The sequence below is a fragment of the Streptomyces anulatus genome, assembly GCF_014650675.1.
GTDB lineage: Bacteria > Actinomycetota > Actinomycetes > Streptomycetales > Streptomycetaceae > Streptomyces > Streptomyces anulatus.
The window spans coordinates 1-115,343 of sequence record NZ_BMVK01000002.1 but is presented as its reverse complement, the minus strand read 5'-3'; the positions used below and the strand labels follow the sequence as shown (position 1 = coordinate 115,343).

Genomic DNA, 115,343 nt, shown 5'->3' with positions numbered 1-115,343 from the left:
TTCTTCGCGGGCTTGTGGGGGTTGTACAGCCCCTTCGGCAGGAAGGTGGACGTGGGCACCTTCTGTACCTCGCAGAACTCCTTGAGCGACTGACGCCTCCCGGCCTGCTTCCCTTCCTTCGGGGGAGGGGTCTCCCGCGTCGTGTACGGGATGTAGACGAAGTCGCCCCTGGCCTGGGCGTCTGACAAGGGCATTCCGTAGTACGCGAACCCGCCACCGGGGGCCGGTGTGAAGTCGTGGTACTTGCCGCCCCTGACATCGGAGGCCGACAGCTTGAAGAAGGTGTACTTCGTGATGTGCGCCCGGCTCAACTTCGCGTCCGCGGCCAGTTCGTCCACCGTCGCCCCGTCTTCGACCTCGGTCCATTGGGCGGGGTCGAAGTCGGCGACTTTCTGGTCCTTGGTGAGACGCAGGATCTTCTTCAGCGTTTCGGTCCGCTCGGGGTTCTCCATATCGGGCTTCTTCAGGTCCGCACCCAGCGAGGTGAGCCGGCCGAACTCCTTGTCGCCGAGCGAGGTGAAGTACTTGCCGTCGGTGTCGATGTCGTCGCCGTTCGCCGACGGCTCCGCCCGGATCGAGGTGTTGGGGCCGACGAACTGATTGCCCGCCTGCCACTCGAAGAAGGAGTAACGAATGTCCTGGAAGGAGATTCCGTACACGGACTCGGTGTTCTGAACGGTGCCGTCGGCGAGCCGTGCCCTCAAGTCTGCCCGGAAGCTGGGGGTGTTCTCGGCCTCCGGTGGCTTCACCTTGAGATTGGCCAGCATCTTCTCGGTGATCACCTTGGGAATCGCGGCGGTGAGGACGTCCATCTTCTCCCCCTCGCTCAGCCTGTCGAGGGCGGTGGTCAGCGTGGAGTGGGCCACGATGTGGTGCGCGGTCGTCGTCCACCCGTCGCTGTCGGTGGCCTTGGCGTACGGGTTGTCCCCGCGCCGCTGCACGGCGGGCGACGCCGGGGCCGGCGCGGCAGTGGACCGCTGGGCAGCCACCGGGCCGTCCGGTACGGGCCCCGAGAGCACCCGTGCCGCGTTGGCCTCCGCCTCGCGTTCGAAGCGGTCCGACGGGTCGGACACCTTCAGGCCGGAGCCGTTGTCCGTGCCCGCGACCGGGCCCTGGCGCTGCTGTATGACATGGGTCAGCTCATGGGCGAGGGTGTGCTTGTCGCCGCCGCCCGCACCGATGACGACATGGTTGCCGGAGGTGTAGGCGCGGGCTCCGACCTCCGCCGCCGAGGCCCTGGCGCCGCTGTTGTCGTGGATCCGCACGTCGGTGAAATCGGCGCCGAGCCGTGCCTCCATCTCACCGCGCGTCGCCTCGTCGAGGGGCCGGCCGGCGGAGCGCAGGGTGTCACGGACCGCGGAGCGCTGCACCTGTGGCTGCTCGGCCCGCTGATGGCCGCACCCGGCGTCGTGCTGGTGCCGCTCCCGCACTCCGCTCTCCACACCGGGGTGTCCGGCCGCGTGGAGCATCTGCAGCACGGCGGCATTGCCCACACTGCTCTGCTGCGCGAGGAGAGCGGCCTGTGCTGTCCTGGCGTCGCCGACCGGACCGGTCGGCGGCAGACGGCCCGGTGCACGGGTCTCCTTCTCGGACGCCGATTGCTGGCCGTGGCCCTGAGCGCGCATGGATCTTCTTCCGCAGAGAACGAGGTTCCTTCCTGGATACCGGGTTCGCGCGCGGCAAGACATGGCCGGGAGGGCAGCGTTCGACGTCTGCGAAGGCACCACAGGCAGGGCCTGCCGGACGCCGGTCGTGCGGCGGTGCTTCCTCGGGCCTTCCTCGGGCCTTCCTCGGGCCTTCCCCGGGGCCCTCCGGGCCGGAATGGGGGATTGTCCGAGGCGGGTCGTACGGTTGGCCCATGAACATCTGCGTCTTCCTCTCCGCCGCCGACCTCGACGACCGCTACACCGTGCCCGCCCGCGAGTTCGCCGAGCTGCTCGGCAGGGGCGGGCACACCCTCGTCTGGGGCGGATCGGAGAGTGGCCTGATGAAGGTCGTCGCGGACGGCGTGCAGGCGGCGGGCGGGCGGCTCGTGGGCGTATCGGTCGACTTCCTCGCCGCGAAGGCCAGGGAGAACGCCGACGAGATGGTGATCGCCCGCGACCTCGCCGAGCGCAAGGCCCTCCTCCTGGAGAAGGCCGACGCCGTCGTGATCATGGTCGGCGGGACCGGGACGCTCGACGAGGCCACCGAGATCCTGGAGCTGAAGAAGCACGGCAAGCACACCAAGCCGGTCGTCCTGCTGAACACGGCGGGCTTCTACGACGGGCTCCGCCAGCAGTTCCAGCGCATGGAGGACGAGGGCTTCCTGCCAGTTCCCCTGACCGACCTGGTCTTCTTCGCCAAGGACGGCGTCGGCGCGCTCGCCTACCTGGAGGAGTCCGCCGGTCACCGGTGAGGAGGGCGTCCGCCGGACCCGGTGATCACGGCTCCGCCTAGGATCGCCCCATGGCTACCCACCTCATCACCGGCGCCGGTTCCGGCATCGGGGCCGCTGTCGCCCGCCGTCTCCAGGAGCGCGGCGACGACGTCGTCCTGCTCGCCCGCGACGCCGGCCGCGCCAAGGAGTTCGCCGACCGCTACCCGGGCGCGCGCACCCTCGTCGGCGACCTCGGCAACCCCGACCGGCTGTCCTGGGCGTTCGGCCAGCAGTCCATGCCCGAGCGGATCGACACCCTGCTGCACATCGCGGGCGTCGTCGAGCTCGGCGAAGTCGGCGAGCTCACCCCCAAGGCCTGGCACTTCCAGCTCAACGCCAACCTGATCGCCCCCGCCGAGATCACCCGTCTCCTGCTCCCGCAGCTCCGCGTCTCCCAGGGCCAGGTCCTGTTCGTGAACTCCGGGGCAGGACTGGCCGCCCACGCCGGGTGGAGCGCGTACGCCGCGAGCAAGCACGGCCTCAAGGCGCTCGCCGACTCGCTGCGCCACGAGGAGCACGGCAACGGGGTGCGCGTCACCACCGTCTACCCCGGCCGCACGGCCAGCCCCATGCAGGCCAAGGTGCACCAGCAGGAGGGCAAGGAGTACGACGCGGCCCGCTGGATCGACCCCGAGTCGGTGGCCACCACGATCCTGATGGCGATCGACCTGCCGCGCGACGCCGAGGTCAACGACCTCACCGTCCGCCCCGGCCGCTGACGTCCCGGGGCGCAGGCCGCCCGCCCCGGACCGTAGGCTTCCCGCGTGAGCGAGAAGAGCAAGTTCAGCGGGTGTCCGGCGACCGGCATCGGGTCGATGCCCGGGGGAGACGCGAGGGAGGCGGCGAAGACCGTCACCGGCTCCTTCGCCGACGGCCAGGGCATGCCGTACCTGGCGGAACTGCCCGCGCGCGGGCCGGGCGCGGACATGATCGGCCGGACCATCGGCATGCTCGTCGAGATGTACGGGCACGTCGAGCCGAGCGGCTGGCGGATCAGCGACCGGCCCGGCCGTGACACCCGCCGCGCCCGCTCCTGGCTGGGGGAGGACCTGGACGCCCTGGAGGAGTTCACCCAGGGGTACGAGGGCCTGCTCAAGGTCCAGGCCGTCGGCCCCTGGACGTTGGCCGGGAGCCTGGAACTGCGCGGCGGCGAAGCCATGCTGGCCGACCCCGGCGCCTGCCGCGACCTGGCCGGATCCCTGGCCGAGGGGCTCCGCGCCCACCTCGCGGAGGTCCGCCGCCGGATGCCCGGGGCCGAGGTCGTCCTCCAGCTGGACGAACCCTCCCTGACCGCCGTCCTGCTGGGCCGGGTCCGCTCCGCCAGCGGCTACCGCACCTACCGCGCCGTCGACCGCCAGGTCGTCGAGGCGACCCTGCGCGACGTCCTCGCCGCGGCGGGCGAGGACGGGACGACGCTCGTCCACTCCTGCGCCCCCGAGGTGCCGTTCGCGCTGCTGCGCCGGGCCGGGGCCGACGGCATCGCGTTCGACTTCTCCTTGCTCACCGAGCGTGAGGAGGAAGCGATCGGGGAAGCCGTCGAGGGCGGCACCCAGCTCTTCCTCGGCGTGGTGCCCTCCACGGACGCGGCTTCGGAGGGATTGTCGGACCCGGGCGGTAGCGTCATGGGGGTCAGGACGCTGTGGAGCAGGCTGGGGCTGAATCCGGGGACTCTCGCCGAGTCCGTCGCGATCACCCCGTCGTGCGGTCTCGCGGGTGCGTCGCCCGCGTACGCCCGCGCCGCGCTCGCCCACAGCGCCCGGGCGGCGAGGTCGCTCGCGGACAACCCTGAGTGACGGGGACGACGGGTACACAGGAGGACGGGACGATGGCGGGCGAAGAGCGGGTGGAGCAGGAGAGTTCGGTTCCGGCGGACGCGCGGGAGAAGCACGCGCTGCTGGCCGAGCAGATCGAGGAGCACCGCTTCCGCTACTACGTGAAGGACCAGCCGGTCGTCAGCGACGGCGAGTTCGACCGGCAGCTGCGCTCCCTGGAGGCCCTGGAGGAGGAGCACCCGGCGCTGCGCACCCCGGACTCCCCGACCCAGAAGGTCGCGGGCCCCTACCGCACGGAGTTCACCTCCGTGGAGCACCGCGAGCGCATGCTCTCCCTGGACAACGCCTTCGACGACGAGGAGCTGGCCGCCTGGGCGGACCGGGTCGCCAAGGACGTCGGCACGCCCGACCACCACTTCCTGTGCGAGCTCAAGGTCGACGGCCTCGCGGTCAACCTCACCTACGAGCAGGGCCGCCTGACCCGGGCGGCGACCCGCGGCGACGGCCGCACCGGCGAGGACATCACGCCCAACGTCCGTACGATCGCGGAGATCCCGCACCGGCTGAAGGGCGAGAACATTCCCGCCCTCGTCGAGATCCGCGGCGAGGTCTTCTTCCCCATGGAGGACTTCGAGGAGTTGAACGCCCGGCTGGTCGCCGCCGACGACAAGCCCTTCGCCAACCCGCGCAACGCGGCGGCCGGATCGCTGCGCCAGAAGGACCCCAAGGTCACCGCCACCCGCCCGCTGCACATGGTGGTGCACGGCATCGGCGCCCACGAGGGCCTGAGCATCGACCGCCTCTCCGCGGCCTACGAACTGCTCCACGCCTGGGGCCTGCCCACCGCCCAGCACAACAAGGTCGTCGACTCCCTCGCCGGCGTACGGGAGTTCATCGCGTACTACGGCGAGAACCGGCACTCCGTGGAGCACGAGATCGACGGCGTCGTCGTCAAGCTCGACGAGATCCCGCTCCAGGGACGGCTGGGCTCCACCTCGCGCGCCCCGCGCTGGGCCATCGCCTGGAAGTACGCCCCCGAAGAGGTCAACACCAAGCTGGTCAACATCCGCGTCGGCGTCGGACGCACCGGCCGCGTCACTCCGTACGCCCAGGTCGAGCCGGTCGAAGTGGCCGGTTCCGAGGTCGAGTTCGCCACCCTCCACAACCAGAACGTGGTCAAGGCCAAGGGCGTCCTCATCGGCGACACCGTGGTCATCCGCAAGGCGGGCGAGGTCATCCCCGAGATCCTCGGGCCCGTCGTCGACCTGCGCGACGGCACCGAGAAGGCCTTCGAGATGCCGACCCACTGCCCCGAGTGCGGGACGGAACTGCGCCCGATGAAGGAGGCCGACATCGACCTCCGCTGCCCCAACGCCCGTACCTGCCCCGCGCAGTTGCGCGAACGCGTCTTCTACCTCGCCGGACGCAAGAGCCTGGACATCGACCACTTCGGCTATGTGGCCGCCGCCGCCCTGACCCGCCCCCTGGAGCCCGCCGAGCCCGTCCTGCGCGACGAGAGCGATCTGTTCTCCCTCACCGTCGACCAACTGCTGCCGATCCGGGCGTACGTCCTGGACCAGGACAGCGGGCTGCCCAAGCGCGACCCGAAGACCGGCGAGGAGAAGATCGCGACGGTCTTCGCCAACCAGCAGGGTGAGCCGAAGAAGAACGCGGTGGCCATGCTGGAAGGCATCGCCGCCGCCAAGGAAGCCCCGCTCGCCCGGGTCCTCACCGGGCTCTCCATCCGGCACGTGGGACCGGTCGCCGCCCAGGAGCTGGCCCGTCAGTTCCGTTCCATCGACCGGATCGACGAGGCGAGCGAGGAGGAGCTGGCCGCCGCCGACGGGGTGGGGCCGACCATCGCCGCCTCGGTCAAGCAGTGGTTCGCCGAGGACTGGCACCGCGAGATCGTGCGCAAGTGGCGCGAGGCCGGGGTGCGGATGGCGGACGAGGGCTCAGACGAGGACGAGGGCCCCCGCCCCCTCGAAGGACTGACCGTCGTCGTCACCGGCACCCTCACGGGTCACACCCGCGACGGTGCGAAGGAGGCGCTCCAGGCGCTGGGCGCGAAGGTCGCCGGATCGGTGTCGAAGAAGACCGCGTTCGTGGTCGTCGGCGACAACCCCGGCTCCAAGTACGACAAGGCGATGCAGTTGAAGGTGCCCGTGCTGGACGAGGACGGATTCGCGATCCTGCTCGAACAGGGACCCGAACGTGCGAAGGAGGCGGCCCTGCCCGCCCCGGAAACCACGCCCGGACCCGCCCCGGAGAACAACGGGGAGTAACCGCCCGCCGGACCTCCGTTCGCTCGCTGTTCTCCGGATCGAGACGCCTTCGAGACGCTGTCCCGGCGTGGCGCAGCCCGTACGGGGAAGGAAACGGGGCAGAGGGGTGAAGAAGGGGCCGCCGTTCCCCGAATGGCCCTGCCGCGCCACCCGTTCGGGTCAATAGCAGATGGTGACGGGTGGTCGGTTCGCATTCGGGCAAGAGCTGTAGAGCGCTGCCCCTGGAAGCCTTTCGCGGCCTACTGTTGAGAGGTGCGCCCGCCGTGCACGGCTGCTCGACCGGGCCGTGGTGGCACGGGAGCGGGCGCCACCGAGGGACATCGGCACCGCCGGCTGTGAGAGGGACGGAATGAAACCGACCGAGAGCGCCGCCCCGGTGTCGCGGCTGCAAGGTTTCGTCGGCCTCACGCCCCCCGTGGGCGCCGCCGTCGTGGGCATCGCCGCGGTGCTGCTGGCGGTCGGGTCCTACCGGACCGTTCAACAGGGACACGCGCTCTTCCCGGACGGCGCGGTGGGCTGGTCCCTCGCCGTGCTCACCGGGATCATCGTCGGCCATCTGGTGGCGCTCGGCCGCGACCGGTGGTGGGGCGGCACCGGCTCCGGGGCCGCCCTCACCCTCGCGGTGCTGCTGCTGTTCGGCTGGCTCCCGGCCGTGCTGGTCAGCCTCGCCGTCGTGGTGCTCGTCGGGACCGCCCGCAGGCATCGCTGGTGGCAGGGGCTCCTGCACGGCGGGGTCGACATGCTGGGCATCGGCGCGGCGGCCCTCGTGCTGGCCGCCTTCGGCGAGGTGCCCACCGTCGAGGAGCCCTGGCGGCCACTCGACTGGGGCATCGCGGCCGTCCCGGAACTGCTCCTGACGGCATCGACGTATCTGCTCGTCACCCGGGTCCTGCTGTGGTACGCCCAGGCCCCGCACAACGGCGGGCTGCCCACCATCGCCCGTACCGCGATGCTGCGGCAAGGGCTCGTCGCCGTCGCGCTCCTCGGGCTCGCCCCGCTGATCTGCGCCGTCGCGATGTCCATGCCCGTCCTGCTGCCGCTCTTCGCGGTACCGCTGATCGCCCTCGACTCCACGCTCTGGATCGCCCGCGCCCGCGCCGAGGAGCAGCTGCGCGACCCGCTGACCGGGCTGCCCAACCGGCAGTGGCTGCTGGAGCGGACCTGGTCGGCGCTGGAGGACGCGGAGTCCATTGGCACCCGCTCCGCCCTGGTCCTCATCGACCTGGACCGCTTCCGCGCCGTCAACGACACCCTGGGCCACCTGGCCGGCGACCGGCTGCTGCTGCAGATAGCGGAGCGCCTGCGGCTCGCCCTGCCGCGCGGCGCGGAGGCCGCCCGGCTCGGCGGCGACGAGTTCGCCGTCCTGCTGCCGCACACCGACTCGACCACCAGCGCCCAGCAGGTCGCCCGCCATCTCGTCGCCGAACTGTCCTCCCCGCTCGACCTCGACGGACTGACCCTCGTCCTGGAGGCCAGCGCCGGGGTCGCCGTCTACCCCGACCACGCGCTGGACGCCGAAGGCCTGCTGCGGCGGGCGGACGTCGCGATGTACCAGGCCAAGCGGGACCGCACGGGCGTGGAGGTCTACGAGTCCAAGCGGGACAGCAACACCCCCGACCGGCTCGGACTCCTCGGCGACCTGCGCCGGGCGCTGGACGCGAGCGAGGTCGAGCTGCACTACCAGCCCAAGGTCCGCTTCGACGGGCAGGTCGCCGGCCTGGAGGCGCTGGTGCGCTGGGTGCACCCGGAGCGCGGCCGGGTCCCCCCGGACGAGTTCATCGCCATCGCCGAGTCCTCCGGTCTCATGCCGCACCTCACGGAGTACGTCCTGGAGACGGCGCTCGCCCAGGTCGCCCGCTGGCGGGCCCAGGGCCTGTTCGTGCCCGTCGCGGTCAACGTCTCCCCGCGCGACGTCCACACCCCCGGCTTCGCGGGGGGCGTCGCGGCCCGGCTCGCCCGTCACGGCGTGCCCGCGGGAGCGCTCCAACTGGAGATCACCGAGCATGTGCTGCTGGAGGACCCGCAGCGCGCCGCCGACACCCTGGCCGGGCTCACCGCGCACGGCGTGAAGATGTCCCTCGACGACTTCGGCACCGGCTACTCCTCCCTGGTCCACCTGCGCAGACTGCCGGTCAGCGAGCTGAAGATCGACCGGTCCTTCGTGGCCCGGCTGGCCGTCGACCACGAGGACGCGGAGATCGTCCGCTGCACCATCGACCTGGCCCACTCGCTCGGCCTGGTCGTCGTCGCCGAGGGCGTCGAGGACGACGAGACGTGGGAGCGGTTGCGGGACCTCAGGTGCGACGCGGTGCAGGGCTGGCTGGTGGCGGCCGCGATGCCGCCGCAGGAGACGACCGCCTGGCTGCGGGCGCGCGGCGAGCACGGCTGGCGCAGGCCCGCCGAGCTGAAGGCCCAGGCGGCGGCCGCCGCCGCCACCGGGTCGGCCACCGGCTCGATGAACGCGTCGCTGAACGGCGTGGTGAACGGCGCGGTGAACGGGACGGCGGAGACCGAGAGCTCCTGAGAGCCGCCCCTGTCGAACACCCTCCTCCGAGCCCCGGGCCGCGGCCCGGGGCTCACCCCTTTCCGGCCCCCGCCGTCCGGAAAGGCGTAGCCCGATCGGGGCGGGGCACTCGCTCCCCGGAGACCCCATAGGATTGGGCTCAAAACCACACACCAACCCCTGAGGATCGCTGCATGCCTGGCATCACGCGCGAGGAGGTCGCCCACCTCGCCCGGCTGGCGCGTCTGGAGCTGAAGGGCGAAGAGCTCGATCACTTCGCCGGTCAGCTCGACGACATCATCGGCGCGGTCGCCCGCGTCTCCGAGGTCGCCGACCAAGACGTACCGCCGACCTCCCACCCGCTGCCGCTGACCAACGTCATGCGCGCGGACGAGGTCCGTCCGTCGCTCACCCCCGCGCAGGCGCTCTCCGGCGCCCCGGCCCAGGAGCAGCAGCGTTTCAAGGTGCCGCAGATCCTGGGGGAGGACTAACCGCCATGACGGACAACAGCACCATCATCAAGCTCACCGCGGCCGAGATCGCCGGGAAGATCGCCTCCGGCGAGCTGACCGCCGTCGAGGTCACCGAGGCCCACCTGGCCCGGATCGACGCGGTCGACGAGAAGGTCCACGCCTTCCTGCACATCGACCGCGAGGGCGCGCTCGCCCAGGCCCGTGCCGTGGACGCGAAGCGGGAGGCGGGCGAGAAGCTCGGCCCGCTGGCCGGCGTCCCGCTCGCGCTGAAGGACATCTTCACCACCAAGGACATGCCGACCACCGTCGGCTCCAAGATCCTTGAGGGCTGGGTCCCGCCGTACGACGCCACGCTCACGCAGAAGCTGCGCGCCGCCGACGTCGTCATCCTCGGCAAGACCAACATGGACGAGTTCGCCATGGGGTCCTCCACCGAGAACAGCGCCTACGGCCCCACCGGCAACCCCTGGGACCTCACCCGGATCCCCGGTGGCTCCGGCGGCGGCTCCTCCGCCGCCCTCGCCTCCTACGAGGCCCCGCTCGCCATCGGCACGGACACCGGCGGCTCGATCCGCCAGCCCGCCGCCGTCACCGGCACGGTCGGCGTCAAGCCCACCTACGGCGGCGTCTCCCGCTACGGCATGGTCGCCTTCTCGTCCTCCCTCGACCAGGGCGGGCCCTGCGCCCGTACGGTCCTGGACGCGGCGCTGCTGCACGAGGCCATCGCCGGGCACGACCCGCTGGACTCGACGTCCATCGACGCGCCGGTCCCGCCGGTCGTCGAGGCCGCCCGCAACGGCTCCGTACAGGGCATGCGCGTCGGCGTCGTCAAGCAGTTCCGCGGCGAGGGCTACCAGGCCGGCGTGGTCCAGCGGTTCGACGAGTCGGTCGAGCTGCTGAAGTCGCTCGGCGCCACGATCGTGGAGCTGGACTGCCCGTCCTTCGACCTGGCGCTCTCCGCGTACTACCTGATCGCCCCGTCCGAGTGCTCCTCCAACCTGGCCCGCTTCGACGCCATGCGCTACGGCCTGCGGGTCGGCGACGACGGCACGAAGTCGGCCGAGGACGTCACCGCGCTCACCCGTGAGGCGGGCTTCGGCGACGAGGTCAAGCGCCGCATCATCCTGGGGACGTACGCGCTCAGCTCCGGCTACTACGACGCGTACTACGGTTCGGCCCAGAAGGTCCGCACCCTCATCACCCAGGACTTCGAGAAGGCCTTCGAGCAGGTCGACGTGATCGTCTCCCCGACGACGCCGACCACCGCCTTCCCGATCGGCGAGCGCGCCGACGACCCGATGGCCATGTACCTCGCGGACCTGTGCACCATCCCCACCAACCTGGCCGGCAACTCCGCCATGTCGCTGCCCTGCGGCCTGGCCCCGGAGGACGGACTGCCGGTCGGACTGCAGATCATCGCTCCCGCCATGAAGGACGACCGCCTCTACAAGGTCGGAGCGGCCGTCGAGGCCGCATTCGTGGAAAAGTGGGGGCATCCGCTGCTTGAGGAGGCTCCGTCGCTGTGAGTGCCATGGCAAAGAAGGCCAAGAACTTCAAGAAGTCCAAGACGGGCGCGTACATCGCGATCGGCAGTACCGCGTTCGGCGCGATCAGCGTCGCCAAGCAGGCGAAGCTCGCCCGTAGCGAGAACGACCTGCTGCGGCTCGTCGACGCTGCGGTCTCCGCGGCCGCCATCGTCACCGGACTCGCGATCCTCTATCGCGAACTGAAGCGTCTCGGCGACGACGACGTTCTGCTGGGCTGAGAGGGAAAGTTTCACCGTGACTGTCACTGACCTGGTGTCGTACGAGGACGCGCTCGCGTCCTACGACCCCGTCATGGGCCTCGAAGTCCATGTCGAACTCGGCACCAAGACCAAGATGTTCTGCGGCTGCTCCACGGAGCTGAAGCAGGACGCCAACTCCCAGACCTGCCCGGTCTGTCTCGGACTGCCCGGCGCGCTGCCGGTCGTCAACGAGATCGGCGTGGAGTCGGCCATCAAGATCGGTCTCGCGCTCAACTGCGAGATCGCCGAGTGGTGCCGATTCGCCCGGAAGAACTACTTCTATCCGGACATGCCGAAGAACTTCCAGACCTCCCAGTACGACGAGCCGATCGCCTTCGACGGCTATCTGGACGTCCAGCTGGAGGACGGCGAGATCTTCCGGGTGCAGATCGAGCGCGCCCACATGGAGGAGGACACCGGCAAGTCGACGCACGTCGGCGGCGCCACCGGCCGTATCCACGGCGCGTCCCACTCCCTGCTCGACTACAACCGGGCCGGCATCCCGCTCATCGAGATCGTCACCAGGCCGATCGAGGGAGCCGGCGCCCGCGCCCCCGAGGTCGCCAAGGCGTACGTCGCCGAGCTCCGCGAGCTGATCAAGGCTCTCGGGGTCTCCGACGCCCGCATGGAGATGGGCCAGATGCGCTGCGACGTCAACCTGTCGCTGCGCCCGCACGGCCGTGAGGCGTTCGGTACCCGCTCCGAGACGAAGAACGTGAACTCGCTGCGTTCCGTCGAGCGGGCCGCGCGCTTCGAGATCCAGCGGCACGCCGCCGTGCTGTCCTCGGGCGGCACGATCGTGCAGGAGACCCGGCACTTCCACGAGGAGGACGGCTCCACCACGGCCGGCCGCATCAAGGACAACGCCGAGGACTACCGCTACTTCCCCGAGCCGGACCTGGTCCCCGTCGCGCCCTCGCGCGACTGGGTCGAGGAGCTCCGCAAGGGCCTCCCCGAGCTTCCCCGGCTGCGCCGGGCGCGGCTCAAGGAGGAGTGGGGCGTCACCGAGCACGACATGCAGTCCATCCTCAACGCGGGCGCGGTCGACCTGATCGTCGCCACGACCGAGGCGGGCGCACCCTCGGACCAGGCCCGCAAGTGGTGGATGGGCGAGCTGGCCCGTAACGCCAACGAGACCGGCCGCGGTCTGGACGAGCTGCCGATCACCCCGGCGCAGGTCGCCCGGGTGGCCGCGCTCGTCGCCGCGGGCGACCTCAACGACAAGCTGGCCCGCCAGGTCATCGAGGGCGTCCTCGCGGGCGAGGGCGACCCGGACACCGTCGTCGAGAAGCGCGGCCTGAAGGTCGTCTCCGACGAGGGCGCGCTGTCCACGGCCGTGGACGAGGCCATCGCGGGCAACGCGGCCATCGCGGACAAGATCCGCGGCGGCAAGGTCGCGGCGGCGGGCGCGCTCGTCGGCGCGGTCATGAAGGCCACCCGCGGTCAGGCGGACGCGGCACGCGTGCGCGAGCTGATCCTGGAGAAGCTCGGCGCAGAGGGCTGATCACCGATCGTCCCCGAAGGGGCGGTGTACCCGTACGTTCTCATCCACGTGCGGGCACGCCGCCCCTTCAGCCGTCCTCCGCCGAACCCCGAGGGTCCCCCTGAACACCGTCCTCGCCGAGATCGTCTCTCTCGCCCTCCTCGTGGGCGTCCTCGCCTTCGCCGTCGTACGCCCCCGGGGCCTGCCGGAGGCGACCGTCGCCGTGCCCGCCGCCGCTCTCGTGGTGGCCGCGGGGGCGGTGTCCTGGCCCGAGGCCCGCGAGCAGGTCGGCGAGCTGCTGCCGGTCGTGGGGTTCCTCGCCGCGATCCTGGTGCTGGCCCGGCTCTGCGCCGACGAGGGGCTGTTCCGGGCCGCCGGTGAGCTGGTCGCCCGCGCCTGCCGGGGGCAGACCGGCCCGCTCCTCGGCGGTGTCTTCGCCGTCGCCTCGATCGTCACCGCCGTCCTCAGCCTGGACGCCACCGTCGTCCTGCTCACCCCGGTCGTGCTCGCCACCGCCGCGCGGGTCGGCGCACGGCCCCGCCCGTACGTCTACGCCTGCGCGCACCTGGCCAACTCCGCGTCCCTCCTGCTCCCCGTCTCCAACCTCACCAACCTGCTGGCGTTCACCGCGAGCGGGCTCTCCTTCACCCGGTTCGCCGCGCTGATGGCGCTGCCGTGGCTCGCCGCCATCGCCGTCGAGTACGCCGTGTTCCGCCGCGCGTTCGCCGCCGACCTGGCCGCCGGGGCGCACGCGCCGGATCCCGGGGCGGAGCGCACGCCCGTCCCCGTCTTCACGCTCGTCGTGCTGGCGCTGACGCTGGCCGGGTTCGTCGTGACCTCGTTCGCGGGGGCCGAGCCGCTGTGGGCGGCGCTGGCGGGGGCTCTGGTGCTGGCCGTCCGGGCGCTGGCCAAGCGGGAGACCACGCCGCTCGCCGTCGTCCGCTCGGCCAACCCGCTGTTCTGCCTCTTCGTCCTCGCACTCGGCGTCGTCGTCAAGGCCGTCGTCGACAACGGCCTCGGCGACGGCATCGCCGCCCTGCTGCCCGACGGCGACTCCCTGCCCGCACTGCTCGGCGTCGCCGTGGTCGCCGCGCTGCTCGCCAACCTGATCAACAACCTGCCCGCGATCCTCGCCCTGCTGCCGGTCGTCGCGGCGGCCGGGCCCGGACCGCTGCTCGCCGCCCTGATCGGGGTGAACCTCGGGCCGAACCTCACGTACGTCGGATCGCTGGCCACGCTCCTGTGGCGGCGCATCCTGCACGCCCACGGGGACGCCCCGGAGCTCGGCCACTTCACCCGGCTGGGACTCGCGACCGTACCGGCGACGATCCTGGCCTCCACGCTCGCGCTCTGGGCATCACTGCACCTCATCGGGGTGTGAGGGCGTCGACACGGAGGGTTGGACTTCCGGTCCGACCTCTTGGACGTTCACCACCGGTCCGTACGCAGTCCTTCCCGACGCCACCTGGGCTGACTAGCTTCCCGGCTGTAACCACCGGAACCAGGAGGCTCCTTTGACCACGGACATGTCACGGCGACGGCTCTTCGCGCTGGGCGGCGGCGCACTCGGCGCCGCTGCGGCCGGATCGTTCCTGCCGCCGTCGCTCCAGGCCGCCATCGCCGCGCAGCCCGCCCACGCGGGGTCCGGCGGGGGAGGCCTCGGCTCCATCAAGCATGTGGTGATCCTGATGCAGGAGAACCGTTCCTTCGACCACTACTTCGGCACCCTGCGCGGTGTACGCGGCTTCGGCGACCGCAACGCCATCGAGCTGCCCACGGGCGGGACGGTGTTCGAGCAGCCCGCCGCGGCCGGCTCCACCGTGCTGCCCTTCCCGGTGCGCGGAGCGGCCGAGGAGCAGAAGAAGGACCTCCAGTACATCGGTGCCCTCGACCACTCCTGGAACGGCGGCGCGAAGGCCTGGGGCGGCGGCTGGATGAACGGCTGGATCAGCGCGAAGACCGCGGCGACGATGGCGTACTACGACCGCCGCGACATCCCGCTCCACTACGAGCTGGCCGACACCTTCACCGTCTGCGACGCCTACCACTCCTCGATCCACACCTCCACCAGCCCCAACCGCAACCACCTCTGGAGCGGGAAGACCGGCTTCGAGCCGAACGGGAAGCGGGCCGTCGGCAACGACGCCTACAACGAGGGCACCCACCCCGGCTACGACTGGTCCACCTACGCGGAGCGGCTGGAGAAGGCCGGGCGCAGCTGGCGGACGTACACGGAGTGGGAGAACTTCACCGACAACCAGATCGAGTTCTACGCCACCTTCAAGGCGATCGCCCGCAAGGCGCTCGCCAGGACCGGCGGCCACACCTACATGGAAGCCTTCTACGCGAAGGTCCGGGGCGCGTCCGAGACCGAGCGCACCCGGCTCCTCGGGCTGCTGGAGGAGGGTGTCGCCACCCTCGACCGGCGCGAGCGCAGCCTGTTCGAGCGGGGGCTGCGCCGGGTGCCGACCGGCACGCTGGCGGACGAGTTCGCCAAGGACGTGGCGGCCGGGACGCTCCCCGCGGTCTCCTACCTGGTCCCCTCGGCGATCGACTCCGAGCACCCGAGCACCTCGTCGCCGGTGCACAGCGCCACCATCGTCTACAAGATCCTCGACGCGCTCGGCAAGCACCCCGACGTGTGGCGGCACACCGCCGTGCTCATCAACTACGACGAGAACGACGGATTCTTCGACCACGTCCCGCCGCCCGTCGCGCCCCCCGAGGTCGCCGACGAGCAGTGGGAGGGCCGGCCCACCGGCCTCGGGATCCGGGTGCCGCTGCTGGTCGTCTCGCCGTGGACCGTCGGCGGGTACGTCTGCTCCGAGGTCTTCGACCACACCTCCGTCATCCGCTTCCTGGAGCGCTGGACCGGGGTGAAGGAGCCCAACATCGGCGACTGGCGGCGGCGCGTCACCGGCGACCTCACCTCCGCCTTCGACTTCACCCGGGCCCGGCGGCAGCCCGCCGTGCAGACGCCCGGCGCGATCCCGCCGTTCGAGGGGCGCTGGCAGCCGAAGCCGCCCGCCGTCCAGCAGCTCCCCGCGCAGGAGCCCGGCGCACGCCCGGCGCGCCCGCTGCCCTACCGGCCGGACGCCCGGGCCAGGCGGTCGGGCGACACCCTGCGGGTCGAGCTCGCCAACACCGGCAGGTCCTCGGCGCACTTCGCGCTGTACCCGTACGCCGGCGAGTTCCCGGCCCCGCAGCACAAGGACGTCCGGGACACCGCGCACTGGACCGTCCCGCTGACCGGGGAGGCGTACCGCTTCACGGTCACCGGGCCGAACGGCTTCCGCCGCGAGTTCGCCGGACCGGCCGACGGGGGAGCGGAGGTCGCCACCCGCATCGACCACCGCGACCGCGACCTGCACCTCACCCTGCGCAACACCGGCCGCCGGACCCTGACCTTCCTGGTACGGCCGCTCGGCTATGTCGACGAGGACGACGTACGGGACTGGACCCGGCGCGTCACGGTCAAGCCGGGCCGCAGCCGGGCGCTCGTGCACTCGGCGGCCGACGCGCACGGCTGGTACGACCTCGCCGTCACCGTCGACGGGGAGGACGGCTTCCGGCGGCGGCTCATGGGACACATCGAGAACGGCCGCGCCAGCGTCTCCGGCTGACCCGGCCCGAGGGCCGCAGGGCTTGATCCGTTCCGTGTAGGGAACAGATCAAGCCCTGTGACCATGGCCACGAAACGGACAAAGGATCACGTTCTGCTGACAGAGTGACGGTCTCAGGTCATGAGACGTTTGCGGGCAGATCACGCTATCTGCGGGTAAAGGTCCACGAACCCGCAGGGAGCTCATCCGTTGGCTGCCATCGCCCGCTGGTGCATCAGGCACCGTCTCGTCGCCGTCCTCATCTGGCTCGCCGCCCTCGGCGGGACCGCCGCCGCGGCGGGCTTCGCGGGTTCGGCGTACTCCAACGACTACGAGGTCCCCGGCACCGAGTCCGGCCGGGCCACCGAACTCCTCTTCCGCGGCTTCACCGACCTCGGCGGCGACACCGACACCGTCGTCTGGCACACCACCGGCTCCACGGTCCGGGCCGCCGACGTCGAGCAGACCATGACCCGGACGCTCCACGCGATCGAGGAGCTGCCGGGCGTCGGCGCGGTCACCGGCCCCTACGGGGGCACCGGCCCCGGCCAGATCAGCGAGGACGGCCACACCGCGTACGCCACCGTCACCTTCGACCACCCCGCCGACGAGATCCCCGCCTCCCAGGCCCAGGCCCTCGTCGACACCGCGAAGGCCGCCGAGGCCGACGGGCTCCAGGTCGAACTGGGCGGCACCGCCGTCGCCCTCACCGAAGCGCCCTCCGTCCACCTCGCCGAGGGCGTCGGCGTCGTCGTCGCGGCCGTCGTGCTCTTCCTCGCCTTCGGCTCGCTCGCCGCCAGCCTGCTGCCCATCGCCACCGCCCTGGTCTCCGTGGGCACCGCCTACGCGGGCATCGTGCTGCTCGGCCATCTGATGACCGTGGCCGACTTCGCCCCGATGCTCGGCATGCTCATCGGGCTCGGCGTGGGCATCGACTACGCCCTGTTCATCGTCACCCGGCACCGCAGAGGGCTGCGGCGCGGCATGACCGTCGACGAAGCCGCGGAGAACGCCGTCACGACCACCGGGCGCGCCGTCGTCTTCGCCGGGGCCACCGTCTGCATCGCGCTCCTCGGCATGCTGATCCTGCGGCTGAGCTTCCTCAACGGCGTCGCCATCGCCGCCTCGCTCACCGTCGTCCTCACCGTGATGGCCTCCGTCACCCTGCTGCCCGCGCTGCTCTCCCGCATCGGGATGCGGGCGCTCAGCCGCCGCGAGCGGCGCCGGCTCGCCGAACACGGACCCCGGCCCGAACTGCCCACCGGCTTCGCCGCCCGCTGGTCCGCCTTCGTGGAACGCCACCCCAAGCTGCTCGGCTCCATCGCGGCCGTGGTCATGGTGGTCCTGGCCCTGCCCGCCCTCGGCCTCCACCTGGGCACCTCCGACCAGGGCAACAACCCGGCCACCGCCACCACCCGGCAGGCCTACGACCTGATCGCCGACGGCTTCGGGCCCGGCGTCAACGGCCCCCTCACCATCGCCGCCGAGCTCGACGGCGCGGACGACCGGCTCGCCCTGGACTCGCTGCCCGAGAAGCTGCGCACCACCGAGGGCGTCGCGTCCGTCAGCCCGGTCACCTACAACAACGCCGGCGACACCGCCTTCCTCACCGTCGTCCCCGACTCGTCCCCCCAGTCGCAGGACACCAGCGAGCTGGTCGACCGGATCCGGGGCGACGTGCTGCCGCCGGTCCAGGACAACACCTCGCTGGAGGCCCACGTCGGCGGGGTGACGGCGAGCTACGACGACTTCGCCGAGATCATCGTCGGGAAGCTGCCGCTCTTCGTCGGGGTCGTCATCGGACTCGGCTGCCTGCTCCTCCTCCTGGCCTTCCGCTCCATCGGCATCCCCCTCAAGGCCGCCGTGATGAACGTGGCCGCCGTCGCCTCCTCCTTCGGCGTCGTCGTGGCCGTCTTCCAGTGGGGCTGGGGGAGCGAGCTGCTCGGCCTCGGCAGCGCCGGACCCATCGAGCCCTTCCTCCCCGTGATCATGGTCTCGGTCCTCTTCGGCCTCTCCATGGACTACCAGGTCTTCCTGGTCGGCCGGATGTACGAGGAGTGGCTGGAGACCGGCGACAACCGGCGGGCCGTACGGGTCGGCCTCGCCGAGACCGGCCGGGTCATCAACTCCGCCGCCGTGATCATGATCTCCGTCTTCCTCGCCTTCGTGCTCAGCGGCGACCGGGTCATCGCCATGTTCGGCATCGCGCTGGCCACCGCCGTCGCCCTGGACGCCTTCGTCCTGCGCACCCTGCTCGTACCCGCCCTGATGCACATGCTCGGCGGGGCGAACTGGTGGCTGCCGGCCCGGCTGGAGAGGTGGCTGCCCCGGATCAGCATCGAGCCGCCCGACTGCGTACCGCTCCGTGCGAAGATCCCGGAGGCACGCGGCACGGGTGCCGAAGAGGGTGCCGGACCGGTGATGGTCCGGACCGCCGAGAAGGAGCACGATGTTCGCCGTATCCCTGGATGACGACAGGGCGGAGCTGCGCCCGCTGGAGGCCTGGCAGGCCGAGGAGTTCCTCGCCCACATGGACCGGGCCCGGGAGCTGGTCGACTCCTGGATCCCGCTCGCCTCGTTCGTCACCGACCCGGACTCGGCGCGCGCCTTGCTCCAGCGGTACGCGGAGAAGCAGGCGGCGGACACCGGGCGGCTGTACGGCATCCGGCTGGACGGCGTCCTCGTCGGCGGTGTCCTCTTCCGGATCTTCGACGCGGAGTCCGGCAACTGCGAGATCGGCGTCTGGCTGGAGCCCGCCGCCCAGGGCCGCGGTCTGATCACCCGCGCCGCCGAGCGCCTGATCGACTGGGCGGTGCACGAGCGCGGCATGCATCGCGTGGAGTGGATCGCCTCCGCCGCGAACACCAGGTCGATCGCGGTGGCGAAGCGGCTCGGCATGACCCGGGACGGGGTGATGCGGCAGAACTACCTCCACCGGGGCGTCCGCCACGACTCCGAGATCTGGTCCGTCCTCGCCCCGGAATGGCGGGCCCGCACCGGGCGGTGAGCCCCCTCCGGGCCCCGCGCGGCCCCGGCGTTAAGCGGGCTCTCATCCGGGCCGCCTAGCGTGCGGCGCATGAACACCACCCCCTCCAAGACGACGACCCCGTCCACGACCACCCCGCCCGCCGGGACGACCGACCCCGCCGAGGGCTCCGCCGACGCCGTCACGGAGGAGGCGACCGCGCAGGACTCCCTGGTGAAGGACCCTGCGACGGACTCCCCGGCGAAGGACCCCGCACCGAAGGACACCACCGGTACGCCGTCCGACGCCGCGGACTCCGGGACGGCCCCCGACGACCTCGCCGGGCAGTCGGACGACGATGACGATGACGCCCTGGAGCCCGACCCCTTCGACGAGGCCCGCCACGGCGTCGGCGCGGGTGCGGCGGCCGTCGTCTCCGCCGCCCTGGGCGTCGTCGCCCTGACCGGCGCCTGGACCGGCCGGGTCGCCGCCGAGCGCGAGACGCTCATCGGCCAGATCCAGACCTCCGGCGGCGGCAGCGCGGCCCAGCAGATCTCCGAGATCTACGGGGACGCCTGGCACACCACCGCCCTGGTCAACGGCGTCTTCGCCGTCCTCGCCCTGCTCGTCGGCGTCTTCGTCCTGGTCCGCCCCGCCTTCGGAGCCCCCTCCGAGCGTCCGCAGCCCACCTGGGTCCGCGCGGTCGCCCTGGCCGGTGTCGCCCTCGGCGTCCTCGGCGTGCTGATCTCCGCGGGCATGTACTTCGACCTCTTCGTCTCCCTGCCCACCGCGGGCGTCCCGGCCGGCGGCTGACCCCCTGCTCACGGTCCCGTACGGCACGGGTCTAGGGCGGACACGCCCTAAGGCGTCCGCCCCTCGGACACCCGGGGGCGGGTTCTAAGGCCCCCACCGCCGCGAACATGCGGAACTCGCCCGATGCGCCGCCCCCTCCTGGCCGACGACAGTGGACACACAGCGAACACAGGGCCCCGGCCGACCGGCCGGGCACCCCTCCGGTCCGCTGCCACGACCAGGAACCAGGGGCACACCATGTACGAGTACGAGCTCTACCGCTCCACCTCCGCCGAGCTGATCCGCCGGGCCGACGCCGAGCGCGAGCTCGGCCGGGCCCGCCTCGCCCGCCGGGCTGCCCGCCGCCCAGGACGCGGTGACCCCGAGGGGAAGGTGGTGGAGGACCGCACCCGCTTCGCTCCCGCCGCCTGACGATGTCCCGGCCCGGGAGCACCACCGCACCGGTCACCGGTCCCGCCGACGCCCCCTCCGGATCGGGCGGGGCGGGACCGGACCTTTCGGGCGGGGCGGGACCGGACCGTGCCGGGAGCATGATCACCGTCCGCGAAAAGGGTCCCGCCTCCTCGTACGCGTATGCGATGCTCGGCGGCGTGGAGACCAGGTCAGTCAGCCCCGTGTTCGTCGGGCGCGCCGAGGAGTTCGCCGCGCTCACCGAGGCGCTCGCGCGGGCCGCGTCCGGCGACCCGCAGGCGCTGCTGATCGGCGGCGAGGCAGGCGTCGGCAAGACCCGCCTGGTCGAGCAGTTCGTCACGGCGGCCGAACGACGCGACGCCGTCGTCGCCGTCGGGTCCTGCGTCGAGATCGGGGCCGACGGACTGCCGTTCGCCCCGTTCCCCACCGCCCTGCGCGCCCTGCGCCGGGCGCTGCCCGAGGAGATGGCCGCCGCCTGCGCCGGCCAGGAGGGCGAGCTGGCCCGGCTCCTGCCCGAACTGGGCGAGGCCCACCGGGACGCGACCGACGAGCACAGCATCGCCCGCCTCTTCGAACTCACCGTACGGCTGCTGGAGCGGATCTCCGCCGAACGCGTGGTCGTCCTCGTCCTGGAGGACCTGCACTGGGCGGACGCCTCCACCCGGCACCTCCTCGCCTATCTCTTCCGCACCCTGGGCAGCGGCCGCCTCATGGTCGTCGGCACCTACCGCGCCGACGACATCCACCGCCGCCACCCCCTGCGCCCGCTCCTCGCCGAGCTGGACCGGCTGCGCACCGTCACCCGCGTCGAACTCGACCGGTTCAGCCACGACGAGGTCGGCCGCCAGCTCGCCGGCATCCTCGCCGAGACCCCCGACGCCGCACTCGTCGACGAGATCTTCGACCGCTCCGACGGCAACGCCTTCTTCGTCGAGGAGCTGGCCCGCTCCCTGGAATGCTGCGGCGACAGCTCCGGCCTGACCGAATCGCTCCGCGACCTCCTGCTCGTCCGGGTGGAGGCGCTCCCCGAGCACGCCCAGCGGATCGCCCGGCTGGTCGCCGAGGGCGGCTCCTACGTCGAACACGAACTGCTGGCCGCCGTCGCCGGACTCGCCGAGGACGACCTCGACGCGGCCCTGCGCGCGGCCGTCGGCGCCAATCTGCTGCAACCCGCGCCCGACACCGACGGCTACCGCTTCCGGCACTCCCTGGTCCGCGAGGCCGTCAGCGACGACCTGCTGCCCGGTGAACGCACCCGCGTCAACCGCCGTTACGCCGAAGCCCTGGAGGCCGATCCCTCCCTCGTCCGGGACGACGAACGCGCCACCCGCCTCGCCAGCTACTGGTACGCCGCCCACGACGCCGCCAAGGCCCTGCCCGCCGTGCTCCGGGCCGCCGTCGAGGCCCGCCGCCGCTACGCCTACTCCGAGCAGCTGAGGCTCCTGGAGCGGGCGATGGAGCTCTGGGACGACGTCCCCGACGCGGTGCTCGCCACCCTGCGCCCCTTCGACTACGCGGAGGTCTACCCGGCCTCCGGCTGCGACCCGGAGAACACCCCGCTGCGCTACCTGGACGTGATGGCCGAGGCCACCGTCGCCGCCCACTTCGGCGGCGACCGCAAGCGCGCCCTGGCCATCTCCAAGAAGGCGATGCGGGTCCTGGCGTCCGAGGCCGACCCGCTGCGCGAGGCCTGGTTCTGGGTCCAGCGCGCCCGCCTGGTGCAGGGGCTCGACAAGGGGGACGGCTGGGAGGAGCTGGCCACCGCGCAGGAACTGGTGCGCGGACTGCCGCCGTCCCCCGTGCAGGCCGACGTCCTGACGAACGTGGCCAGTTGGCGGGCGCTGCACCAGCCGGGCCCGCAGGCGCTCGCCGACAGCGACCGCGCGGTGGAGTACGCCCGGCTCGTCGGCGACGAGTACATCGAGCTGCACGCCCGCCTCACCCGGGGCTGGCTCACCGCGGACGCGGGCGGCGTCGAGGACGGCCTCGCCGAGATGTACGCGGTCCGGGACCGTGCCGAGAAGCTGCACCTGATGAACCTCCTCGGCCGGGTCAGCGTCAACCTGCCCTCCTCGCTCGAAGCGATGGGCCGCTCGCTGGAGGCCGTCGCCGCCGCCGACCACGGCATCGAGATCTGCCACAGCCACGGCCTGGCCGACTCCGGGGCCTGGGTGTACGCCAACCAGTCGCAGTCCCTGTTCTCCCTCGGGCACTGGACCCAGAGCGAGGCCGCCGCCGGGTCCGCCGCCCGCCTGGCGCTGGGCGCCAGGGCGAAGGGCCTCGCCACCCTCCGCCGTACCGAACTGGCCGTCGCCCGCGGGGACTTCGCCGAGGCCGAGGAGCTGCTCGCCCTGACCCGCAAGCACTTCGGCCAGCGCGATCCGCAGCCGCAGCACCTGATCACCCCGGTCCGGCACACCATGCTGCTGGCCGCCTCGCAGGGCAGGCTCGCCGAGGCGCGGGCCGCGTTCGAGGAGTTGGCCCGGCACGGCTTCCCGCCCGGCACCCAGCGCTACGCCCTGCCGCTGCTCCAGACCGCCGCCATGATCGAGGCGGACGCCCGCGGCCTGCCCGCCGCCGAACCGGACCGCCCGGAGCTGCTCGCCCTGATCCGCCGGTGCGCGAAGAGCCTCCCGATGCTCGTTCCCGTCTGGGCGGCCCACGGCGTCTTCATCGACGCGGAGCTGGCCCGCGCGGAGGGCACGGACACCCCCGGCCACTGGGCGCGCGCCGCCGAGGCCTTCGACCCGCTGAGCCGCCCGTACGAACTGGCCCAGATCCACCGCCGCTGGGCCGAGTCCCTGCTCATCGCCCCCGGCGACCGGTCCACCGCCACGGCCCTGCTGCACCGCGCCCGGGAGGCCGCGCACCGGCTCGGCGCGCGCCCGCTCACCGAGGCGGTCGAACAGCTGGCGGCCCGGGCCCGCATCACTCTGGACGGCCCCGGCGCGGCACCCGGCCCCGACGCCGCGATCCACCCGGCCGTCCTGGCCGCCGTACCCGCCACCGGGAGCCCCGAGCATCCGTCGGCCGACGGACAGGACCCCGCCATCGCCGCCGTGGCGTCCTTCGGGCTGACCCCGCGCGAGCAGGACGTGCACCGACTGGTGGCGGCCGGGCACACCAACCGCAGGATCGCCGAGGAGCTGTTCATCTCGCCGAAGACCGCGAGCGTGCACGTCTCCAACATCCTGGCCAAGCTCGGCGTCTCCAGCCGGGGCGAGGCGGCGGCCCTCGCCCACCGCCTCCGGCTCTACCCGGCCGCGTAGGCCCTGTTACGTCCCGGGCTCGTAGGCCCCGGTCACGTCCCGGGCTCCTCGTCCGCGCGCCGCTCGGGCCCGCCCGCCGGCTTCCCGGGTCTCGGCCGGTCCAGGACGGCGTCCTGCTCGGGGGCGGCGTCCCGGGCCGCGGCGGGGGCGGTTTCCGGGGCCGGGGCACGGACGGTCACCTTGCCGGAGGTCAGGTCTATCGGCCCCCGGTCCGGATCGCCGATGCCGAGGTCCACCCGGCTCAGCTCCAGCCGCTTCTGCTCGTCGGAGACGTGTTTGCGCCCCGGGGCGAAGAGCTCCTCGAAGAAATTGAACACCGGCCGTGCTCCCTCCGACATGCCGCGCGGGCGGACGGCTACCGCACCTCCACCTGGAGGATCCTGTCGTCCCCGGGCTTCTGCGTACCCCGTCCGTCCGTGTTGCTGGTGACCAGCCACAGGCGGTCGCCCCCCGCACTCACCACAGTGCGCAGGCGGCCGTGCTTCTCGTCCAGGAACGACTGGGGGTCCGCGGAAGGTTCCTCCGCCTTCTCGCCGGACAGCGGAATGCGCCAGAGCCGCTCACCGCGCAGCCCGGCCATCCAGATCGAGCCCTCCGCGTACGCGATCCCGCTGGGGGAGGCCTCGGAGGTCTTCCACTGGGCCACCGGGTCGATGAACCCGTCCTCGCCCTCCCGGCCCTCGACCTCGGGCCAGCCGTAGTTCCCGCCGGGCTCGATCAGATTCAGCTCGTCCCAGGTGTTCTGGCCGAACTCGGCGGCCCACAGCCGCTTCTGCGCATCCCAGGCGAGCCCCTGCACATTGCGGTGCCCGTACGAATACACCACCGAGTCCGCCTCCGGATTGCCGTGCACCGGCTCGCCGTCGGGGGTCATCCGCAGGATCTTGCCCGCCAGCGACTCCTTGTCCTGGGCCAGCCCGGTGTCCCCGGTCTCGCCCGTGCCCGCGTACAGCATCTTGTCCGGGCCGAAGGCGATCCGGCCGCCGTTGTGGATGCTGCCCTTGGGGATGCCGCGCAGGATGGTGTCCGGCGCCCCCAGCTGCTGCCCCGCCGGGCGCTTCTCGTCGTAACTCATGCGGACGATCCGGTTGTCGGACGTGGTGGTGAAGTAGGCGTACACCAACTGGTCCGCGCCGAACGTGGAGGAGACGGCGAGCCCGAGCAGCCCGCCCTCGCCGGCCGGGGCCACCCCGGGCACCGAGCCCAGCAGCGTCTGCTTCCCGCTCTCGCCGTCGATCCGGTGGACCGTGCCCTCGTCGCGCGAGGACACCAGCAGGTCACCGCCCGGCAGCGCGGCCAGACCCCAGGGCGACTTCAGGCCCTCGGTCAGCGTCGAGACCACCTTCGCCGAGCCCTCCGCGGGCGGCAGACCGGCCGACCGGCTCGGGGAGGCCGGGGGAGCGGAGTCCCCCGAGGCGCTCGGGGAACCGGCGGGCTGCCCGGACGAACCCCCGTCCCCGTCGCCGGAACACGCGGCGGACAGCAGCAGGGCGGCCGACGCCAGCACGGCCACCACCCCCCTGCGCATCGCCGGGGACTGCACAGGTCCGAACAGAGCACCACGCACGGAACCGATCCTTTCGACGGTTGCCTGACTACCTGTTCCTACACCGCGGCCGGCCCAGGAGTTCCCGATGCGCCCATTCTCCCGCCGTACGGCACACGACGCCCGGCCCCGCGACCTCCGACCCCACGCGACGCCCGGCCCCGTACGTCCCCGGCCCCGCGACGCTCAGTCCCACGACTCGTGGGCGGCGGGCAGGCCGTCGATCTCCGCCAGGTCCCGGTCGTCCAGGATCACCCGCGCCGCCCCGGCGTTCTCCACCGCCCACCGCTCCCGCTTCGCCCCCGGCACCGGTACCACATGCGGACCCTGGCGCAGCACCCACGCCAGCGCCACCTGGGCCACGGTCGCCCCGCGCCGCTCCGCGATCCGCCGCAGACCGGCCACCACCGGCTGGTTCGCCGCCATCACCTCCGCCGTGAACCGGGGATGCCTGGCCCGCAGGTCCTCCGGCTCGAAACCCTGGCCCGGCTTCAGCGTCCCGGTCAGATAGCCGCTGCCCAGCGGCATCGCGGCCAGCAGCCCGACCCCGCGCGCCACGCACCACGGCATCAGCTCCGCCAGCGCCTCGCGCGACCACACCGACAGCTCCGCCTCGACGGCGCTGACCGGGAAGACCTGCTGGATCCGCTCCAGCTGCCGGATCGTTCCCTCATGCGGTCCCTCGCCCGACCGGCGCGGGGCCCGCGCCCCCACCGCGCACAGCCCTAGCGAGCGCACCTTGCCCGCGGTGACCAGCTCCGCCATCGCACCCCAGGTCTCCTCCACCGGTACTTCCGGGTCGGCCCGGTGCAGCTGGTACAGGTCGATCACATCGGTCTGGAGCCGCCGCAGCGAGGCGTCACAGGCCCGCCGGACATACCCCGGCCGGCCGTTCGCGACGATGTGCTGATCGCCCACCAGCAGCCCGCACTTGGTGGAGACGAACGCCTCCTGGCGGCGGCCCTTCAGCGCCCGCCCCACCAGCAGCTCGTTGGTGAACGGGCCGTACATGTCCGCGGTGTCGAGCAGCCGGACGCCCGCGTCCAGCGCCGCGTGCACCGTCCGCACCGAACGGTCGCCGAGCCGCTGCGACGCGCTGTATCCCCAGCTCATCGGCATGCACCCAAGACCGACCGCACCCACGGCGAGCCCCGCCGCCCCGATAGTCCTGCTCTCCAACTCCCCGAACCCTTTCCTGGACGAGCCGTTCCGCCCTCCCGTCCGCCGCGGTCAGCGGGCGGCTCTTCCGGAGACGGCGCGAGAGCGCGGTCCCGGACCCGGACGGTCACGCCCGCCCGATCCACGACGCAGGTCCCTGTCGGGGGAGTTCGGTGAGAGATTGACGGAAGCGTTTGGGCGATGTGACGATACGCCGATGCTTGGCCTACACGCACGGATGGCTGCTCGCGGTGGTGACTTCACCGCTGCCGTGGTCGCTCGCTGCGCTGCGGAGGTCCCCTTCTACGGGGAGTTGCCGCGCCGTACGCTCGACGGCGAGGTGACGCGGTCGATCACGGCCGTGCACGAACTGCTGCTGCGGGCCCTGCGCCAGGACGGCGTGATGGGTCCGGGCGACCTGACCCGGCTCATCGAGTGGTCGGGGCGCCGGGCGGAGGAGCGCGTGCCCCTGGAGGCGGTGATCGCCGCCTACCTCGTCGGCGCCGAAGTGTGGTGGCAGGTACTGGCCGAGACGGCGGAACCCGAGGAGCTGACCGGCGCCGGGGCCAAGCTGCTGGCCTGTCTGCACGCGGCGATGCCCGCCGTCGTGCTCGCCCACCGCAATGCCCAGGAGGACATCCGCAGCGAGGACAAGCGGGTGCGGCGGGCGTTGCTGACCGCGCTGCTGGCCGGCCGGCCGTACGAGGAACTGGCGGAGGCGGCGGGGGTCTCGGTGGCCGGCGGACACGAGGTGGTCGCCCTGTCCTTCGAGCCGAATCCGCCGCCCCGGCTGGTGCAGTCGTCGCTGGAGGCCCACGCGGGCGTCCCGGTGCTGATGGACCACGTCGCCGGGATCGCCCTGCTGCCGGGCGGTTACGACCTGTCCGGCCTGTGGGATGCGCTCGGGGAGGACATCGGGCACCGTGTGTTCGCGGCCGCGGCCCCGGCCGCCGGACCGGCCGCCGTTCCCGCGGCGGCCCAGGAGGCGGGCCGTGTACTCGAACTCGTCCAGCGGCTGGGCCGCCCGCCCGGGCTGTACGGGCTCGACGACGTGCTTCTGGAGTACCAGCTCGCACGCCCGGGTGACGCACTGCTGCGGCTGGCGGCCAAGCTCGACCCGCTGGAGGAGCATCCGTACCTGCTGGAGACGCTGCGCGTGTTCGTCGAGCACGGACACAACCGCAGCCGGAGCGCTTCGGAGCTGTGCGTCCACCGCAACACCCTCGACTACAGGTTGCACCGGGTGAGCACGCTCACCGGGCTGGACCTGGCCGTCCCCGCCGAGGCACGGCTGTTGCAGGCGGCGCTCGTCGCCAGGGACCTGACCTGACGGCGAACCCCGACCGCGGGCCCCGCGGTGGCGGGGAAGGCACTACAGCCAGGCCCGCAGCTCCTCCTGCCGCGGCGCGAGGACCGTGGACGTGCCGGGATGGTCGAAGACCCTGACCGGCCTGCGGGTGTCCCAGGCGGTCCAGCCGGGGTCGCCCGAGGTGGTGAAGTCGACCCAGGCCCGGTGCATGACGTCGGCCAGCGGCTGAGGGGCGTCGGGACCGGACAGCGCCTCACCGTGACGGAGGTTGTCGAAGACGAAACCGATCTCCAGCGCGTGACAGGCGCCCAGCTTCAGGACCGGCGAGCGCCAGGCGAACTCGTAGAAGAACGTCCGGGCGGGCCGGGAGTCGCCGGTCCGGGAGTCGGCGAGCCGGTTGAGCGGCCCTCGCAGCAGCAGGTCGGTGGCCATCTCACCGAGGATCACCCCCGGCCTCGCGTCCGGTCGGCCGGCCCGGTAGAGGCGCGCCACCCGGCCGGGGATCCTGAACTTCAGCAGAGCCAGCCGCAGGGTGAGCCGGCTGACGCGCTCCACCGCTCCGCTCGGTACGAACCACAACCGGTACTCCTCCCGGTTGCAGCCCAGCAGCAGGTCGACCGAGGGCGGCGGAGGATCGGCCGGCACCACGTCGTCGTCGACCACGATGTGGAAGCCCGGTCCGCCGCTGACCGGGTCGGCCCTGCCGACCAACTCGTCCTGGACGTCCAGCAGCCGTTCGCGGTCCACCCCGGCGAACCCCTCCGCCGTGGCGGGCACCCGCAGCGCCTTCGCCATCGCCCGCACGGTCCTGGCGCCCTTGTCCCGCGTCACGGTGTGCGGCGGGCCGCTCTGCAGGATCGCCCGGTGGAACAGACCGGCCGCGCGCGGGCTGGTCAGCAGGGCGGCGATGCTGATGGCTCCGGCGGACTCGCCGCACACCGTGACGCGCCCCGGGTCTCCGCCGAATCCGGCGATGTTGTCCCGCACCCAGGTCAGGGCGGCGATCTGGTCCAGCAGGCCCCGGTTGTCGGGTGCGTCGGGGAAGACGCCGAACCCCTCCACCCCGAGCCGGTAGTTGATCGAGACCAGGACCACACCGTCGCGCGCGAAGGCCCGGCCGTCGTACAGGGGCATGGCGGCGGAGCCGTTCCGCAGGGACCCTCCGTGGATCCACACCAGCACCGGCAGCGGTTCGCCGACGGTCCGGGGAGCCCAGACGTTGAGGTTGAGGCACTCCTCCCCGGGGATGTCCACATCGGGGATCAACCGGTCCAGGGGCGGCCGGTAGGGGCGTTGCGGAGCGGTCGGCCCGAACTCCAGCGCGTCGCGGATCCCCTCCCAGGGCTCGACGGGCGCCGGGGCGCGGAACCGGTGGACTCCGAAGGGCGCGGCGGCGTACGGGATCCCCAGGTAGGAGGCGATCGACCCGTCGACGCGGCCCCGTACCTTTCCGTGGCGCGTCGCAGCGATGATGTCCATGTCGGTCCTTTCACAGAAGTGCCGTCTCCCCGGTCGCGGGAGCGGCCCGGGGAGACGGCGGGGAAGGGGATCGGGACGCCGCCCGCCACGGCGCCGGCGATCGTCCGGGGCGGGTTACGGAGTGGCGGCCGGGACGTTCAGAGCCAGGCTGTTCCGGCGGACGTCGGACCAGGTGGCGGTGTCCGTGCAGATACCGCAGCCGGGGCCGAAGAACTGGGCGCCCGCCGTCCGGTCGCCCATGAGCTGGGCACGGAACCAGGCGGTGGTCGGTGCGGCGAACGGGCCGGGATCGCCGACGACCGTGAAGTGGTCCGCCCCGCGCACCTCGCCGTAGAGGGCCGGAATGTGGTCGGCGGCGTTGTAGAAGGCCTTGACCAGGGCGGGGAAGACGATGCTGTCCCGCTGACCGGCCAGCAGCAGCGCGGGTACGCGCACCGCGTTGATGTTCGCCAGCGGACCGGGCTGGATCGGCAGGATGGTGTCGATGCGGGGGTCCGAGCCGACGACGATGGCGGCCGCGCCGCCCTGGGAGTGCCCCGATGCGCCGATGTGCTCCAGGTCTACGCGGTCGAAGAAGATGCTGCCCCGGTCGGCGTTCCTGCCGGTGAGCATGTCGATGCTCGCCCGCATGGAGATCCCGAGGTTGGACATGGGGGTGTTCGCGGCGGCGACGACGAAGCCCTGACTGGCCCAGTGGAGCATCAGGTCCCGGTAGACGAGGGGGACTCCACCGGTGCCGTTGCCCCACACGATCACCGGGTGGCGGCGGTCGCTGTCGGCGATGTCGCGCGGGTAGTACAGGGTGGTGATCGCCCCGACCTCCACCGCCGTGGCGTACGGGCCGGGGGACCCGAAGTCATCGGCGGCCGAGGCGGCGGGCGAGGCGGCGGCGACCACGGTCGTGTCCGTGGCGGCAGCCGCCGTGCCCGCGCCCGCCGAAGCGGTCAGGGCCAGGGCGAGTGCGGCCAACGGGGCGAACAGATTCCTTCTCCACAACACGGCGACTCCTGACGTCAAGGTGAACCGAGTGATGTGGCCGGTTCACATCGGTGTTTGATCGCACATCCTGGGCGAGCGATCGCCGGAGGTCTCTGCGCAATCGCGGCAATCACCGACGGCGGAGTTTGTGCAACCTGCCCAAGGGGTCCCGCCGGGGGGTGCGGGACAGCCCTCGGGGCGGGCCCTCAGAGCCCCCCGGCCTCCGCGGCGAGTTCGCGCTTGAGGATCTTGCCGGTGGACGTCAGCGGCAGGCTGTCGCGGAACTCCACGCTGCGCGGGTACTTGTAGGCGGCCATGCGTTCGCGGCACCAGGCGATCAGCTCGTCCTCGCGCAGGTCCGCGCCGGAGACGGGGATGACGAACGCCTTGACGTCCTCCCCGTGCGTGGCGTGGGGCACGCCCACCACCGCGGCCATGCTCACGGCCGGATGCGTGATCAGGACCTCTTCGATCTCGCGCGGGTAGACGTTGAAGCCGCCGCGGATGATCAGGTCCTTGACCCGGTCCACGACGTAGTAGTAGCCGTCCTCGTCGCGGCGGGCGATGTCACCGGTGCGGAACCAGCCGTCGCGGATCGCCGAGTCCGTGTTGTGGGGCCGCCGGTAGTAGCCCTTCATGACGTTGTGGCCGCGGATCGCGATCTCGCCCGGCCCGTCGCCCGGGACCGTCCGCCAGGAGTCGTCGACGAGCTTCATCTCCACGCCCCACACCGGCCGGCCGATGGAGCCGGGCCTGGGCGGAAGTCCGGGCGGGTTGAAGCAGGCGACGGGCGAGGTCTCGGACAGGCCGTACCCCTCCTGCACTCCCACGCCGAAGGCCTCGTCGAACTGTTTGAACACCTCGACGGGCAGGGCGGCTCCGCCGGAGACGGCGGTACGCAGCCGGCCGGGCGGCGTCCGTCCGTCGAGTTCGCGCAGCAGCGCCCAGTACATCGTCGGGACCCCCGCGAAGAACGTCACCCCTTCCCGCCGCATCAGCCGGAGTGCCTCCTCGGCGTCGAAGCGGGGCTGCAGGACGAGGGTGGCGCCCCGGAGCAGGCCCATGTTCATCACCGCGCTCTGGCCGAAGGCGTGGAACAGCGGCAGAGCGGTCAGCATCACCTCGTCGTCCGCCCGCGTGAACAGCCGGTCGGCGATCAACGCGTTCATCACCATGTTGCGGTGGGTGAGTTCGGCCCCCTTGGGCCGGCCCGTCGTGCCGCTGGTGTAGAGGATCACGGCCGTGTCCTCCGGGGCCGTGGCCACCGTTTCGACCGGCGCGACAGGGGCCGGACCGTCGCTCCCGTCGCCGGACAGCAGGAGGAAGTGCTCACACTCGGGCGCCTGGTCGAAGCCGGCCTTCCCCATCTGGGCCAGCGGCAGTCCGGGGGTGTCCGCGAAGCAGAGGAAGGCTTTCGCACGGGAGTCCGCGAGGTGGTAGGCGACCTCCTGCGGCCGCAGCAGTACGTTCAGCGGCACCACGACCGCCCCGAGACGGAGTATCCCGAAGTAGGCGGCCGGGTAGTCCGGCACGTTCGGGCAGGCCAGCGCCACCTTGTCGCCGCGGCCGATACCGAGGCGCCTCAGCCGGTCCGCGACGGCCTCCGACCGCGCCCGCAGCGCGGCGTAGGTCAGGCGGGTGTCACCGAAGACCAGTGCGGTACGGTCCGGGTGCTCCTGGGCGGTGTGCTCCAGCAGGGACGACAGGTTCAGCATCAGCTCTCCTCAGCGGCTCGGGAGGAAAATGCTGCGGCACAATGCGGGCCGTAAGGAGTGGGCGGTCGACCTCGGATAGGGCGTGTGCCTTGTGCGCCCGCACAGTGGCGGCCCGCAGGATGAACCGTATGCTGGCCCGCATGTCGGACCAGCACGCCGATGGCGGCCTGATCGTTCCCCCACTGCTGGCGGTGTGCGCGGCGGAACTGCTGGAGCGGATCGACGCCCTGGCGGACGACCTGTTCCGCAAGATCACCACGGAGGTCGCGCCGTACGCGCGGTTGAGCGACGAGATCATGGCCGACGTACGCGACTTCAACGAGCGCAACCTGCGCGAGCTGCTGACCTGCATGGCACACCACCGGCCGGTGCGCACGGACAGCACCCGGCAGAGCGTGCGCCGCCGGGCCACGCAGGGGGTCCCGCTCGACGCGGTTCTGCACGCCTTCCTCATCGGCTACCGCCTGCTGGCCGACGCCCTCATCGACCGTGCCAAGCAACAGCCCGGCACGACGATGGACGACATCGCACAGGCCTCCATGGCGCTCTGGTGCCTGCTGGACGCGGCGTCCCGGACGGTGAACGACGTCTACCGGGACACGCTGGTGAGTCTGGCCCGCGCCGACGAACTGCAGCGGCTGCTGCTCCTCGACGCGCTCCTGACCGGGAAGACGGCCGACTGGGCGGCGCTCGGCGGCACCGCCGCCTCCCTCGGCCTGCCCGAGCAGGGACCGTACGTATGCGTCGTCGCCGATCACGGTGATGTCACCGCGATGGAACAGGCCATGCTGCGGGGCGGACTGCGCTCCGCCTGGCGCCCGCGTCCCGACGGCCTCGCCGGCATCGTCGCCTTGCCCGACCCCTTTCCCGCCCCCGGCTGCGCGCACGCCTCCGCACTCGCCATGGTGTTGAACGTGGTCGGCGCGGCGGTCACCGGGCGTGCGGGACTCAGCCCCGCGTACGCCCGGCTGCGGGAGAGTGCCGACGCCCTGCGGCTGGCGACACTGGCCAGGGCCTCGCTGCCCGCCGGTACGCACCGGGCGGTCACGCTCGATCATGATCCGGCCGCGGCCCTGGTCGCCGCCGGGGCCGACCTGGCGCTGCGGATGGCCCTCACCGTGCTCGACCCGGTCCTGGCCGCACCGGACCGCAAGGACTGATGGAGACGCTCACCGCCTGGCTCGACTCGGACACCGGATCCACCACCGAGATCGCCGAGATCCTCTACTGCCACCGCAACACCGTCCGCAACCGCCTCGACCGGGTCTCCCGCCTCACCGGACGCTCCCTGCACCGGCCGGCGGACGTCGCCGCCCTGTACGCCGGGGTGCGAGCCCTCGAACTGCGACCCCGCTGACCGCCCGTCGCGCGAGCGCCCGGGCACCCCTGGAGCGCTCGCACATCTGTCGCATAGCCTCCTGACCATGACTGCGACGACTGCCGACGTGTGGCTGCCCTTCCCCGCCGAGGAGATCGACGGGCTGCCCGAGGGCCTCAACTACCTCTTCTGGGACGGCGAACCGGACTACCCGGGGGACCCGGCCGACTGCGCCTACTACGTCGTTCCGTATCTGAAGGGCCCCGAGATCGCGGTGCGCCCGCTCGCCTCGATGAGCGCCGTCCGGGTGGTGCAGACGCTCTCCGCGGGCATCGACCACGTGGAGCCGGGTCTCGCCCTGCTCCACTCCGGCGTACGCCTCTGCAACGCCAAGGGGGTGCACGAGGCGTCCACCGCCGAGCTGACGCTCGCCCTGATCCTCGCGTCCCTGCGCGGGCTCCCCGGATTCGTCCACGGCCAGGACAAGGAGGAGTGGCGTTCCGGCTTCTACCCATCGCTCGCCGACAAGTCCGTCCTCATCGTGGGCTACGGATCCATCGGCTCGGCCATCGAGGACCGGCTCGCCCCGTTCGAGTGCGCGCGGGTGGCGCGCGTCGCGCGCTCCGCACGGACCACCGCGCGCGGTCCCGTACAGACGCTCGACGACCTGCCCGCTCTGCTGCCCGAGGCCGACGTCGTGATCCTGTCCACTCCGCTGAACCCGTCCACGCAGGGGCTGGTGGGCGCCGACTTCCTCGCCGCGATGCCCGACGGAGCCCTCCTCGTCAACGTCGCCCGCGGCCCGGTCGTCGACACCAAGGCCCTGTTGACCGAACTCGAATCCGGGCGACTGCGGGCCGCACTCGACGTCACCGACCCGGAACCCCTGCCCGCGGGCCATCCTCTCTGGCATGCCCCGAATGTCTTGATCACGCCTCACGTGGGCGGCAGCACCTCGGCGTTCGAACCGCGCGCCAAGCGGCTGCTGGCCGCACAGCTCACCCGGTTCGCCGCCGGAGAGCCGGTGAGCAACGTCGTGACCACCACCGGCTGACCCCGCCGCGGCGGCCACGCTACGGGGTGGTCCGGATGCACGCAGTACCGCTCACCTCGCCTTTCGTCACGGAGCGTAGAGAATCTATGGCCCTGAGTGACGGATCTGGTGTATCGTCCGATCCGGGGGGCTGCGCCGTGGAAGGGACGGCGCGGGGGGAGCACCGGAACGCGAGGGGGCGACGGGCGATGTGCTGGCCATGGAGAGACGATCCGACGCGGACGAGCGGACGGTTGCGGCCGCCCGCACCGACGGAGCACAGTGCCCGCCGATGGCCGGATCCCTGCCCCGCGCCGGCAGTGCCGAAGCGGCCGCGGCCGGGCCGGAGCGAGCGGTGCCGGAGGGGCCCGGCGAGGGGCCGGGCACCGGTGAGCACGTTCCAGGGGGGCCCGGGGCGGGGAGCCCTCCGGTGAGCGCGCTGGGGGCCCTGCTCGCCCCGCGGTCCACCACCGGCTCCACGGGGCTGCGGTCCCGGATCCTGCTCGGCGTCGTCTGCGCGGGATATTCGGTGGGCGCCGCCGTCGGCTGGGGCTCGCCGCAAGTCGCCGTCTTCATGGGGGACTTCGGTCTCGCCGCGGCGGCCCTGATCGCCGCCGTCTCCTGCTTCCTCTACGCACGGGCGGTCAGGGGCCGGCTGCGCCCCGCCTGGCTGCTGTTCTCGCTCTCCTCCGCCATGGCGGCCTGCGGAAACGCCGTCTGGGGCTGGTACGAGGTGATCCTCGGCGTCCCCGTGCCCACGCCCTCCCTCGCCGACCTCTTCTTCCTCTGCTTCGCGCCGCCCGCCATCGTCGGACTGCTCGTGCTCGCCAAACGGCCCGTCACCCGGGCCGGCTGGGTGTGCCTGGCCCTGGACGCCTGGCTGATCGGCGGCTCCCTGCTGACGCTCGCCTGGAGCCTCGCCCTCGCGCACACCACGCACCTGGCGGGGGTCCAGGACGCCAGCGTCGCGCCCGCGGCCCTCTCGCTCGCCTATCCGCTGCTCGACATCGTGCTCGTCTCGATGGTCCTCGCCCTGCACTTCCGCCGGGCCGGGGTGAACCGCTCCGCGGTGAACACCGCCATCGCCGCCCTCGCGCTCACCGTCCTGAGCGACGCGGTGTTCACCTCGCCGCTGCTGCGCTCCACCTACCACTCGGGCCAGCTCCTCGACGCCGGCTGGTTCGCCGGGTCGCTGCTCCTCGCCTACGCCCCCTGGGGCGCCCGCAGGGGGGCCCGGACATCCGCCCGCCCCGGGCCCCCGCGCGTCATCGCCAGCCGCCCGATCGCCGGCTCGCTGGCCGCCCTGACCCCGTATCTCGCCGCCGCCGTCTGCACCCTGGGCATCCTGTACAACGTGGTCGACGGCCGCCGGGTCGACCGGGTCGTCATCTTCACCGGCTGCACCGTCGTCCTGGCGCTGGTTGTCCGGCAGGGCATCATGCTCCTCGACAACATCTCCCTCACCCAGGAGCTGGCCCAGAAGGAGAATCACTTCCGCTCCCTGGTGCAGGGCTCCAGCGACGTCATCATGATCGCCGCGCCCAACGGCACCCTGCGCTACGTCAGCCCCGCCGCCGCCGGGGTCTACGGGCGCGAGGCGGAGGGACTCGTCGGATCCGAGCTGTCCTCGATCATCCACCCCGAGGATCTCGGCAGGTTCGTCCACGAGGTGCGGCGCTTCCTGGCCGCACCGCCGCACGAGGAGCCCACCACCCGCATCGAATGCCGCTTCCGCTCGGGCACGGGCGACTGGCTCAACGTCGAGTCCACCGTCAACCGCCACCAGGGCGGCCTTCTCCTCAACAGCCGGGACGTCACCGAACGGGTCAGGCTCCAGGCCCAGTTGCAGCACAACGCCGAGCACGACCCGCTCACCGACCTGCCCAACCGGGCCCTGTTCACCGCCCGGGTCCGCCAGGCGCTCGGCGGCCGTCGCTCGGGCGACCCCGGCACCGCCGTCCTCTTCATCGACCTCGACGGCTTCAAGGCGGTCAACGACACCATCGGCCACCAGGCGGGCGACGAACTGCTCGTCCAGGCCGGCCGCCGCCTCCAGGACTCCGTCCGGGCGGGCGACACCGCCGCCCGGCTCGGCGGCGACGAGTTCGCCGCGCTCATCATGGGCGACGGCACCCGCGACCAGGGCGCCCGGGAGTACCAGGTCCACGAGATCGCCGACCGGCTGCGCCTCACCCTCTCCCAGCCCTACCGGATCGGCCCCAGCGAGGTCCGGGTGGCCGCCTCCATCGGCGTGGCCTTCGCCGAGCCCGCCATCAGCCCCACCGACCTCATGCGCAACGCGGACCTCGCGATGTACCGCGCCAAGGCCGGCGGCAAGGACCGGGTCGAGCTGTACGCCCCGCAGATGCAGGCCGACGTCGTACGCCGCTCCGAGCTGGCCACCCGGCTGCGCACCGCCCTGCGCGAGGGCGAGTTCGCCCTGCTCCACCAGCCCGTCGTCCACCTCGCCAGCGGGTCCGTGGCCGCCGTCGCCGCCCAGGCCCGCTGGCGTTCCGCCCAGGGCATCCTGTTCACCCCCGCCGAGTTCCTCCGGGTCTCCGGCGACGACGACCGCACCGCCGAGCTCGGCCGCTGGCTCCTGGAGGAGGCGGTGGCCCAGGCCGCCGACCGGGCCAGGGCCGGGCATCCCGTCGCCGTCTCCGTCCGGCTCTCCGCCGCCCGGCTGCTGGACGCGGCCTCGCCCCCCGGCTCCATCGAGGCGCTGCTGACCCGCCACGGCCTGCCCTCGGGCGCCCTGATGGTCGAGGTCGCCGACAGCGACCCGCGCGTCTCCTTCGACGCCCTGGAGCAGCGACTCGTGGCCCTGCGCCGACTCGGGGTACGGATCGCGCTGGACGGCTTCGGCAGCGGCTTCGCGGCGATCAACGCCCTGCGCCGGCTCCCCATCGACGTACTGAAGCTCGACCGGAACCTGGTGGAGGGGGTGGTCGAATCGGCCAGGCTGCACAAGATCACCAGCGGTCTCCTGCGGATCGCCTGCGACCTCGGCCTCCAGTCCGTCGCCGACGGGGTCGACGTCCCCGAGCAGGTCCTCGCCCTGCGCGCCATGGGGTGCACCCACGGGCAGGGGATGGCTTTCTCCGGCCCGCTCGACGAGTACCGGCTGCGGCGCGCCCTGGTCCGGGGGGAGTTCCCCGTACCGGGCATCCCGGGCCCCCGGCCGGTGATGGCGGGCGGCTCGATTCCTCTGCTCACCGGATCACATGCTGAGACGCCCGTCCCACCCACTTGACACTTCATGCGTGCCGGAGAGAGGGTCAATGCCATGCGCACCCGAATTCTCGTACTTGGAAAGCGCGTCGGCTGAAGCAGAGTCACTCCACGACACTCTGCGGACCGCACCCGGCGCGCTCCCCTCGCTTGCCTCACGGCACGAGGGGTTTTTTGTTGCACTGACACCGCTCAAACCGCTGCAAAACACCCGCGAAAACCCTCAGCTTCGAGAAGAGAATGCCGATGACCGAGCAGGCCACCGGGGCCCACCACCCGCAGCCGCGCGCCCGTAACGGCGGACAGCCGTCCGTCACCGTTGAGCACGTCACGGGCGCGCAGTCCCTCATCCGTTCTCTCGAGGAAGTCGGCGCCGACACGGTATTCGGCATTCCCGGCGGCGCGATCCTCCCCGCCTACGACCCGATGATGGACTCCACCCGGGTCCGTCACGTCCTGGTCCGCCACGAGCAGGGCGCCGGCCACGCCGCCACCGGGTACGCGCAGGCCACCGGCAAGGTCGGCGTCTGCATGGCCACCTCGGGCCCCGGCGCCACCAACCTGGTCACCCCGATCGCCGACGCGCACATGGACTCCGTGCCGCTCGTCGCGATCACCGGCCAGGTCGCCTCCAAGGCGATCGGCACCGACGCCTTCCAGGAAGCCGACATCTGCGGCATCACGATGCCGATCACCAAGCACAACTTCCTGGTCACCAAGGCCGAGGACATCCCGCACACCATCGCCGAGGCCTTCCACATCGCCTCCACCGGCCGCCCCGGACCGGTCCTCGTCGACATCGCCAAGGACGCCCTCCAGGCGAAGACCACCTTCAGCTGGCCGCCCACCCAGGACCTGCCCGGCTACCGCCCGGTGACCAAGCCGCACGCCAAGCAGATCCGCGAGGCCGCGAAGCTGATCACCCAGGCCAAGCGACCCGTGCTGTACGTCGGCGGCGGCGTCCTGAAGGCCGGGGCCACCGCCGAGCTGAAGGTCCTCGCGGAGCTGACCGGAGCGCCCGTCACCACCACCCTGATGGCGCTCGGCGCCTTCCCCGACAGCCACCCGCTGCACGTGGGAATGCCGGGCATGCACGGTGCGGTCACCGCCGTCACCGCGCTGCAGAAGGCCGACCTGATCGTCGCCCTCGGAGCCCGCTTCGACGACCGCGTCACCGGCAAGCTGGACAGCTTCGCCCCGTACGCCAAGATCGTCCACGCCGACATCGACCCGGCCGAGATCGGCAAGAACCGCACCGCCGACGTGCCCATCGTCGGTGATGCCCGCGAGGTCCTGGCCGACCTGGTCCAGGCCGTCCAGGCCGAGCACACCGAGGGCCACACCGGCGACTACGCCGCATGGTGGAAGGACCTCAACCGCTGGCGCGAGACCTACCCGCTCGGCTACGACCTGCCCGAGGACGGCAGCCTCTCCCCGCAGCAGGTCATCCAGCGCATCGGCAAGCTCGCCCCCGAGGGCACGATCTTCGCGGCGGGCGTCGGCCAGCACCAGATGTGGGCCTCCCACTTCATCGACTACGAGCAGCCCGCCACCTGGCTCAACAGCGGCGGCGCCGGAACGATGGGCTACGCGGTCCCGGCCGCGATGGGCGCGAAGGCCGGCATGCCCGACCGCACGGTCTGGGCGATCGACGGCGACGGCTGCTTCCAGATGACCAACCAGGAACTGACCACCTGCGCGCTCAACAACATCCCGATCAAGGTCGCCGTCATCAACAACGGTGCGCTCGGGATGGTCCGCCAGTGGCAGACCCTCTTCTACAACCAGCGCTACTCCAACACCGTGCTGCACTCCGGCGCGGACACGGACGGCGTCCCGGCCAAGGGCACCCGCGTCCCGGACTTCGTCAAGCTGTCCGAGGCCATGGGCTGCTACGCCATCCGCTGCGAGGACCCGGCCGACCTGGACAAGGTCATCGAAGAGGCCAACTCCATCAACGACCGCCCCGTCGTGATCGACTTCATCGTCCACGAGGACGCCATGGTCTGGCCGATGGTCGCCGCCGGCACCTCCAACGACGAGGTCCAGGCCGCCCGCGGCGTCCGCCCCGACTTCGGCGACAACGAAGACGACTGAGAGACAGAGAGAGACCGACTCCATGTCCGAAAAGCACACGCTCTCCGTCCTGGTCGAGAACAAGCCCGGTGTCCTCGCCCGGATCACCGCGCTGTTCTCCCGGCGAGGCTTCAACATCGACTCGCTCGCGGTCGGTACCACCGAGCACCCCGACATCTCCCGCATCACCATCGTCGTGAATGTCGAGGGCCTGCCCCTGGAGCAGGTGACCAAGCAGCTCAACAAGCTGGTCAACGTCCTGAAGATCGTCGAACTCGAGCCCGCCGCTGCGATCCAGCGGGAGCTCGTCCTGGTGAAGGTCCGCGCCGACAGCGAGACCCGCTCCCAGATCGTCGAGATCGTCCAGCTGTTCCGCGCCAAGACCGTCGACGTCTCCCCGGAGGCCGTCACGATCGAGGCGACCGGAGGGGCCGACAAGCTGGAGGCGATGCTCAAGATGCTGGAGCAGTACGGCATCAAGGAGCTCGTCCAGTCCGGCACCATCGCCATAGGGCGCGGCGCGCGCTCGATCACCGACCGGTCCCTGCGCGCCCTCGACCGCTCCGCCTAGCGGCACCGGGAGCGGCGCCCGCGCCGCTCGCATGGCGAGACCCGACAACGTATACGACGCACCCCGCCGTACGGTGGGACGCAACACCTGCACACCAAGGAGAAGACCCAGTGGCCGAGCTGTTCTACGACGACGATGCCGACCTGTCCATCATCCAGGGCCGCAAGGTCGCGGTTCTCGGTTACGGCAGCCAGGGCCACGCCCACGCGCTGTCGCTCCGTGACTCCGGCGTCGACGTCCGCGTCGGTCTGCACGAGGGCTCGAAGTCCAAGGCCAAGGCCGAGGAGCAGGGCCTGCGCGTGGTGACCCCGGCCGAGGCCGCCGCCGAGGCCGACGTCATCATGATCCTCGTCCCGGACCCGATCCAGGCCCAGGTCTACGAGGAGTCCGTCAAGGACAACCTCAAGGACGGCGACGCGCTGTTCTTCGGCCACGGCCTGAACATCCGCTTCGGCTTCATCAAGCCGCCGGCCGGCGTCGACGTCTGCATGGTCGCCCCCAAGGGCCCCGGCCACCTGGTCCGCCGCCAGTACGAGGAGGGCCGCGGCGTTCCCTGCATCGTGGCCGTCGAGCAGGACGCCTCGGGCAAGGGCCTGGAGCTCGCCCTCTCGTACGCCAAGGGCATCGGCGGCACCCGCGCGGGCGTCATCAAGACGACCTTCACCGAGGAGACCGAGACCGACCTGTTCGGTGAGCAGGCCGTTCTCTGCGGTGGCACCGCCGCCCTGGTCAAGGCCGGTTTCGAGACGCTGACCGAGGCCGGCTACCAGCCCGAGATCGCGTACTTCGAGTGCCTGCACGAGCTGAAGCTCATCGTCGACCTCATGTACGAGGGCGGCCTGGAGAAGATGCGCTGGTCCATCTCGGAGACCGCCGAGTGGGGCGACTACGTCACCGGCCCGCGCATCATCACGGCCGACACCAAGGCCGAGATGAAGAAGGTCCTCACCGAGATCCAGGACGGCACCTTCGCCAACGCCTGGATGGCGGAGTACCACAACGGTCTGCCCAAGTACAACGAGTACAAGAAGGCCGACAGCGACCACCTGCTGGAGACCACCGGCCGTGAGCTGCGCAAGCTCATGAGCTGGGTGAACGACGAAGAGGCCTAGGCCTCGGGGGAGCGGGGCGGGTCCTTTTCGTGGACCCGCCCCGCTCCGCGGTAACCGGAGAAGCCGCTCCGTACGGGGGTACCGGAGGGGCAGTTCCGTACGGGTGTACACGACGTCCACCCTCGTGCGGGTGATCCTTCCACCGGGGCGCAGTACGAGGCCCGTCGCATGACTACACTTCTCCACACATACACGCGTCAGGGCCCACAGTGTCGTGCGTCTACCACGCGGCTAGCCCCTCCACCGCCTGCGGCCGTCGGGACGGCCGTCCGCACTGGACTTGTGAGGACTCACGTGAGCTCGAAACCTGTCGTACTCATCGCTGAAGAGCTGTCGCCCGCCACGGTCGACGCTCTGGGTCCGGATTTCGAGATCCGGCACTGCAACGGCGCGGACCGCGCCGAGCTACTCCCCGCGATCGCCGACGTCGACGCCATCCTGGTGCGCTCCGCCACCAAGGTCGACGCCGAGGCCATCGCCGCCGCCAAGAAGCTCCGGGTCGTGGCCCGCGCGGGCGTCGGCCTGGACAACGTCGACGTCTCCTCGGCCACCAAGGCCGGTGTGATGGTCGTCAACGCCCCGACCTCCAACATCGTCACCGCGGCCGAGCTGGCCTGCGGCCTGCTGGTGGCCACCGCGCGCAACATCCCGCAGGCCAACACCGCGCTCAAGAACGGTGAGTGGAAGCGCTCCAAGTACACCGGGGTCGAGCTCAGCGAGAAGGTCCTCGGCGTCGTCGGCCTCGGCCGCATCGGCGTCCTGGTGGCCCAGCGCATGTCGGCCTTCGGCATGAAGATCGTCGCCTACGACCCCTACGTCCAGCCGGCCCGCGCCGCGCAGATGGGCGTCAAGCTCCTCAGCCTGGACGAGCTGCTGGAGGTCGCCGACTTCATCACGGTGCACCTGCCGAAGACGCCGGAGACCCTCGGTCTCATCGGTGACGAGGCGCTGCACAAGGTGAAGCCCTCGGTGCGCATCGTCAACGCCGCGCGCGGCGGGATCGTCGACGAGGAGGCCCTGGCCTCCGCGCTCAAGGAGGGCCGCGTCGCGGGCGCCGGCCTCGATGTGTACGCGAAGGAGCCCTGCACGGACTCCCCGCTGTTCCAGTTCGACCAGGTCGTCTGCACCCCGCACCTCGGCGCCTCCACCGACGAGGCGCAGGAGAAGGCGGGCATCGCGGTCGCCAGGTCCGTCCGCCTCGCGCTGGCCGGCGAGCTGGTCCCGGACGCGGTCAACGTCCAGGGAGGCGTCATCGCCGAGGACGTACGCCCCGGTCTGCCGCTCGCCGAGAAGCTCGGCCGGATCTTCACCGCCCTCGCGGGCGAGGTCGCGGCCCGGCTCGACGTCGAGGTGTACGGCGAGATCACCCAGCACGACGTCAAGGTGCTGGAGCTCTCCGCGCTCAAGGGCGTCTTCGAGGACGTCGTCGACGAGACCGTCAGCTACGTCAACGCCCCGCTGTTCGCGCAGGAGCGCGGTGTCGAGGTCCGCCTCACCACCAGCTCCGAGTCGCCCGACCACCGCAACGTGGTCACCGTGCGCGGCACGCTCTCCGACGGCCAGGAGGTCGCGGTCTCCGGCACGCTGGCGGGCCCGAAGAACCTCCAGAAGATCGTTGCCATCGGTGAGCACGACGTCGATCTGGCGCTCGCCGACCACATGGTCGTCCTGCGCTACCAGGACCGTCCCGGTGTGGTGGGCGCGGTCGGCAAGATCCTCGGCGAGGCCGGGCTGAACATCGCGGGCATGCAGGTGTCCCGGGCCGCCGTGGGCGGCGAGGCGCTCGTCGTCCTCACCGTCGACGACACCGTCCCGCAGCCGGTGCTGACCGAGATCGCCGAGGAGATCGGCGCGTCCTCGGCCCGCTCGGTGAACCTCACCGACTGACGCCGGCCCGTCGGTGAACCCCACCGGCTGACGCAGGCGCACAGCAGTACGACCCCGCTCCGTACCCGGTAGCAGGCCCGCTCGTCCCGTACGAGCGGTCCCGCCGCCGGGTACGTTGCGTTTCCGGGCGCCGGGTGCGTTGTCGCGTCTTCCGGGCGCCGGAGCCGATCAACCCGCCGGGGTGGGCCCGGGGTTGGGTCCTGGGGCCCACGACGCGAGAGGGTCCCCGACCCTAGGGTGACCGGTTGTCATGTCACTCATGGGTGCCGGGGGTCGGTTCACGTATGTCTGCTGTCGGTGGCATACCCGTAGCGGGAGGCCCGGCTCCGGCCGTCGCCCAGTGGCGTGAACTCCCGCGCCCGCTCGTCCTGGTCCGCGTGCTGCTCCTCGTGCTGTTCGGGGCGACGGTGCTGGGGGCGATCGGGCTGTCCGGCTCGGCCCTCGCCGCGGACGCGATGGGCGCCGAGGTGCTCGGCATCCTGCTGTACGCCTCCGCGCCCGGGGTGCTCGCGGCGCTGCTGGCCCGGCATGTCAGGACCGGCGGCACGCGTGTGCGATGGGGCATCGTCGCCGTCCAGGTCTGGCTGATCCTCGGCGGTCTCGCCAACCTCGGGGACGGGTCGCCGGACGGACTGACCCAGCTGGTCCTGCCGATCCTGATCATCGTCCTGATCAGCCGCGCGGGGAGCCGGGCGTGGTTCCGTCTGCCGCCCGGCGAGCGGGGGCGGCCGCCGAAGTTCTCGCTCCCGCACATGATCACCTGGAAGCGGGACCGGGGGCAGACCGCCCTGGAGTACCTGGGCCTGGTCCTGATCGTCGTCGCGCTGATCGCGGCCATGACCGTGGGCGGCCTCGGCGGCCGGATCACCGAGGGCCTCCAGTCCGCGATCTGCTCGCTGACCGGCAGCTCCTGCCCGGTCTCCCCGGGCGGCTCCGTCGAAGCGGGCGAACGCCCGGACGGCGGCACGGACGGGGGAGCCGACGGCGGTACGACGGGAAGCGCGGACGGAGGGGCCGACGGAGGGGCCGACGGAGGCGCGGACGGCGGTTCGACGACCACGGGCGGCATCACCGGCGGCTCCACGGGCGGCGACGCCACCGGCGGTACGGGAGGCTCCGGCGGCACCGAGGGATCCGGCGGCACCGAGGGATCCGGCGGGACCGATGGCACCGGCGGTACCGAGGGATCCGGCGGTACGGCCGGGACCGGTGGCGGCGAGAGCGCGGGCTCCACCAGCACGGGCGGCGGCACCGGCGGGCCCGACGACGACGGGCGCCCCGGCACCGGCGAGGACACCTTCCCCGAGGACAACGAGGAGCCCGAGGCCGCCCACGACGTACAGGCGTCCGACGACGGTGAGGGCGAGGACGGCGGCGAGCAGGCCGAGGAGCAGGAGGACTGCGGCGGCTGGGGCTTCTTCGGCTGCGCCTGGGACCGTACGACGCAGGTCGTCAAGGGCATCGTGGTCGACGGCATCTGGGGCGACATCTCCGGGATCATCGACCTGTTCAAGCCGGAGACCTGGTCCGGGCTGGTCGACTACGGCAAGCAGCTCGGCGACCAGTGGGTGAAGGACTCCTCGGGCGCCGGTGACAAGTGGGCGGACGGCGACTACCTGGGCGCGGTCTGGGACTGGGGCAAGGCGTCCGTCGGCACGGTCGTCACGGTCGGCGACGACGTCTTCGTCGGGGACGAGGTACGCGAGCGCTGGAACAACGGCGAGAAGACCCGGGCCGTCACCGATGTGATCTGGAACGTCGGCTCGATCTTCATCCCCGGCTACAACGTCGGGAAGGTCGTCGGGAAGGTCGGAAAGCTCGGTGTGCTGGGCAAGGTCGCCGGGGCCGTGGGCCGCGCCGCCGACGACGCCGGAGCCGCCGCGCGCCGGGCCCGTAAGGCGGCGGAGGCCGGCGACCTCGACGGCGTACGGAAGGCCGCGAAGGAGGCCGACGACGCGGCGGACACCGCCGAGGACGCTGCGCGCCGGACCGGTTGCGCGATCGCGGGCGGGCCCCCTCGGGTGCCGTACGGCGGAGGTGGGAGCGGCGGCGTGCCGGGCGCGGGCACCGGTGTGCTGGCGGGCGGCCCCCAGGGCCGGGTCGTCCTCGCCGAGGGCGGCTGCGACGAGGCGGCCAAGGCCGCCGCGGCCCAGGCGCGGGCCGCCGAACGGGCCGCGCACCTGGAGCAGAAGCGTCTGGAGGAGCCCGAGCGGGCGCGCAAGGCCGAGGTGGACAAGAAGAAGTACCCGGAGGCGCAGCGCAACGACACCTCCGACCCGCGCAACTACAACCCGCCGTCCTGGGCCGACGACCTCAAGGACCGCACGCTCGGGGACGCCGATGCGGGCGACGGCTACTGGGCGAGCCGGGACCGCAACCCCGCGCCCAACTGGAAGAACGAGTCCTGGCTGCGCTACCAGGAGCAGGTGACCGGTACCAACCGGGGCCAGGAGTACGTCGTGCCGCACCCCCGGGAGGGCAAGCCGGCGGTGGAGTACGACGGCTGGGACTCCTCCCGGCAGACGTTCCTGGAGGCCAAGAACGGTTACGGCAGCTATCTGTCCAAGTCCGACAGCGGCTCCCTCACCCCGTCGGGCAAGGACAAGTTCGTCACCGAGGCCCGCGCCCAGGTGGAGGCGTCCGGCGGCCGGAGCGTGGAGTGGCACTTCTCCGACCCGGAGGTGGCCAAGGCCGCCCGCAAGGCCTTCCGGGACGAAGGGCTGCCGGTCAAGGTGGTCCACAGCCCGACGAAGCCCAACGACAGCACCAGGAAGCCGGGGGCGTTCGACGAGTAGGCACGGGGCCGCGACCACACCTCACCCGCGCAGGTGGCCCACGCTCTTGAGGAAGGACTCCGTGCTGGGGGTGAGGTAGGGGTCATCGAGGGTCCGGGCGATGTGCAGCGCGGTCCGCCAGGAGGCGGAGGAGTCCTCGGCGCGGTCGGTGTCGCGTTGTGCGAGACCCAGGACGAGGAGGGCCGCCGTGCGGCCCGGAAGATCGCCCGCCGACGCGGTGAGGGCCTCGGCTCCGAGGGCGGCGGAGAGCGCCTGGGCCGGGAGGTTCAGGCTGAAGCGGGCGTTCGCCAGGGTGGTGAGCGCCCGGCCGGCGGGCCCGGGGCGCTTCGCGGCGGTGAGGAGAGGGAAGGCGCTCTCGGCGAACCGGGCGGCCTCCTCGTGGTTCGCCATCAGCAGGTGGGCGTGCGCGGCGGCGGAGAGCGCCTCCCCCTGACCCTCCTCGTCGCCCATCGCTTCCGCGATCCCGGCCGCCGCGAGCCGGCACTTGGCGGCCAGTGGGTAGGCCCCGGACTGGAAGCTCTCCTCCGCGAGGTCGGAGTACAGGCGCACCTGGGGCGCGGCATCGTTGACGCGTCGGTAGGCCTGCACGGCGATCTCGTACGTACCCGCCACATGGGGCAGGACCCCCCAGGACCACTCCTGCTGGGCGAGCCGCCCGGCGTCGCGCGACATCGGGCCTCCCGCGAGCCGTGCCGCGGCGAAGCGCGCCAGCAGCGCGCACACCCCCCGCCAGTCATCGGCGTCCTCCGGCCGCAGGTCCTCGGGGATCAGCGACAGCGCGCGCCGGGCCGCCATCTGCGCGGGGGCGGCCCCGGCGACCGAATGGGCGACTCCGGGGGAGTGCTCCGACAGGCGCTCCAGAGCTTCCCGGGCCCAACGCGTCGCCTCCAAGGCAACGTCGGGTACCTCCTCCTCGGCGGGCGGCTCGGGCGGGCGGCGCGGTGGTCGTGGGACGGTTCCCCGGAAGTCCTCGCCCGGCACGTCCTCGGTGTCCGGCCCGGCCGGGCGACGTGGCGCTCGTGGGCCGATCTCCCGGAAGGTCTCGTCCAGGTGACGGGCGTTCGCCACCCGCGCGATGTCGGCGCGCCGTGTGTGCAGCAACCCGTCCTCCCTCCCGCCGAGCAGGCGCCCGCTCTCCGCCACCGCGGCGACGGCGTGTTGCAGGAGCCGCTGGCAGTCGAGGGGATGCTCGGCCAGGGAGGCCGCCTCGATGACTACCTGCTGAAAGCCCAGCAGCACCCCTGCCGCCTCCACCGCTTCGTCCTGGCGTCCCGCGCGTTCCAGGGCGACCATCACCTGGTGCAGTGCGCGGGATCGGCCGGGGTGGTCCTTCGCCTCCCTCGCGAAGCGCACGGCCGTCCGGGCGGCGGCCTCCCATTCGGCGGTCTGCCCGCGGTGGGCGTACACCGCGACCAGGGTCTCCTGGATGCGCAGGGCGCCGTCGTCGTCGCCGAAGGTCGCGGCCATCGAGGTCGCGGCCTGGAGGTTGGGGTGCTCACGGTCGCACCAGGCCAGCGCGGCCTCCACCGTGGGGAAGGAGGTGACGGGCCCCTCGCCGTGCAGGGCCGACATGGCGTCGGCCGCCAGGGCTATGTAGTGCTCGATGAGCCGGTTGGAGGCCGCGCCCTGGTTGTCGCCGTGGTGGCCGAGCAGTTGGATCGCGTAGGCGCGCATGAGGTCGTGCTGTCGCCAGACGCCGTTGCCCACCCGTTCGACGACATGGGCGCGGGCCAGCTCCCGGATCAGCCCGACGGCCTGGTCGTCGGCCAGGTCGACGAGGCGTGCGACGGCGTCCGTGGCGATGTGCGGCCCGGGGTTGACGGGCAGCAGGCGGAACATGCGGGCCTGCTGGGACGTCAGGCGGCGGTAGGAGAGCTCGAACGCGGCGCGCACCGCCCGTTCCCCGTCGTCGAGGACGTCCAGCTTGTGGCGTGCGCGGGCGAGTTCGTCCGCGAGGTCCGACGGCGTCAGGTCCGGATCGCGGGCGAGGAGGGCCGTGGCGATGTGCAGCGCCAACGGCAGATGGCCGCACAGGCGACAGAGGCGCTCCGTGCCCGCGGCGTCCTGTCGGGTGCGGGTCCCGCCGGGGGAGAGGAACTCAAGCTGCTCCTCGACGAGGGCCCGCGCGCCGGCGGGTGACAGGGCGCCGAGTTCGAGGGTGCGGGAGCCTCGTGTCACCAGGGTGTGCCGCGAGGTGATGAGGGTGCGGTGGGCCCTGGAGCGGGGCATGAGGTCGGAGATCTGAGCGGTGCTGGACGCGTTGTCGAGAACGAGCAGGACCGGGCGGCCCTCGGCGGCCAGGCCGGCCAGCATCCGGTGGTACTGGGCCGCCTGCCCCGCGGGGGAGTCGGCCGGACGGCCCGGGAAGCCGAGGGCGTGGAGCATGGGGGCGAAAACGTGCTCGGGCATGACCTGGTCGGCGGGGTCGCGCGCGTAGCCGTTGAGGTCGACGAACACGGCGCCGCCCGCGTACCAGCCCCGCCCCACGGCTTCGGCGGCGCAGGAGCGGGCGAGGGCGGTCTTGCCGATGCCGGCGAGCCCCGCGACGGACGAGGCGACGATCATGCCGGTGGCGCCGTGGGCCGGGTCGAGCACGGCCAGGACCTCCCGCCTCTCCGCGCCCCGGCCCACGAACACCTCGGCCGCCGCCGCGTCGGTGGGCAGCACGGGTTCGACGACGGCCAGGGGCCCGGCCGGCCTGACGTGGTGGGCCTCCGAGACATACAGGTCCCGGGCGGCCTGGTAGACCCGGCCGCCCGGCGCGAAGGCGTCCAGGCGAACGGGCCCCGGTGCCGCGGAATCCGCTCCCGCGGCCCCCGCACCCGGCCCGGCGCCCGCAGGGGGAGCCGACGGGATCGGTGGGCCCTCCGCCGCCTCCCGCCCACCCATGAGCCGCGGCCCCTCAGCTCTCGGTGATGTGCATGTCCCGCGCGGCCTGGTAGACCCGGCCGCTCTCGGACGCGTGGGCCTCCAGATGCTGACTGCCGACGACCTGGGTGTCCGGGGACGTGCCTCGTGCGGCCATCTCGTCGGCAAGGTGGGCCAGTCGGGTGGTGAGCTCCGCGGTGAGGGCCGGGTCTGCCAGGAGCAGATCGCGCAGGCGCAACTGCCACAGCTGCGTCATCGCCGCTTCGACCTCGGCGGTTCCGCGTTCCTCGACGATCGAGCGGAGCCGCGTCAACTCCTGACCGACTTCCTGGGCACGCTCGGGGTGGACGCGATGCCACAGGGCGACGACCCCGTCCCGCGTCTGCTGCCAGGCGTCGGTGGCCATGGCTCCCACCAGTGCGGTACCGGCCAGTCCTGCCACAGTGATCGGATCCATCGCGTCCCCCTCGCAGCCCGAACAACCGTCCTGGCGACGAGGATAGGACGCGGACCCATTGTCCGGCGGCTGTTTCTCGGACGCGGTGCGTCGCAGGGCGGAGGGGGATCCGCATACGGGATGTACGAGGATGTTCCGGCAACGCGGCGAGGCGCCGTAGCCGTTGTCGTGCGCCCGCCGGGAATTGTGGGACAGCCCTTAGTAGCCTGCACGCGTGGTGATCCCGGCCGCCGTCCGGCCGGGGGACCGCGTGCAGCGGGCCGGCCGACGGAGGAGAGACGAGCATGCGACGTGTAGTGCGGGGCTTCTGGGGTCCCCGGCCGGAGCCGGCCGAGGCGTTGGCCGACCGGTGGCGGCGGACCCTCGACGGGTTCGCCGAGCTGGTCCCGCAGGCGGCCGACGCCTGGAGCCAGGTCCACGGGAACGGGCCCGCCACCGCCTTCACCTCCGACGGGGACGCCCTGCTCGGCGCGGTCCGCACCGCCCAGAGCGCGGCCGACTGGTCGGACCTCACCGGCACCGGGCTGCGGCTCGTCGGCACCGGGGCGCCCGGCTGGGAGGCCGAGATCAGCGGACTGGCCGGAGGGGCGCCGGAGTTCCTGCTCCAGTCGCTCGCGATCATCCTGCACGCCCCGGACGAGGCCGTGGTCCCCGAGGAGGCGCTCCTGTCGCTCGTCGCCCGGGTGTGGGAACCGGACTTCGGCGACGTGAGCGACGACGACGTGCTGGACGCGCTGGAGGACGACGCCGGGTACTCCGTCGGCGACCCGGTCATCGGCCGGACCGGTTACCTCTCCCCCGCCCGCGCCGCGCTCGTCCCCGAAGACCTGGAAGTGGTCCGCGAACCCCTGCCCGGCGGCGGAGAGTTGCTGAGCATCGCGGCTCCGGGTGACAGTGCGAGCGTGGTGCGGGTGTACCAGCGGCTGCGTGCGGCGGGGGCGCTGGCGCCGCTGCCCCGCCCGATGGACCGGGCGGTCCTGTGACCTCCCGGGCGGGCGAGGAGTTCGACGCGGAGCGCGCCCTCGCCGAGGTGACCGGGCTCCTCGCCGCCCCCGTACCGGCCGCCGGCCCCACGGCGGCCGAGGGCGACCCGGCCACCGGCGAATGGACGGTCACGGTCGGGGAGGGCTTCCGGATCGTGCCGCTCTGGGAGGGTGACCCCCTCACCGGCGTGTACGCCCCCGAGTGGAACGACGCCGAGGAGGCCGCCGAGGGCCGTCTGGCGGAACTGGCAGGGGCGTTGGACGGCCTCTGGGGCCCGCACCGGCCGGTGCGGCTGCACGTGGCGCTGCTGCGGCGGGAGGCGGGGACGCCCGTGGAGCCGCTGTTCGAGGCGCTGTTCGCCGAGGATCTGTACGGGGACCTGGTGGTCTGGGGCCCGGTCGCCCCCGGCGGCCGGTGGATCGCCCTGACCGTGGGGCACAGCGACGGGGACGCGCCGCTGGTGCTGGCCGCCCTGGTCAGCGACCGCCCGGTCACCGAACCGGAGGGCGGGGACGGCCCGTTGTGAGGATCCGGCCGGTGGCGTCCGGGACTTCGGCCGGATCCGGCCGGTGGCGTCCGGGGCCGCCGGCGGGTCGTCCGGCACCGGCGGCCCTGTGATGGAGTGGGGTCCATGAAGCTGCTTCCCCTGTTCCTCCGACGGCCGATCGAAGCGGTGTACGAGCGCCGGCTCGCCGCGACCCTGGTGGGCCTGCCGCGCCCCCAGCACGTGGGGATCATGGTCGACGGCAACCGGCGCTGGGCCCGGAAGGCCGGGCACACGGACGTCCGCGAGGGCTACCGGGCGGGCGGCGCCAAGGTGACCACGTTCCTGGGCTGGTGCACGGCCGCCGGGATCGAGCACGTGACCCTCTTCATGCTCTCCGACGACAACCTGGGCCGCCCCGCCGAAGAGCTCGGCCCGCTGATCGAGGTCATCGAGGAGACCGTCCGGGACATCACCGCCGAGGGCCGTGACTGGGAGGTCCGGGCGATCGGCTCGCTCGACATGCTGCCCGGCGCCAGCGCCCGGGTGCTCAAGGAGGCCACCGACGCCACGGCCGGGCGCGGCGGCCTCAAGGTGGACGTGGCGGTCGGCTACGGCGGCCGGCGCGAGATCGTCGACGCCGTGAAGAGCGCCTTCGAGGAGCACATCGCGGCCGGTGGCGACCCGGCCGAACTGGTCGCCCGGTTCGGGATCGACGACATCTCCCGGCACCTCTACTCGCCCGTGGCCGACCACACCGACTTCATCATCCGCACCTCCGGGGAGCAGCGGCTGTCCGGCTTCCTCCTCTGGCAGTCCGCCTACGCCGAGATGCACTGGGTGGACTGCTACTGGCCGGCCTTCCGCCACGTGGACTTCCTGCGCGCGCTGCGCTCGTACGCGAACCGGGAACGCCGCTTCGGCAAGTGACGGGCCCGCACGGCCCCCGCACGGTCGTGCCCTACAGCCGGGCCCGTTTCACCGCCATGTGCAGCAGCAGCCGGTCCTCGCCGTCGTTCAGGTCGAGGCCGGTGATCTGCTGGATCCGGGAGAGCCGGTAGTACAGCGTCTGGCGGTGGATGCCCAGCGCGGCGGCCGTCCGGCCCGCCTGGCCCGCGCGGTCCAGGAACACCTCGGCGGTGTGTGCCAGCTCCCGGTGCGGCGAGGTCAGCAGCGGGGCGACCGCCGGGTCCCCGGGGTCGTCGCCGGTGCCCGGGAGGGCGGTCAGCAGGCGGTACGGGCCGATCGCCGACCAGCGGGCGACCGGGCCGAGGCGGGGCTCGGCCCGTGCCGCGCGGGCCGCCGCCGTGGCCTCGCGCCAGGAGACCGTCAGCTCGTCCAGGCCCCGGCGCGGCGTGGCGATCCCCCCGGTGGCGGCCGGGCCCGCGCCGGTGCGCAGCCGGTCCGCGGCGCTCAGGGCCGGGTCGAGGCGGTCCGGTGCGCGCAGCCGGACGAGCGCGGCCAGCGACAGGGGTCCGGCGGCCCCCGGCGCGGCGACCGTCGCCAGCGCGGCCGCCGAGGCCACCCCCCGTACCGAGGGCGTGTCATCCACCCACGGGGTCACGCACACCATCGTGTGCAGCCCCTCCGCGTCCTGCCCCAGAGCCTCGCCCAGCGCGGCGACGGCGGTGTCGCGCTGCCGGCCGGGGCCCGCCGTGAGCACCGCGCCGAACTCCCGCGACAGGTCGGCGCCCGCCCGCGCCTCGTCGGAGAGCAGCGCCCCGATCCGGGCGGCGACCTCCATCGCGGCGGTCAGCTGCTCGTCGGTCGGGCCGGGATCGGCGTCGAGGAGCCAGACGTAACCGAGGACGACACCCCGATGGCGTACGGGAAGGCAGATGCGGTCCCGGAACACCCCGGCCTCGGGGGCGGCGGGAATCCGGACGGGGCCGGTCGCCCGGGTGATGCCGAACCCCTCGAACCAGGCGCGCACGGCGGGCGTGGACCGCCGGGTCAGGATCGAGCGGGTGCGGACCGGGTCCATCGCGGAGTCGTCGTCGCTGTCGTGGGCTCCGAAGGCGACCAGGCCGAAATCCCGGTTCTCCAGGGTGGCCGGGGCGTCGAGGAGGGCCGAGATCTCGTCGACCAGTTCCTGGTAATCGCCTGTCACTCCGCCATTCTCGCACCCCTTCAGACAGATGTCTGAGATGGCGGCCACGGATGCGTGACAGGTGTCGATGGCACAGGATCGGAGCGGTCCCTAGATTTCACGGTGGTTATCCGTGCCGTACCGGTCCGTTCACGTTCGTACCGTTACGGCCCTTCGTCCGTACATTCGTGGAGGTGCCCCGTGCTGGGTCCCGTGATTCTCGCCGCATCGCGCAGCGACAAGATGCGCCGGTTCGTCTCGGCCGCGCCCGGCACCAAGCAGGTCGTCGACCGCTTCATCGCCGGGGAGACCGTCGACCAGGTCGTGCCGATCGTCGAGGACGCCGCGGACAAGGGTCTGGAGGTCACGCTCGACGTCGTCGGCGAGGACATCACCACCCCCGCGCAGGCCGAGGCCGCCCGCGACGCGTATCTGGAGCTCGTGGAGCGCCTGAAGGACCTCGGCCTGGGCACCCGCGCCGAGATGTCCGTGAAGCTGTCCATGTTCGGCCAGGCGCTGGAGAACGGCCACGAGCTGGCCCTCGCCAATGTGCGCCCGGTCGTCGAGGCCGCTGCCGCCATCGGCACCACGGTCACCCTGGACGCCGAGGACCACACCACCCTCGACTCGATGTTCGCCATCCACGAGGAGCTGCGGAAGGACTTCCCGGAGACCGGCTGCGTCATCCAGTCCTATCTGTTCCGCACCGAGGACGACGCCCGCAGGCTCGCCGCCGCGGGCAGCCGCGTACGCATCGTGAAGGGCGCCTACAAGGAGCCCGCCTCCGTCGCGTACCAGGACAAGGCCGAGATCGACAAGGCGTACGTCCGCATCACCAGGATCCTGATGGAGGGCGAGGGCTACCCGATGATCGGGTCCCACGATCCCCGTCTCATCGCCATCGCCCAGGAGCTGGGCCGCCAGGCCGGGCGCAAACTGGATGAGTACGAGTTCCAGATGCTGTACGGCATCCGCAGCGACGAGCACGTCCGGCTCGCGGCCGAGGGCCACCGGATGCGCGTCTACACGGCGTACGGCACCGACTGGTACGGATACTTCATGCGCCGCCTCGCGGAGAAGCCGGCCAACCTGCTGTTCTTCGGCCGCTCGATCCTCACCAAGGGCTGAGCAGCCCCCGGGCTGACCCACACCCCGCCGACACCAAGGAGACAAGGCACTCATGGACGCCGTCACCCAGGTCCCCGCGCCGGTCAACGAGCCGGTTCACTCCTACGCCCCGGGCTCCCCGGAGCGCGCCCGCCTGGAGGTGAAGCTCAAGGAGCTCGCCGACAACCCGATCGACCTGCCGATGACCATCGGCGGCGAGAAGCGGATGGGCGGCGGCGAGCGTGTGAACGTCGTGCAGCCGCACAACCACCAGGCCGTCATCGGCACCTTCGCCGGCGCCACCGAGCAGGACGCCCAGGACGCCGTCGACGCGGCCCTCGCCGCCGCTCCGGCCTGGCGCGCGATGGCCTTCGACGACCGCGCCGCGATCATCCTGCGCGCCGCTGAGCTGCTGGCCGGCCCCTGGCGCGAGACGCTGGCCGCCTCCACCATGCTCGGCCAGTCCAAGACCGCCCAGCAGGCCGAGATCGACACGCCCTGCGAGCTGATCGACTTCTGGCGCTTCAACGTGCACTACGCGCGCCAGATCCTCGCCGAGCAGCCCCCGGCGAACTCCCCGGGCGTGTGGAACCGTATGGACCACCGCCCGCTGGAGGGCTTCGTCTACGCGATCACGCCGTTCAACTTCACGGCCATCGCGGGCAACCTCCCCACCGCCCCCGCCCTCATGGGCAACGTCGTGGTGTGGAAGCCGTCCCCGACCCAGACCCACGCCGCCGTGCTGCTGATGCAGCTCCTGGAGGAGGCCGGTCTGCCCAAGGGCGTCATCAACCTGGTCACCGGCGACGGCATCGCCGTCTCCGAGGTGGCGCTGAACCACCGCGATCTGGCCGGCATCCACTTCACCGGCTCGACCCCCACCTTCCAGCACCTGTGGAAGACGGTCGGCAACAACATCGCCAACTACCGCACCTACCCGCGGCTCGTCGGCGAGACCGGCGGCAAGGACTTCGTCGTCGCGCACCCCAGCGCCGACCGCGCCATCCTGAAGACCGCGCTGACCCGCGGCTCCTTCGAGTTCCAGGGCCAGAAGTGCTCGGCGTCCTCGCGGGCGTACGTCCCGGCCTCCATCTGGAACTCCGGTTTCAAGGAGGAGTTCGCGGCCGAGGTCGACTCGATCACGATGGGCGACGTCACCGACCTGACGAACTTCATCGGGGCCGTCATCGACGAGCGCTCGTTCGCCAAGAACAAGGCCGCGATCGACCGCGCGAAGTCCGACCCGGCATGCACCGTCGTCGCGGGCGGCACCTACGACGACTCGGTGGGCTACTTCGTCCGCCCGACCGTCATCGAGTGCTCCGACGCCGAGAGCGAGGTCTTCACGACCGAGTACTTCGGCCCGATCCTCGCGATCCACGTGTACGAGGACGAGAAGTACGACGCCATGCTGGAGCAGATGGAGTCGGTCTCCGACTACGCGCTGACCGGCTCGGTCATCGCGGGCGACCGTGCGGCCGCCGCGTACACGATGGACAAGCTCCGCTACGCCGCGGGCAACTTCTACATCAACGACAAGTCGACCGGCGCCGTCGTCGGCCAGCAGCCCTTCGGCGGCGGCCGTGCCTCCGGCACCTGCGACAAGGCGGGCGCCCCGCAGAACCTCCAGCGCTGGACCCTGACCCGGGCCATCAAGGAGACGCTGGTCCCGCCGACCGAGTACACCTACCCCCACCAGGGCTGACGCCCTCCCGGGGCGCCGCAGCACGACGCCCCGGACCCGGGCCTCCATGGCGGAGGCCCCCCGAGCACCGCCCCCCGACCGGCCCCCCTGCCGGCCGGGGGGCGGTTTCCATGTGCCGTCCGGCCGGCATGGGGTGCCGGGCGGGGTTCCTCAGACCTCCACCAGCACCTGGTCCAGCGACTTGCGCACCAGGTCGGGGACCTCGCAGTCGTCGGCGGGATACCCGACGGGGATCACGGCGAAGGCCTTCTCGTTCTCGGGCCGGTCCAGGACCTCGCCGAGGAAGCGCATCGGGCTCGGCGTGTGGATCAGCGCGGCGAGACCGGACAGGTGCAGGGCGGTGAGCAGCATGCCCACCGCGATCCCGACCGACTCGTCCACGTAGTAGTGCTTGCGCTTCGTACCGTCCTCGCCGAGCCAGTAGCGCTGCTGGAACACCACGATCAGGGCGGGCGCGTCCGTCATGTGGGCCTTCACCGCGTCGGTGCCCAGCGGGCGCAGCGCGGCGAGCCACTCCTCGCCGAGCCGCCCGTCGTAACTGACCTTCTCCTCGTGCTCGGCGGCCTCCCGGATCCGGCGGCGCACCTCGGGGTCCTTGACCAGGACGAAGGTCCACGGCTGCTGATGGGCGCCGGAGGGGGCGGTGGCCGCGCACGCGACGGCGTCGCGCAGCACCTGCTCGGGGACCGGATCGGGGGAGAAGGAGCGGACGGTCCTGCGTTCGTCCATCCGCAGCCGCAGCCGGGCGGCGTGTGCCAGGGCCGTCTCGGCGGCGATCCGGGCGGGGCGGTAGGGCGCGGGACGGTACGGGTCGCCATGGGTGGGCGACCACTGCTGCGGCGAAGGCGTCGTATCGGACATGGCCGCAGTGTGCGCGGCGGGGGAGGCCCGGCGGAAGCGGGGCTTCGGACAGGCGCGGGATCCGGTCCCGGTCAGTGTCCGCTGACCGGGACCGGCTGTCCGCCCTCCGCCGCCCCCGGTCACGCGGTCTTGTGGAGTGAGTAATGAGCATGTCAAATTCCTTCTCGGTACGTCCCCACACGTCACCCCAGAAGGAGCTCCCCCATGAGACGCAACTCCCGCGCGCGCCTCGGTGTTTCCCTGCTGCTCGTCGCCGGCGCCCTCGGCCTCGGAGCCACCCCCTCCACCGCCGCCGACACCCCGGCGGCCGCCCCCTCGGCGATCCCCGCCCCGTCCGCGTACGCCCTCGACGCCGCCGTCGAACGGCAGCTCGGCGCCGCCACCGCCGGAACCTACCTCGACGCGAAGACCGGGAACCTGGTCGTCACCGTCACCACCGACCGGGCCGAGGACCAGGCCCGCGCCGCCGGGGCCACCGTCCGCCGGGTGGCCCGCAGCGCCGCCCAGCTCGACGCCGCGATGGAGACCCTGGAGGCCGAGGCCAAGATCACCGGCACCTCCTGGGGCGTCGACCCGCGCACCAACCGGGTCGCTGTCGAGGCCGACTCCTCCGTCTCCGCACGGGACATGGCCCGCCTCGAAGCCGTCGCCGAACGGCTGGACGGCGCGGTCGACATCAAGCGCGTACCGGGCGTCTTCCACCGCGAGGTGCTGGGCGGCGGAGCGATCTACGGCGGCGGCAGTCGCTGCTCGGCGGCCTTCAACGTCACCAAGGGCGGGGCCCGCTACTTCGTGACCGCCGGACACTGCACCAACATCTCCGCCAACTGGTCGGCCAGCTCCGGCGGTTCGGTCGTCGGCGTCCGGGAGGGCACCAGCTTCCCGACCAACGACTACGGCATCGTCCGCTACACGGACGGCTCATCGCCCGCCGGGACCGTCGACCTCTACAACGGCTCCACCCAGGACATCAGCTCCGCCGCCAACGCCGTCGTCGGCCAGGCGATCAAGAAGAGCGGGTCCACCACGAAGGTGACCTCCGGCACGGTCACCGCCGTCAACGTCACCGTCAACTACGGCGACGGGCCCGTCTACAACATGGTCCGCACCACCGCCTGCTCGGCCGGCGGCGACAGCGGCGGCGCCCACTTCGCCGGATCCGTCGCCCTCGGCATCCACTCCGGCAGCTCCGGCTGCTCGGGCACCGCGGGCTCGGCCATCCACCAGCCGGTCGCCGAGGCGCTCTCCGCGTACGGCGTGACGGTGTACTGAGCCGCCACCACCACCGCCACCGCCGACACGCCCGCCGGCACGCCCGCCGGCACCACCACCGGCACGCCCGCCGGCACCGCTCGCCCGGACCCCGCGCACCCCGGTCCGGGCGGGCCTGCGCACGGCGGCGAAATTCGCTGTCGGGCGGGTCGGGGGGCCTGGCAGGCTGAGTTCATGGACCGGTCTCCCGCACTGCGCATCGCCCACACCTCAGAGCTCACCGCCTCCGAACGGGGCCGGATCCGCGAGCTGCTCGACACCGCCTTCGAGGGCAACTTCGCCGAGGAGGACTGGGAGCACTCCCTCGGCGGCATCCACGCCCTGGTGTGCGACGCCGGCGGCGGCCCGATCGCCCACGGGAGCCTCGTCCAGCGCCGGGTCCTGCACGGGGACCGTTCCTACCGCGCCGGATACGTCGAGGCCGTCGCCGTCCGCGCCGACCACCGCCGCGAAGGCCACGGCCACCGCGTGATGGCCGCGCTGGAACACATCGTCGACACGGCCTACGACTTCGGCGCCCTGTCCGCCTCCGACGCCGGCGCGCCGCTCTACACGGCGCGCGGCTGGCAGGTGTGGCCGGGCCGGCTCGCCGCCCTCGGCCCGGCCGGCCCCGTCCCGCTGCCCGAGGAGGAGGGCACCACCTACGTCCGCCCCGCGGCCGGACGCCCCCTGCCCGAGCCCGGCCACCCGCTCCAGTTCGACTGGCGGGAGGGCGACCTGCTCTGACGGGGGCGGTGCGTGGCCGTGGCACCGAGAGCCCAGGTTCCGTCCTCGCAGGGCGCCCGCAATGGCCGGATGCTCTCTGAGGGCTGTCCCGCCGGGAATAGCGGGACAGCCCTCAGGGCATCGCGGCGCATGAACGCGCCGGTCGCATGCTCACCACGGTCGCCTGCCGTGCGACGACCACGCCGTCGGCCTCGGTGCGCACGGTGACCTCGCGTCGGTCAGCGCCGACCAGTTCACCGCAGACGACGCCGGTACCGGTCCGCAACTTCACCAGATGGGAGGGTCCACTGCCCGTGGTCACCCAGGCGAGGACGACCGCGCCGACGACCAGAACGACGCCCAGCACGCAGCAGCGGGTCGCCAGGACCAGGGCCCGCCGCACGCGGTAGACCTCCCGCTCGGTCCACCGGCGCAACGCCTGCCCGCCGAGCAGGATCTCTTCCTCCCGTGTTCCGTGCGCCGCCCGGACTGCCAGCAGCGTGCCGATGAGCAGGAGCACGAAGGACGACAACACCAGTCCGGTCGCTGTGTTACGGGCCCAGTCCGGCAGCGCTGTCAGGTCGTCCCTGCCTTTCAGCAGGACGAGCACCGCCAGAAGCGCCGTGAGCCCGGTCAGTCCGGTACGCCAGCCTTCGGCCTGTCTGCGGAGTTCCGGAAGGGTCGTGAACTCCAGCTCGCGGGCGAGTTCGGCCCAGCGGCGATCGGCGTGTGCGGTCACCGGCTCATCCGCCAGCTCGCCCCGCAACCGCGATACCGGGTGTCGGGCGGGCCCTGCGGGTGTGCGTGCCCGCATTCGCAGAAATGCACTTCTTCGGACAGGGGGTCGGGCTCGGTCGCCGATGCTCCTGTCGGCCGCCGGCCACGCACCAGATCCAGCAAGCCTTTGCCACCGGTCCCCGGTATGGCCCACGGGAACAGTGTCCGCGTACGGCCATGGCACCGCGGGCACGTACCGGAGACGAGCACTCCTGTGCCGTCCGGGGCGGCCCGCTGGGTGAAGGGGACGGGATCGACCTCGCCGAGGTCGTCCTCGGCGTAGGCCAGGCTGTGATCGTGCGGTCGGCTGTGTGTCATCGTCCTTCACCATCCTCATGCTCGACGGGTGTCATGGTCAGCCCGAACATGTCTGCGTACGCGTTCAGCCGCTCCCGGACCCACCCGGTGGTCTCTCCCACGGCTTCGGCGCAGGCGAGGAGGCGCTCCGGGGTCACCGGCCCCGCGATCGCCGGCAGCATTCCGTCGAAGCCCTCGGAGAGGACCGCAAGGTCCTGCCAGCGGGGGACGACATCAGCTACCCGAGTGACCGCCGGCTCCGCCTGCTCCAGCGCCAGGTACGGGGTGATGCGCTGCCAAGTGGCGCTCATCGATTCGCCCAGCCGCCCGGCGATGCTGACGAGGTCGAGGGGCACCAGAGGTGAGCCGACAGCGGAGACGCGATGGCCGGGGTCCAGCGCCGCGGCGTCGTGGGGGCTCGGCGGCGCGTCGTCGGGAAGTGCGGCCACTTCCTCGGGGGACAGCTCCGGTACGAGGGCGCCGATAGCGCGCAGTGGCGCCAGCGCCTCGAACGCGGACCGCACGCCGAGAATCCGGGCCCGGGCGTAGGCGGCGAGCTTATGAGGGGTGAGGGCGGACCAGTGGGGGCTCTCGAACCACTCCGAGTCATCGTCCTCGTCGTCGTCGGTCTCGATCAGGGCCGCGGTTTCGTGCCAGGTAGGGCTGAATTCCTTCAGCGGGTCGGGAAGCTTCGGCGCTACCAGCCCATCGCCGAGGCCCAGCTGCTGGGCCTCCCGGTGGGCGGCCTTCCACAGGTACGAGAGTTTCTGCCTCAGTTGCTGACTGGCGGTGAACAGGACGGCCGGCGTGGCGGGTACCGGGTAGTCGGCCCCTTCGAACGAGGGGTCCGTGCCGGAGAACGCGTACCTGCTGGGTATCGGCAGGTCGTCCCAGGCCCGGAGGAGGTGACCCGCATCGGCGAGATCCACACCGAGGTCGCGTAGTTCCTCGACGAGCCAGGAGAGATCCTCGCAGGACATCTTGTGCGGCCGGACGTACGCGAGGTCCCGGAGGGAGACGCCGTCCTCCAGATGCACGCCGACGCTGCGGAGCCAGCTCACCAAGTTGCCCGCGTCGGGGGAGGGGGTCTCCTGCCGGTGCGGCGAGCCCTTCTTGTACCGCCGTCGGTGGAACAGGCCGAGAGCCTGTGCTTCCCGCGCGAGGATCCGCTCGGCCTGGCGCAGGGAGATCTCCCACTGCCCCGCGAGGTCGATGGTGGCAGCCCATGGCAGCCAGGGGCCCTGGTCGCCCGCATCGACGACATAGCGCCGAAGGAGAGGGAAGAGGTCGTCGGGCACGGCTGCCCAGCGGTCCACAGCGGCGAGATCGGGAATCGGGCGCAGCCAGCCGAAGGCGGCTGTTCGGCGCAGTGCTTCACGAGGGCTGCACCCTGTGCGTGCGGCGGCCGTCCGGACATCCCAGGGCGACACCACCGGTCTCCAGGTACGGTCGTCCCCCGGGAGGTAGAGAAGCGCCAGTTCCTCCTCGGTGCAGACGTGGCGGCGATGCCGATCGGGCACGTCGAAGGGTGGGCCTGCCACGAACGGGGCGAACTTGGCACAGGCGTCCGCCAGCTTCCCCAGGCTCCAACCGTACTGGGCAGAGGTCCGTACGATGCCGCTGAGGTCCTCCGGCGGATGCCGGTAGAAGATCTCGTTCGCCGATTTCCCCTGCGACGCGGTCCGTCCGCCGACCGTGACGATGTGGGAATTCCAGGGCTCGCGGTCCGGCCCCAGAAGGCCCTCCATGATGGCCAGGTCCATCGCATCAGGCGTCCAGTCCAGAGCACCGGGCCGGACCGCCGGAGCCGCGAGCCGGGGGTGGGCGATACGCATGCCGCGCGCGGCGCGCAGCACCTCGGACACGGGCATGGGCCACCGGCCGGCGACGTTCACCACATGGCGCCAGTCGCCCTTGACGTCGGCAGCGATGCTCGACCAGCCAGGCTGCGGAACCGGGTGACCCTCAAGCGACAGGGGCGCGGCTTCTCGCTGTCCGCGGTGGCTCTGCCTCAGGGCGGCGGACCGCCAGGGCCGTACCGCGGCGTGGAGCCGTCCCTCCTCGCCGTACTTGTGCTTCGTCTCGCCCACCTGCGTGTCCAGCCTGAACCAGCCGACCTCGTAGAGATCGACCGAACGGCCATATCCGTGCGATGCCCGTACGTTCTGCCCCTGCCACTCCCTCCAGAGAATCCGCGCGACTGTGGAGTTCCGCAGCTCCATGGACCAGAGCCAGCCGAGACTCAGCTTCGTCCAGTCCAGGAGAGCAGAGGCCCCCAGGCGCATCTGCTCGCGCGCCCACCGGACGTCGTAGTGCTCCAGTCTGTTCCGGTTGACGCTGAGGCGGCCCGCCTGCTCGCCGGACAGGTTGAGGACGTAGCCGAACGTACGCTTGTCAGTGGCGACGCCGTCGCAGACGATCGCCCCGTCGCCCGCGACCCACCACAGAACACCAGGCACTGCCTCGACAGCGGAGTCCGCCTCGATGGCCAACTCCCCGCCCGGCTGTAGTTGTCCGGCCTCCCACACGGTTGCCCGGCCGTCCTCACCCCCCACCTCCAGGCGAAACTCGCTGATCAGCACCAGGGACCGCAACGCCGCCCTGCAGGAGTCGCCGTTCATACCCGAGAAGTCACGGAGGTAGAGCCGTACGCGGGTCCCTCCGTCGGGCAGGACCTCGCCGTCGCGCTCGTCGGCTTCCCGTACGCGGAACAGGCTGCCGCTGACGGGGATCTCCACGCGGAGGGCCCGCTCGGCGGGACGGCCGTCGGGGCCCACCGGCCGGGTGAGGACCGTCATCTCGTCGGCGAGCATGAAGTAGCTGAACACCCCGATGCCGAAACGGCTGTTCGGGTAGAGCCGCAGTGATCTGTCCTGCCGGAGCCAGGCGGCCTGCTCACGGCGGAAGGCATGGGACTGGTCGAATCGGCGTCCGGCGCGGGTGAAGGTGTTCCTCAACTGGTCGACGGTCATGCCCACGCCGTTGTCGACACACTGGACGTAGCTGCCCCGGCCGTCCCTCCCGGTTTCGATGCGGATGCGGCCCTCCCAGGAGCGGGGCCTCTTCCCACAGGCTTGCAGGTAGCGGATGCGCATGTCCCGGTAGCGGCAGGCATCCAAGGCGTTCTGGTACATCTCCCGAAGGGCGAGATCGCTCTTGCCGTCGTACAACTGCTTACCCATCAGCAGTCGTCGGATCTCCGTCTGCGCCAGGGAGAAACGGGAGAGGGGCACGTCATAGGCATCCATGCCGCCCTGCTCGTCCGGGCGCAGCCGGTGGTCGGTCAGCCGTGCGGGCAGTCCACCCAGAAGGGCGGCCTCGTCGACCGGCAACCGCCCGGCGGCCTCCCTGAGCAGGTGACCGAGCTCGTCGGCGTCCTCGACCACCGAGGCGAGCGCGGAGTGGATCGCCGGGTGCGGGCACACGGCGTCCAGGTGCCGATAGGGAGACGTCTCAACTCTTGGATCAGGGTCCCAGAGGGCGTCCCGGAGCACGGCGATCACCTCGCCGGGCACGACCGGATCGGATACGGCCAGATGCTCGGCGACGACCTCCGGCAGCCGCCGGGCGTCAAGGGCGAGCAGTCCCGCCAGCCGCAGAAGAGCTGCCAGGGGCCTGACCCGTAGGCGTTGCGTGGTCCCTCGTACGGCATGGCGCTCGGGAAGGGTGAGGCGCTGTTCCTCGGACGGGGCGCCGAGCGTGAGGCCCGCGGCGACCGTGCGCAGTGCCGTGGCCAGTTGTCCTGCCCGGCCGGTCGGCGCCTCGCCCACGGCTGGGGGAGCGAACTCCAGCAGCCGGGTGACGAACCCGTTGACCCACGCATCGGGCACGGCTTTCTCGTCGGTGGCGAAGCGTTCGCCGATCCACCGGTGCACGAGCCACAGCATGACCGCGTTGCGGTCGTCCGACGGGCCCGTCTCCCACCAGTACCAGTCCAGGAGTTTCTCAGCGATCTGCGGGTGGTACTCCGTGATCTGCTCGTAGTGGCGGCGCTGGTCGTCCGCGTCGGCGGACCGTCGCATGAGCTGCGGGTGGATCTCGGCCGCCTGGCTCAGGCGGTCCGCCCATGCTGCCTCGTGCAGCAGGACGCCCGCGATCAGCGCCGCGACCTCCAGGGCGGACAGTTCGGTGCCCTTGGGCAGCAGCGACGGCAACAGGACGCGAACCAGGCGCACCGGATAGTCGTCATCGGCCCAGGGATCGGGCAGCCGTTCCTGCGCACGATGGACGTGGCGTGCCACGTCTGCGGCGAGCGAGCCGAGGCAGTCCTGGAGGGGGCCGATGAACTCCCGGTCATCGGGCGCGACGTGATCCCAGAGCCCCGATACGCGCACGACGTCCTGCCAGGCCTCCAGCAGCTTTCTGCCGTGGGCGACCTCCCGGGACCTGGTCGTCGCCTCCAGGTCTCCGCCGTAACGGATCAACACCTGCTGCGGCTCGGCCCTTGCCCGCCGGGCGAGGGCCCGTGTCTCCCGCTTGACCACCTGGTACACCTGATCCACCGTCGCGGCCTCGGTCAGGGGGTCGAACGCGTGAGCAAGAGCCAGCGAGAAGAAGCTGCCCGCCTCGGCGAACCCACTGCGCTCGCCAGGGGCGCACCCGGTCATCATCGCGAAACCGGCCTGCGGCGGCCCCTGGGTGATGTGACCGCCGAATGCGATGCCTTCCTCGCCCTCGTCCGCGCGACAGGCATCGATCAGCCACAGCACCGTGTCGGCACGGCAGTTGCCCAGATACCTGCTGATGTCGGCGCTCAACAGGGACTCAAGGACATGCGGTTGCTCCCAGCCGCCGCTTCCGGCCCCTTCCTCTCCCCGAGCCGGGGCGAGGGCGTCGCCCGGCACCAGGTAGTCGATGGAGCCGACACGCACGCCGTGGCCGGTGAAGTAGATGAGCAGCGTGCTCTCCGGTGCCGCCGCGCTCGACAGTGCGGTGATGCGCTCGGTGATCACGTTGCGTGTCGGATCGCGCAACGACTCCACGGTGTAGCCGCTGCCTCGTAGCGCCCCGCTCATGATCCGCAGATCAGCGTCGACGGTCGCTCCCAGTGACGGCAGGCACGCTTCGGCTCCCGGGTTGTCACCCACGCCGATCAGAAGAGCTGTGCGCTTGACGTCCTTCATTCGCCCCCCCCCCGGGTCTCTCTGAAGACTCACATGATCTCACCAGGTCGCCGCGTTCTTGATCGGCCAGCGCTCCGCTTGAGCGGGCACGATCCCTCGCCGTACGGACCCTGACCCGGGAGCTGCGAGCGGAGCACGGCAGGGAGCCGTCTCAGATAGTAGGAAGTCCGAGTAACTGTGGAGACAGGACGGCCCGACTGTCCTAACTTGGTAGGAGCCGAACGAATCGCTCGATCGAGCGACCGGCGGATGCGGGCGCACGCCCCGAAGCAGGCAACCCCTGCGGCGTACGCTCCCCGCCCCTTCCGGCACCTCGAAATCCGATCCCGACCGCTCGACACCGTGTTGTCCGCAGGCACCGGCCCGCGTCCCGATGTCGACGTCCACGCGATCTCAAGGAGTCGATCCACCATGGCCGAGACCACTGTCCGCCGCGTCCGCCACACCTCCCGCCAGGCCGACGCCGAGCGCAAGAACGCCGCCGCCGCCCTCCAGCGCGCCCTGGACCGCCGTGACAACGGCGGCTCGACCGGCCACTGAGCCGGGCCCGCCGCCGGCGCGCCGCCCGTCCGCGCACCGCTCTCCCGTACACCGAACACCCTTGCGCCCGTCCGTATCGTGGACGCCGGATGTCATGGGGTGGGACGCACCGTTAGGCTTCCGGCATGTCTCGCAGCATCGATCTCGCAGTGATCCCCGGTGACGGAATCGGCCAGGAAGTCGTGGCCCAGGGCCTCAAGGTCCTCAACGCTGTCCTCCCGCAGGATGTGAAGCTGGAGACCAAGGAGTACGACCTCGGCGCCCAGCGCTGGCACCGCACCGGCGACACCCTCCCGGACGCGGAGCTGGAAGCCCTCAAGAACCACGACGCCATCCTCCTCGGCGCGATCGGCGACCCGTCGGTGCCGTCCGGCGTCCTGGAACGCGGGCTGCTGCTGAAGCTGCGTTTCGCCTTCGACCACTTCATCAACCTGCGGCCCTCCAAGCTCTTCCCGAACACCGCGACCCCGCTCGCCGGCCGCCCCGACATCGACTTCGTCGTCGTGCGCGAGGGCACCGAGGGGCCGTACACCGGCAACGGCGGCTCGCTGCGCACCGGCACCCCCGCCGAGGTCGCCACCGAGGTCAGCCTCAACACGGCGTACGGCGTCGAGCGCGTGGTCCGGGACGCCTTCGAGCGTGCGGCGGCCCGCCCGCGCAAGAAGCTGACGCTGGTCCACAAGAACAACGTCCTCGTCTACGCCGGCCACCTCTGGAAGAACACCTTCGACCGGGTCGCCGCCGAGTATCCGCAGGTCAGCACCGACTATCTGCACGTCGACGCCGCGACGATCTTCTTCGTCACCCAGCCGGAGCGCTTCGACGTCATCGTCACCGACAACCTCTTCGGTGACATCCTCACCGACCTCGCCGCCGCCGTCTCCGGCGGCATCGGCCTGGCCGCCTCCGGCAACATCAACCCGACGGGCGCGTTCCCGTCGATGTTCGAGCCGGTCCACGGCTCGGCCCCCGACATCGCGGGGCAGGGCAAGGCCGACCCGACCGCCACGGTCCTCTCCGTCGCCCTCCTGCTGCGCCACCTCGGCTACGAGACCGAGGCCGTGCGCATCGAGGACGCCGTCTCCGCCGACCTCGCGGAGCGCGACGGTGCCGTCACGCGTACGACCGACGAGATCGGCGACGCCCTCGCGGTACGCGTAGCGGGCTGACCCGACGACTCCATGAGAAGCCGCCGGGTCAGCGAAAGCACCCGGCGGCTTCACCTGTGCGGCCCCCGGGTGCCACCATCGACCCCTGGACCGCATTCACACCATTTCGTGCACGGCCCCCCGCAAGTGATAATCGAACGCGGGGCCGTGGCTCGCGGTAAAGCTCGGACGTCCTAGGACCTGACCGAAAAGCGTCGGGCACGAACAGGCGTGAGCGCGGTCCATCACACACAAGACCGGTGAAGGACACGCACTCATGACGACGCCCACGATCGAGCTCAAGCCCTCCTCGAACCCGCTGTCCGACGCGGAGCGCGAGGCGATCCTGGCCAACCCCGGATTCGGCCGGCACTTCACCGATCACATGGTGACCATCCGCTGGACCGAGGGCCGGGGCTGGCACGACGCCCAGCTGGTTCCCTACGGCCCGCTGTCGCTGGACCCGGCCAACATGACCCTGCACTACGCGCAGGAGATCTTCGAGGGTCTCAAGGCCTACCGCCAGCCCGACGGCACGGTCGCCTCCTTCCGCCCCGACGCCAACGCCCGCCGCTTCCAGCGCTCGGCCGCGCGCCTGGCCATGCCCGAGCTGCCCGTCGAGACGTTCATCGAGGCGTGCGACGCGCTGGTGCAGCAGGACAAGGCGTGGGTCCCGGCCCACGGCGGCGAGGAGTCCCTCTACCTGCGCCCCTTCATGATCGCCACGGAGGTCGGCCTCGGCGTGAAGCCGGCCAACGAGTACCTCTTCCTGGTCATCGCCTCGCCCGCCGGCGCCTACTTCCCCGGCGGCGTGAAGCCGGTCTCCATCTGGCTCTCGGAGAACCGCGTCCGCGCCGTCCCCGGCGGTATGGGCGACGCCAAGACCGGTGGCAACTACGCCGCCTCCCTCCTCGCCCAGGCCGAGGCCGCCGCACACGGCTGCGCCCAGGTCGCCTACCTCGACGCGGTCGAGCACAAGTGGGTCGAGGAGCTCGGCGGCATGAACCTCTACTTCGTGTACGCCCAGGAGGACGGCTTGATGAAGATCGTCACCCCGTCCCTCACGGGCTCGCTGCTCGCCGGCGTCACCCGCGACTCCCTCCTCAAGGTCGCCCGCGACCTCGGCTACGGCTCCGAGGAGGGCCGGGTCTCCATCGACCAGTGGCGCGACGACACCGCGAAGGGCACCCTCGTGGAGGTCTTCGCCTGCGGTACCGCCGCCGTCATCACCCCCGTCGGCCTGGTGAAGTCCGAGGGCGGCGAGTGGACCCAGAGCGGCGGCGAGCCCGGCGAGGTCACCATGAAGCTCCGGGAGCGTCTTCTCGACATCCAGCGCGGTGTCGTCGAGGACACCCACGGCTGGATGCACCCGCTCGGCTAGGTCGTGTCCGCTCCCTAGCCCGCACGCCCCTGGATCAGGCCGCACCCGGCTTCCCGGCCGGTGCGGCCTTTTCCGTGCCCGGAGGATCGAGTGCTGCTCGAACCGGGGCCGTGATGAGCTTTTTCGCAGCAGCTCTCGCGGTTAGAGTGGCACTCTAACTGCCCGCTTCCCAGGAGCCTCCATGCCCGTCACCCCCGCCCCCTTCCGCATGCCCCCCGAGTGGGCCCCCCACGAGCGCACCTGGATGGCCTGGCCGGGGCCCAACCCCACCTTCGCCTCCGACGCCGAACTGGACGGGGCCCGCCGTGCCTGGGCCGGTGTCGCCCGTGCCGTGCGGCGCTTCGAGCCGGTGACCGTGGTCGTCGGGCCCGGCCAGGAGGAGGGGGCGGCGGCGCTGCTCGGGCCGGACGTGGAGCTGGTCGTCCAGCCGCTCGACGACGCCTGGATGCGGGACATCGGGCCCACCTTCGTCACCGACGGCCGGACGCTCGCCGCCGTCGACTGGACGTTCAACGGCTGGGGCGCCCAGGGATGGGCCCGCTGGGAGCACGACCAGCACATCGCCCGGGCCGTCGCCGAGCTGACCGGCGTCCCCGTCCACAGCTCCCCGCTCGTCAACGAGGGCGGCGCGATCCACGTGGACGGCGAAGGCACCGTCCTGCTCACCGAGACCGTCCAGCTCGGCGAGGAGCGCAACCCCGGCTGGACCCGGGAGCGGGTCGAGGCGGAGGTCCACGCCCGCCTCGGCACCGAGAAGGCCATCTGGCTGCCCCGCGGGCTGACCGGCGACTACGGGACGTACGGCACGCTCGGCCATGTCGACATCGTCGCGGCCTTCGCCCGCCCGGGCACCGTCGTCGCCCACGTCCAGCCGGACCCGGCCCACCCCGACCACGAGGTCACCCGGGAGAACCTGGCGGTCCTGCGGGCCGCCACCGACGCCCGGGGCCGAGCCCTGGAGGTCGTCGAGGTGCCCGCGCCCACCGTGCTCCGCGACGAGGACGGCGAGTGGGTCGACTACTCCTACATCAACCACTACCTCTGCAACGACGCCGTGATCCTCTGCGCCTTCGACGACCCGCGCGACGAGGAGGCCGCCGCGATCTTCCGGGGCCTGTTCCCGGACCGTACGGTGACCCTCGTCGACGCCCGTACGATCTTCGCCGGCGGTGGAGGCATCCACTGCATCACCCAGCAGCAGCCGAAGATCTGAACCGAGCCCCCACCCGAGGGCTTGAACCCGAGCCCCCGCCCGAACCGCTTCCGAAAGCCCGGTCCCATGGCCTCCGCCCCCCGCCGCACCCACCACGCCGCCCCGCCCCGCGAGGACGTCCTCGCCGCCGCCATGGCCACCATCGCCGAGCGCGGGCTCGACGGGCTGACCATGGCCGGGCTGGGGCGGGAGGTGGGGATGAGCAGCGGGCACCTCCTCTACTACTTCCGGACCAAGGACGAACTGCTCCTCCAGACCCTGGAGTGGAGCGAGCGGCGCCTCGGCGCCGAGCGCGGCCTCCTGCTCGCCCGGCCGGGGACGGCCCGCGAGCGGCTGGAGGCGTACATCGACCTCTACCTGCCCGCCGGGCACCGGGACCCGCACTGGACGCTCTGGCTGGAGGTCTGGGGCCGCTCGCAGAACGCCGACGACGACGCCCGCGCCCGGCAGGCCGCGATCGAAGGGGTCTGGCACCGCGACCTGGTGGCGCTGCTCGCCGAGGGGGTCTCGCGCGGCGAGTTCCGGCCGGTGGACGCCGACCGGTCCGCCGCCCGGCTGCGGGCGCTGCTCGACGGGTTCAGCATCCATGTGACGGTCGGGATCCCGGGGACGGGACGCGAGCAGGTGCTGGCACAGGCGGCGGAGTTCCTGGACGAGACGCTGACACCGGGCGCCCACTGAGCGGTGCGACCGGTGTCACGACCGCATCCTGAGACGCCGCCCTCCCGGGGCCGTCGCTGTGCCAGACTGCTGCTGTGTCCTCGTTCGTCATGATTATTGGCAGCAGGCGCGCCGGTCCGCAGTGACCGCCCCGTACCACCATGTACGGCGCGGCCATCGTGCCCCAGACCCGCGCGCAGACCTCTCGCACCCGCGAGGGGTTTTTTCGTTTTCCGGCCCGCACCCTGGCCGGGGCGAGGCGCGCGAGATGATGGGGGCAAGTGGAACTGGGGCCTGTTCCGGGTTCCCCGACTGCGCGGCGACGCCCAGCACGCACGCTCGCCGCACGGCGCCGCAGGACAGGTGGCTCCGCCACATGACCTGCGACACCGCACGCCGATCGCACGCACCGGACGCCGCCGCGCCCGCGCTTCGCGCGGACGACGGGGAACCCGGAACAGGCCCCAGGCCGTCCGGATCCACTCATCCGACAGGAGTCAGATCAGCATGACCACCAAGGCCACGGCCACCGACGACAGTTTCCATGTCTTCGACACCACACTGCGCGACGGTGCTCAGCGTGAGGGCATCAACCTGACGGTCGCCGACAAGCTGACCATCGCCCGTCATCTGGACACCTTCGGAGTGGGGTACATCGAGGGCGGCTGGCCGGGGGCCAACCCGCGCGACACGGAGTTCTTCGCCCGCGCACAGCAGGAGATCACCTTCGAGAACGCCCAGCTCGTGGCGTTCGGCGCGACCCGCAGGGCCGGCGGCAGCGCGGCCGAGGACCCCCAGGTGAAGGCGCTCCTGAAATCCGGCGCCCCGGTGATCACGCTGGTGGCCAAGGCGCACGACCGGCACGTCGAGCTGGCGCTGCGCACCACCCTGGAGGAGAACCTGGAGATGGTCCGCGACACCGTCTCCCACCTCCGCGAGCAGGGCCGCCGGGTCTTCGTGGACTGCGAGCACTTCTTCGACGGCTACCGCGCCAACGCCGAGTACGCCAAGTCCGTGGTCCGCACCGCGTACGAGGCGGGCGCCGAGGTCGTCATCCTCTGCGACACCAACGGCGGCATGCTCCCCGCCCAGGTCCAGGCCGTCGTCTCCACGGTCGTCGCCGACACCGGCGCCCGGCTCGGCATCCACGCCCAGGACGACACCGGCTGCGCCGTCGCCAACACCCTGGCCGCCGTGGACGCCGGCGCCACCCACGTCCAGTGCACGGCCAACGGCTACGGCGAGCGGGTCGGCAACGCCAACCTCTTCCCCGTCGTCGCCGCCCTGGAACTCAAGTACGGCATGAAGGTGCTGCCCGACGGCGCGCTCGCCGAGATGACCCGGATCTCGCACGCCATCGCCGAGGTCGTCAACCTCACCCCCTCCACCCACCAGCCGTACGTGGGCGTCTCGGCCTTCGCCCACAAGGCCGGGCTGCACGCCTCCGCGATCAAGGTCGACCCCGACCTCTACCAGCACATCGACCCCGAGCTGGTCGGCAACACCATGCGGATGCTGGTCTCCGACATGGCGGGCCGCGCCTCCATCGAGCTGAAGGGCAAGGAGCTCGGCATCGACCTCGGCGACGACCGCGCCCTGGTCGGCCGGGTCGTGGAGCGGGTCAAGGAGCGCGAACTCCAGGGCTACACCTACGAGGCCGCCGACGCCTCCTTCGAACTGCTGCTGCGCGGCGAGGTCGAGGGCAGGGCCCGGCGCTACTTCCGTACGGAGTCCTGGCGAGCGATCGTCGAGAACCGCCCCGACGGCACCCACGCCAACGAGGCCACCGTGAAGCTCTGGGCCAAGGGCGAGCGGATCGTCGCCACCGCCGAGGGCAACGGCCCGGTCAACGCGCTGGACCGGGCCCTGCGCGTCGCCCTGGAGCGGATCTACCCGCAGCTCGCCAAGCTGGAGCTGGTCGACTACAAGGTCCGCATCCTGGAGGGCCGCACGGGCACCGAGTCCACCACCCGCGTGCTCATCACCACGGGCGACGGCACCGGCGACTGGGCGACCGTGGGGGTCGCCGAGAACGTCATCGCCGCCTCCTGGCAGGCACTGGAGGACGCGTACACCTACGGGCTGCTGCGCGCGGGCATCGAGCCCACGGAGTAGCCCGACCGGACCGCATCACCCGAGAGCCGCCGCCCGTCACCGGGCGGCGGCTCTCGGCGTTCAAGAGGTGAACGAACAACTCTCCCTGCCCGGTGGGCAGATGGGTCCGGACCAATCTCGGCGTGAAGTATTGACGGCCCCGTATCGGCGCGGTTAACTCCAGCCGCAACGCCGGTACCGGTTCCGGAACCGGTACCGAACGCGTCGGCCGACATGCCCCAGGTCTGCCCGCCGCGCCGCTCCACCCTGCTCCCACCTGCTCGTTTCCCCACCCCTGCCTGGTCCCATGGAGGCCCGGATGCGTGTCACCATCGCCGATGTCGCCCGTGAGGCCGGCGTCAGCAAGACGACCGTGTCGCGGGTCATCAACACCAAGGGCGAGGTGGACCGTTCCACAGCCGCCCGCGTTCGTGAAGTGATCGCACAGCTTGGCTACGTACCCAGCTCCGGAGCCGTCGGTCTCGCCCGCGGTTCCAGCCGTACGGTCGGCATGCTCGTGCCCTCGCTGACCTGGCCGTGGATGGGCGAACTGCTCCAGGGCGTCGTCGACACCGTCGAGGCCGCCGACTACGGGCTGCTGCTCTTCACCTGCAACCGTGGGGCCGAGTCCGTCCAGCGCTTCACCAGCCAGGTGTCCGCGCGCGCCTTCGACGGGCTCGTCGTCGTGGAGCCCGAGAACACCCTCGGCCACCTCACCGAACTGCACCGCGACGGCCTGCCGATCGTGCTCATCGACGATCGCGGCCACCACCCGGCATTCCCCTCCGTCGTGACCACCAACCACGAGGGAGGCGCGTCCGCGGCCCGCCACCTGCGCGCCGCCGGACGCTCCCGGCCCCTGGTCCTGACCGGCCCCCAGCACTTCGGCTGCGTACGGGACCGGCTGGACGGATTCCGTTCGGTGCTGCCCACCGAGCTGGTCGTCGAAGGGGACTTCACTGAACGCGGCGGCAGGCTCGCCGTCGAGGAACTCCTCGCGCGCGACGTCGCGTTCGACTCCGTCTTCGCGCACAACGACATCAGCGCTGCGGGCGTGCTCCGCGCCCTGCGGGCCGCCGGACGCCGGGTCCCGGACGACATCGCCGTCGTCGGCTTCGACGACATCCCGATGGCCGAACACACCGAACCGCCCCTGACCACCGTGCGCCAGCCCACCCGCCGGATGGGCGAGACGGCGGCCCGGATGCTGCTCTCCCACCTCGGCGGCACGCCCGTACCGGACCGACCGGCCGTGCTGCCCACCGAACTGGTCGTGCGCCACTCGGCGCCGTAACGGACCCGGCCGCACGGCCGCGCCCCGCTTCGCACCCTTCCGCCCGCCGGGATCCCTCCGACCCGGCAGCCCCTTCCTGGAGTCGCCATGTCCGCACGCCGTCGCACCACCCTCAGAGCGGTCGCCGCAGCCACCGTCGTGGTGGCGCTCGCCGCCGGTTGCTCGAACGCCAACTCGGGTGCCAACAAAGGGGGCGGCGCCGCGGGCGGCGTACTGACCCTGGGCAAGCCGGACGGGCCGCAGACGAACAACAGCAACCCGTTCCTCAACACCTCGGCGGGTGCGGTACTCGGCTACCGGTACATGATCTACGAGCCGCTCGCCATGACGAACATGATCAAGCCCACCGAGAAGGCCGACCCCTGGCTCGCCACCGAATGGGCCTGGGAGGACAACTTCACCAAGGTCACCTTCACCCTGGACGCGCGGGCGAAGTGGGCCGACGGCAAGCCCCTGACGGCCGCCGACGTGGAGTACACCTTCAACCTCCTCAAGAAGCACTCGGCGCTCAACGGGAACGGCATCCCCTTCGACGGGATCGCGGTCGAGGACGGGAAGGTCGTGCTGACCTTCGAGGAGTCCCAGTTCGTCAACCAGAACAAGATCATCCAGACTTTCATCGTGCCCAAGCACATCTGGGAGAAGGTCAAGAACCCGGAGACCTGGCCCAACCGCACCCCGGTCGGCTCCGGACCGTACAAGCTCAAGACGTTCACCCCGCAGACCACCACCCTGACCGCGACGCCGAGCTACTGGAACGGCACCACGAAGGTCAAGGAGCTGCGCTACACCGCGTACAACGACAACAGCGCCGCCACCACCGCGCTGGCCACCGGCAAGGTCGAGTGGTCCTTCGTCTTCATGCCGAACCACAAGCAGCTGTTCATCGACAAGGACCCCGAGAACCACCAGCTCTGGTTCCCCTCCGGCCTCGGCATCCACGGCCTGTGGTTCAACACCGCCCGCAAGCCCTTCGACAACCCGGCGCTGCGCAGGGCGATGGCGATGGTCGTCGACCGCAAGGCCATCCACATCCAGGCCCAGGCCACGCTCTACCCGGAGATCACCAACCCGACCGGCATCCCGCTCCCCGCCGGTGAGCCCTTCCTCGCCCCCGAGTACCAGGACGCCACCACCAAGCCCGACGTCGCCGGAGCCAAGAAGGTGCTCGACGAGGCCGGGTTCACGCTCAGCGGCGGGGTGCTGAAGGACCCGTCCGGCAAGCCGGTGAAGCTGACCTTCACCGACCCGGCCGGCTGGAACGACTACATCACCGGGCTCGCGATCATCAAGGACAACATCAAGGAACTCGGCATCGACGCCAAGGTCAAGACGCAGACCGCCGAGGCCTGGGGTGCGGACGTCGCCAACGGCAACTTCGACGCCACCCTGCACTGGACCAACAGCGGCGCGACCCCCTACGACATGTACCAGAACATCATGGACGGGGCGATCCTCCAGCCCATCGGCAAGAGCTCCCAGCAGGGCAACTTCGGGCGCTTCAAGAGCCCCGAGGCCACCGCGGCGCTCAAGGAGTACGCCAACGCGTCCACGGACGCCGCCCGCACCAAGGCCCTCAACACCATCCAGAAGATCTTCGTCGAGGAGGCGCCCGTCATCCCGACGGCCGCCGCGCCCATCGGAGCCGAGTACTCCACGAAGAACTGGATCGGCTGGCCCACCGAGGCCAACCCCTACGCCCCGCCGCAGCACACCCAGCCCACCGCGCTGGAGATCGTGCTCAACCTCAAGCCCTCCTCCAAGTAGGCACGAGGAAGACGGGAAGAACCGGCCATGACCAGCGATCACCCCGAGAACGCGCCCACCGGCACCGATGTGGTGCTCGAAGCGCGCGGAGTCACCAAACACTTTCCCCTGCGACGCACCGCCCGCGACCTGTTCGCCCGCGAGCGCCGCAGCGTCCACGCCGTCGACGACGTCTCGCTCCGGCTGAGACGCGGCACCGTCACGGCCCTGGTGGGGGAGTCCGGCTCGGGCAAATCCACCGTCGCCCGCCTGCTCGCCCAGCTCCATCCGCTCACCTCGGGCGAGATACGGCTGGGCGGCGAGCCGGTGGTGGCCGGTCGCGGCCGGTCCTTCCGCCGTTACGTACGCCGGGTCCAGCTCATCTTCCAGGACCCCTTCGCCTCGCTGAACCCGGTGCACACCGTGCGCTACCACCTGACCCGCGCCCTGAAGATCCACGGCCGGGCGGGCAGCGGGGAGGCGGAGCTGGAGGAGAACCTGGCCGCCCTGCTGACCCGGGTCCAGCTGACCCCGCCCCAGCAGTTCCTGGACAAGTTCCCGCACGAGCTGTCGGGCGGGCAGCGCCAGCGCGTCGCGATCGCGCGGGCGCTCGGCGCGGACCCGCAGGTCCTCCTCGCCGACGAACCCGTCTCGATGCTCGACGTGTCGATCCGGCTCGGCGTCCTCAACCTGCTGCGCGACCTCAAGGAACGCCTCCACCTGGCGATCCTCTACATCACCCACGACATCGCCTCCGCCCGCTACTTCGCCGACACCACCCTCGTGATGTACGCGGGCCGGATCGTCGAGGGCGGCGACAGCGAGACCGTCACCCAGCACCCCGCCCACCCCTACACCCAGCTCCTCATCGCCTCCGCGCCCGACCCGGACCGGATCGTCGACGAGGAGGAACAGGAGGAGACCGGCACCGGCGAGCCGCCCTCCCTGATCACCCCGCCCGCCGGCTGCCGCTTCCATCCCCGCTGCCCCCGGGCGATGGAGCGCTGCCGCACCGAACTGCCGCCGCGCTTCGACCTGCCCGACGGACAGTGGGCGGCCTGCTGGCTGTACGACGGAGCGTCGGCCGACGGCGTGACGACGAACGGCATAGCAGCGGCCGGCGGCGTGACGGCGAAGGGCACAGCGGCGGCCGGCGGCACCGCCGCGCACGGCACGGCCGCCAAGGAGGCCACCCGGTGAAGTACATCCTCCAGCGCCTCGCCTTCTACGCCGTCACCGCGTGGGCCGCGATCACCATCAACTTCCTCATCCCCCGGCTCATGCCGGGCGACCCCGTCCAGGCCCTGCTCAGCCGCTATCAGGGGCAGCTCGACACCAAGGCCATCGACTCCCTGAAGGCCCTGTTCGGCCTCGACGAGCAGCAGTCGATGTGGCAGCAGTACACCGACTACTGGGCGCACCTCCTCGACGGCGACCTCGGCCTCTCCTTCACCTTCTTCCCCACCCCGGTCAGCGAGGTCATCGGCCAGTCCCTGCCCTGGACCCTGGCCCTGGTCGGCACGACCACGCTGATCAGCTTCGTCCTGGGCACCGGCATCGGCGTCTACAGCGGCTGGAAGCGCGGCTCCTGGCTGGACGGGCTGCTGCCCGTCACCACCTTCATCTCCTCCATCCCGTACTTCTGGCTGGGCCTCGTCGCCATCGCCCTGTTCGCGGAGAAGTGGTCGCTGTTCCCGAACTCCGGCGGCTACGACAACGCGCTCGTCCCGGCCTTCGACTGGCCGTTCATCTCCAGCGCCCTCTATCACGCGATCCTGCCCGGCGTGACGATCGTCCTCAGCGCGGTGGCCGGCTGGATCCTCGGCATGCGCAACATGATGGTCACCGTCTCCTCCGAGGACTACGTGATGGTGGCGCAGGCCAAGGGCCTGTCCGAGCGGCGGGTGATGTTCGGCTACGCGGCCCGCAACGCGGTGCTCCCCAACATCTCCGGCTTCGCCCTCTCCCTCGGCTTCATCGTCGGCGGCACCCTGCTCGTCGAGATGGTCTTCACCTATCCGGGCATCGGCTTCCAGCTGCTCCAGGCGGTCGGCGGCAAGGACTACCCCCTGATGCAGGGCGTCTTCCTGATCATCACGCTCTCCGTCCTCGCGGCGAACCTGCTGGCCGACCTCGTCTACGCCGCCCTCGACCCCCGCACCCGGAAGGAGGCGTGACCGTGCCCGACCCCGCCGTCCGCGCCGCCCGCCCCCGTATCCGGAAGGCCTGAGGCCCCATGTCCATCACCGCCACCGATGCCGTCGTCCTCGACGGCGCACCCCCGCCCGCGACGCCCGTCCGCCGGGCCCGGCTCCGGTTCCTGCGCGGCGGGAAGACCCGCACCGGCCTGATCCTGCTGGCGTTCTTCGTCCTGCTGGCCGTCGCCGGGCCGTGGCTCGCCCCGTACGACCCCGACGCGATGAGCGACCAGTTGCTCCGACCGCCCTCCGGCGACCACTGGTTCGGCACCACGCACACCGGGCAGGACGTCTTCTCGCAGATCCTCGTCGGCACCCGGGGCGTCCTCGTCGTCGGGCTGCTGGCCGCCGTCATCGCGACCGCCCTGTCCGTCCTCGTCGGGGTCAGCGCCGGATTCCTCGGCGGGGCCGTCGACGAGATCCTCTCCGCGCTCTCCAACATCTTCCTGGTGCTGCCCGGACTCCCGCTGATCATCATCGTCGCGAGCTTCGTCCCCGACACCGGGGACATCGTCATCGCCGTCGCCATCGCCCTGACCTCCTGGGCCTGGGGGGCGAGGATCCTGCGCGCCCAGACCCTGTCGCTGCGCCGCCGCGACTACGTGGAGGCCGCCCGTGCCACGGGCGAGTCGACACCGCGGATCATCCTCTTCGAGATCCTGCCGAACCTCACCGCCGTCATCGCCTCCGGGTTCGTCGGCACGGTCATCTTCGCGGTGCTCACCGAGATCACCCTCGCCTTCATCGGCGTCGCCGACATCTCCCACTGGAACTGGGGCACCGTGCTCTTCTGGGCCCAGTCCAACCAGGCACTCGCCCAGGGAGCCTGGTGGTGGTTCGTCCCGGCTGGCCTCTGCATCGCCCTGCTGGGCACCGCGCTCGCCCTCATCAACTTCGGCATCGACGAGTTCGTCAACCCCCGCCTGCGCACCGCCACCGGATCCTCCCGGAAGGTCAGGATGCGCGTCGGCTTCACCCCGGTCGTCCGCAGGTCCACCGGCGACGGACACCACGACCACAGCAGCGAGCACAGCAGCAAGGAGCCGCGCCCATGAGCGCCGAGCCGGTCCTGACCATCAGCGGACTCAACGTCGACTACGGCACCGACGCGCACGCCGTCCACGCCCTGCGCGACATCGACCTGACCCTGCACCGGGGTGAAGTCCTCGGCCTCGCGGGCGAGTCGGGCTCGGGCAAGTCCACCCTCGCCTACGCGGTGACCCGGCTGCTGTCCCCGCCCGGCGTCATCACCGGGGGAGAGGTCCACTACCACCGGCCCGGCGGCGACCGGGTCGACATCCTCTCCCTCGCCCCGCACCAGCTGCGCGCCTTCCGCTGGCAGGAGCTGTCCATCGTCTTCCAGGGGGCGATGAACTCCCTCAACCCGGTGCACACCGTCCACAGTCAGCTCACCGATGTCCTCGCCGCCCACCGGCCCGAACTGAAGAAGCGCCAACGCACGGCACGAGCACAGGAGTTGCTCAGCCTGGTCGGTATCTCCGCCGACCGGCTCGCCGCCTACCCGCACCAGCTCTCCGGCGGGATGCGCCAGCGCGTGATGATCGCCATGGCGCTCGCCCTGGAACCCGAGATCGTCATCATGGACGAGCCGACCACCGCCCTCGACGTCGTCATGCAGCGGCAGATCCTGCGACGGCTCGTCCGGTTGAGGGAACAGCTGAACTTCTCGGTCGTGTTCATCACCCACGACATCTCCCTCCTGATCGAATTCTCGGACCGGATCGCGATCATGTACGGGGGCCGCATCGTGGAGGAGGCGGGTGCGGCGGAGATCTACCGCGACCCCCGCCACCCGTACAGCGACGGGCTCCTGCACTCCTTCCCCGCGCTCCACGGCCCCCGCCGCGAACTGACCGGCATCCCCGGCTCCCCGCCCCACCTCTCCGCGATGCCCACCGGCTGCGCCTTCCACCCGCGCTGCGGCAAGGCCTTCGAGCCGTGCGCCGGGCAGGTCCCCGTGCTGACCCCGCCCACCGACGGACCCGGCCGCGCGGTCGCCTGCCACCTGCACTCCTGACCAGGTCCCTCCCCCGACTACGTACGGAGACCGATGAACCTCGCCCCCATCCCGCAGCGACTCCTCCGTCCGGCCCCGGTGCGAGGGCTCCCGGCCGGCTTCCGCTGGGGCGTCGCCACCTCCTCGTACCAGATCGAGGGAGCCGCCGCCGAGGACGGCCGCACCCCGTCCATCTGGGACACCTTCTGCCGGGTGCCCGGGGCCGTCGAGGGCGGCGAGCACGGCGATGTGGCCTGCGACCACTATCACCGGATGCCCGAGGACGTGGAGCTGATCGCGGGCCTCGGCGTCGACACGTACCGCTTCTCGCTCGCCTGGCCCCGCGTCCAGCCGGGCGGCCGGGGCCCGGCGAACGCCAAGGGCCTCGACTTCTACAAGCGCCTGGTCGACGAGCTCCTCGGGCGTGGCGTCACCCCCTGGATCACCCTGTACCACTGGGACCTGCCGCAGGAGCTGGAGGACGCGGGCGGCTGGCCCGCACGTGACACCGCCCTGCGCTTCGCGGAGTACGCCTCCCTCGCGTACGAGGCACTCGGAGACCGGGTCGAGCACTGGACCACGCTGAACGAGCCCTGGTGCTCGGCGATGCTCGGTTACGCCCACGGGGTGCACGCTCCCGGCCGCCGGGACCTCGGCGACGCCCTGGGAGCCGTCCACCATCTGCTCCTGGGCCACGGCCTCGCCGCCGGCGCACTGCGCGACGCGGCCGGGAGCAACCCCCTGGAGCTGGGCATCACCCTCAACCTGGGCACCGCCACCCCCGAGACGGGCAGCGAGGCCGACCGCGAGGCATGCCGCCGCGCCGACGGCATGGGCACCCGGCTCTACCTCGACCCGCTCGTCCACGGCCGCTACCCCGAGGACGTCGTCGCGGATCTGGCCGCCCAGCACATCGAACTCCCCGTCAGGGAAGGCGACCCGGCCGCCATCGCCGCCCCGCTCGACGTCCTCGGCGTCAACTTCTACCGGGGCATGCTGTTCTCCGGCGTCGGCGAGGACGGCTCGCCCACCGGGACCGACGGCCTGCCCGTCACCCGCGTGGTGGAGCGCGATCTGCCCCGTACCGCGATGGACTGGGAGATCACCCCGACCGAGCTGACCGACCTGCTGGTGCGGTTGCAGCGGGACTACGGACTGCCGACCGTCATCACCGAGAACGGCGCGGCCTTCGACGACACCGTCGCCGCCGACGGCTCCGTCCCCGACGCCGACCGCACCGCCTACCTCGCCGACCACATCGACGCCGTCGTCGCCGCACGTGCCCAAGGGGCCGATGTCCGGGGCTACTTCGCCTGGTCACTGATGGACAACTTCGAGTGGGCGTACGGCTACGACAAGCGGTTCGGCATCGTCCGCGTCGACTACGACACCCAGGTCCGCACACTCAAGGACAGCGCCAAGTGGTACCGCGACACGATCCGCCTCACCCGCGACGACACCGCGTAGCACGCCGACACCTCTGCCCCGCCGTACGTTCGGCAACTCCGACCCGGAAGTGAGAGCGCTCTCAGATGACTCGGACCCCACGCCGCCACCCCCGCCGGGGCAGAAGCAGACCCGCCACCGCGGCCCTCGCCGCCGCGGCCGTGCTGGCCACCCTGCTCGCCGGCTCGTCCACCGGACCCGCCGTCGCGGCGGCCGACGAACCGGCCCCCGTCCTCGTCGACCGCTTCGAGGGCGAGGTACCCCTCGGCGGTCAGCCGCCCGCCGACGCCCTCTTCACCTGGGGCGGCGACGCGGACGACCACCCGCGACTGAAGCTGGCCGAGCGCCCGGACGCACCCGAGGGCGGACACGTCCTCGAAGGCTCCTACGACATCAGCGCGTACGGCGGGTTCAGCCACGAGTTCGCCGTGGCCACCCCGCCGCGGAACTGGACCGCCCATCAGGGCATCCGCTTCTGGTGGTACGGCCAGAACACCGCACCGCTGCCGCCCGGCTCCGGCAAGAAGATCAGCTTCGAGATCAAGGACGGCGGCGCGAACGGCGGCGCGTCCGAGCTGTGGACCACCTCCTTCACCGACGACTGGGAGGGCTGGCACCTGGTCGAGATCCCGTTCGCCGACTTCGTCTACCGGGCCGACTACCAGCCCGTCGGCGGTATCGACCAGATCCTCGGCCTCGACGAGATGTGGGGCTACGCCCTCACCCTGCCCGGTGGCGGCCCCGGCACGTTCGCCCTGGACGCCGTCGAGCTGTACGGCAAGGCGGACCCGGCCCTCACCGCGAGCGTCGTCACCGACACGGTGGTCCGGCCGGTGAGGAACGGCGACAGCGCCGACATCGGCCTCTCCGTCGCCACCACCGGCTCCCTGCCCACGCAGGAGCCCGTCACCGTCACGTACGCCACGAAGGGCGGCACAGCCGAGGCGGGCAAGGACTACACCCCGGTCACCGGCAGCCACACCTTCCCCGCGGGCACCGCCTCCGGCACCACCCACCGGATCACCGTCCGCACGGCGAAGGCGTCGAAGCCCTCCGGGGCGAGGACGATCCCCCTGGAGGTGACGGTCACCGGCGCGAAGGCCCCCAAGGAGAACCCGCAGGTCGTCATCGACGCGCACGGCCTCCCGTACCAGAACGCGAAGCTGCCCGTGAAGCAGCGGGTTGCGGACCTGCTGGGGCGCATGTCGCCCGCCGAGAAGGCCGGCCAGATGACCCAGGCCGAGCGCAACGCGCTCCGCGCACCCGGCGACATCGCCGCCTACGACCTCGGCTCGCTGCTCTCCGGCGGCGGCTCGGTCCCCACCCCCAACACGGCCGCCGCCTGGGCGAAGATGACCGACGCCTACCAGCTGCGCACCCGCGCCACCCGCTTCCAGATCCCGCTGATCTACGGCGTGGACGCGGTGCACGGGCACAACAACGTCGTCGGCGCGACGATCATGCCGCACAACATCGGCATCGGCGCGGGCCGTGACCCGAGGAGCGCGGAGCGGACCGGCGCGATCACCGCGAAGGAAGTCCGCGCCACCGGCGTCCCGTGGGACTTCGCCCCCTGCGTCTGCGTCACCCGCGACGAACGCTGGGGCCGCTCCTACGAGGCGTTCGGCGAGGACCCTGCCCTGGTCGAGGCCATGGAGACGGTCATCCAGGGCATGCAGGGCAGCCCGTCCGGCAAGGACCTGCACCGCAACGACAAGGTGCTGGGCAGCGCCAAGCACTTCGTCGGCGACGGCGGCACCGCGTACGGCTCCTCCACCACCGGCTCGTACACGGTCGACCAGGGCGTCACCGAGGTCACCCGCGAGGAACTGGAAGCGGTCCACCTTTCCCCGTTCGAGGAGTCGGTCGAGCGCGGCGTCGGCACGGTCATGCCCTCGTACTCCTCGCTGGACGTCCTGGGCGACGACAAGGGTCCGGTGAAGATGCACGCCAACGCCGAGATGATCAACGGCGTCCTCAAGGACCGGATGGGCTTCGAGGGCTTCGTCATCAGCGACTGGCAGGCCATCGACCAGATCCCCGGCGACTACGCGAGCGACGTCGTCACGTCCATCAACGCCGGACTCGACATGATCATGGTCCCGACCGCGTACCAGGACTTCACGAAGACGCTGAAGGAGGAGGTCGCGGCGGGCCGGATCGCCCAGGCCCGGATCGACGACGCGGTCGCCCGCATCCTCACCCAGAAGTTCCGCCTCGGCCTCTTCGAGAAGCCGTACGCGGACACCACCCACCTGGAGGAGGTCGGCTCCGCGGAGCACCGCGCGGTGGCCCGTGAGGCGGTGGCCAAGTCCCAGGTGCTCCTGAAGAACGACGGGGCCGTCCTTCCGCTCAGGACGGACCAGAAGGTGTACGTCGCCGGGTCCAACGCCGACGACATCGGCAACCAGGCCGGCGGCTGGACCATCAGCTGGCAGGGCTCCTCCGGGAGGACCACCACCGGCACGACGATCCTTGAGGGCATGCGAAAGGCGGCGCGGACCCCCGAGTCCGTGACGTTCTCCCGGGACGCCTCCGCCGCCACGGACGGGTACGACGTCGGGGTGGTCGTCGTCGGCGAGACCCCGTACGCCGAAGGCATCGGGGACGTCGGCAACGGCCACGACCTGGAGCTGACGGCAGCCGACCGGGCAGCGGTCGACAAGGTCTGCGCCGCCATGAAGTGCGCGGTCCTCGTCGTCTCCGGCCGCCCGCAGCTCATCGGCGACCGGCTCGGGGACATGGACGCCCTGGTGGCCTCCTGGCTGCCGGGCTCCGAGGGCGACGGCGTGGCCGACGTCCTCTACGGCAGGCGCGCCTTCACCGGTCAGCTGCCGGTGACCTGGCCGAAGGCGGAGGCCCAGCTCCCGATCAACGTCGGGGACGCGGCCTACGACCCGCAGTTTCCCTACGGCTGGGGCCTGACCACCCTGAAGAAGCCCCCGGCCGGCGGCGAGCCGGCCCTCGCGGCCCTCGCCGTCGCCGCCCGGGTCGCCGAGAAGGCGCACCTGGGGAAGACCCCGGCGGGCCGGGCGATCGTGGACCGGGCCCGGCTGCTGGTCCAGCGGAAGATCGACGGGACATTCACCCAGGAGATCTCGAAGCCGTTCGCGGAGGCGGACCACCTGCTGCTCACCGGCGACCTGACCGGGGCGGTGGACCGGCTGCGCACGGCGTACCGGGCGGCGCGGTAAAGGCGCTCCCAGGCGGGCGGCGGCGTTCGTCGCCCGTCTGGAGTAGCGTGAAGTATGAGGAAAAGGCTCTTTCCCGCGCTGCTGGCGGGCCTGCTGCTCATCATCGCAGCGGCGGCTCTCGCCCTGACCTCCCCCGCGTCGGCCGCGCCCGCCGCCCCCGCCGCGACCATCCAGGACGCCGCCCAGGCCCTGCGCGACGACCCGGTCTATGTGGACCCGGGCGCTCGCGATCAGCTCTCCGTCGCTGACGAGAAGGCCCTGGAGAACAAGATCACGGACGCCGACAAGCCGGTGTTCGTGGCCGTCCTCCCCGATACCCCGGCCTTCCCCGAGGAAGGCCTCCTCCAGACCCTGCGCAGCGACACCGGCATCACCGGCGTCTACGCGATACGCCTCGGCGACGGCTTCGACGCGGGCGCCGACCCGCAGGTCATGCCCACCCGTGCCGTCGAGAACCTCACGGCCTCCGTCGAGAACCCCGCCACCGCCGGGAACGCCGACGCCCAGCTCACCGCCTTCGTCGACCGCGCCGTCGAACAGGCCCGGGGCTCCGCCCCCGCCTCCTGGTCCGCCGGAGGCGCGGCGGACGGGCCCGGGGCACCGGTCTCCGGCCTGATCACGCTCGGCGCGCTGGTCGCGGCGGGCGGCGCGGGCGCGTACGCGATCTCCCGCCGCAACAAGCGCCGCAAGGAGGAAGAGGAGCGCGCCGCGCTCGACAAGCTCCGGGTCGTCGTCGACGAGGACATCACCGCGTACGGCGAGACCCTGGAACGTCTGGACTTCCACCCCGCCGAACCGGGCGCGGACGACACCATGCGCGCCGACTACGAACGGGCCCTGGACTCCTACGAGAGCGCCAAGTCGAAGATGGACAGGGCCGGACACCCCTCGGACGTCCGGGGGGTCACCCAGTCCCTGGAGGACGGCCGCTACTCCCTCGCGGTCCTGGAGGCCCGCCGCACCGGCGCGGAGATCCCGGCCCGCCGCCCGCCGTGCTTCTTCGACCCGCGTCACGGCCCCTCGGTCGCCGACGTGCTCTGGACCCCGTCCGGCGGCACGTCCCGCGAGGTCCCGGTCTGCGGCGCGGACGAGGTCCGGCTGAGCCAGGGCGAGGACCCCATGAGCCGTACGGTCGACGTCGGCGACGGCAACCGCCGCCCGTACTGGGAAGCGGGCCCGGCCTACGGCCCCTGGGCCGGCGGCTACTTCGGCGGCGGCCTGCTCCCCGGCCTCCTGGTCGGCACCATGCTCGGCTCGATGCTCGCCACCCCGGCCTACGCCTCCGAGTACGGCGGCGGTGACTTCGGCGGCGGCGAGGGCGGCGACTGGGGCGGCGGCGACTTCTCCGGCTCCGACTTCGACTCCTCGGGCTTCGGCGGAGGCGGCTTCGGCGACGGCGGCGGCTTCGGGGGCGGCGGCTTCGACGGCGGCGGATTCTGAAGCCGGTCCGCCCCGCCCGGCATCCCTACGTCCGCCCGTCCGGGAGAGGCAGCGGGCGGTGCCCCGGTCCGCCCGGATGCTGCCCTCCCGTCCCTGGGCACCGTCCGGCGCGCCCGCCTAGCGTGACGTCATGCATACCCACGAGACCCCGGCCCAGGACCACGACCGGCAGCGGCCCGCCCCCGTGGCCCGGACGGCGGACCGGCACGACGGCCGGGGCCCTCGTACCCCCGGGAGCCTCCAGGGAACCCTGGGCAACACGGCCGTGACGCGCATGATCACGGTGTCCCGGATGATGACCGAGGACGAGTTCAAGCAGAGCTCCAAGCGCATCACGGGCAAGCGGAACACGTCGGAGATCAGCAAGGTGGACGAGGCGCTGCGGGCGTTCTACGCCCTGCCGGACACTGGTGAGGTAGCGCGGTGGTACGCCCTCAGAGACATCGTCAGGGCATGCGAGGACTATGTCTCCCACAAGCCCGAGGGAGGGAACCGCGTCGCCGGAGTGGAGCGGCTCAAGGGCGAGGCGGAGGGGACGCAGTCGGAGATCGCCGAGGCGGTCTTCCGGGGGCTGCTGACCGAGGTCGACCGGATGGTGACCGCGAACGAGGACCCGGACATGGACGTCCGGGCCCAGGCCGGCGAGGCCCAGAAGGCGTCGCAGAAGATGTCGGGGCCCGAGTTCACCGCCCTGGTGGACGGCTTGATCCGCGACCTCGGCGAACTCCGGGGGGACGAGAGGCTGCCCGCGGAGACCCGCGCGGTCATCGATGAACTGATGGCCGTGGTGGGCCTGGTGACCGTGAAGCAGTACCCGCGGGGCGGCATGCCCGGCATGAAGCTCACCAGCGCCGCCGATCAGGACCCCGCGTTCACGTTCAACGTCGACACCCAGGCCAGGGGCGGCTCCTCCTTCATGCTCGGGCACGTCGCCCACGAGCTGACCCACGTCGCGGCCCACCAGGCGTTCGGGAGCAGCCCGGTGATGGAACTGGTGCGGGCCGGCGCGACCGACGCCCAGGTCACAGCGCTGGCCGAGGAGCGCAGGGACGCACTCGCCCGCCTGCGGCGGACCCTCGAAGGGGGCGCCGGATTCAGCGACTTCCAGCAGCGGATGCTGGAGGAGAAACTGGGGTACGGCGGCGAGAGCGGCAAGCTGAAGAAGTACGCGGACTCCTTCGCCGCGGCGGGCAAGATCACCCCCGAGCAGCAGGCGCAGCTCATCGCCTGGGACGCGGCGGCGGGCCAGGCGTCCGGCACGCTGGTCGAGTACGACACCGTGATCAACCAGATGCTGGTCTATCTCCACCTGTGGGAGACGGACCAGAACCATCCCTTCTACGTGGAGCTGCGGGCGGCGGCACAGGTCGCGTTCGACCGCCGGAGCCAGGCGAGGGCCGCCACCGCGCAGGCGGCGGGAAACAACCCCTGAGGGGTTGTTTCCCGCCGTGCGGGCCGTGCTCAGCCGGTGACCCGCAACGTGCCCGAGGCCGTGGCGTCCGCGCCCGTGCCGTCCGAGGGGGCGGCGGTCAGCCTCCAGGTGTAGCCGCCGGTCGGTACGGGATCGCCGGAGGCGGACGTACCGTCCCAGCCGACGCGTACCGTGCCGCGCGTTTCCTCGCCCGTCCAGGTGCGGACGACCTCACCGGTCGAGCGCCGGGTGAGCGTGAGCCGCCAGGACGCCGCCGGCTTGGAGAGCCACCACGCGGCGCCCCACTCGCCCGCCGAGGTGGCGGGCACGGTGCTGTGGGTGACGCTCAAGGGGGAGACGGCCTGCTGCGGGGCGGTGACGTGGACGGTGTCATCGGTCCCGACCCAGGCGAGCTTGCCCGCGTCCGCGTCCAGGGTCCAGGTCGAACCGCGGCCGTCGCCGGTCGCGGCCGGCTTCACCCCCGTGACGGTGCCCAGGTCCGCGGTGGAGCCGTCGGACCCGAGGGCGGTGAGGCGCAGATCCCCGGACGCGTCGCGCGCGGCCAGGAAACGGTCGCCCAGCAGCACCCCCGACACCGGGGCGGGGTAGTCGCGGTGGCTCGCCGTGTCGTACACGCCCGCCGCGTCCTCGGAGGCGCAGCTCCAGTACAACAGGGTTCCGCTGCGCTGCAGTTCACCGGGGACGCAGTCGGAGCCGATGTCGTGGGTCCCGGTCACCGTGCCGGTGCGCGGGTTGACCACGTTCACCGTGCCGGGCTTGCTCGGGGCCGACTTGACCAGCCGGTCGCCGTCCAGCACCGCGCCCTGTGCCGGCTGGTCGCGGACGACGAGGTCGCGGGCGGTGTCGACGACGTACTGCCGGCCGCCGGCCTGGTACAGCACGAACTCCGGTGAGGCGCCGAGGATGCGTCCGCCCGTGCCGGGCAGGGGCAGACCCGGGGCCTCCTGGTCGGGGTCGTCGCCGGTCACGAGCACGTCGGCACCGGTGCCGGGATCGGTGACCAGCCGGGCCAGACCCTCGTCCGTGCCGTCGGCGAAACGGCCTGCCGCGAGACCGGGGAAGTCGGCGAGCCGTGCGCCCTCCGCCGGGTCGAGGCCGGTCCCGACGGCCTTGCCGTGCAAGGTGTCCTTCCCGACCAGCGAGTTGACGTACCGCAGCCGCCCCCGGTCGAGGCTCAGCGCCCCGATCTCGCCGTCCGCCGTCCTGACCTTCGGGACCTCACGCATCACCAGGTCGGAGATGATCCCGATGCCGTTCTGGTGGAACACGTGGATGGCCCGCTTGCCGTCGGCGTCCTTGCCGAGCGCCAGCACGTCCCCGTAGCCCTCGGCCCGGAGCTGGGTGAACTCGACCGTGGGCAGGAGCGTGCGCTCGGTGTCCGCGCCGGTGATGGGCGTGAGCCGCAGCGGGCCGCCGGCCCCCTCGTGCCAGACGATGTTGTCGTCCACCACGAACGAGGTGACCTCACTGTCCGGGGACTGTGTGGCGAGCGGAATGACCTGGGGCGTGCCCGTGCCGCTCCGCGGCATCACCCGGACCCCTTGGCCGCCGCTGCCGTTGCGCGAGAACCAGCTCACGGTCATCTGGGTGAGGCGGAAACTGCTCGCGTCCCCGGTCACGGGCAGCGGCTTCACCCGGCCGTCGTAGGCGGTCAGGATGCCGTAGCCCGGGGAGCCGTCCGCGAGGCGGTAGCCGATGAGGACCTCGCTGCCCTGTGCGCCGAGCACCACGGGCCGGGCGTCCGTGGTGGCTCCGGCGGGCAGCCGCACGACGGGGTCCGCCGACTGCGCCCCGCCCCGGGCCACCCGCATCTCGTACGTCCCGTCGCCCTTGTCGACGGTCACCACCACCCAGGCACCGGCGAAGCGAAGGTTGAGATAGCCGGCGGGCACGGTCATCGTGCTGTTGAAGGCGGGGTCCTCGATGCCGATCCGTACGACGTCCGTCCCGCCGTCCGCGCGCTGCTGGGTGTAGATGGCCCGGTTGTGCTCGTCGTGGCCGCCCACGAGCAGGTTCTCCGGCACCGACGCGAGCTCGGTGACGACCCTGGTCCGGCTGTTGTACGAGTTGGTCCAGAGGTAGTCGTCGCCCTCGCGGTGCAGTACCCCGTACCTGCCGGTCGCCAGGATCTTCTCGGGCCCCTCGCCGAAGGCGTCGGGCGCGGGTATCAGGACTTCGGCGGCCGCGGCCGCTTCTGCCGTCCCGGCCGCCTGCGCCGTGACGGGCAGTGTGGCGAGCCCCCCGGCCAGCACCACCGCGATCGCCGCCGCTCCCGCGGTCCGTCCGGTACGGCGGTTGCGGCTGCTCGTGTACAGGTGTCGGGACACCTGACCCCCCTTTGTCAGTTGACCGTTGGTGCGCATCTGCGATGCGGACGCGATCAACCTTATTCATATGTGGGGTAGTTGTGCGGGAAACATGTGCAACTGGTGACGCAGGCGGCTCCTGCCTTCAGCTCGCCCACCAGGCGGCCACCCCGCCGAGGACGATGATCACGCACATCGCCGCGTTGCTCTGCCGGTAGTCCACGAGGATCGCGGCGAACTCGCGGAGCATCGCGTTGGGCCAGAAGTACGCGGCCGTGGGGGAGCCCACCACCTGCCCCCGGATGCGGACCCGTCGGGCGATGAGGGCGGCCCGGAAGGCGTGGTAGTTGTTCGTGACGACCACGCACCGGTAGTCGGGCTTGGCCTCCTCCATGATCTTTTTGCTGAAGCGCAGATTCTCCTCGGTGTTCCGCGAGCGGTCCTCCCGTTCGATGAGGCCGGCCGGGAACCCCTCGGCCACCAGGTGGTCGGCCATCGCGTGGGACTCCGGCAGCTTCTCGTCGGGCCCCTGTCCGCCCGAGGTGATCAGCACGGGGGACCCGCCGCGCCGGGAGAGCCGCTCGTGGACCTCGCGTCCCCGCTTCAGCCGGCTCGCCAGCAGCGGGGGCACCGTGGAACCGCCGATCAGCCCCGAACCCAGCACCACCACGAAGTCGGCCTTGCGGCGCACTCGCAGCCGCCCGTACAGGAACGCGTAGCAGACGAAGCACAGGAACAGGAACGAGAAGTAGAGCGCCAGCCCACCGGCCGCCGATGCCACCCCGATCAGCACCGGAGTCCGCAGCACGGCTGCCGCGACCAGCAGGGCGACCACGCCGAGGACGGCGAACGCGGCCAGCAACGACAGCAGGTGGGAGGGGCTTCTGCCCTCCTTGCGCAGCATGCGTACGCCGTTGAGGAACAGGAAGCACACCAGCACGAGCAGGGCCACCGCCCCCAGTGCCACCAGCGCCCCGACGACGTAGGGCACCAAGGGCGATCCGGAGCCGACCAGCCGGTACAGCAAGGCCCCCAGCGCGCAGAGCACGGCGAGGCCGAGGAGGACGGCGTTGCTGAACTTGCGGCGCTCGTGCAGCACGCTCACGCAGAAGACGAGGAAGAGGAGCGCCGCCGGGGCGTAGACGAGCATGGGCACAGACTAGGCCGCGGGGTGCGGGCGGTGACCCCCGAGGTGGGACGGGCGTGCTTTCCCGGCGGCGCCGCGTCCATGGTTCCGGCGGCTGGAGAGTCGCGCCGGGCGGACCGCCGCCGCGTGGTGTCGTGACGCGCCACGGCCGGCACGCGAAAAATCTGGGGCGTGCCCTTTCCCGGCCCCGGGCCGTTGAACCGGGCATGAAGAAGCGAAGCCTACTTGCCGTCGTCACCCTCGCCACCGGAGCGGTCATCGCCGCCATCTCCCCGCCCCCGGGCGGCGGGGACACCGCTCACGCGGCCGAACCGCCCGTCTCGCTGGGGGCGCTGGACAACGTCGGCGAACTCGGCCAGCTGGTCGACGGCGCGGCGGGGGCCACCACCTCCACCGCCGGCACGGTCACCAGCACCGTGGAAGGCGCCAAGCTCAGCTGAACCGGCTGGGAACGGAAGGGTTGGGCGGCGGCCGAAGGGCCGCCGCCCAACCCTTTTTCCGTTCCCGGAGTCTCCCGGTCGTGCCCCGGCTCCTGGTCGTACCTCAGCGGCCCGGCGTACCGACTCCGTACGACCGCACGAGGCGGGCCAACTGCCGGCCCGCCGCCAGGAGGGGGTCCTCGCTCCGGTTGACCTGGGCCGTGACCTCGGCGCCCTCCATGGCGCTGATGACGGTGGTCGCCAGCTCCCGGGCGTCCTCCGCCGGGAACCCGCAGCCCAGCAACTTGTCGCGGACGAGCCGCTCCCAGCCGTTCAGCGCGTCGGCGCAGACCTGCTGGAGGTCCGATCCGGTCCCGAGCGTCTCCAGGGCCGCCGCCGTCACCGGGCAGCCGTCGACCCAGCCCGACTCCTTGAGTCCGGCGGCCAACTGGCGGGTGCAGGAGAGCACCGCCTCCGCCGGGTCGGGCTCACTGTCCAGGGCTTCCCCCAGGAGCGCCGCGAACTCCTGAGCGCTGTACCGGATCGCGGCGACGGCGACGGCCTCCTTGCCGCCCGGGAAGAAGTGGTAGATCGATCCGAGCGTGGCCTGCGACTCCGAGGCGATCTGCTTGATGCCGGTGCCGACGTAGCCCTGCCGCTGGAGAAGGCGGGCGGTCGCCACGACGATCCGGTCCCGGGTGCTGGTCTGCATGCCGTCACTGTAGCGGGCACTAAGTAGAGCGTTCGTTCTAGAGCTGTGCTAGCTTCTCGACGTGCTCTAGATAGAGCGATCGTTCTAGTCGGGGCGGGTGCCGACTCCCCGTCCTGACCAACCAGTTGGAGGCACGGCGATGAGCAGCGCGCAGCACTCGGTCACCGTCATGGGGCTGGGCCCGATGGGCCGGGCCATGGCGGCGGCGTTACTCGACCGCGGATACGCGGTCACCGTCTGGAACCGCACCGCTTCCCGCGCGGACGACCTGGTGGCCCGGGGGGCGGCCCTCGCGCCGAATCCCGCCGATGCCGTCGCGGCGAACGAGGTGGTCATCCTCAGCCTCACGGACTACGCGGCGGTCCGCGCCGTACTGGAGCCCGCCGCACCGGCCCTGGGCGGCCGGGTCCTGCTGAACCTCACCTCCGCCACACCCGAGGAGGCCCGCGCCGGGGCGCACTGGGCTGCCGGGTACGGCGCGGTACAGCTCACCGGCGGTGTCAACTCGCCTCCGTCCGGCATCGGGCAGCCCGAGTCGTCGACTTTCTACAGCGGGCCGCGCGAAGTGTTCGACCGGCACCGGGCGGTGCTCGAAGCGCTGACGGGCCGGGCCGAGCACCACGGCGAGGACCCGGGGCGTGCCGCGCTGCTCTACCAGCTTGGCGTGGGCATGTTCTGGACCGCCATGCTGGGCTACTGGCAGGCCGTCGCCCTCGCCCGCGCGAACGGCCTGACGGCGGCCGACTTCCTGCCGCACGCCGATGACACGGCGAACTCCCTCCCGCAGTTCTTCGCCTTCTACGCCGACCGCATCGACGCGGGAGTGCACGTCGGCGACGTGGACCGCCTGGCCATGGGGATGGCGAGCGTCGAGCACGTCCTGCAGACCAACGCCGACGCGGGAGTCGACACCGCCCTCCCGGCCGCCGTCGTCGACCTGTTCCGCCGGGGCATGGAGGCGGGGCACGGTGCGGACAGCTTCTCGGCCCTGGTGGAGCTGCTGGCGAAGCCCGGGAAGTAGCCCTCCGCCCGGACCGACCGATCCGGGCACGGAAGGTCGGGTCCGGCAGGATGGCCCCTTCCTACGGTGAACGAGCAAGGGAAGGAGTCAGCGGTTGCTGGAACGGCTGAACGACGCGATGGAGCACATCGAGGCACACCTCGGTGAGCGCATCGAGGCGGCGGAGCTCGCGCGGATCGCGATGACGTCGGAGTACCACTTCCGCCGGATGTTCTCCGCGCTCGCGGGCCTCCCGCTGTCGGAGTACATCCGCCGTCGCCGCATGACGGTCGCGGGAGCCGAGGTGCTCGGCGCCCCCGACCGGACGCTGCTGGACGTGGCGGTGCGGTACGGCTACGACACGGGGGAGGGCTTCGCCCGCGCCTTCCGGGCCGTGCACGGCATCGGCCCCGGCGAGGCCCGGCGAAGCGGCGCGGTTCTGCGGTCCCAGCAACGACTGACCTTCCGACTCGTCGTCGAAGGGAGTACGGCCATGCGGTACAAGCTGGTGGAGAAGGACGCATTCCGGGTGGTGGGCAGGAAGGCCCGCGTCCCGCTTATCCACGAGGGGCCGAATCCGGCCATCGCGGAGTTCATCCGGGGGATCGGCCGGGAGGAGCTGGACCGCATCGCGGCCCTCTCCGACCAGGAGCCGGCGGGGATCGTCGGGGTGAGCGACCAGCTCGACCCGAGCCGCGCGGAAGGCACCGAACTCGACTACTACCACGGGGTGGTGAGCGGGGCGGAGCCTCCGGAGGGCCTGGACGCCCTGGACGTACCGGCGGGGACCTGGGCGGTCTTCGAGAACGAGGGGGAGTTCCCGCAGGCCCTCCAGTACCTCTGGCGGGACGTCTTCACCCAGTGGTTCCCGTCGAACCCGTACGCCTCCCGGCCGGGCCCGGAGATCCTGCGGGTGCGGCTGTCGGAGGAGGGGAAGCGGGCGGAGGCGGAGCTGTGGATCCCGGTGGAGCGGACGGCCGGGGGCTGAGCGAGCCGCACGAAATATGCGGCAGGGCACAGGTTTACGGCCATGGGGCATATGCGATGCCTTATTGGTCCAGACCTATTGTGCGGGCGCGCCCGGCTCGCTAGCTTTCTCTCGGCGGCGCGCGCTGATCGGTTCGGCTCTGACCATTCACTGATGCACAGTCATGTGCGTCGACTGAAAAGGGAGTTACCGACATGCACAGACGTATTGCCGCTCTCGCGGTGACCGTGGCGACCGCCGGCGCGATGCTGCTCGGCACCGCGTCGACCGCCTCCGCGACGGGCCCCGGCTTCTTCCTCCGCAGCCACCACGGCAGCCTGGCGGAGTGCCAGGCCGTAGGGAACGCCGGCGCTGACAACGCTCTCTGGAGCCGCGTCTTCATCTGCAACCCGTTCGCGGGCAAGGCGGGCGTGTACGAGCTGTGGGTGCGTTACTGATCCCGTCCGCCCAGACGGAAACCGCCCCGCTTCCGGCCGAGTTGGTGGCCGGGGGCGGGGCGGGCCCTTTTTCGTGAACGGGTGCGGCTCAGACGGCCGCGCTGCCGTGGACGAAGGCGCTCCAGGCGGCGGGCTCGACGGTGAGGACGGGGCCGTCGGTCACCTTGGAGTCGCGGACGTGGACGGCGGAGGGGTGGGCGGCGACTTCGACGCAGGCTCCGCCGTCACCGTTGCTGTAGCTGGACTTGAACCAGTGGAGGGCTGTGGGACCGGGGTGTGCTGCGCGGGGCATGTCTCTCCAAGCAGTGCGTCAAGCAGTGCATCCAGTAGCCGGGTGCTCTCCGCGACGGTGAGCGCCTGGGAACGCAGCATCCCATACCTCTGCATAAGCGCGCTGACGTCGGCTGGCTCGTCGTACAGCTCTCCACGCAACTGGCCGTCGATGTAGGCGAGCCCGTCGTGGTCTGGTGTCTCCAGCAGGATGAGCGGCCCCGAGAGCCCGGCGTGCCGAGGGGTGCTGCGGGGCATGATTTGGATGGTGACGAATGGCAGGTCCATGCAGCGCCGCAGGTGGAGAAGCTGCTCACGCATCACTTCGGGGTCGCCCAGCTGCGTGTGCAGGATGCTCTCCTCCAGGATGAAGTGGAGGATCGGCCGGGGCTTGCGCTCCAGGATCTTCTGGCGGTCGAGACGGTCCGTAACCCGTTTCTCGATCTCCTCCTCTTCGAGCGGTGGGTAGGTGCAGCCAAAGACGAAGCGTGCGTACGACTCGGTCTGGAGCAGTCCTGGTACGAGCTGGGACTCGTACCAGAGCAGGCTCACTGCGTTCTGCTCGTACTGCACGAAGTCCTTCACCAGCGCCTGATAGCGCTCCTTGCGCGGGATCTTCTCCACCGCGACCCGCAAGGTGCCCTTGGTGTCCAGTAGTTCATCGAGCTGGATGGCCATGTCCAGCTGAAGCGCCCGTCGCCCTTGCTCGATCGAGGCGATGGTGTCCTCGCCCACCCCGGCCTGCTCAGCGAGGGCGGCCTGTGTGAGCCCGGCGAGTCTGCGGAAGTGGCGTAGCTGCGCCCCGACCAGTTGCCACGAAGTAACCCGCCTGATGCCGCTCTGCTTTCCCGGTTGCATGACCTGGCTCTCCCCGTTCCGGTCCCGCTGTCAACCCGTCAGAACCCGTACAAAACCGTTTGTACGTCTCTGGGCTCTGCTGAAGCCTAGTTACAGCGTGTGAGCGTGGAAGCATGAACGAGACAACTCAACTCCCCTACTACCGCGCCGCCTTCTACTGCCGTGAGCGCAGGTCGATCCCGGTCGTGCGCAAGTTCACCCGCAAGGCGCTGGTCGAGTGGGAGTGCGAGAAGCGCACGGACGATGTGCTGCTCTGCGTAACCGAACTGGCGACCAATGCCCTCCGCCACGGTGTTCCGCCGGGGCGCGGCTTCAAGGTCCACATCTATCTGGAGCGGATCGAGAACGCGCTCCGCGTCGAGCTGCACGACAGTGGCGGCGGCGAGGTGCGCCCGGCCGACGGGATGCCGGGGCCCGACGACGAGGGTGGGCGCGGGCTGCTGCTGGTCGCGGCGCTGTCGGACAAGTGGGGGGTGGGGGAGCGGAACCCCGGCAAGATCGTGTGGTGCGAGTTCAGCATCGCGTGAGTTGCTGTTTCGGCAAGGATGTTTGTCGTTTCGGCCTCATGGGCGCACTCTCTTCATCAACCGGAGGTGATCCGCATGGAGAGCAGGAGCGACGACATGAAGCAGCAGCGGTACGACGTGGTGATCGTGGGCGGCGGTGCGGCCGGCCTGAGCGGGGCGCTGACCCTGGCGCGGGCCCGGCGTTCGGTCCTGGTGATCGATGCGGGCGAGCCCCGTAACGCGCCCGCGTCCCATGTGCACAACTACCTGGGCCGCGAGTCGACCCCGCCCGGCGAACTGCTGGCGATCGGCCGGGGCGAGGCCGCCGGGTACGGGGCGGAGATCGTCGAGGGCCGGGTGGCCTCGGCCGAGCGGCTGCCGGGGGATCGGGGCTTCCGGGTGGCGACGGAGGACGGCCGGAGCGTCGAGGCGCGCAGGCTGCTGGTGACGACGGGGCTCGTCGACGAGCTGCCGCCCGTCCCCGGCCTGGCGGAGCGTTGGGGGCGCGAGGTGCTGCACTGCCCGTACTGCCACGGTCGCGAGGTGGCGGACCGCCCGATCGGCGTGCTCGCCACCGGGGCCCTCGCCGTGCACCAGGCGCTGATGTGGCGGCAGTGGAGCGAGGACGTCACCCTCTTCCGCCACACGGGCCCGGAGCCGACGGACGAGGAGTACGAGGAGCTGGCGGCCCGGGGCGTGGCGGTGGTGGACGGCGAGGTCACGGGCCTGGAGGTGGCGGACGACCGGTTCACCGGCGTACGGCTGGCGGGCGGCCGGGTGATCCCGCGCGAGGCGCTGGTGGTCCAGGCGCGCTTCGTCGCGCGTTCGGCCGTACTGGAATCGCTGGGGCTGGTCCCGGTCGCCCAGGAGATGGGGGGCGAGGTGATCGGCACGTACATCCCCACCGACCCGACCGGTGCGACGGAGGTCCCCGGGGTCTGGGCGGCGGGCAATGTCACCCGCCTCACCGAGCAGGTCATCGGCGCCGCAGCGGCCGGCCTCATGGCGGCATCGGCGATCAACGGCGCCCTGATCGCCGAGGACACCCGTGACGCGGTGGAGGCGCGGCGGCGCGGCTGACGGGGTGCCGTTACGAGATCAGGGCGCCGAGGAGGTCCCGCGCCCACCCGAAGAACGTGTGCACCAGCACCGCCAGCAACACCAGAATCCCGAGGATCACGGCGGTGACCCAGGAGCAACTGCCCCCGGGTCCCCCCGAGGGCTCGTCCCGTCCGCCCAGCTCCACATCGAACAGATCCACGGCTTCGTCCCCATCCCGCCCCATCACCCAAGACCGGTGACCGGAGCCCCCCGGCTCCGTGGGGTGAAGACTCGCACGGTTCGGTCCGGCGGGCGGAGTCGGTGCCGTACTCAGAGGGGAGGGGAAAAGTACTCAGTCGGCTCTGTCGGCTCTGTCGGCGCGGGTGGCGCTCGCGCGCCCTTCTCCGCTCCCGTCGGTTCCGGTCTGTTCCGTTCCGTTCCGCTCCCGTCCGGCGTAACGCGGGCAGGCGAATGGGAGAGCCCCGGGCCAGGGGCGGGTCCCTGGCGGCGTCCGGCCCGGCGGCCGATGTGTGAGCTTCCGTATCGGGGATACGCGGAGGGCTCCGGGCGCCACGAGGGTGCCGGGGCGGCGGCCCCGCCGACGCGGCGGGGAGCTCGGTCGGGAGCGGTTCCTCGACGGGTCGATTCGTCCACGTTTGCCTACATTGGCAGAGGGTCTGTAGGGCAGCCGTAGTGGGAGCCATCGCCGACACGTCTGCGGAAGACAAACAAGAGGAAACGACGACATGACCGACACCTCGCGCAAGCCGACCACCTCCGACTCCGGCGCCCCGGTGGAGAGCGACGAGCATTCGCTCACCGTCGGCCCGGGCGGGCCGATCCTGCTCCAGGACTCCTACCTGATCGAGCAGATGGCCCAGTTCAACCGCGAACGCATCCCCGAACGCCAGCCGCACGCCAAGGGAAGCGGCGCCTTCGGCACGTTCGAGGTGACCGGGGACGTCTCCCCGTACACGAAGGCCGCGCTGTTCCAGCCCGGCGCCTCGACCGACCTGGTCATCAGGTTCTCCACCGTCGCCGGGGAGCGGGGCAGCCCGGACACCTGGCGGGACCCGCGCGGCTTCGCGGTGAAGTTCTACACCAGCGAAGGCAACTACGACATGGTGGGCAACAACACCCCCGTGTTCTTCGTGAAGGACCCGATGAAGTTCCAGCACTTCATCCGGTCCCAGAAGCGCCGCGCGGACAACAACCTCCGCGACCACGACATGCAGTGGGACTTCTGGACCCTCTCGCCCGAGTCGGCCCACCAGGTCACCTGGCTGATGGGGGACCGGGGCATCCCGCGGACCTGGCGCCACATGAACGGCTACACCTCGCACACGTACATGTGGATCAACGCCGAGGGCAAGCAGTTCTGGGTGAAGTACCACTTCAAGACCGACCAGGGCGTCGAGACGTTCACGCAGCACGAGGCCGACCAGATGGCCGCCGTGGACACGGACTACCACACGCGTGATCTCTTCGAGCACATCCGCGACGGGGAGTACCCGAGCTGGACGCTGAAGGTCCAGGTCATGCCGTACGAGGACGCGAAGGACTACCGGTTCAACCCGTTCGACCTGACCAAGGTGTGGCCGCACGGCGACTACCCGCTGATCGAGGTCGGCAGGATGACGCTGAACCGCAACCCCACGGACAACCACGCCGAGATCGAGCAGGCGGCCTTCCAGCCGAACAACTTCGTCCCCGGCATCGGCCCGAGCCCGGACCGCATGCTGCTGGGCCGGCTGTTCAGCTACGCGGACGCGCACCGCCACCGCATCGGCGGCAACTATCAGCAGCTTCCCGTCAACGCCCCCGTCGCCCCCGTGAACACGTACTCCAAGGACGGGGCGATGGCGTACCGGAAGACCTCCGACCCGGTCTACGCCCCGAACTCCAAGGGCGGCCCGGCGGCCGACACGGAGCGCTACGGCACCCCGCCGAGCTGGTACGCCGACGGCGACATCACCCGGGCCGCCTACGTGGACCACGCCGAGGACGACGACTGGGGCCAGGCGGGCACGATGGTCCGCGAGGTCCTGGACGACGCGGCGCGGGACCGGCTGGTCGACAACATCGTCGGCCACCTGCTGAACGGGGTGACCGAGCCGGTGCTGAAGCGGGCGTTCCAGTACTGGACGAACGTGGACGCCACGCTCGGCAAGCGCGTCGAGGAGGGTGTGCGCGCGAAGGCGGGCGAGAAGGACCCGAAGGCGGGCGAGCAGGGCAACCCGGCGCGCTCGTCGATGCAGCACAAGGCCTGAGGCGGACCGGGCCGTACCCAGCGCGTCGTCGGTCCGGCGCGTACCCGGGGGCCCTCGCCCCGTCGACGTTTGTCGACGGGGCGAGGGCCCCGGTCGCGTGTCCGAAGGCCGCACGTCGTCCGCCCGGCCCAGACCGGCCGTGTCACGACGCCGAGACGACGAGATGCACGGCGAGTGCGGTGATCAGGCCGCCGGAGGCCAGGGCCGTGACGAGCTGCCCCCGGTCACCGGTCAGCACGCGGCCGAGGAGTGCTCCGCCGCCGACGAGCACCGACTGCCAGCTGGCGGACGCCGCGAACGCCGCGAGGACGAACACGACCCTCTCCGGGTGACCGGCTGTGGCCGCGATATCGCTGCCCAGGACGAGAGCCGTGAAGTAGACCACGGTCATAGGGTTCATGATCGTGATCCCCAGCAGCCCCGCGTAGGCACGTGCCGGAGTGAGGGCCGTCCCGTTGCCGGGTGCCGCAGCGGTCGCCGTACGTCCCCTGCGGTAGCTGCGGACGGCCGTGACGCCGGTCCAGAGGCCCAGTGCGACGAGCACCGCGGCGGAAGCCCACCGCAGAGGAAGCGCGACCGGCTCGACGAGGGGCGCGATCGTGGAGCCGCCGATCACGGCGACGAACGCGTAGAGACCGTCGGCGGTCGCGACGCCCAGGGCGGCGAACACCCCGATCCGCAGGGACGTCCGGGCGGTCAGGGACACCAGGTAGGCCGCGACGGCCCCGACCGGTACGGCAATGCCGTAGCCGGCGACGAGGCCCGCGACCAGAGCGGTGATCACGCGTGAGGGCGATAGGGCCTTCGCGGTCGGCCCGGCTGCTGCTGGACGCGCACCGGTCGGGCGGTGGGAGTCGGCAGCAGGAGGGCGGTGGTTGTCGTCATGGGCGGATGGTGTCGTGACCGACGCGGTGCAGGCAAACCGTTTTTCCCGGGAGTGAGCGACGGGGGCGAGACGCGGCGGCGACGTGTCGACCCGGAGCGAATGACGGGAGGCGACCGATGCCCCGACGGCAGCCGACCGATGCCCCGGCGGGAGGCTGCCGGTGCCCCGGCGGACAGGGCCCCGATGTGAGGCCCGTCCGGAATCAGTGCTGGATCAGGCCGCCGACCGGGACGGGGTCGACGTGCCCGGAGGGCGGGAGGGTCCGGGCCAGGGCGAGCCCGATGTCCACCAGCGACGACCGGTACAGGTGGGCGACCTCGGGCAGCGGGGTCCATACCGACTCTGCGGTGTCGCCGTTCGGCTCGGGCCGGAGTCGGCCGCCGGTGACGCGTACGCGGTAGAAGACGCCGATGTTCTGATGCTCGGGCCCATCGGGTCGCCGCCGCTCGCCGGCCGGAATCACGCGTGAGTCCACGCCGAGCAGACGCTCGACCACGGCCTCCAGGCCGGTTTCCTCGGCGACTTCCCGGATCACCGTGTCGTACGGGTCCTCCGATTGCTCGACCCCGCCGCCCGGGAGGGTCCAGGTCCTCTCGCCGTCCGGACCCACGGCAAGCGCGAGCAGCACCCGCCCGTCCTCGATGCACACCGCGTACGCGGCCAGTCGTCGATTCATGCGGGGAGGCTATCCCCGGAGTCCGGGGACGGGTGTCCGGAGGCGGGGCCGGCGTCCGAGGACCGGCGTTCGGGACCCCCCTCACCGCTCAAGATCATCGCGATGCAGAATGACCTGTATGTCGATAAAGAACACGCCGCAGGCGGCCACGCTCGACGATGCCCCGTCGATCAGCCGCACCCTGGCCCGCGCCTTCGCCGACGACCCGATGATGGGGTGGTTCTTCCCCGGAGGGGCCTCGCGCGAGCCCGACCTGGTCCGTTACTTCACCACGATCTTCACCCGGCAGTACGGCCGCCACGGGGTGTGCGAGCTCACCGGGTCGGCGGCCGCGTTCTGGGTGTCGCCGGAGGGGCAGGAGAAGGCCGTTCCCGACGCGGAGACCGTCGCGGAGCTGGAGGAGATCCTGGGCGACCGGGCACCGCTGTTCCGGGAGGCCGTCGAGGCCGCCGCCCAGCAGGGGCCCAAGGAGCCGCACTGGTACCTCGCGGTCGTCGGCGCGGACCCGGCCGCCCGGGGCCAGGGGCACGGGGCGGCGCTGCTGCGTTCCGGGCTGGCCAAGGCGGACGCGGCGGGGCTGCCGGTCTACCTGGAGTCCTCCAAGCCCGACAACCTGCCCTTCTACGAGCACTTCGGCTTCACCGTGCTCGGCGAGGCGGCACTGCCGGGCGGCGGCCCGGCGCTGTGGGTGATGCGGCGCGAGCCCGCCCCGGCCGCGCGCTAGCGGAACGACGGCGGGTGGGATCCGAGGGGCCCGCCCGCCGCGTCGAGCCCGCATCGACCACGATCGGCGCTTCGGCCTGTTCAGAGTCGCGCGGCGGGGAGGGGCTCCACGGCGAACGGGCGGGGCCCGGAGGAGTGGCCGGAGCGGGCGCGCACCAGCGGCAGCGCCTGACGGAGGCCCGCGCCGAGGTGGTGCAGCGAGTCGCCGCCACGCGACTCCCAGACGGCGAACTCCCCGTTCGCGTCGCGTGACGCGGTGTTCCACAAAAGGGAGTCGCCGTTCTCGCTCCACGCGAAGACCTCCAGGGAGGCCGCCAGGGACCAGTGGCCGTCCGGCTCGGTCATCCAGTCGAACCCCTCGGTCTCGCCCTCTCGGTAGCTCGCGCGAAAACGCGCCGTGAGCCGCTCACCCCGACCGCGCAGGCCGTCGGCGTACCCCGGCAGGACCGGTGGGTAGAACAGCCACATCCCGAAGGTGCGTCCCCACCCCGCGTGGCGCACGAACGCCCGGTAGGAATCCGGGAACCCCCCGCCGTCCGCGAAGCGGAATCGGTCGAGGACCTCGAAGTCGATGTGCTCCACCGTCGGTGCGCCCGCAAGACGCAGCCCGGCCACAGGATCGCCGATCATGCCGTGGATGCTATCGACCGGGACCGACAGAACGACCGGGGCTGCGGAATGCCCTCGACCACACGGTGGCAGGACGGTCCCAACGGCTTCGCGACGGGCCTGCTCGGTCCGGGAGTCCCGGCCCGTCCCTGGCCGGAGCCGTTCCCCCGCGCCGGTCCGTGGCCCGGGGCGGAGCCGGGGCCACGCACTTGGCCGGGTGAGGCGTACTGCTGCGTTCCGCCGTCCGGCCCTCTGCCACTGCCGTGGTGGCAACAGCGTCGCTCAGTCTTCGCTGACGAGGCCCCCCGCCCACGTCTGAGGCGCCCACACCCCCGACCGCTTCAGCGACGCCGGGCAGTGGCGGAAGATCTCGTCGATCTCGACGACCAGGGCGAGCTTCGGGCGCTGGCCCTTCACCGTCATCGCGTCGAAGAACGGGGCGTCCGTCACGATGCCGGCCCGACCGTTGATGCGCAGGACGTCCATCGCGCCGGGTATCAGGTAGAGCAGGCCCACGCGCGGGTTCGCCAGGATGTTGTGGAAGCTGTCCGCGCGGCGGTTTCCCGGGCGGTCCGGCAGGGCGATGGTGCCCGGGTCCAGGACATGGGTGAAGCCGGGGCCGTCGCCGCGCGGGGTGGCGTCGCAGTTGCCGGCCGCGTCCGACGTGGCCATGGTGCACAGCGGCGAGCGGGCCAGCAGGTCCAGGTCGTCGTCGGTGAGCCGGTCGTGGACCTTGTCGATGACGATCGGGTGCGGGGTCCCCAGGAGCTCGCGCAGTTCGGCCGCCGAGCCCAGGGGCACGGCCCCGGCCAGCGGGCCGGTGGCGGGGGCGGCGGGGTCGGCGGCGTACGACAAGGTGGTGCTCCGGAGCTCGTGGGGTGCGGCAGCGCACGGTCGAACAGGCGCTGTTAGGGTGACCTTACTTTGGGCCCCCTTGCGTTCCCCGTCCGGGGTGGACCGGGTGACGGGGTGGCCCTCGCGCAAAGGCGCACACGGGCGGGGAGTGTCCGCCGCGTGCCCGCGCCGACGACGCGGCCGACGACCAAGGGTGAGGAACGACAGTGCACCACCGCATTCCGGCCGCTCCGGTGACCGGGTCGTGAGCGGCCCGGCCCTCCTGGAGAAGGAGAAACCGGCGGCCGGCGGCCAGGAGACGCGGCGCAAGCGCGGCCGGCCCGTCCTCGCCCTCGGGCTGCTCGGGGCCCTCGCCGTGCTCTTCCTCACCGTCGTCGCCAGCCTCGCCATCGGCTCCGGCGACGTGCCCTTCCGGGACGTCGTCAACGGCGTCCTCGACCCGGACACCTCGGTCAAGGGACAGCTCATCGTCCAGGAGGTCCGCATCCCGCGCACCGTCGCCGGGCTGCTGGCGGGTGCGGCGCTCGGGCTCGCGGGCACGGTGATGCAGGGCGTCGCCCGCAACCCCCTCGCCGACCCCCAGCTCCTCGGCATCAACGCGGGCGCGTCCGTGGCCGTGGTGTGCTCGATCACCCTGTTCGGGTTCACGGTCGCCACCCAGTTCATCTGGTTCGGCTTCCTCGGCGCGCTGCTCGCCGCCCTCCTCGTGTACGGGGTCGGCTCGCTCGGGCGGGAAGGCGCCACCCCGGTCAAGCTGGCGCTGGCGGGAGCCGCGACCAGTGCCGTACTCACCTCGGTGACCAGCGCGATCCTCCTCCAGGACCGTGGCAGCTACGACCAGTTCCGGTTCTGGCAGCTCGGCGCGCTGACCGCCCGGTCCTCCGAGGTGCTGTGGCAGGTCTCGCCCTTCATCCTGACCGGCACCGTCCTCGCGCTGGCCCTCGGACCGCAGCTCAACGCCCTCGCCCTCGGCGACGACCTGGCCCGCGGCCTCGGCCAGCGGGTCGGGACCATCCGGATGGTGTCCGCCCTCGCCGTGGTGATCCTCTGCGGCGCGGCCACCGTCGTCGCCGGGCCCATCGGCTTCGTCGGGCTCGCCGTGCCGCACGCCGCACGCCTCATCACCGGACCCGACTACCGCTGGGTGCTCCCGTACAGCATGGTGCTCGCCCCGGTCATGCTCCTCGTCGCCGACATCGTCGGCCGGGTGATCGCCCGCCCCGGAGAGGTCCAGGTCGGCGTGATCACGGCCGCCATCGGCTGCATCCCGTTCATCTGGCTTGTCCGGCGCAGGAAGCTGGTGGAAATGTGAGCCGGGAGACCGTCGTCGCCGAGGACGCCGCGAACGCGGACCAGGCGCGGCTCGCCGACGCCGTACGCCAGGTGTCCGCCGTACGCGGCCGGAGCCTGCGGCGCTCGGTGCTCGTCGGCGCCGCCCTGCTGGCCGCCGTGATCGTCATGTTCGGCGTCTCGCTGAGCTTCGGCGACATGGTGATGCCGATCGGGAAGGTCGTCGCCACCCTGTTCGGCGGCGGCGACGGCGGATCACAGTTCGTCGTCCTGGAACTGCGGCTGCCCCGCGCCCTCCTCGCGATCCTCGTCGGCGCGGGATTCGGCCTCTCCGGAGCCGTCTTCCAGACGGTGCTGCGCAACCCGCTCGCCAGCCCCGACCTCATCGGCATCAGCGCCGGGGCCAGCGCGGTCGCCGTCACCGCCGCCCTGCTCTTCCAGGTCAGCGGACTCGCCCTCTCCGCGAGCGCCCTCACCGGTTCCCTGGTCGCCGGGGCCGCCATCTACCTGCTCGCCTGGCGGCAGGGCATCGTCGGCCAGCGCCTGGTCCTCGTCGGGATCGGCGTGGGCATGGGCCTTTCCAGCATCGTCTGGTACGTGATGGCCCGCTCCGAGGTCACCGACGCGCAGGAGGCGTTCCGCTGGCTCGCGGGCAGCCTCAACGGCCGTTCCTGGGGCCAGGTGTGGCCGCTGCTCATCGCCCTCGGCGTCCTCGTCCCGCTCACCGTCCTCGCCGCCCACGCGCTGCGCCCCCTCCAGCTCGGGGACGACGCCGCCGCCGGGCTCGGCGCGAAGGTCGAGGGCGGGCGGCTCGCGCTGCTGGGCTGCGCGACCGCGCTCGCCGGGGTCGCGACCGCCGCCGCGGGACCCGTCGGGTTCGTGGCGTTCGTCGCCGCCCCGATCGCCCGCCGCCTGGTCCCGGGCCGGGGCGCTGCCCTGCCGCAGGCGGCCCTGACCGGGGCGCTGCTGGTCCTGGTCGCCGACTTCGCGGCGCAGCACGCGCTGCCCTCCGTACAGCTGCCGGTGGGCGTGGTCACCAGCATCATCGGCGCCCCGTACCTGCTCCTGCTCCTGGCCCGCGCCAACCGCGTCGGCAGCGGGGGCTGACGTGACGAAGCGGACAGGGACGGAACAGACCGTTCAGAAGGACGACGAAAGGCATGGCCCTGTCGTGGCCGATCACACTCTGGAAGCCCGGGACGTCCGGCTCGGTTACGGCGAACGCGAGATCGTCCCCGGCCTGAGCGTGGCGGTGCCGCCCGGCCGGATCACCGTCATCGTCGGCCCCAACGCCTGCGGGAAGTCGACGCTGCTGCGGGCGATGGCCCGGCTGCTGACACCCTCCGCCGGGGCGGTGCTCCTGAACGGCCGGTCCATCCAGGAGATGCCGACCAAGGACGTGGCCGCCGTGCTCGGGATCCTGCCGCAGAGCCCCACGGCCCCGGAGGGCATCACCGTCTCCGACCTGGTCGGGCGCGGCCGTTACCCGCACCAGGGCTGGTTCCGCCGCTGGAGCGCCGAGGACGACGAGGCCGTCGCGCGGGCCCTGCTGTCGACGGACGTCCTCGAACTCGCCGACCGTTCCGTGGACGAGCTGTCGGGCGGCCAGCGCCAGCGGGTGTGGATCGCGATGGCGCTGGCCCAGCGCACGGACATCCTGCTGCTCGACGAGCCGACGACCTTCCTGGACGCCAGCCACCAGCTGGACGTGCTGGACCTGCTCACCGACCTCAACCGCGACCACGGCGTCACCATGGTGGCCGTGCTGCACGACCTGAACCTGGCCTGCCGGTACGCCGACCACATGATCGCCATGAAGGCGGGGCGGATCGTCGCGGAGGGACGGCCGGTCGACATCGTCACGGAGGAACTGGTCGGCGAGGTCTTCGGCATGCGCTGCTCGGTGATCGAGGACCCGGCGTCGGCCACCCCGATGGTCGTGCCGCTGGGCCGCCACCACGTGAAGGGCCCGCCCGCCTGAGCCTCGTACGGGACCGCAGGAGCCAACCCGATGGCACCGTTGTCATTAGGTGAGGCTAACCTAAAGGGCATGAACGCTTCCGCTTCCCGCGCCCGACGCTCCCGCCGCGCCTCAGTCCTCGCGGCCGGCGCTGTCGCCGCCCTGCTCGTCGGCCTCTCGGCCTGCGGTTCGTCGGACGACTCCGACAGCTCCGCGTCCGCCGCCTCCGAAGGGGCCTCCGCGGGTGCCTTCCCCGCCAAGGTGGCGACGAAGTTCGGCGAGGTCACCGTCGACAAGCAGCCGCGGCGGATCGTCGCGCTCGGCTGGGGCGACGCCGAGACCGTGCTCGCGCTCGGCGGCCAGCCGGTCGGGGCCAGCGACTGGCTGCCGTTCGGCGGCGAGGGCGTCGGCCCGTGGGCCAAGGGCATGTACGACAAGAAGCCGGAGCTGATCGGCACGATGGAGCCGGAGTTCGAGAAGATCGCTTCCCTCCAGCCCGATCTGATCCTGGACACCAAGTCCAGCGGTGACCAGACCCGCTACGACACCCTGAAGAAGATCGCCCCGACCGTGGGCGTGCCCAAGGGCGGCGACCAGTACAAGCTCTCGTGGGAGCAGCAGACCACGATGATCGCCGCGGCCATGGGCGTGCCGGAGAAGGGCGAGAAGCTGATCGCGGAGACCGAGAAGAAGTTCGAGGCGGCCGCGAAGGCCCACCCCGAGTTCAAGGGCAGGACGATCACCCTCGGCTCGCGTACCTCGGAGGGCTTCGGCGTCTACGTCGGCGGCACCGGGCGCGTCGACTTCGTCGAGCGGCTCGGCTTCGAGAACAACCCGAAGGCCGAGGCCCAGGCGGGCGAGGGCTTCTCCGTGTCCGTCTCCAAGGAGAACCTGGACATGCTCGACGCCGACCTCACGGTCATGGCGCCGATCGGCATCCCGGCAACCGACATCAGCGGCGACCCGCTGTACAAGGCGGTCCCGTCGGTGAAGGCGGGCAACGACATCGTCTTCGACGACAAGGACATCTCGCAGGCGTTCGCCACGGACTCGGTCCTGTCCGTCTCGTACGCGCTGGAGAAGGTCGTCCCGCTCTTCGCGGAGAAGGTCGCGAAGTAGCACCGAACGCACGGCGCGCCCCGTCCCCGGGAGAACCGGGTGCGGGGCGCTGCTGTGTGCCGGGCGTACGCGCTCGACGGAGGGTGGTCAGGCCACCGGGGCCGCGGCCTTGATCGCGGAGATGTCGAAGGTCAGCTTCACCTTGTCGCTGACCATCACGCCACCGGTCTCCAGCGCCGCGTTCCAGGTCAGGCCCCAGTCGGAGCGCAGGATGTCGGCGCTGCCCTCGAAGCCGACGCGCTCGTTGCCGTAGACGTCGGTGGCGGAGCCGTTGAACTCCAGGTCGATGGCGAGCGGGCGTGTGACGTCCTTGATGGTCAGGTCGCCGGTGATCCGGTACGCCTCGCCGCCCAGCTGCTCGGCCTTGGTCGAGCGGAACGTCATGTGGGGGAACTTCTCGGCGTCGAAGAAGTCGCCGCTGACCAGGTGGCCGTCGCGGTCGGCGATGCCGGTGTCGACGCTGGCGATCTTCACGTCGATGGAGGCGGAGGAGTTCGCCGGGTCCGTGCCGTCGACGACCAGGGTGCCCTCGTGCTCGCCGAAGGAGCCGCGCACGTTCGTGACCATCGCGTGGCGCACGGTGAAGCCGATGCTGCTGTGCGAGGGGTCAATGGTGTACGTGCCGGTCAGGGCGGCCAGCGCAGGGTCCACCGCGGGGGCCTCGGTGACGGTGGGGGCGGCGGTCGACTTGCGGGTGAACAGAGCCATGGCTCCTCCTCGGGGATGCGCTACGGGGGACGGATCGAGCGGTGCCGAAGGTGTTGTTCAACCTTCAACAAGTTCGACTGTAACCGCATCTAGTTCAAAGTTCAACATCTGGCGTCCGGGTTCCCTCGATCGAGTGCGCGGTGCGGAGTGGGTTGACGGGCCCGGAGGTGCGCCGCCCTCTGGCGGACGCGCGTAGAACTCGGGCACTATCTCCCTGCCCGGCGTGCGCGGCCCAGCGCCCGTACGCCTTCTGATTTGTCATGAGCAGGAGGAATCCCCCCATGGTGACCCGTCCACGACTCCGCTCCGCCCTCACCGCCCTGGCCCTCGTCCTCGGCGCCCTCTTCGCGCCCGGCATCGGCGCTCTCGGCAGCGGCGCCACCGAGGCGCACGCCGTGACCAAGCTGACCCACGCGCAGGCGACCTCCCGGTTCAGCTCGTCCGGGGTGACCTGGTCGTCCTCCGGCGGCTGCTCCGACCGGAACAACCCCACCTGCACGTCGTTCGACCAGCTGAACCTGGCGAGCGCCCAGGGAGCGCAGACCCTCAAGAGCGCCACCGGCTGCGCGATCAACATCACCGGCGGCACGGAGACCGGGCACGCCGGCGGCACGTACTCCCACTGGAACGGCTACAAGCTCGACTTCGCCAAGAGCACCTGCCTGAACAACTACGTCACCGGCACGTTCACCTACATCGGCCCGCGCGGCGACGGCGCGCGCCAGTACCAGTCCGGCTCCGGCAACATCTACGCGGACGAGGGCAACCACTGGGACGTGACGTACTACAACTGCGGCGGCTGCTGACGCGAGCGATGGCCCGGGGGCCGTCCCGCACCGGGACGGCCCCCGGGCTCCGCACGGCCGGGGCGCCCCGGCCTTCCGGTCCTACGGGATCGGGTCGGCGTCCGGGCCCTCCTGCTCCAGCAGGTCCCGGGCGAAGTCCTCCCACTGCGCGTACCGGTCCGGGTACGCGGACCGCTGGACCGCCTGGCACACGTCGCCGGGCTCCATCGACTCCCAGCCGTCGATCTGGAGCAGCCCCGGATTGGCGCTGGGCGAGGGCAGCCCGTAGAAGGACTTGGCCGCGGTCGGTACGTGGGTGATCTGCGCGGGCGTGCCCCAGCCCATGCTGGGGCGCTGCTGGAAGACGCCGAGCGAATCGTGGTCGACCGGGGACGTGTAGTTGACGAACTTCGACTCCTGCATGGCCGTCATCAGGGCGATGACCTGGGCCTCAGCGGAGAGCTCCGCCCCCTTCCCGACGCCGATGACCGACCGGGCGTGGCCGAGCTGCTCCGGGCCGAGGTCGGCCGGGGCGGCGAAGAACACCCGCAGCTCACTGTCCGGGGCCGACCTGAGCAGCTGCGCGGTGGCGGTGTCCACCCGGCCGGTCGGGGGCAGGCCGTAGCTCTGCTGGAAGGCGCGCAGACCGTGCGCGCCGGAGGACTGCGGGGCCGGGGACCCCGGCGGGGCGGGGTCCGCGTGGGCCGGGGTCACGGCGGTCAGCAGGAATCCGGCGGCGACCGCCGTGAGCAGCCGGTGGGGGAGTCGCTTCATTCGCATACGGCACCGTCCCGGAGAGGTGTGGCGAAGTCAAGAACACTGCATACCGTGTCAATTGGTGGGGTATCGGATGCCGGTGTGGCGGAACCCGGATGTGTGCGCGCCTCGCCGGAGAGGTGTACGCGGCAGCCGGACGCGGGCGTGCCCCCATCCGGACATGCGTGTGCCTCCGCCGGACGTGGGCGTGCCCCTCTCCCCCCGGACATGCGTGTGCCCCCGCCGTACGGGCGGGGGCACACACCTCTACCGGGCGGGCGTCAGGAGCCCACGCTCACCGTGAAGCGGCGCGGGTTCCCGTCGTGCGCCGCGCCCGAGACGTCCGGCTGGCCGTCGGGGCGGACGTCGTCGTACGGGAACGCGTAGCCGATCGGGCTGTTCGCGTGGACCACCCGGGACCAGTGGTTGGTGACCGTTCCCTTGTAGTAGTCCGCCGTGGACGTGCCGTTCGGCTGGCTCGGATGGCTCAGCATGATCGAGCGGTTGAAGCCCGCCGCCAGCCGGGCCAGGATCGCCTTCTTGTCGTCGGAGTCGCCCGGGTTGTTGGTGAACGGGCCGTGGTTGCAGGTGAAGATGTCCTTCGTCTCCGGCTTGACGAAGGTGTGGCCGCCATCGAAGGTCAGGGTGTCCCCGCTGACCCGGCCGGCCAGCGTGCCCCGGCCGCCCTGGAGGTCGATGCGCAGGTCCTCGGAGCGGTACTTCTCCCAGACCTCGTCGATCTGCGCGGTGAACAGGTCCCGGAACGGCATCTCGGCGGGCCGGTCGAAGTACGGGGCCATGATGTTCTGCGGCGAGACGACCCGCAGGACGCTGCCGTCGTCGCTCCGGGTGATCAGCTTGTCCCACGGCTGCCCGTCGGCGGCGGCCTGGGCGGCGAGGTCGTCGGCGATCCGCTGCACCGCGCCGTCCGGGAGCGGGGCCACGGTGTGCGTCGCGTCGCCCTCCAGGGTGATGCCGATCGGGAGGGCCGTCACCAGGTCGACGTAGCTGATGTTGGAGTACAGCTGCTCCGTGTTGAAGGTGAACTCGCAGAACGACCAGGTGCGCCCGTAGTTGGGGTCCGTGGGCGTCGCGAAGGCGGGCTCCACCAGCGAGGGGCCCGGGTTGAGGTAGAAGTCCAGCTTGTCGTCGCGGACGAAGTAGACCCGCGCCCCGTACATCTGCGGCAGGGTCAGCACGACCGGACCCGCGCCCGCGCCCTTGAGCGGGATCGCGCAGTCGACGGGCAGCGGGGTCTGCGGGGCGCCGGGGGAGTCGGGGCGGTAGACGCCGCCGTCCGGCTTGAGCAGCACCCAGCGGTCGGTGCCCAGCTCGTGGCCGGTCACATACGCGTGCACCGTGCCCGGCAACGACTTGTTCTCCAGTGCCAGTTCGCAGGTCGCGGGGGCCGCCGAGGCGCGGGGGCTCAGAGCCGTGCCCCAGGCGGGGTACGTGAGCGCCGCGGCCGAGGCGGCGGCGCCGGTCAGGAACATTCGGCGTGAAATCACGAAGGGACTCCCGAGGTGGTGGGGGGCCGCAGGCGAGTGGTGGGGGGTGGCGCGGGGAGGTACAGGACCGTGGGGGTGCCTGCGGTGCGCACCACTCTCGCGAGGCCCGGAACGAGCGTCAAGACTTGTGACTGAGAGCGCTCTCAAAAATTCCGAGTCTTCACAACTCGACGCCCCGAAGCGGTACTTGCCGGAACCGAGCGGGTGCGAACCGTGACCGCCCGGGGGTGCGGACGGCCAAGAGGTGAACGAGGACCCGGTCGGCTCCGCACCGCCCTGACTTGGACTAACGCACCGGGGTTGTTGGACGGAGTCGGCCCCCGGGGCCGAAGTTCGTTGACGGTGTCCGGACACGGCGACTACTCAGGGGCCATGTCGCCAAGATTCCCTCGCCCCGGCCTGGTCGCCGCGGCCTCCGCAGCCGTCCTGGCGCTCGTGGGGACCGCCCTCCCCGCCGCAGCCGCCGATCCGTCCCCCTCCCCGGCCGGGGCGGCGGAGTCCGGTGGATCCGCCGTCATCGGATCCGACCGGCTCGCCGTCGCCGTCGCCGACGACTTCCCGCGCGTCCTGTCGTACACCGACCGGGCGAGCGGCGAGCACCTGCTCGGCTCCACCCGGCCGGTCACCGCCGTCACCCTCAACGGGACCGCCCACCCGGTGAAGCTCAAGGGCTCACCGAAGGTCACCCGCTCGGCGGCCCGCTACACCCTCGCCTTCGAGGACCTCCCGGGCGTCGAGATCGACGCCTCGCTCACCGTCTCCGGGCGGGCCACCACGTTCAAGGTGACCGCCGTCCGCGACACCGCGGCGTTCCGGGTCGGGACCATCGACATACCCGGGCACGACCTGATCTCCGTCGGCTCCGGCGAGGCCGGGGCCGCCACCGCGTTCACGAAGCTCGACCCGGACTCCACCCGCACCGCCGACGTCTTCGGCAAGGTCACCGGGGAGACGAAGCCCGACACCGCTCCCGTCGGGGCCAGTTACGCGATCCTGAACAACGGCTCGCTCGCCGCCGCCGTCGAGTCCAACTCCTCCTACGACAAGCCCGCCGGGGCCACCGGCGGTGACGACGCCCGCTTCTGGCACCAGGCACGCACCGAGGAGGGCGGCGGCGTTCGGGTCGGCGTCTGGTCCGGCCAGTGGACCTACCGGGGCGAGGGCGCTCCGAAGCCCGAGAGCGGCGAGAACCTGCCCTGGGCCAAGGTCGTCGTCACCCCCGACGCCAACGGCGACAAGGCCGTCGACTGGCAGGACGGGGCCGTCGCCTTCCGCACGATCGGCGTCACCGCGCCGGGCAGCGAGGACACCGCGAAGCGGGTCGTCACCCACATCCCGTTCAACTTCGCCAGCCAGGCCACCCACCCGTTCCTGCGCACCCTCGACGACGTCAAGCGGATCTCGAAGTCCACCGACGGCCTCGGTCAGCTCGCCGTCCTCAAGGGGTACGGCTCCGAGGGCCACGACTCCGCCCACCCGGACTACGGCGGCAACTACAACAAGCGGGCCGGCGGGCTGAAGGACCTCAACACCCTGCTCAAGGACGGCGAGAAGTGGGGCGCCGACTTCGGCGTCCACGTCAACGCCACCGAGTCCTACCCGGAGGCCAACGCCTTCTCCGAGCAGCTCGTCGACAAGACCAAGCCCGGCTGGAACTGGCTCAACCAGAGCTACTACATCGACCAGCGCCGCGACATCAACAGCGGCGACCTGGAGAAGCGCTTCCAGCAACTGCGCGACGAGACCGACGAGAACCTCGACTTCCTCTACATCGACGTCTACTACAGCCACGGCTGGATCGCCGACAAGACGATCCAGGCCGTACAGAAGCAGGGCTGGACCGTCGGCACCGAATGGGCCGACAAGTTCGAGCGCGCCTCGCTCTGGTCGCACTGGGCCAACGACCTGAACTACGGCGGGGCCACCAACAAGGGCCTGAACTCGCAGATCATCCGGTTCATCCGCAACGGCGAGAAGGACATCTGGAACAACCACCCGGTGCTCGGCCAGACGGCCCTGGAGGACTTCGAGGGCTGGACCGGCGAGACCGACTGGAACGCCTTCACCGCCAACATCTGGCAGAAAAACCTGCCCGCGAAGTACCTCCAGCAGCAGCGGATCACCCGCTGGGACGGCAACGACATCACCTTCACCGGCGGGGTGCGCGGCACCGTCGAGGACGGGAAGCGGACCTTCTACGACCAGGGCCGCAAGGTGCTCAGCGGCACCGACTACCTGCTGCCGTGGGACGGCGGCAAGAAGCTCTACCACTACAGCGAGACCGGCGGATCCAGCACCTGGGAGGTGCCCGGCAAGGGCGCGTACACCCTCTACAAGCTGACCGACAACGGCCGCGAGAAGGTCACCACCGTCCGCCCCGCCGACGGGAAGGTCACGCTGACCGCCGCCGCCGGACAGGCCTACGTCCTCTACCCCGACCGGGCGCCGAAGGAGGCGTCGGCCGACTGGGGGAAGGGGACCGGGCTGAAGGACCCCGGCTTCAACGACCGTGACCTGAAGGGCTGGACGAGGACCGGCACCGCCGCCCGCGACACCGACGAGCAGGGTCGCAACAGCGCCGAACTCTCCGGCTCGGGCCCGGCCGCGCTCTCCCAGACCGTCACCGGACTCAAGCCCGGCAAGCGCTACACCGCCTCCGCCCTGATCGAGGTGGAGCCCGGCGAGAGCCGCCGTACGGTGCTGAGCGCCGGGGGTGCGTCGGTGGCCGTCGAGCGCTCCACCGCCGAGGACTTCGTCGCCGCGTCCGACTGGCACGGCACCTCCTTCCAGCGCGCCAAGGTCAACTTCACCGCCCCCGCGAACGGTCGCACCACCCTCCGCATCGAGGCGGCGGCCGGCAGCACGGCGAAGGTCCGCGCCGACGACGTACGGATCGTCGAGAACGCCCCCGCGACCCGCACCGGCACGGTGGCGTACGAGGACTTCGAGGCCGTCGACCAGGGCTGGGGCCCCTTCCTCAAGGGCGACGCGGGCGGCTCCACCGACCCCCGCACCAGCATTTCGCAGCTCCATGCCCCGTACACCCAGTCCGGCTGGAACGGGAAGCTGATCGACGACGTGCTCGGGGGCAAGGAGTCCCTGAAGGCCCACGAGGAGAACACCGGCCTCGTCTACCGCACCGCGCCCTGGACCGTCCCGATGAAGGACGGCCACCGCTACCGGGTCGACTTCGACTACCAGTCCAGCCACGCCGGGGCCTACAGCTGGGTGGAGGGCTACGACCGGGTCGCCGACGGCAAGGCCTCCTCGACCGAGACCCGGGCCACCCCGATCGGGCAGCAGCGCACCACCGGGCAGTTCAGCCGGACGCTCACCGCGGGTTGCGGCGACACCTGGACCGGGCTGCGCAAGCTGCCCGGAGCACCCGAGGGCGCGGACTTCGTGCTCGACGGCTTCACCGTGACCGACCTCGGGCCGGCCCCCGCCGGGCAGGAGGCCGTCTGCGGCACGCTCGACGTGGCCGCCGACGCCGAGACCCTGGAGTCGGGAGCCCCGAACACGGTCACGGCGACCTTCGGCAACGACGAGGCGACCGCAGCCACCGGTGTGAAGCTCGCGCTGACCGTTCCCGAGGGCTGGCAGGCCGAGCCCGTGGGCGCGGTCGCCTTCGACTCGGTCGCCCCGGGCGCGAAGGCCACCGGCAGCTGGCGGGTCACCCCGCCGGTCGACGCCCCCTACGACACGTACGCGCTGGACGCGGAGGCCACGTACAGCGTCGGGGGAGCCGCCCGGGCGCTCGGAGCGGGAACCTCCGTCCGTACGCTCCCGCCGCCGCCCACCGCGGACAGCTGGGCCGGCGACCTCGACTGGACCGCCTCCCAGAACGGCTGGGGCCCGGTCGAGCGCGACCGGTCCAACGGGGAGTCCGGGGCCGGTGACGGCGGCCCCCTGAAGATCGGGGGCGTCGCCTACGCCAAGGGCCTGGGCACGCACGCCCCGGCGAGGATCCGCTACTACCTGGGCGGGAAGTGCACCTCCTTCACCGCCGAGGTGGGTGTGGACGACGCCCAGGCCACCCGGGGGAGCGTGCGGTTCGCGGTCACCGCCGACGGCACGGAGAAGGTGGCCTCGCCCGTGCTGGGGGCGGCCGACCCCGCCTGGAAGCTCACGGCCGACGTCAGCGGCGCGAAGTACGTCGAGCTGATCGTCCAGGACGGCGGCGACGGCAACGGCAACGACCACGCCGACTGGGGCAACGCCCGCTTCCACTGCGGAAGTTGACAGAGAAGACCCGATACGGGGGAGGGGCGGCTCCGGGTGGCCGGGGCCGCCCCTCCCGTGTGGGGCGCGGGCCCTGCGGCATACTTCGGGGAGGGCCGGGGTCATCGGACGGGCTTCACGTTACGTTCCCCCGCCTGTGGCCCAGCGCACATCCTCGTCTTTGTAGAGTTCATACAGTGCGGCGCGGCGTTTCGCTGGTGGATCGCGTGCACGGTGCCGCGGTTCTGTTCACTCCCACCACGAAACCGGGCAGGAGACTGTACGGAGTCGACGGCACGATTTCTGGGTCGGTGTTCGTAGGGTCAGTACATGACCGTTGTGGACGAAACCCAGGGTGAGCAGAACGACGCCCGAGGCCGGGTGGCCGAACTGCTGGCCCTGCGCGAGCAGGCGCGGCGCGGACCGAGTGAGCGGGCGACCGAGGCGCAGCATGCCAAGGGGAAGCTGACCGCGCGGGAGCGGATCGAGCTGTTGCTGGATCCGGGTTCGTTCAAGGAGGTCGAGCAGCTGCGCCGGCACCGGGCGACGGGTTTCGGTCTGGAGGCGAAGAAGCCGTACACGGATGGTGTGATCACGGGCTGGGGGACGGTCGAGGGCCGTACGGTCTTCGTGTACGCGCACGATTTCCGGATCTTCGGCGGGGCGCTGGGCGAGGCGCACGCCACGAAGATCCACAAGATCATGGACATGGCCATCTCGGCCGGTGCTCCGCTGGTGTCGCTGAACGACGGTGCCGGGGCCCGTATCCAGG

At 71.7% G+C, this 115,343-nt stretch carries 89 protein-coding genes and 1 pseudogene (1 of these 90 running past the window's edge); 64 read left to right on the top strand and 26 right to left on the bottom strand.

Annotation, left to right across the window (positions count from 1 at the left end; all coding sequences use genetic code 11):
* Positions 1-1,625: the 5' portion of an eCIS core domain-containing protein gene (locus IE272_RS05240; RefSeq protein ID WP_190006364.1), read on the bottom strand. It extends 4 nt beyond the left edge of the window; the window shows 1,625 of its 1,629 coding nt (coding positions 1-1,625); the start codon lies at positions 1,623-1,625; the stop codon falls past the left edge of the window.
* 233 nt (positions 1,626-1,858) lie between these two features.
* Between IE272_RS05240 and IE272_RS05235 the strand changes: the two genes are divergently transcribed.
* The 16 genes from IE272_RS05235 (at position 1,859) to IE272_RS05160 (ending at position 23,781) form a co-directional block, all read left to right on the top strand.
* A complete protein-coding gene (locus tag IE272_RS05235; protein WP_050362374.1) occupies positions 1,859-2,398 on the top strand; it encodes an LOG family protein in 540 nt (179 codons plus the stop codon).
* Between the two features lie 50 nt (positions 2,399-2,448).
* Positions 2,449-3,138 (top strand): SDR family oxidoreductase, encoded by a 690-nt coding sequence (locus IE272_RS05230; RefSeq protein WP_007457110.1) that lies wholly within the window; start codon positions 2,449-2,451, stop codon positions 3,136-3,138.
* Positions 3,139-3,183: 45 nt separating this feature from the next.
* On the top strand, positions 3,184-4,212 hold the full coding sequence (locus IE272_RS05225) for a methionine synthase (protein WP_050362375.1): 1,029 nt from the start codon (positions 3,184-3,186) through the stop codon (positions 4,210-4,212).
* Positions 4,213-4,244: 32 nt separating this feature from the next.
* Positions 4,245-6,476: an NAD-dependent DNA ligase LigA gene (ligA, locus tag IE272_RS05220; RefSeq protein ID WP_057665900.1), complete on the top strand. Its 2,232-nt coding sequence runs from the start codon at positions 4,245-4,247 to the stop codon at positions 6,474-6,476.
* A gap of 349 nt (positions 6,477-6,825) precedes the next feature.
* On the top strand, positions 6,826-9,000 hold the full coding sequence (locus IE272_RS05215) for a putative bifunctional diguanylate cyclase/phosphodiesterase (protein ID WP_056704008.1): 2,175 nt from the start codon (positions 6,826-6,828) through the stop codon (positions 8,998-9,000).
* A gap of 173 nt (positions 9,001-9,173) precedes the next feature.
* Positions 9,174-9,470 carry an Asp-tRNA(Asn)/Glu-tRNA(Gln) amidotransferase subunit GatC gene (gatC, locus tag IE272_RS05210; protein ID WP_003966094.1) on the top strand — a complete coding sequence of 99 codons (297 nt, stop codon included), beginning with the start codon at positions 9,174-9,176 and terminating at the stop codon, positions 9,468-9,470.
* Positions 9,471-9,475: 5 nt separating this feature from the next.
* Positions 9,476-10,978 (top strand): Asp-tRNA(Asn)/Glu-tRNA(Gln) amidotransferase subunit GatA, encoded by a 1,503-nt coding sequence (gene gatA, locus IE272_RS05205; protein ID WP_047178947.1) that lies wholly within the window; start codon positions 9,476-9,478, stop codon positions 10,976-10,978.
* 5 nt (positions 10,979-10,983) lie between these two features.
* Positions 10,984-11,217: a hypothetical protein gene (locus IE272_RS05200; protein WP_032793766.1), complete on the top strand. Its 234-nt coding sequence runs from the start codon at positions 10,984-10,986 to the stop codon at positions 11,215-11,217.
* A gap of 16 nt (positions 11,218-11,233) precedes the next feature.
* Positions 11,234-12,742, top strand: a complete 1,509-nt coding sequence (gatB, locus tag IE272_RS05195) for an Asp-tRNA(Asn)/Glu-tRNA(Gln) amidotransferase subunit GatB (RefSeq protein ID WP_190006363.1) — start codon at positions 11,234-11,236, stop codon at positions 12,740-12,742.
* A 142-nt stretch (positions 12,743-12,884) separates the two neighbouring features.
* A complete protein-coding gene (locus tag IE272_RS05190; protein WP_079044267.1) occupies positions 12,885-14,102 on the top strand; it encodes an SLC13 family permease in 1,218 nt (405 codons plus the stop codon).
* 133 nt (positions 14,103-14,235) lie between these two features.
* Positions 14,236-16,344: a phosphocholine-specific phospholipase C gene (locus tag IE272_RS05185; protein WP_050362380.1), complete on the top strand. Its 2,109-nt coding sequence runs from the start codon at positions 14,236-14,238 to the stop codon at positions 16,342-16,344.
* A gap of 189 nt (positions 16,345-16,533) precedes the next feature.
* Positions 16,534-18,795 carry an MMPL family transporter gene (locus IE272_RS05180; RefSeq protein ID WP_190006362.1) on the top strand — a complete coding sequence of 754 codons (2,262 nt, stop codon included), beginning with the start codon at positions 16,534-16,536 and terminating at the stop codon, positions 18,793-18,795.
* A complete protein-coding gene (locus IE272_RS05175) occupies positions 18,773-19,330 on the top strand; it encodes a GNAT family N-acetyltransferase (RefSeq protein WP_056704023.1) in 558 nt (185 codons plus the stop codon). Before IE272_RS05180 ends, IE272_RS05175 begins: the two co-directional genes overlap by 23 nt.
* 60 nt (positions 19,331-19,390) lie before the next feature.
* Positions 19,391-20,101 carry a hypothetical protein gene (locus IE272_RS05170; RefSeq protein ID WP_190006361.1) on the top strand — a complete coding sequence of 237 codons (711 nt, stop codon included), beginning with the start codon at positions 19,391-19,393 and terminating at the stop codon, positions 20,099-20,101.
* 237 nt (positions 20,102-20,338) lie between these two features.
* Positions 20,339-20,512 carry a hypothetical protein gene (locus IE272_RS05165; RefSeq protein WP_169808548.1) on the top strand — a complete coding sequence of 58 codons (174 nt, stop codon included), beginning with the start codon at positions 20,339-20,341 and terminating at the stop codon, positions 20,510-20,512.
* A 2-nt stretch (positions 20,513-20,514) separates the two neighbouring features.
* Positions 20,515-23,781 (top strand): helix-turn-helix transcriptional regulator, encoded by a 3,267-nt coding sequence (locus IE272_RS05160; RefSeq protein ID WP_179890693.1) that lies wholly within the window; start codon positions 20,515-20,517, stop codon positions 23,779-23,781.
* Between the two features lie 32 nt (positions 23,782-23,813).
* Here the strand turns inward: IE272_RS05160 and IE272_RS05155 are convergent, their stop codons facing one another.
* The 3 genes from IE272_RS05155 to IE272_RS05145 form a co-directional block, all read right to left on the bottom strand.
* Positions 23,814-24,098, bottom strand: a complete 285-nt coding sequence (locus tag IE272_RS05155; RefSeq protein ID WP_056704029.1) for a DUF6191 domain-containing protein — start codon at positions 24,096-24,098, stop codon at positions 23,814-23,816.
* Between the two features lie 38 nt (positions 24,099-24,136).
* Entirely contained in the window at positions 24,137-25,348 is a 1,212-nt protein-coding gene (locus IE272_RS05150) for a PQQ-dependent sugar dehydrogenase (protein ID WP_079044268.1), read from the bottom strand.
* 165 nt (positions 25,349-25,513) lie between these two features.
* Positions 25,514-26,470, bottom strand: a complete 957-nt coding sequence (locus IE272_RS05145) for an aldo/keto reductase (protein ID WP_190006550.1) — start codon at positions 26,468-26,470, stop codon at positions 25,514-25,516.
* Between the two features lie 253 nt (positions 26,471-26,723).
* Between IE272_RS05145 and IE272_RS05140 the strand changes: the two genes are divergently transcribed.
* Positions 26,724-27,815: a PucR family transcriptional regulator gene (locus IE272_RS05140; protein WP_229897208.1), complete on the top strand. Its 1,092-nt coding sequence runs from the start codon at positions 26,724-26,726 to the stop codon at positions 27,813-27,815.
* Between the two features lie 42 nt (positions 27,816-27,857).
* Here the strand turns inward: IE272_RS05140 and IE272_RS05135 are convergent, their stop codons facing one another.
* The 3 genes from IE272_RS05135 to IE272_RS05125 all read right to left on the bottom strand — a co-directional run bounded on the left by IE272_RS05135 (position 27,858) and on the right by IE272_RS05125 (position 31,966).
* Positions 27,858-29,273 (bottom strand): carboxylesterase/lipase family protein, encoded by a 1,416-nt coding sequence (locus IE272_RS05135; RefSeq protein WP_190006360.1) that lies wholly within the window; start codon positions 29,271-29,273, stop codon positions 27,858-27,860.
* 114 nt (positions 29,274-29,387) lie between these two features.
* A complete protein-coding gene (locus tag IE272_RS05130) occupies positions 29,388-30,272 on the bottom strand; it encodes an alpha/beta hydrolase family protein (RefSeq protein WP_229897207.1) in 885 nt (294 codons plus the stop codon).
* A 185-nt stretch (positions 30,273-30,457) separates the two neighbouring features.
* A complete protein-coding gene (locus tag IE272_RS05125; protein ID WP_190006359.1) occupies positions 30,458-31,966 on the bottom strand; it encodes a long-chain-fatty-acid--CoA ligase in 1,509 nt (502 codons plus the stop codon).
* Positions 31,967-32,106: 140 nt separating this feature from the next.
* Here IE272_RS05125 and IE272_RS05120 point away from each other — a divergent pair, with 140 nt between their 5' ends.
* From IE272_RS05120 to IE272_RS05080, 9 genes are all read left to right on the top strand, one after another.
* The gene (locus IE272_RS05120) at positions 32,107-33,126 is read left to right on the top strand and encodes an RsbRD N-terminal domain-containing protein (RefSeq protein WP_190006358.1); all 1,020 of its coding nucleotides are present in this window, start codon (positions 32,107-32,109) and stop codon (positions 33,124-33,126) included.
* On the top strand, positions 33,126-33,323 hold the full coding sequence (locus IE272_RS05115) for a helix-turn-helix domain-containing protein (protein ID WP_190006357.1): 198 nt from the start codon (positions 33,126-33,128) through the stop codon (positions 33,321-33,323). Before IE272_RS05120 ends, IE272_RS05115 begins: the two co-directional genes overlap by 1 nt.
* Positions 33,324-33,390: 67 nt before the next feature.
* A complete protein-coding gene (locus IE272_RS05110; protein ID WP_050362392.1) occupies positions 33,391-34,338 on the top strand; it encodes a 2-hydroxyacid dehydrogenase in 948 nt (315 codons plus the stop codon).
* Between the two features lie 409 nt (positions 34,339-34,747).
* The gene (locus IE272_RS05105; protein ID WP_050362393.1) at positions 34,748-37,570 is read left to right on the top strand and encodes a putative bifunctional diguanylate cyclase/phosphodiesterase; all 2,823 of its coding nucleotides are present in this window, start codon (positions 34,748-34,750) and stop codon (positions 37,568-37,570) included.
* A gap of 218 nt (positions 37,571-37,788) precedes the next feature.
* Positions 37,789-39,645 (top strand): acetolactate synthase large subunit, encoded by a 1,857-nt coding sequence (locus IE272_RS05100; RefSeq protein WP_050362394.1) that lies wholly within the window; start codon positions 37,789-37,791, stop codon positions 39,643-39,645.
* 22 nt (positions 39,646-39,667) lie between these two features.
* The gene (ilvN, locus tag IE272_RS05095; protein ID WP_003966072.1) at positions 39,668-40,195 is read left to right on the top strand and encodes an acetolactate synthase small subunit; all 528 of its coding nucleotides are present in this window, start codon (positions 39,668-39,670) and stop codon (positions 40,193-40,195) included.
* A 110-nt stretch (positions 40,196-40,305) separates the two neighbouring features.
* Entirely contained in the window at positions 40,306-41,307 is a 1,002-nt protein-coding gene (gene ilvC, locus IE272_RS05090; protein ID WP_007457058.1) for a ketol-acid reductoisomerase, read from the top strand.
* 294 nt (positions 41,308-41,601) lie between these two features.
* Positions 41,602-43,194, top strand: a complete 1,593-nt coding sequence (gene serA / locus IE272_RS05085; RefSeq protein WP_073957602.1) for a phosphoglycerate dehydrogenase — start codon at positions 41,602-41,604, stop codon at positions 43,192-43,194.
* Between the two features lie 284 nt (positions 43,195-43,478).
* Entirely contained in the window at positions 43,479-45,989 is a 2,511-nt protein-coding gene (locus tag IE272_RS05080; RefSeq protein WP_190006356.1) for a Tox-REase-5 domain-containing protein, read from the top strand.
* Positions 45,990-46,010: 21 nt separating this feature from the next.
* Here IE272_RS05080 and IE272_RS05075 read toward each other — a convergent pair whose 3' ends face one another.
* Positions 46,011-48,878 (bottom strand): ATP-binding protein, encoded by a 2,868-nt coding sequence (locus tag IE272_RS05075; RefSeq protein ID WP_190006355.1) that lies wholly within the window; start codon positions 48,876-48,878, stop codon positions 46,011-46,013.
* Positions 48,879-48,891: 13 nt separating this feature from the next.
* Entirely contained in the window at positions 48,892-49,314 is a 423-nt protein-coding gene (locus IE272_RS05070) for a hypothetical protein (protein WP_073957599.1), read from the bottom strand.
* Positions 49,315-49,598: 284 nt separating this feature from the next.
* Here IE272_RS05070 and IE272_RS05065 point away from each other — a divergent pair, with 284 nt between their 5' ends.
* From IE272_RS05065 to IE272_RS05055, 3 genes are all read left to right on the top strand, one after another.
* Positions 49,599-50,297 (top strand): hypothetical protein, encoded by a 699-nt coding sequence (locus IE272_RS05065; RefSeq protein ID WP_056704043.1) that lies wholly within the window; start codon positions 49,599-49,601, stop codon positions 50,295-50,297.
* The gene (locus IE272_RS05060) at positions 50,294-50,824 is read left to right on the top strand and encodes a hypothetical protein (protein WP_190006354.1); all 531 of its coding nucleotides are present in this window, start codon (positions 50,294-50,296) and stop codon (positions 50,822-50,824) included. Before IE272_RS05065 ends, IE272_RS05060 begins: the two co-directional genes overlap by 4 nt.
* A 105-nt stretch (positions 50,825-50,929) precedes the next feature.
* Complete coding sequence (locus tag IE272_RS05055) at positions 50,930-51,712, top strand: isoprenyl transferase (protein ID WP_050362397.1); 783 nt, start codon at positions 50,930-50,932, stop codon at positions 51,710-51,712.
* A gap of 31 nt (positions 51,713-51,743) precedes the next feature.
* Here IE272_RS05055 and IE272_RS05050 read toward each other — a convergent pair whose 3' ends face one another.
* The gene (locus tag IE272_RS05050) at positions 51,744-52,892 is read right to left on the bottom strand and encodes a PucR family transcriptional regulator (protein ID WP_056704049.1); all 1,149 of its coding nucleotides are present in this window, start codon (positions 52,890-52,892) and stop codon (positions 51,744-51,746) included.
* Between the two features lie 180 nt (positions 52,893-53,072).
* On the opposite strand from IE272_RS05050, the gene IE272_RS05045 reads away from it, so the two are divergent.
* A complete protein-coding gene (locus tag IE272_RS05045) occupies positions 53,073-53,999 on the top strand; it encodes a proline dehydrogenase family protein (protein ID WP_007457040.1) in 927 nt (308 codons plus the stop codon).
* Between the two features lie 52 nt (positions 54,000-54,051).
* Entirely contained in the window at positions 54,052-55,683 is a 1,632-nt protein-coding gene (gene pruA / locus IE272_RS05040; RefSeq protein ID WP_057665926.1) for an L-glutamate gamma-semialdehyde dehydrogenase, read from the top strand.
* A gap of 150 nt (positions 55,684-55,833) precedes the next feature.
* On the opposite strand, the gene IE272_RS05035 is transcribed toward pruA, so the two are convergent.
* A complete protein-coding gene (locus IE272_RS05035) occupies positions 55,834-56,544 on the bottom strand; it encodes a nitroreductase family protein (RefSeq protein ID WP_056704347.1) in 711 nt (236 codons plus the stop codon).
* 204 nt (positions 56,545-56,748) lie between these two features.
* On the opposite strand from IE272_RS05035, the gene IE272_RS05030 reads away from it, so the two are divergent.
* Together IE272_RS05030 and IE272_RS05025 are read left to right on the top strand one after the other, a co-directional pair.
* Positions 56,749-57,816 carry a S1 family peptidase gene (locus IE272_RS05030; protein ID WP_190006353.1) on the top strand — a complete coding sequence of 356 codons (1,068 nt, stop codon included), beginning with the start codon at positions 56,749-56,751 and terminating at the stop codon, positions 57,814-57,816.
* A gap of 174 nt (positions 57,817-57,990) precedes the next feature.
* On the top strand, positions 57,991-58,542 hold the full coding sequence (locus IE272_RS05025) for a GNAT family N-acetyltransferase (protein WP_050362401.1): 552 nt from the start codon (positions 57,991-57,993) through the stop codon (positions 58,540-58,542).
* A 112-nt stretch (positions 58,543-58,654) separates the two neighbouring features.
* Here IE272_RS05025 and IE272_RS05020 read toward each other — a convergent pair whose 3' ends face one another.
* Positions 58,655-59,260, bottom strand: a complete 606-nt coding sequence (locus IE272_RS05020) for a hypothetical protein (RefSeq protein ID WP_190006352.1) — start codon at positions 59,258-59,260, stop codon at positions 58,655-58,657.
* Positions 59,261-59,612: 352 nt separating this feature from the next.
* Entirely contained in the window at positions 59,613-64,718 is a 5,106-nt protein-coding gene (locus IE272_RS05015) for an HD domain-containing protein (RefSeq protein ID WP_190006351.1), read from the bottom strand.
* Between the two features lie 411 nt (positions 64,719-65,129).
* On the opposite strand from IE272_RS05015, the gene IE272_RS39070 reads away from it, so the two are divergent.
* From IE272_RS39070 to IE272_RS04940, 16 genes are all read left to right on the top strand, one after another.
* Positions 65,130-65,258, top strand: coding sequence for a hypothetical protein (locus IE272_RS39070; RefSeq protein ID WP_087764817.1), 129 nt, complete (start codon positions 65,130-65,132; stop codon positions 65,256-65,258).
* A gap of 125 nt (positions 65,259-65,383) precedes the next feature.
* The gene (locus IE272_RS05010; RefSeq protein WP_050362402.1) at positions 65,384-66,427 is read left to right on the top strand and encodes a 3-isopropylmalate dehydrogenase; all 1,044 of its coding nucleotides are present in this window, start codon (positions 65,384-65,386) and stop codon (positions 66,425-66,427) included.
* Between the two features lie 256 nt (positions 66,428-66,683).
* Positions 66,684-67,787 (top strand): branched-chain amino acid aminotransferase, encoded by a 1,104-nt coding sequence (locus IE272_RS05005; protein WP_190006350.1) that lies wholly within the window; start codon positions 66,684-66,686, stop codon positions 67,785-67,787.
* A 181-nt stretch (positions 67,788-67,968) separates the two neighbouring features.
* Positions 67,969-69,000 (top strand): agmatine deiminase family protein, encoded by a 1,032-nt coding sequence (locus tag IE272_RS05000; RefSeq protein WP_190006349.1) that lies wholly within the window; start codon positions 67,969-67,971, stop codon positions 68,998-69,000.
* Between the two features lie 66 nt (positions 69,001-69,066).
* Complete coding sequence (locus IE272_RS04995; RefSeq protein ID WP_050362405.1) at positions 69,067-69,681, top strand: TetR/AcrR family transcriptional regulator; 615 nt, start codon at positions 69,067-69,069, stop codon at positions 69,679-69,681.
* A gap of 486 nt (positions 69,682-70,167) precedes the next feature.
* Positions 70,168-71,775 (top strand): citramalate synthase, encoded by a 1,608-nt coding sequence (gene cimA / locus IE272_RS04990; RefSeq protein WP_050362406.1) that lies wholly within the window; start codon positions 70,168-70,170, stop codon positions 71,773-71,775.
* Positions 71,776-72,073: 298 nt separating this feature from the next.
* The gene (locus IE272_RS04985; protein WP_050362407.1) at positions 72,074-73,048 is read left to right on the top strand and encodes a LacI family DNA-binding transcriptional regulator; all 975 of its coding nucleotides are present in this window, start codon (positions 72,074-72,076) and stop codon (positions 73,046-73,048) included.
* An 87-nt stretch (positions 73,049-73,135) separates the two neighbouring features.
* Positions 73,136-74,815: an ABC transporter substrate-binding protein gene (locus IE272_RS04980; protein ID WP_050362408.1), complete on the top strand. Its 1,680-nt coding sequence runs from the start codon at positions 73,136-73,138 to the stop codon at positions 74,813-74,815.
* Between the two features lie 27 nt (positions 74,816-74,842).
* Positions 74,843-75,994, top strand: a complete 1,152-nt coding sequence (locus IE272_RS04975; protein WP_190006348.1) for an ABC transporter ATP-binding protein — start codon at positions 74,843-74,845, stop codon at positions 75,992-75,994.
* A complete protein-coding gene (locus IE272_RS04970) occupies positions 75,991-76,971 on the top strand; it encodes an ABC transporter permease (protein WP_056704073.1) in 981 nt (326 codons plus the stop codon). Before IE272_RS04975 ends, IE272_RS04970 begins: the two co-directional genes overlap by 4 nt.
* Before the next feature lie 59 nt (positions 76,972-77,030).
* On the top strand, positions 77,031-78,047 hold the full coding sequence (locus IE272_RS04965) for an ABC transporter permease (protein ID WP_073866112.1): 1,017 nt from the start codon (positions 77,031-77,033) through the stop codon (positions 78,045-78,047).
* Positions 78,044-79,030, top strand: coding sequence for an ABC transporter ATP-binding protein (locus IE272_RS04960; protein ID WP_007454617.1), 987 nt, complete (start codon positions 78,044-78,046; stop codon positions 79,028-79,030). Before IE272_RS04965 ends, IE272_RS04960 begins: the two co-directional genes overlap by 4 nt.
* A gap of 33 nt (positions 79,031-79,063) precedes the next feature.
* Complete coding sequence (locus IE272_RS04955) at positions 79,064-80,476, top strand: GH1 family beta-glucosidase (protein ID WP_190006347.1); 1,413 nt, start codon at positions 79,064-79,066, stop codon at positions 80,474-80,476.
* A 65-nt stretch (positions 80,477-80,541) separates the two neighbouring features.
* Positions 80,542-83,649 carry a glycoside hydrolase family 3 N-terminal domain-containing protein gene (locus IE272_RS04950; RefSeq protein ID WP_190006346.1) on the top strand — a complete coding sequence of 1,036 codons (3,108 nt, stop codon included), beginning with the start codon at positions 80,542-80,544 and terminating at the stop codon, positions 83,647-83,649.
* A 54-nt stretch (positions 83,650-83,703) separates the two neighbouring features.
* Positions 83,704-85,089, top strand: a complete 1,386-nt coding sequence (locus tag IE272_RS04945; protein ID WP_190006345.1) for a hypothetical protein — start codon at positions 83,704-83,706, stop codon at positions 85,087-85,089.
* Positions 85,090-85,219: 130 nt separating this feature from the next.
* The gene (locus IE272_RS04940) at positions 85,220-86,521 is read left to right on the top strand and encodes a hypothetical protein (protein ID WP_056704080.1); all 1,302 of its coding nucleotides are present in this window, start codon (positions 85,220-85,222) and stop codon (positions 86,519-86,521) included.
* A 29-nt stretch (positions 86,522-86,550) separates the two neighbouring features.
* Here the strand turns inward: IE272_RS04940 and IE272_RS04935 are convergent, their stop codons facing one another.
* Together IE272_RS04935 and IE272_RS04930 are read right to left on the bottom strand one after the other, a co-directional pair.
* On the bottom strand, positions 86,551-88,848 hold the full coding sequence (locus IE272_RS04935; protein ID WP_190006344.1) for a FlgD immunoglobulin-like domain containing protein: 2,298 nt from the start codon (positions 88,846-88,848) through the stop codon (positions 86,551-86,553).
* Between the two features lie 124 nt (positions 88,849-88,972).
* Entirely contained in the window at positions 88,973-89,977 is a 1,005-nt protein-coding gene (locus IE272_RS04930) for a YdcF family protein (RefSeq protein WP_057665947.1), read from the bottom strand.
* A gap of 203 nt (positions 89,978-90,180) precedes the next feature.
* Here IE272_RS04930 and IE272_RS04925 point away from each other — a divergent pair, with 203 nt between their 5' ends.
* Positions 90,181-90,414, top strand: coding sequence for a hypothetical protein (locus IE272_RS04925; RefSeq protein ID WP_050362417.1), 234 nt, complete (start codon positions 90,181-90,183; stop codon positions 90,412-90,414).
* Between the two features lie 103 nt (positions 90,415-90,517).
* On the opposite strand, the gene IE272_RS04920 is transcribed toward IE272_RS04925, so the two are convergent.
* The gene (locus IE272_RS04920; RefSeq protein ID WP_190006343.1) at positions 90,518-91,105 is read right to left on the bottom strand and encodes a TetR/AcrR family transcriptional regulator; all 588 of its coding nucleotides are present in this window, start codon (positions 91,103-91,105) and stop codon (positions 90,518-90,520) included.
* Between the two features lie 139 nt (positions 91,106-91,244).
* On the opposite strand from IE272_RS04920, the gene IE272_RS04915 reads away from it, so the two are divergent.
* From IE272_RS04915 to IE272_RS04905, 3 genes are all read left to right on the top strand, one after another.
* Positions 91,245-92,126, top strand: coding sequence for an NAD(P)-dependent oxidoreductase (locus IE272_RS04915; protein WP_190006342.1), 882 nt, complete (start codon positions 91,245-91,247; stop codon positions 92,124-92,126).
* A 94-nt stretch (positions 92,127-92,220) separates the two neighbouring features.
* Positions 92,221-93,093 carry an AraC family transcriptional regulator gene (locus IE272_RS04910; RefSeq protein WP_057665954.1) on the top strand — a complete coding sequence of 291 codons (873 nt, stop codon included), beginning with the start codon at positions 92,221-92,223 and terminating at the stop codon, positions 93,091-93,093.
* Between the two features lie 194 nt (positions 93,094-93,287).
* Positions 93,288-93,530, top strand: coding sequence for a hypothetical protein (locus IE272_RS04905; RefSeq protein WP_050362421.1), 243 nt, complete (start codon positions 93,288-93,290; stop codon positions 93,528-93,530).
* Between the two features lie 88 nt (positions 93,531-93,618).
* Here the strand turns inward: IE272_RS04905 and IE272_RS39270 are convergent.
* Together IE272_RS39270 and IE272_RS04900 are read right to left on the bottom strand one after the other, a co-directional pair.
* Positions 93,619-93,729 (bottom strand): annotated as a pseudogene (locus tag IE272_RS39270) (DUF397 domain-containing protein); the annotation flags it as partial.
* Positions 93,690-94,658 carry a helix-turn-helix domain-containing protein gene (locus IE272_RS04900; RefSeq protein ID WP_190006341.1) on the bottom strand — a complete coding sequence of 323 codons (969 nt, stop codon included), beginning with the start codon at positions 94,656-94,658 and terminating at the stop codon, positions 93,690-93,692. The gene IE272_RS04900 and the pseudogene IE272_RS39270, both read right to left, overlap by 40 nt.
* Positions 94,659-94,771: 113 nt before the next feature.
* Here IE272_RS04900 and IE272_RS04895 point away from each other — a divergent pair, with 113 nt between their 5' ends.
* Together IE272_RS04895 and IE272_RS04890 are read left to right on the top strand one after the other, a co-directional pair.
* Positions 94,772-95,185, top strand: a complete 414-nt coding sequence (locus tag IE272_RS04895) for an ATP-binding protein (protein WP_190006340.1) — start codon at positions 94,772-94,774, stop codon at positions 95,183-95,185.
* A gap of 75 nt (positions 95,186-95,260) precedes the next feature.
* Positions 95,261-96,244 (top strand): NAD(P)/FAD-dependent oxidoreductase, encoded by a 984-nt coding sequence (locus tag IE272_RS04890; protein WP_229897206.1) that lies wholly within the window; start codon positions 95,261-95,263, stop codon positions 96,242-96,244.
* A 10-nt stretch (positions 96,245-96,254) separates the two neighbouring features.
* Here IE272_RS04890 and IE272_RS04885 read toward each other — a convergent pair whose 3' ends face one another.
* Positions 96,255-96,425 carry a hypothetical protein gene (locus tag IE272_RS04885; protein WP_176739512.1) on the bottom strand — a complete coding sequence of 57 codons (171 nt, stop codon included), beginning with the start codon at positions 96,423-96,425 and terminating at the stop codon, positions 96,255-96,257.
* 526 nt (positions 96,426-96,951) lie between these two features.
* Between IE272_RS04885 and IE272_RS04880 the strand changes: the two genes are divergently transcribed.
* A complete protein-coding gene (locus IE272_RS04880; protein WP_050362426.1) occupies positions 96,952-98,475 on the top strand; it encodes a catalase in 1,524 nt (507 codons plus the stop codon).
* 142 nt (positions 98,476-98,617) lie between these two features.
* On the opposite strand, the gene IE272_RS04875 is transcribed toward IE272_RS04880, so the two are convergent.
* Together IE272_RS04875 and IE272_RS04870 are read right to left on the bottom strand one after the other, a co-directional pair.
* Positions 98,618-99,259 carry a LysE/ArgO family amino acid transporter gene (locus IE272_RS04875; RefSeq protein WP_050362427.1) on the bottom strand — a complete coding sequence of 214 codons (642 nt, stop codon included), beginning with the start codon at positions 99,257-99,259 and terminating at the stop codon, positions 98,618-98,620.
* Between the two features lie 304 nt (positions 99,260-99,563).
* Entirely contained in the window at positions 99,564-100,037 is a 474-nt protein-coding gene (locus IE272_RS04870) for an NUDIX hydrolase (protein ID WP_057665967.1), read from the bottom strand.
* A gap of 109 nt (positions 100,038-100,146) precedes the next feature.
* On the opposite strand from IE272_RS04870, the gene IE272_RS04865 reads away from it, so the two are divergent.
* Positions 100,147-100,761 carry a GNAT family N-acetyltransferase gene (locus tag IE272_RS04865; RefSeq protein ID WP_073957581.1) on the top strand — a complete coding sequence of 205 codons (615 nt, stop codon included), beginning with the start codon at positions 100,147-100,149 and terminating at the stop codon, positions 100,759-100,761.
* Between the two features lie 80 nt (positions 100,762-100,841).
* Here the strand turns inward: IE272_RS04865 and IE272_RS04860 are convergent, their stop codons facing one another.
* Both IE272_RS04860 and IE272_RS04855 read right to left on the bottom strand, forming a co-directional pair.
* Positions 100,842-101,390 (bottom strand): hypothetical protein, encoded by a 549-nt coding sequence (locus IE272_RS04860; protein WP_050362430.1) that lies wholly within the window; start codon positions 101,388-101,390, stop codon positions 100,842-100,844.
* A 261-nt stretch (positions 101,391-101,651) separates the two neighbouring features.
* On the bottom strand, positions 101,652-102,224 hold the full coding sequence (locus IE272_RS04855) for an MSMEG_1061 family FMN-dependent PPOX-type flavoprotein (protein WP_073957579.1): 573 nt from the start codon (positions 102,222-102,224) through the stop codon (positions 101,652-101,654).
* A gap of 244 nt (positions 102,225-102,468) precedes the next feature.
* On the opposite strand from IE272_RS04855, the gene IE272_RS04850 reads away from it, so the two are divergent.
* The 4 genes from IE272_RS04850 (at position 102,469) to IE272_RS04835 (ending at position 106,593) form a co-directional block, all read left to right on the top strand.
* Complete coding sequence (locus tag IE272_RS04850) at positions 102,469-103,536, top strand: FecCD family ABC transporter permease (protein WP_190006339.1); 1,068 nt, start codon at positions 102,469-102,471, stop codon at positions 103,534-103,536.
* The gene (locus IE272_RS04845) at positions 103,533-104,621 is read left to right on the top strand and encodes a FecCD family ABC transporter permease (RefSeq protein WP_050362433.1); all 1,089 of its coding nucleotides are present in this window, start codon (positions 103,533-103,535) and stop codon (positions 104,619-104,621) included. The genes IE272_RS04850 and IE272_RS04845 overlap by 4 nt, the downstream gene beginning before the upstream one ends.
* A gap of 64 nt (positions 104,622-104,685) precedes the next feature.
* A complete protein-coding gene (locus IE272_RS04840; RefSeq protein WP_050362434.1) occupies positions 104,686-105,495 on the top strand; it encodes an ABC transporter ATP-binding protein in 810 nt (269 codons plus the stop codon).
* Positions 105,496-105,564: 69 nt separating this feature from the next.
* Positions 105,565-106,593, top strand: coding sequence for an iron-siderophore ABC transporter substrate-binding protein (locus tag IE272_RS04835; RefSeq protein WP_050362435.1), 1,029 nt, complete (start codon positions 105,565-105,567; stop codon positions 106,591-106,593).
* Between the two features lie 87 nt (positions 106,594-106,680).
* Here IE272_RS04835 and IE272_RS04830 read toward each other — a convergent pair whose 3' ends face one another.
* A complete protein-coding gene (locus IE272_RS04830) occupies positions 106,681-107,301 on the bottom strand; it encodes a YceI family protein (protein ID WP_050362436.1) in 621 nt (206 codons plus the stop codon).
* Positions 107,302-107,582: 281 nt separating this feature from the next.
* Here IE272_RS04830 and IE272_RS04825 point away from each other — a divergent pair, with 281 nt between their 5' ends.
* Positions 107,583-108,107: a hypothetical protein gene (locus IE272_RS04825; RefSeq protein WP_050362437.1), complete on the top strand. Its 525-nt coding sequence runs from the start codon at positions 107,583-107,585 to the stop codon at positions 108,105-108,107.
* Between the two features lie 81 nt (positions 108,108-108,188).
* Here IE272_RS04825 and IE272_RS04820 read toward each other — a convergent pair whose 3' ends face one another.
* Positions 108,189-108,860, bottom strand: coding sequence for a peptidoglycan-binding domain-containing protein (locus tag IE272_RS04820; protein WP_444544788.1), 672 nt, complete (start codon positions 108,858-108,860; stop codon positions 108,189-108,191).
* A gap of 263 nt (positions 108,861-109,123) precedes the next feature.
* Positions 109,124-110,335 carry a glycoside hydrolase family 64 protein gene (locus tag IE272_RS04815; RefSeq protein WP_179890695.1) on the bottom strand — a complete coding sequence of 404 codons (1,212 nt, stop codon included), beginning with the start codon at positions 110,333-110,335 and terminating at the stop codon, positions 109,124-109,126.
* 387 nt (positions 110,336-110,722) lie between these two features.
* Here IE272_RS04815 and IE272_RS04810 point away from each other — a divergent pair, with 387 nt between their 5' ends.
* Together IE272_RS04810 and IE272_RS04805 are read left to right on the top strand one after the other, a co-directional pair.
* A complete protein-coding gene (locus IE272_RS04810; protein WP_190006337.1) occupies positions 110,723-114,592 on the top strand; it encodes an endo-alpha-N-acetylgalactosaminidase family protein in 3,870 nt (1,289 codons plus the stop codon).
* Between the two features lie 309 nt (positions 114,593-114,901).
* Positions 114,902-115,343 (top strand): carboxyl transferase domain-containing protein (locus IE272_RS04805; protein ID WP_308433843.1); only part of this gene is annotated, 442 nt, incomplete at its 3' end.

Bases quoted from the DNA above. Each gene is read 5' to 3' on its own strand.
- IE272_RS05235 (WP_050362374.1), top strand. From the start codon at position 1,859: ATGAACATCTGCGTCTTCCTCTCCGCCGCCGACCTCGACGACCGCTAC.
- IE272_RS05230 (WP_007457110.1), top strand. From the start codon at position 2,449: ATGGCTACCCACCTCATCACCGGCGCCGGTTCCGGCATCGGGGCCGCT.
- ligA (WP_057665900.1), top strand. From the start codon at position 4,245: ATGGCGGGCGAAGAGCGGGTGGAGCAGGAGAGTTCGGTTCCGGCGGAC.
- IE272_RS05215 (WP_056704008.1), top strand. From the start codon at position 6,826: ATGAAACCGACCGAGAGCGCCGCCCCGGTGTCGCGGCTGCAAGGTTTC.
- gatC (WP_003966094.1), top strand. From the start codon at position 9,174: ATGCCTGGCATCACGCGCGAGGAGGTCGCCCACCTCGCCCGGCTGGCG.
- gatA (WP_047178947.1), top strand. From the start codon at position 9,476: ATGACGGACAACAGCACCATCATCAAGCTCACCGCGGCCGAGATCGCC.
- IE272_RS05200 (WP_032793766.1), top strand. From the start codon at position 10,984: ATGGCAAAGAAGGCCAAGAACTTCAAGAAGTCCAAGACGGGCGCGTAC.
- IE272_RS05175 (WP_056704023.1), top strand. From the start codon at position 18,773: ATGTTCGCCGTATCCCTGGATGACGACAGGGCGGAGCTGCGCCCGCTG.
- IE272_RS05165 (WP_169808548.1), top strand. From the start codon at position 20,339: ATGTACGAGTACGAGCTCTACCGCTCCACCTCCGCCGAGCTGATCCGC.
- IE272_RS05160 (WP_179890693.1), top strand. From the start codon at position 20,515: ATGTCCCGGCCCGGGAGCACCACCGCACCGGTCACCGGTCCCGCCGAC.
- IE272_RS05140 (WP_229897208.1), top strand. From the start codon at position 26,724: ATGGCTGCTCGCGGTGGTGACTTCACCGCTGCCGTGGTCGCTCGCTGC.
- IE272_RS05135 (WP_190006360.1), bottom strand. From the start codon at position 29,273: ATGGACATCATCGCTGCGACGCGCCACGGAAAGGTACGGGGCCGCGTC.
- IE272_RS05125 (WP_190006359.1), bottom strand. From the start codon at position 31,966: ATGCTGAACCTGTCGTCCCTGCTGGAGCACACCGCCCAGGAGCACCCG.
- IE272_RS05120 (WP_190006358.1), top strand. From the start codon at position 32,107: ATGTCGGACCAGCACGCCGATGGCGGCCTGATCGTTCCCCCACTGCTG.
- IE272_RS05115 (WP_190006357.1), top strand. From the start codon at position 33,126: ATGGAGACGCTCACCGCCTGGCTCGACTCGGACACCGGATCCACCACC.
- IE272_RS05110 (WP_050362392.1), top strand. From the start codon at position 33,391: ATGACTGCGACGACTGCCGACGTGTGGCTGCCCTTCCCCGCCGAGGAG.
- IE272_RS05100 (WP_050362394.1), top strand. From the start codon at position 37,789: ATGCCGATGACCGAGCAGGCCACCGGGGCCCACCACCCGCAGCCGCGC.
- ilvN (WP_003966072.1), top strand. From the start codon at position 39,668: ATGTCCGAAAAGCACACGCTCTCCGTCCTGGTCGAGAACAAGCCCGGT.
- IE272_RS05080 (WP_190006356.1), top strand. From the start codon at position 43,479: ATGTCTGCTGTCGGTGGCATACCCGTAGCGGGAGGCCCGGCTCCGGCC.
- IE272_RS05075 (WP_190006355.1), bottom strand. From the start codon at position 48,878: ATGGGTGGGCGGGAGGCGGCGGAGGGCCCACCGATCCCGTCGGCTCCC.
- IE272_RS05070 (WP_073957599.1), bottom strand. From the start codon at position 49,314: ATGGATCCGATCACTGTGGCAGGACTGGCCGGTACCGCACTGGTGGGA.
- IE272_RS05065 (WP_056704043.1), top strand. From the start codon at position 49,599: ATGCGACGTGTAGTGCGGGGCTTCTGGGGTCCCCGGCCGGAGCCGGCC.
- IE272_RS05055 (WP_050362397.1), top strand. From the start codon at position 50,930: ATGAAGCTGCTTCCCCTGTTCCTCCGACGGCCGATCGAAGCGGTGTAC.
- pruA (WP_057665926.1), top strand. From the start codon at position 54,052: ATGGACGCCGTCACCCAGGTCCCCGCGCCGGTCAACGAGCCGGTTCAC.
- IE272_RS05035 (WP_056704347.1), bottom strand. From the start codon at position 56,544: ATGTCCGATACGACGCCTTCGCCGCAGCAGTGGTCGCCCACCCATGGC.
- IE272_RS05030 (WP_190006353.1), top strand. From the start codon at position 56,749: ATGAGACGCAACTCCCGCGCGCGCCTCGGTGTTTCCCTGCTGCTCGTC.
- IE272_RS05025 (WP_050362401.1), top strand. From the start codon at position 57,991: ATGGACCGGTCTCCCGCACTGCGCATCGCCCACACCTCAGAGCTCACC.
- IE272_RS05015 (WP_190006351.1), bottom strand. From the start codon at position 64,718: ATGAAGGACGTCAAGCGCACAGCTCTTCTGATCGGCGTGGGTGACAAC.
- IE272_RS39070 (WP_087764817.1), top strand. From the start codon at position 65,130: ATGGCCGAGACCACTGTCCGCCGCGTCCGCCACACCTCCCGCCAGGCC.
- IE272_RS05010 (WP_050362402.1), top strand. From the start codon at position 65,384: ATGTCTCGCAGCATCGATCTCGCAGTGATCCCCGGTGACGGAATCGGC.
- IE272_RS05005 (WP_190006350.1), top strand. From the start codon at position 66,684: ATGACGACGCCCACGATCGAGCTCAAGCCCTCCTCGAACCCGCTGTCC.
- IE272_RS05000 (WP_190006349.1), top strand. From the start codon at position 67,969: ATGCCCGTCACCCCCGCCCCCTTCCGCATGCCCCCCGAGTGGGCCCCC.
- IE272_RS04995 (WP_050362405.1), top strand. From the start codon at position 69,067: ATGGCCTCCGCCCCCCGCCGCACCCACCACGCCGCCCCGCCCCGCGAG.
- cimA (WP_050362406.1), top strand. From the start codon at position 70,168: ATGACCACCAAGGCCACGGCCACCGACGACAGTTTCCATGTCTTCGAC.
- IE272_RS04985 (WP_050362407.1), top strand. From the start codon at position 72,074: ATGCGTGTCACCATCGCCGATGTCGCCCGTGAGGCCGGCGTCAGCAAG.
- IE272_RS04980 (WP_050362408.1), top strand. From the start codon at position 73,136: ATGTCCGCACGCCGTCGCACCACCCTCAGAGCGGTCGCCGCAGCCACC.
- IE272_RS04975 (WP_190006348.1), top strand. From the start codon at position 74,843: ATGACCAGCGATCACCCCGAGAACGCGCCCACCGGCACCGATGTGGTG.
- IE272_RS04965 (WP_073866112.1), top strand. From the start codon at position 77,031: ATGTCCATCACCGCCACCGATGCCGTCGTCCTCGACGGCGCACCCCCG.
- IE272_RS04960 (WP_007454617.1), top strand. From the start codon at position 78,044: ATGAGCGCCGAGCCGGTCCTGACCATCAGCGGACTCAACGTCGACTAC.
- IE272_RS04955 (WP_190006347.1), top strand. From the start codon at position 79,064: ATGAACCTCGCCCCCATCCCGCAGCGACTCCTCCGTCCGGCCCCGGTG.
- IE272_RS04950 (WP_190006346.1), top strand. From the start codon at position 80,542: ATGACTCGGACCCCACGCCGCCACCCCCGCCGGGGCAGAAGCAGACCC.
- IE272_RS04945 (WP_190006345.1), top strand. From the start codon at position 83,704: ATGAGGAAAAGGCTCTTTCCCGCGCTGCTGGCGGGCCTGCTGCTCATC.
- IE272_RS04940 (WP_056704080.1), top strand. From the start codon at position 85,220: ATGCATACCCACGAGACCCCGGCCCAGGACCACGACCGGCAGCGGCCC.
- IE272_RS04930 (WP_057665947.1), bottom strand. From the start codon at position 89,977: ATGCTCGTCTACGCCCCGGCGGCGCTCCTCTTCCTCGTCTTCTGCGTG.
- IE272_RS04925 (WP_050362417.1), top strand. From the start codon at position 90,181: ATGAAGAAGCGAAGCCTACTTGCCGTCGTCACCCTCGCCACCGGAGCG.
- IE272_RS04920 (WP_190006343.1), bottom strand. From the start codon at position 91,105: ATGCAGACCAGCACCCGGGACCGGATCGTCGTGGCGACCGCCCGCCTT.
- IE272_RS04915 (WP_190006342.1), top strand. From the start codon at position 91,245: ATGAGCAGCGCGCAGCACTCGGTCACCGTCATGGGGCTGGGCCCGATG.
- IE272_RS04905 (WP_050362421.1), top strand. From the start codon at position 93,288: ATGCACAGACGTATTGCCGCTCTCGCGGTGACCGTGGCGACCGCCGGC.
- IE272_RS04900 (WP_190006341.1), bottom strand. From the start codon at position 94,658: ATGCAACCGGGAAAGCAGAGCGGCATCAGGCGGGTTACTTCGTGGCAA.
- IE272_RS04895 (WP_190006340.1), top strand. From the start codon at position 94,772: ATGAACGAGACAACTCAACTCCCCTACTACCGCGCCGCCTTCTACTGC.
- IE272_RS04890 (WP_229897206.1), top strand. From the start codon at position 95,261: ATGGAGAGCAGGAGCGACGACATGAAGCAGCAGCGGTACGACGTGGTG.
- IE272_RS04880 (WP_050362426.1), top strand. From the start codon at position 96,952: ATGACCGACACCTCGCGCAAGCCGACCACCTCCGACTCCGGCGCCCCG.
- IE272_RS04870 (WP_057665967.1), bottom strand. From the start codon at position 100,037: ATGAATCGACGACTGGCCGCGTACGCGGTGTGCATCGAGGACGGGCGG.
- IE272_RS04865 (WP_073957581.1), top strand. From the start codon at position 100,147: ATGACCTGTATGTCGATAAAGAACACGCCGCAGGCGGCCACGCTCGAC.
- IE272_RS04860 (WP_050362430.1), bottom strand. From the start codon at position 101,390: ATGATCGGCGATCCTGTGGCCGGGCTGCGTCTTGCGGGCGCACCGACG.
- IE272_RS04835 (WP_050362435.1), top strand. From the start codon at position 105,565: ATGAACGCTTCCGCTTCCCGCGCCCGACGCTCCCGCCGCGCCTCAGTC.
- IE272_RS04830 (WP_050362436.1), bottom strand. From the start codon at position 107,301: ATGGCTCTGTTCACCCGCAAGTCGACCGCCGCCCCCACCGTCACCGAG.
- IE272_RS04825 (WP_050362437.1), top strand. From the start codon at position 107,583: ATGGTGACCCGTCCACGACTCCGCTCCGCCCTCACCGCCCTGGCCCTC.
- IE272_RS04820 (WP_444544788.1), bottom strand. From the start codon at position 108,860: ATGAAGCGACTCCCCCACCGGCTGCTCACGGCGGTCGCCGCCGGATTC.
- IE272_RS04815 (WP_179890695.1), bottom strand. From the start codon at position 110,335: ATGTTCCTGACCGGCGCCGCCGCCTCGGCCGCGGCGCTCACGTACCCC.
- IE272_RS04810 (WP_190006337.1), top strand. From the start codon at position 110,723: ATGTCGCCAAGATTCCCTCGCCCCGGCCTGGTCGCCGCGGCCTCCGCA.